Consider the following 114,419-nt stretch of genomic DNA (forward strand, 5'->3'; position numbering starts at 1 on the left):
CTCAGCGGGACGGAACCGGGCGTGCTCGGGGACGAGGAGCTGTTACGGATGATCCTGCCGGCGATCCGCAGCGACTACCGGGCGGCGGAGACGTATGGGCTGCCGCTAGCGGCAGCCCACCAGTCTACGTGCCCTTGCCGGCCGGTTCCTTCGCGCGCTTCTCGACCGGGCCGCGGCGCACCGAACCCGGCGCGTTCCAGTCCTGGCGCTTCCTGGCCCGCTTCTTCGCGGCCTCGGAGGACTGCAGCTGGTACGGGACGGACGTCACCATCACGCCGGGGGTGAAGAGCAGGCGCCCCTTGAGCCGCAGCGCGCTCTGGTTGTGCAGCAGGTGCTCGTACCAGTGGCCGACGACGTACTCCGGGATGTAGACGGAGACGGCGTCGCGCGGGCTCTCGCGGCGGATGTTCTTCACGTACTCGATGACCGGCCGGGTGATCTCCCGGTAGGGCGAGTCGAGGATCTTGAGCGGCACGTTGATCCCGCGCCGCTCCCACTCCTCCTTGAGCGCCTTGGTCTCGGCCGGGTCGACGTTGACGCTCAGCGCCTCCAGCTCGCTCGCGTGCAGCAGCTTGGCGTAGGCGAGCGCCCGCAGCGTCGGCTTGTGCAGCTTGGAGACGAGGACGACGGAACGGACGCGCGAGGGGCGCACGTACTCGTCGGGGCGCTCCTCGGCGGCGGCGATCTCCTCCGCCACCGAGTCGTAGTGCCGGCGGATCGCGGTCATCGTCCCGTAGAAGATCACCATGCCGAGCAGCGCGACCCACGCGCCGTGCGTGAACTTGGTGGCGAGGACGACGACGAGGACCAGGCCGGTGAAGAAGGCACCGAAGGTGTTGATCGCGCGGGAGCGGATCATGTGGCGGCGCTTGGCCGGGTCCTTCTCGGTCTTCAGGTGCCGGTTCCAGTGCCGGACCATGCCGGTCTGACTGAGGGTGAAGGAGACGAAGACGCCGACGATGTACAGCTGGATCAGCTTCGTCGAGTCGGCTCCGTAGACCCAGACCAGCAGGGCGGCGGCGCCGGCGAGGAGCACGATGCCGTTGGAGAAGGTGAGCCGGTCGCCGCGGGTGTGCAGCTGGCGCGGCAGGTACCGGTCCTGGGCGAGGATCGAGCCGAGGAGCGGGAAGCCGTTGTACGCCGTGTTGGCGGCCAGGAAGAGGACGAGCGCGGTGGCCGCGGCGAGGAGGACGAAGAAGAACGTTCCGTCGCCGAACACGGCGGCCGCGACCTGGGAGATGACCGGGTCCTGGACGTAGCTCTCGCCGACCGGCACACCGTTCAGCAGCAGGTCCTGGGCGGGCTTCTCGGCCATCCGTACGTCGGTGGCGAGCGCCAGGAAGATGATGCCGCAGAACATGGTGACGGCCAGGGCGCCCATGAGCGCGAGCGTGGTGGCCGCGTTCTTCGACTTCGGCTTGCGGAAGGCGGGGACCCCGTTGGAGATCGCCTCGACGCCGGTGAGGGCGGCACAGCCGGAGGAGAAGGCGCGCAACAGCAGGAAGAACAGCGCGAAGCCGGCCAGGCCCTGGTGCTCGGGCTTGATCTCGAAGTCGGCGGTGGGGGCCTTCATGGTCTCGTCGAGGACGATCCCCTTGTACGCGCCCCACGCGATCATGATGAAGACGCCGGCGACGAAGACATAGGTCGGGATGGCGAAGAGGCTGCCCGACTCCTTCACCCCGCGCAGGTTCATCAGCGTCAGCAGCACGATGACGCCGACCGCGCAGAGGACCTTGTGCTCGACGACGAACGGGACGGCCGAGCCGAGGTTCTCGATTCCGGAGGAGATCGAGACGGCGACGGTGAGGACGTAGTCGACGAGCAGGGCGCTGGCGACGGTGAGTCCGGCCTTCGGACCGAGGTTGGTGTTGGCGACCTCGTAGTCGCCGCCGCCGCTCGGGTAGGCGTGGACGTTCTGCCGGTACGAGGCGACGACCGTGAACATCAGGACGACGACGGCCAGCGCGATCCACGGGCTGAAGTGATAGGCCGACAGACCCGCGATGGAGAGGACGAGCAGCACCTCACCGGGTGCGTACGCCACCGAGGACAGCGGGTCGGAGGCGAAGACGGGGAGAGCGATGCGCTTCGGGAGAAGGGTCTCCCCGAGCTTGTCGCTGCGCAGAGCCCGTCCGATCAGGATCCGTTTGGGCAGGTCGGTCAGTTTGGACACGGAGAGGATCGTAAGCGTTCGAAAAGCGCCATGCTCACCGCGACCCCCAATCCGCACGGAATCTCCCTGGCTGCCACCTCGGATGCGGTCCCGCTCGGGGTTGACGCATAAGCTCGGATCGGGCAGCACGGCAGGGCGCTGCCCGCCACGGCCCGGGCCAGTCGGGTGAGGAAAGTTGTGAGCAGGGTGTATTCGCAGGTCAGCAAGGCGATCAGGAGTGCGGGGTAAGGGGACGTGCACATCGTCATCATGGGCTGCGGGCGAGTGGGAGCCGCTCTCGCGCAGACCCTGGAGCAGCAGGGGCACACCGTCGCCGTCGTGGACCAGGACCCGACGGCTTTCCGCCGTCTGGGCTCCGGCTTCGGCGGCCGTCGTGTCACGGGCGTCGGCTTCGATCAGGACACGCTGCGCGAGGCGGGGATCGAGGAGGCCGGCGCCTTCGCCGCGGTGAGCAGCGGCGACAACTCGAACATCATCGCGGCGCGGGTCGCGCGCGAGATGTTCGGCATCGAGAACGTGGCGGCCCGGATCTACGACCCGCGGCGCGCCGAGGTCTACCAGCGCCTCGGCATCCCGACGGTCGCCACGGTCCGCTGGACCGCCGACCAGATGCTCCGGCGGCTGCTGCCGTCCGGCGCCGAGCCCCTGTGGACCGACCCGAGCGGTGGGGTGCAGCTCGCGGAGGTGCACACGTCCGAGGCGTGGATCGGTCACAAGGTCAGCAAGCTGCAGGACGAGACGGGCGTGCGCGTGGCGTTCCTCACCCGGCTGGGCGAGGCGGTCATCCCCTCCTCGCAGACCGTGCTGCAGGAGGGCGACCTCGTGCACGTGATGATGCGTACGGACGAGATCGCGAAGGTCGAGGCGGCCTTCGCCGAGGGGCCTGAGGAGGGCGGTCACTGATGCGTGTCGCTATTGCGGGCGCGGGTGCGGTGGGCCGTTCCATCGCGGGCGAGCTCCTGGAGAACGGGCACGAGGTCCTGCTCATCGACAAGGCGCCGACCGCCATCTCGGTGGAGCGGGTGCCGCAGGCGGAGTGGCTGCTCGCCGACGCGTGCGAGATCACCTCGCTGGACGAGGCGGCGCTGCAGCGCTGCAACGTGGTGATCGCGGCCACCGGTGACGACAAGGTGAACCTGGTCGTCTCGCTGCTCGCGAAGACCGAGTACGGCGTGCCGCGCGTGGTCGCCCGGGTGAACAACCCGAAGAACGAGTGGCTGTTCAACGAGTCCTGGGGCGTGGACGTCGCCGTGTCGACGCCGCGTCTGATGTCGGCCCTGGTCGAGGAGGCGGTGAGCGTCGGCGACCTGGTCCGGCTGCTGCGCTTCAGCCACGGCGACGCGAACCTCGTGGAGTTGACGCTTCCGCCGGAGTCGGCGATCGCGGGGACGTCGGTGGGCGACGTGGCCTGGCCGCAGGACACCTCGCTCGTCACGATCATCCGCGGCTCGCGGGTCCTGACGCCGAGTGCGGAGGAGACTCTGGAGGAGGGCGACGAGCTCCTCTTCGTGGCCGCCCAGGCCCGCGAGGAGCAGCTGGAGGACCTGCTGTCGGTCCGCCGCGACGAGGCCTCGGCGAGCTGACGCTCGCGCAAGCCGAGCGAAAAGGGCCCGGGGGAAGCGATTCCGCTTCCCCCGGGCCCTTTTCGCGTTCGGCCGCCCGCAGGCCCGGCGACAGCCGACGCCTCGCAGGCCACGTCGGCGGTACGGCGAGGGGTCGGACCAGGCCCTGTCGGTGACTCGGCGAGGCGAGGGACCCGGGACCAGGCGGGGAGCTCGGGACCGAGCCACGTCGGCGGCACGGCAAGGGGCCGGGACCAGGCCGGCGGTACGGCGAGGGGCCCGGGACCTCGACAAGGTCCCGGGCCCCTTCCTCGTACGGGTTACGCCTCCGGCGGGCGCGCCGCGGCCGCCTTGCGGGCCTTCTCGGCCTCTTCCTCGGCCTCCATCTCGGCGAAGACGTCGATGGGCGGCGGGGCCTTCGCGAGGAAGACCCACGTCAGGTACACCGCGAGCAGGAAGGGCGGGATCTTCAGCGCGACCAGGACCCAGCCGAACTTGGTCGTGTCGGCCCACCAGTACATCGGGAAGAGGATCGCGCACTTGCCGAGCAGGATCAGGCCCCAGGCCCAGCTCGCCTTCGCGTAGGCCTTCTTGCGTCCGGGGTTGCGGGTCCGCCAGGAGAGGTTCTCCTTGAAGACCGGGCCGAGGATCAGGCCGATCAGCGGGACGCCGGCGAGCGTGGTGATGATGTACGCGAGGGCGAGGCCCAGGGTGTACAGCATGCCCGGCAGATAGAAGTCCTTGGCGTTGCCGGTCATCATCGCGAAGACCACGCCGAACGCCACGCCGAAGACGCCGCTGAACGCGTGCTTGACGGTGTCCCGGCGGATCAGCCGGACGGCGACGAGGACCAGGGAGAGCGCGAGCGCCGCGATCGCCGAGATGTGCAGGTCCTTGTTGATCGTGAAGATCGTGACGAAGAGAAGGCCGGGCAGGACCGTCTCGATCATGCCCCGCAGTCCGCCGAAGGCCTCGAACAGCGCGGCCTCGGTGACCTCCTTCGAGGCCTGCGAATCCTGGCCGCCGGGGGCTGCCCCGGTGCCCTGGGCGTCCTGATCCGTCGTCGGCTTGTCGAGCGACGTCACCGGCTACTCCTGTCCGAGCGGTCGGAGCTCGTATTTGGGGTTGAAGAGGACCCGCCGGCCGTGGCTCATGGAGATCCGGCCGGAGGCGATCAGCTTGCGGCCCGGCTCGATGCCCACGATGGACCGCCGGCCCAGCCACACCACGTCCAGCGGGGCCGTGCCGTCGAACAGCTCGGCCTCGAGGGCCGGCACACCGGCCCGAGGACGCAGGGTGACCGTGCGCAAGGTACCAGTCACCTTGACTATCTGGCGGTCGGAGCAGTCGGAGATACGCGTGCAGCCCGTCGCCTCGGCGTCCTCCTGGAGCTCTTCGGACTCCAGCTCCTCCTGCGAGGTGGACAGCCGGTCGAGCATCCGGCGGAAGCGCCCGGCCGGCTTCTCTGTACGCGGTGCAGCACTCATACAGAAAGCGTACCGGCCCCGGCAAACGGCCGAACCGGCCGGATCAGCGCTCGAAGCGGTAGCCCATGCCCGGCTCGGTGACGAAGTGCCGCGGGTGCGAGGGGTCGGCCTCCAGCTTGCGTCGCAGCTGCGCCATGTAGACCCGCAGATAGTTGGTCTCGGTGCCGTACGACGGGCCCCAGACCTCCTGCAGGAGCTGCTTCTGGCTGACCAGGCGCCCGCTGTTGCGGACGAGCACTTCGAGCAGGTGCCACTCGGTGGGGGTGAGGCGGACGTCGCGCCCGTCCCGGTGGACCTTCTTCGCGGCCAGGTCGACCGTGAAGCCCTCGGTCTCGACGACCATGACGCCGTCCTCGCCGCCGCCGACCGGTTCGGCCCGGCGGACCGCGGCGCGCAGCCGGGCCAGGAGCTCGTCCATCCCGAACGGCTTGGTGACGTAGTCGTCCGCGCCCGCGTCCAGCGCCTCGACCTTCTCGTCGGAGGTCTGCCGCGCCGAGAGCACGAGGATCGGCACCCGCGTCCAGCCGCGCAGCCCCTTGATGACCTCGACGCCGTCGATGTCGGGGAGTCCGAGGTCGAGGACGACCACGTCGGGGTGGCGCTCGGCGGCCATCCGGAGGGCGGTGGCACCGTCGGGCGCCGCGTCCACCTCGTACTTGCGCGCCTTGAGGTTGATCACCAGCGCGCGGACGATCTGCGGCTCGTCGTCGACGACGAGAACCCGGGTCATCGAAGGCTTCCTTCTCTCTTCTGGGGGCTGACTGCTCGCGGACGGTTCACGTGGACGGATGGCGAGGACGGGTGGCGCGGTCAGGAGGCGACCCGGGTGGCCACGCCTGCGGACGGCGGTGGCCGCTGCCCCGTCACCGCCTTGAGGGTGAGGGTCATGGTGAGTCCGCCGCCGGGAGTGTCCTCGGCGGTGAGGGTGCCGCCCATCGCCTCGACGAAGCCGCGGGCCACCGCGAGACCGAGACCGACGCCGGAGCCGCGCGGGGCGTCCCCGAAGCGCTGGAAGGGCTCGAAGATGCCGTCCTTGCTCTCGTCTGGCACTCCCGGCCCGCGGTCCACGACCCGCAGCTCGACCCGGTCGCCCAGGGCGCTGGCGGAGACGGCCACCGGTACGTCCTGCGGGCTGTACTTCACGGCGTTCTCGACGATGTTGGCGACGGCGCGCTCCAGGAGCCCCTTGTCGACCTCGACCATCGGGAGGGACTCGGGGATGTCCAGTTCGGCGCTGCCGTCGGGAACGCCGCCGAGCGCCATGGGGACGACCTCGTCGAGGTCGATGGAGCGGATCAGCGGGGTGACGGTGCCGGTCTGGAGCCGGGACATGTCGAGGAGGTTCCCCACCAGGTGGTCGAGCCGGTCGGCGCCGTCCTCGATGCCCGCGAGGAATTCGGCCTGGTCCTGCTCGGACCACTCGACGTCGTCGGACCGCAGGGAGGAGACGGCCGCCTTGATGCCCGCCAGTGGGGTACGCAGGTCATGGCTGACCGCCGCGAGCAGGGACGTACGGATCTTGTTGCCCTCGGCCAGCTTGCGGGCCTCCTCGGCCTCGCCGACGAGCCGCTGCCGGTCCAGTACCACGGCGGCCTGCGCGGCGAACGCGCCGAGCACCCGCCGGTCCTCGGCGGGCAGCACCCGGCCGGTGAGGGCGAGCGCCAGGTGCTCGCCGACCGGCATGTCGACGTCCGCGTCCTCGGGCCGGGCGACGGGGCGCGCCCCCACGCTCGCCGCGCAGGTCCACGGCTCGACGTCGCTCTCCCGCTCCAGGAGGGCGACGGACTCCATGGCGAAGGTCTCGCGGACCCGTTCGAGCAGGGACTCCAGGCTGGACTCCCCGCGCAGCACGCTGCCCGCGAGGAAGGAGAGGGTCTCGGCCTCGGCCCGCAGCCGCGCGGCCTGATGGGTGCGGCGGGCCGCGAGGTCGACGACGGAGGCCACGGACATGGCGACGCCGAAGAAGACGGCGATCGCGACGATGTTCTTCGGGTCGGCGATGGTCACCTTGTGCAGCGGCGGGGTGAAGAACCAGTTCAGCAGGAACGATCCGAACGCCGCGGACGCCAGCGCCGGCAGGAGTCCGCCGAGCAGTGCCGAGGCCACGGTCAGCGCCAGGAACAGCAGCATGTCGTTGGCGAGACCGAGGTCGGCGTCGACATGGGTGAGCAGCAGGGCGAGGAGGGCGGGGCCGGCGACGCCGGTGAGCCAGCCCCAGATGATCCGGGAGCGGCCGAGGCGGGCGCTGCGTGCGACGGGCAGTCCGCGTCCCTTGGCGACCTCGTCGTGGGTGACGATGTGGACGTCGAGGTCGGGGCCCGACTCGCGGGCGACGGTCTGTCCGACGCCGGGGCCGAACATGTACTGCCACGTCTTGCGGCGGCTGGAACCGAGGACGATCTGGGTGGCGTTGACGCCCCGGGCGAACTCGAGCAGGCCGGAGGGGATGTCGTCGCCTATGACGTGGTGGAACGTTCCGCCGAGGTCCTCGACGAGGGTCCGCTGGACGGCGAGCTCCTTGGGCGAGGCGGCCGTGAGGCCGTCGCTGCGGGCGATGTAGACGGCGAGGACCTCACCGCCCGCGCCCTTCTCGGCGAGCCGGGCGCCGCGCCGGATGAGGGTGCGGCCCTCGGGTCCGCCGGTGAGACCGACGACGATGCGCTCGCGGGCCTGCCAGGTGGAGCGGATGTTGTGTTCGCCCCGGTACTGCTGGAGGTATTCGTCAACCCGGTCGGCGGTCCACAGCAGCGCGAGTTCGCGGAGGGCGGTCAGGTTGCCGGGGCGGAAGTAGTTGGCGAGGGACGCGTCGATCCTGTCCGGTTTGTAGATGTTCCCGTGCGCCATGCGGCGGCGGAGGGCCTGCGGCGACATGTCGACGAGTTCGATCTGGTCGGCGCGGCGCACGACCTCGTCGGGGACGGTCTCCTGCTGGCGCACACCGGTGATCGACTCGACGACGTCGCCCAGGGATTCGAGGTGCTGGATGTTGACCGTCGATATGACGTCCGTCCCGGCGGCGAGCAGCTCCTCGACGTCCTGCCAGCGCTTGGGGTTCCGCGAGCCGGGGACGTTGGTGTGGGCGAGCTCGTCGACGAGGGCGACGGCCGGCTTCCTGGCCAGGACGGCGTCCACGTCCATCTCGGTGAAGGTGGTGTCGCGGTACGGGAGCGTGCGGCGGGGTACCTGCTCCAGGCCGTGGAGCATGACCTCCGTACGCGGACGGTGGTGGTGCTCGACGAAGGCGACGACGCAGTCCGTGCCGCGTTCCACGCGCCGGTGGGCCTCGGCGAGCATCGCGTACGTCTTGCCGACGCCCGGTGCCGCGCCGAGGTAGATCCGTAGCTTGCCGCGTCCCATGGCATGACCTTACGTCCAGCGAAACGGACATTTTGTACGAGAGGTAAGGCCCGGGGGCCGTATTGACGGGATTCTGATGGGCCCGTGAGGTGTCCGGACGCGGGGGCCGGGGAATCTCGCTAGCTTTTTTCCTTCGGATCGCGTCGAGGATGTCGAAATCCCGGGGCCGGCTTCGACCTGTCCGTGACAGCGGGCCATGAGGGCCCGTCTCCGGGACACGAGGAGCACACCATGAAGTACATGCTGCTGATGCAGTTCAGCTCGCAGACCCTGGACGTCCCCTCGATCGGGGAGTGGAAGCCGGAGGAGATCCGGGCGCACATCGACTTCATGCGGACCACCAACGAGAAGCTCGCCGCGGCGGGCGAGCTGGTCGACGCGCAGGGCCTGGCGATGCCGGACACGGCGAAGATCGTGAAGTCGGCCGCCGACGGCTCGGCCGTGGTCACCGAGGGCCCGTTCGCGGAGACCAAGGAGTTCCTGGCCGGTTGGTGGATCGTCGACGTCGAGTCGCCTGAACGGGCCGTCGCCCTCGCGGCCGAGATCTCGGCGGCGCCCGGCCCGGGCGGGGCGCCGATCAACATGCCGATCGAGGTGCGCGAGGTCATGGCCGAGGCCCCGACGGAGCTGTGAGCACTCCGAACACCGATCGGGACGTCGACGGAGCTGTGAGCACTCCGGACGCCGATCCAGGCCTCGACGACCTGCTGCGCCCGCTGGCGCCGCAGGTCGTCGGCGTGCTCACCCGCCGGTACGGCGACTTCGACATGGCCGAGGACGCGGTGCAGGAGGCCCTGCTCGACGCGGCGGCCCAGTGGCCGGCGGACGGTGTCCCGCGCAATCCGCGCGGCTGGCTGATCCAGGTCGCCTCCCGCCGGATGGTCGAGCTCGTACGGGGTGAGCAGGCGCGCCGCAGCCGGGAGGACCGGGCCGCCGGGCTGGAACCGACGGACCGGCTGACCACGCCCGCGGCGGACGAGGAGGACGCGGCGGGCCGGGACGACACGTTGACGCTGCTGTTCCTGTGCTGTCACCCGTCGCTGTCACGGCCGTCGGCGATCGCACTCACCCTGAGGTCGGTGGGCGGTCTGACGACGGGCGAGATCGCGCGGGCGTTCCTGGTGCCGGAGGCGACCATGGGGCAGCGCATTTCGCGGGCGAAGCAGCGGATCAAGGCGTCCGGGGTGCCGTTCGGGATGCCCGCGGAGAAGGACCGCGAGGAGCGGCTGGCCGCGGTCCTGCATGTCCTCTACCTGATCTTCAACGAGGGGTACGCGACGAGCGGCGGGCCCGAGCTGCGGCGGGTGGAGCTGTCGGCGGAGGCGATCCGGCTCACCCGGGCGGTCCGGGCGACGCTCCCGGACGACAGCGAGGTCGCGGGGCTCCTCGCGCTCATGCTGCTGACCAACGCGCGCGGCGCCGCCCGCACCGGCCCCTCCGGGGAGCTGATCCCGCTCGCCGAGCAGGACCGCTCGCTGTGGGACGCCGGGGCGATCGCGGAGGGCATCGCGCTCGTCACCGCCGCCCTGCCGCGCGGGCCGGTGGGCCCGTACCAGGTGCAGGCGGCGATCGCGGCCGTGCATGACGAGGCGGCGATGGCCGGGGACACGGACTGGCCGCAGATCCTGGCGCTCTACGGGGTCCTTGAGCAGGTCTCCCCCAGCCCGGTGGTCTCCCTCAACCGCGCGGTGGCGGCGGCGATGGTCCACGGCCCCGCCGCGGGCCTGCGCCTCGTGGACGGGCTCACCGCCCGCGGCGAGCTGAAGGACCACTACCGGGTGCACGTGGTCCGCGCGCACCTCCTGGAGATGGCGGGCGAACGGGAGGCGGCGCGGGAGCAGTATCTGCTGGCGGCCGGCCGCACGGCGAGCCTGCCGGAACGGCACTACCTGACGCTGCGGGCGGCGAGGCTGGGGGCGAAACCGGCGTCCGGTTGACGGACGACGCGCATCGGCGGACACCGGACCGCCGGCCGGCATCCCGCACACGCACACCGGCGGGCACCGGACCGCCGGCCGACCTCCCCGCAGACGCACATCGGCGGGCACCGGACCGCGGCCGACCGCCCAGCGGGCACCGGAGCGTCAACCGACCGCCCGGACGACGAGTTCCGCGAGGCCCACGCGTCCCGCGACGCCCACAGGTTCCGCCCGCCCTGACCACCTGGGGGCCCAGGCCGAGCCAGCCACGAAGAGCACGGTTCCCCGGGCCGTCACGCCCCGTGCTCGATGATCTCGCCGTCGCTCAGTTCGAGCACCCGGTCCGCGAGCCCCAGGAGCTGGGTGTCGTGCGTGGCCACCAGTGCCGTGACGCCCTCGCTGCGGACCACCGCGCGCAGGAGCTCCATGACCGCGAGCCCGGTCTCGGCGTCGAGCTGCCCGGTCGGCTCGTCGGCGATCAGCAGGGCCGGCCTGTTGGCCAGGGCGCGGGCGATGGCGACGCGCTGCTGCTGGCCGCCGGAGAGCTCGCCGGGCCGCTGGGCCGCGTGGTCGGCGAGGCCGACCAAGGCGAGGAGGAGCGCGACCCGCTCCTCGCGCTCCCTCGGGTCCGCCTTGCGCAGCCGAAGGGGAACGCCGACGTTCTCCGCCGCGGTGAGGATCGGGATGAGCCCGAAGGACTGGAAGATGAAGCCGACGCGGTCCCGGCGCAGCTCCAGGAGCCCGTTCTCGCCGAGCTCCGCGAGGTCCGTCCCGTCGATGGTGATCCGGCCGCCGTCGGGGGTGTCCAGGCCGCCGACGAGGTTGAGCAGCGTGGTCTTGCCGGAGCCCGAGCGGCCCTTGAGGGCGACGAGCTCGCCCCGCGGGATGTCGAAGGAGACGCCGCGCAGGGCATGGACGGCCGCCGCGCCCGTACCGTACGAGCGGCGCAGGTTCTCGACCCGGACCATGGGGCCGTCGGTCGGGCCCTCGACCACCGCCGTGCCGGGCCGCGCGCTGCTGTCACTCATCCCTGGACTCCCCCTCGCCGAACGTGTGCGCCCGTCAGTATGTGCTGCCGAGGGGGTGCCGGGCCAGGGTCCGGGAAACGCCGATGGGCCGTATTCCGGACGGCATGTTCGGAATACGGCCCATCGGCCCTGGATCAGTCAGGGGTCAGCGGACCTCGGTGATCTCCGGTCCGCGCTGGAGCTGGCCCATGCCTCCGGAGAAGCGCGAGCCCTCCTGCTCGTCCTGCTGGACGCCCTCGGGCACCATCTGCGCGTCGTTGGGGAGCTTGAGGACGATCGGGTCGCGCGGGGCCATCGGGCCGTCGCCCCGGACCACCACGGTGTCCCGCACGATCTGCTCCAGCAGACCGGCCGCCTCCGGCTGCACCGCGCCCTGGCCGGAGATCACTCCGCGCAGGAACCAGCGGGGTCCGTCGACACCCACGAAGCGCACCAGCTGCACACCGCCGGTGCCGTCCGGCAGCTGCACCGGGACCTGGGCCCGCAGCTCCCAGCCCAGCGGGCCCTCGACCTCGTCGATGACACCGCCCTGCTGGGTGATGCCGGAGGCGATCTCCTCGCGGACCTCGCCCCAGATGCCTTCCTTCTTCGGTGCGGCGAAGGCCTGCAGCTGCACGGCGCTGTCGCGCAGGACGACGGTCGCCGCGACGATCGCGTCGCCCGCCACCTCGACCCGCAGCTCCATGCCCTCGACACCGGGCACGAAGATGCCACCGAGATCCACCCGCCCGTCCTCGGGCTTGGACACCTCGGAGATGTCCCACGGCCCGTCGGGCCGGGGCGCCGGCGGAAGGTTCACCCGACGCGGCGCGTCGGCCTCGCCGTCGGTGCCGACCTCGTCGACGACCTGCTCGGCCTCGCCCGCTGCGTCCTCAGCGGCACCGCTCTTCTTGCGACGTCCGAACACGTCACTGTCCTTCCCGGTCGGATACGACCGAAGCGTATCGATTCCCACCCGTTGAGCCGTCCACGGCGGCATGACCGCCGGTGGACCCGAAGCCCCCCTCGGCCCGCGCCGAGCCGGGAAGCTCCGCCACCTCGTGGAAGCGCACCTTCTCGACCTGCTGGACGACCAGTTGGGCAATCCGGTCGAACCGTTCGAACCGCACGCTCTCGCGCGGGTCGAGATTGACCACGATCACCTTGATCTCTCCACGGTACCCGGCATCCACCGTCCCCGGGGCATTCACGAGGGCGACTCCGCACCTGGCCGCGAGCCCAGAGCGGGGGTGCACGAAGGCCGCGTAGCCGTCGGGCAGCGCGATGGAGACTCCGGTGGGCAGCACGGCCCGCTCCCCGGGGGCCAGGACGGCCGCCTCGGTGGTCACCAGATCGACTCCGGCGTCGCCGGGATGGCCGTAGGCCGGGATCGGTACGTCCGGGTCCAGGCGTCGGATCAGGACGTCGACAGGGTTGCGCATCAGGGGTTCACCTCGAAGGCGCGGGCGCGCCGGACCTGGTCGGGGTCGGACATGGCGGCCTGGATCTCCTCCGGGCGGCCGTTGTCGATGAAGTGGTCGACCTTGACCTCGATGAAGAGGGCGTCGGCGCGGACCGCGACGGGGCCGTCGGGCCCGCCGATCCGGCCGGTGGCGGTCGAGTAGATCTTGCGCCCGTGCACGGCGGTGACCTCGGCCTCCAGGTGCAGGACGGTGCCGACCGGAACGGGCCGCGCGAAGTCGGTCTCCAGCCGGCCGGTGACGGCGATGACCCGCAGCAGCCAGTTCAGGGAGCCGAGGGTCTCGTCGAGCGCCGTGGCGAGGACGCCGCCGTGCGCGAGACCGGGCGCGCCCTGGTGGTCGGGGGTCACGGTGAACTCGGCGGTGACGCTCACGCCCTCGCCGGCCCTGGCCTCCAGATGGAGACCGTGGGGCTGCCCGCCGCCGCACCCGAAGCAGTACTCGTAGTGCGCGCCGAGCAGCTCGCCGGGGGCGGGCGCGTCGGGGTGGCGTACCGGCGGTATGGCGTCGGCCGGCGGGGTGAGGGCGGCAGATGTTGCAGTCACAGCCGCAGACCTTACCCGCGAGGCCGGGCGCAGGTCGCGCCGTGCCAAGCTTGGACGTATGCAGCCTTCCGTATCACCCTCCGCGCCGCGCTTCGACGAACGTCTGACCGCTCCCCGCTCCTGGTGGGTGATCACGGCTCTGCTGGGCCTGTCCGGCGGTCTGGTCATGTTCCCGCTGGGCACGGTCCCGACGCTGGGCGGGCTGATCGCCGCGGCGGCGCTGGCGGCGGTCGTCGTCTCCTCGTACGGCTCGGCCCGGATCCGGGTGGTGGCCGGTTCGCTGGTGGCGGGGGACGCGCGGATCCCGGTCTCGGCGCTGGGGGCTCCGGAGGTGCTGGACGCGGAGGAGGCGCGCGCCTGGCGCACGTTCAAGGCCGACCCGCGCGCCTTCATGCTGCTGCGCAGCTACGTCCCTCGCGCGGTCCGGGTCGAGGTCACCGACCCGGCGGACCCGACGCCGTACGTCTATCTGTCCAGCCGTGACCCGGAGGGCCTGGCCGCGGCCCTGGAGGCCGCGCGCACGGAGAGCCCGGCCGCCGGCGCCGAGGCCCGGAGCGCCGGGGCGTAGCGCCTAGAAGCCGATCTCCTTGGGGTTCTCGGGCTGCTCCAGCGGGGGCAGCCCTTCCAGGGCGTCCCAGGGGACCTGGCGGCGTCGCAGGTCCTTGCGGACGTGCTCGGCGACCTTCTTGGTGTCGCGGCGGTTCATCACCGCGCCGACGGCGGCTCCGACCATGAACGGCATCAGGCTGGGCATGTTGCGCACCATGCGCTTCATGATCTGCTGACGCAGCTCTCGCTTGAGCTGACCGCCGAGCGCCGCGTTGACGGTGGTCGGCTTGGCGGGGTCGATGCCCCGCTCCTCCGTCCAGGAGGTCAGGTAGGCGGTCGAGCGCTGGGTGAGTGTGCCGGGGGGCCGCAGGCCGTACACCTCGTGCAGCTCGGCGACGAGCTTGAGCTCGATCGCGGCGACTCCGGTGATCTCCGCCGCGAGCTCGGCGGGCATCGCGGGGGGTACGGGCAGCATGGCGGCGGCGCCGATGCCGGCGCCGACGGTCGAGCTCGCGGCGGCGGCGCCCGCGACGAGCTTGTCGGCGATCTCCTCGGGCCCGAGCCCCGGGAAGTGCTTGCGCAGGGTCGCCAGGTCCCGCACGGGAATGCGAGGGGCGATCTCGATGATCCGGTCGGCGAGGTAGCCGATGCCGGCCTTGGCGCTCTCGCCGCCACGCTTCACGCCGCGTCTGACGGCGTCGATCCGCGCGGGGTCGAGTTTCATGCGGTCCAGCTGCGCGCGCGCCGGATCGGCGACGCGCTTGACGGCGTCGAGACGGCGCCCGCCACGCGGGGCCTCCCCTTCCACCGGCTCCGGTGTCCCGGCCGTTTCGGTCCCGGCTGCTTCGAGCGAGGCCGAGCGGCCCCGCTCGTCGTCACGTGCGCCGGGGGAGGGCAGGAGGGCGGTCTGCTCGGCTTCAGGGGCCTCCTGAGCACCCTCCGCCGGGTCCGAGCCGCCCTGATACGCCTCCGGCCTCCCGGGAAGCCGGAAGCGTCGCTTCCGAGACGGTGTGTCGCCTGCCACGGCCGACCGATCTCAGTCGCAGTCGCGGCAGATCGGCTGACCGTTCTTCTCCCTGGCCAGCTGGCTCCGGTGGTGCACGAGGAAGCAGCTCATGCAGGTGAACTCGTCGGCCTGCTTGGGCAGGACCCTGACGGCGAGCTCCTCGTTCGAGAGGTCCGCGCCGGGCAGCTCGAGCCCTTCGGCGGCCTCGAACTCGTCGACGTCGACCGTCGAGGTCGACTTGTCGTTCCGGCGGGCCTTCAGTTCCTCAAGGCTGTCCGAATCGACGTCGTCGTCGGTCTTGCGTGGGGTGTCGTAATCCGTTGCCATGTCGCTCTCCCCCTCTGGGTGGTTGCGGTGTCTCCAGCGCACGTAACGCGTGAGAGGCCGGACTTGTGCCCGACCCGAGGCGGAGATTTTGCCTCACATCAAGGTCTGTTACTCAATCGACACCCAATCCGCCCTCTCACGAGTGATCGGCTTTGGGTGGCGAACGGGACCGTACACGGTCCACCTGCCGTCCTTCACGGGCGCCACCCCGTGTACTTCCCGTCATCCAGCCCCTCGGAAACCCGGACTTTTCCGGGTTTTCCGAGGGAATTCTCGATCACGGAGAGTAGATAGCCGGATGCTCGTTCCTGTGATCGATCACACATGACCGTCTCAGATACGGGACCCGGGAATTCCGCGCAAAGCGAACGGAACCGGCTGGTACCCGAAGTGTGTCAGATCGGGAGAGTGACACGCATCACGAGACCGCCGCCTTCGCGGGGCTCCGCGATGATACGGCCACCGTGGGCGCGCGCGACGGAACGGGCGATCGACAGGCCGAGACCGACCCCCTTGTCGCTCCCGGTCCGCTCCTGCCGCAGCCTTCTGAACGGCTCGAAGAGGTTGTCGATCTCATACGCGGGAACCACGGGACCCGTGTTCGAGACGACAAGGATCGCCTGGCCGTTCTGGGTCTCGGTGGTGACCTCCACCCAGCCTTCTTCGGCCATGTTGTACCGCACGGCGTTCTGGACAAGGTTCAGGGCGATCCGCTCGAGCAGGACGCCATTGCCCTGGACGACGGCCGGCGCCCGCTCGCCGCGGATCTCGACGCCCTTGGCCGCGGCCTCCGCGTGCACCTGGTCGATGGCGCGCGAGGCGACCTCGGCGAGGTCCACGGGCTTGCGCTCGACGATCTGGTTGTCGCTGCGGGCGAGCAGCAGCAGGCCCTCCACCAGCTGCTCGCTGCGCTCGTTGGTGGCGAGAAGCGTCTTGCCCAGCTGCTGGAGCTCCACCGGCGCCCCGGGGTCCGAGAGGTGGACCTCCAGGAGCGTGCGGTTGATCGCCAGCGGGGTGCGCAGCTCGTGCGAGGCGTTCGCGACGAACCGCTGCTGGGCCGTGAAGGCCCGCTCCAGACGCTCCAGCATCTCGTCGAAGGTGTCCGCGAGCTCCTTCAGCTCGTCGTCCGGTCCGTCCAGCTCGATCCGCCGGGCCAGATCGGATCCGGCCACCTGGCGGGCGGTCCGGGTGATCCGGCCCAGCGGCGAGAGGACCCGGCCCGCCATCGCGTAGCCGAAGGCGAAGGCGATGATGCTCAGGCCGAGGAGGGCGAACAGGGAGCGGCGCAGGAGGTCGTCGAGCGCCAGGTCCCGCTGGTGCTGCAGACAGGCGGAGACGGCCTCGTTGAGCTGCTCTCCGGTGCCCTGGACGGGCAGCTGACACCAGGAGGTGGTCGGCTGGACCTTGCCCTCGACGACCTTGAAGGGCAGCTCCGATGCGCTGTCCCCCAACGCCTGCGCGGTGAAGAGGTAGATGATCGACAGCAGCAGGATGCCGGCGATCAGGAACATTCCGCCGTACAGCAGGGTGAGCCGTATGCGGATCGTGGGACGGAGCAGGGGCCTGACCGGGTCCCTGGGGTCCCAGGTCGGCTTCGGGGGCGCCTGAGGGGGCGCGGGGGTCGCGGCCACCGGATCAGATCCGGTAGCCGGAGCCGGGGACGGTGACGATGACGGGCGGCTCGCCGAGCTTGCGGCGCAGGGTCATCACCGTGACCCGTACGACGTTGGTGAACGGGTCCGTGTTCTCGTCCCAGGCCTTCTCCAGGAGCTGCTCGGCCGAGACGACCGCGCCCTCGCTACGCATCAGGACCTCCAGGACGGCGAATTCCTTCGGTGCGAGCTGGACCTCCTTGCCGTCGCGGAAGACCTCGCGGCGGTTCGGGTCGAGCTTGATGCCGGCGCGCTCCAGGACGGGCGGCAGCGGCACGGTGGTACGCCGGCCGAGGGCGCGCACGCGCGCGGTGAGCTCGGTGAAGGCGAAGGGCTTGGGGAGGTAGTCGTCGGCGCCCAGCTCCAGGCCCTCCACACGGTCGCTGACGTCGCCGGAGGCCGTGAGCATCAGGACGCGGGTGGGCATCCCCAGCTCGACGATCTTGCGGCAGACGTCGTCGCCGTGGACCAGGGGGAGGTCCCGGTCGAGCACCACCACGTCGTAGTCGTTCACCCCGATGCGTTCCAGTGCGGCGGCGCCGTCGTACACGACGTCGACTGCCATGGCCTCCCGGCGCAGTCCGGTGGCCACCGCATCGGCGAGCAGCTGCTCGTCCTCGACGACGAGTACGCGCACGTCTGTCATTCCTTCCTGCGAGCCCCTGTCCTTCACACGGACCGGGCAGTTCCTGAGCACTGACTGTGCGTGTCCATCCTGCCCCGTACGCGCGTAAACCGGCTGTAAGACGGCTTGCGGGGGACGGGCGGGAGGGCACGCGGGCGGGGAGGGGGCGTGCGGACGCACGGGTGGGGTCGGAGAGGGGCGTGCGAAGAATTCACCGGATTCACGGGCCAGTTGAGGTTTCTGTGAGGAAAGGCGTGGGGAGGACGTCTGCACACCCCGCGATCACGCCCTGTATGTGGCGCGCCACCAACCGCTCTGTCCCCCAGAGGTTGCAGCGTGTGATCCACCCCACCCTCGGCACACCCCCGTGCCACCGACCCATGACGAGGGGGCGCACGATGGACGCTTTCACCGCAGGACTGCTGCAGCGCATAAGGACTGCGCAGACCGACCTCACACGGGCACGCGAGACGGGCGACGACTTCCTCGCGGAGGTCGAGCAGGCCGAGCTCGACGACCTGCACCGCCTGGCCGCCGAGCACGGCGTGGAGGTCGGCGCCGCCAGCGCCTGACCCCTGACACGAAGGGGCCCCGGTGTCGACGACACCGGGGCCCTTCGTGTGCGCGGACCGGGGCGGCCAGGGCCTCTCCGACCCTGATCCGCCCGGACAAGGCCCTAGTCGTGCCAGGCCCCGAACTCCTCCAGAAGCTCCTGGAGCGGCTCGAAGACACCGGGTGGGGCCGCGACAGCCAGCTCGCCCGACGGGGCCTCACCGGGCCGTCCACCGGTCAGGGCGCCCGCCTCGCGGGCGATGAGGTCACCGGCGGCGAGGTCCCACGGGTTGAGGCCGCGTTCGTAGTAGCCGTCGAGACGGCCGGCGGCGACGTCGCAGAGGTCGATGGCGGCCGAGCCGCCGCGACGGATGTCGCGCAGGCGCGGAATCATGCGCTGCGCGATGTCGGCCTGGCGGGCGCGCCGGCTCTGCACATAGGCGAAGCCGGTGGAGATCAGCGCCTGCTCCAGCGGGGGCGCGGGGCGGGCGGCCAGGCGGCGCTCACCGATGTACGCGCCGCCGCCGAGCACGGCCCGGTACGTCTCGTTCCGCATGGGCGCCTCGACCACGCCGACGACAGTCTCGCCGTCGCGCTCGGCGGCGATGGAGACGGCCCAGGTGGGCAGCCCGTACAGGTAGTTCACGGTGCCGTCGAGCGGGTCGATCACCCAGCGGACTCCACTGGTGCCGGGGCTGGCCGCACCCTCCTCGCCGAGGAAGCCGTCGTCGGGCCGGTGCTCGGAGAGAAAGCCGGTGATGAGCTTCTCGGCGGCGATGTCCATCTCGGTGACGACGTCGATCGGGCTGCTCTTCGTCTTCGCCACCGCCAGATCGTCCGGCCGGCCGTCGCGCAGCAGCGCGCCGGCCCGGCGTCCGGCCTCCAGGGCGAGGTCGAGCAGTTCGGCGAGAAGGGGGTCGGTCGGCACAGGGTTCACGGGCTCGGTCACAAGCGCTCCTTATGCGTACGGACTGTCGGCTCCGGCCGCTGCGGGCCGCTCCGCCCTCGCGGGGCAGCAGCCGATCGGGCAGAGGTCGTGGGAGGCGCCTAGGGCGCCGAGGGCGCAGCGCTCGACCCGGACGCCGCGCTCGCTTGCCGCGCGCTCCAGGACGAGGTCCCGTACCGCCGCCGCGAAGCGGGGGTCGGCCCCGACGGTCGCGGAGCGCCGGACGGGAAGGCCCAGTTCGGCGGCCTTGGCGGTGGCTTCGGTGTCGAGGTCGTAGAGGACCTCCATGTGGTCCGAGACGAAGCCGATCGGGACCATCACGGCGCCCGGGACACCGGCGCCGTGCAGCTGCTCCAGGTGGTCGCAGATGTCCGGTTCCAGCCACGGGATGTGCGGGGCGCCGCTGCGGGACTGGTAGACGAGCTGCCACGGGTACTCGACGCCGGTCTTCCGGCGGACCTCGTCGACGATCACCCGGGCCACGTCGAGATGCTGCTTCACATAGGCGCCGCCCTCTCCGTGCTCGCCGACGGGACCGGAGGAGTCGGCCGCGGAGTCGGGGATCGAGTGGGTGGTGAAGGCGAGGTGGGCGCCGGCCCGGACGGACTCGTCGAGGTCGGCCAGCGAGGCGAGCACGCCCTCGACCATGGGCTCGACGAAGCCGGGGTGGTTGAAGTAGTGGCGGAGCTTGTCGACCCGGGGCAGCGGGAGCCCTTCCGCCTCCAGCTCCGAGAGCGCGTCGGCGAGGTTCTCGCGGTACTGCCGGCAGCCGGAGTACGAGGCGTAGGCGCTGGTGGTGAGGACGGCGATGTGGCGCCTGCCGTCGGTGATCATCTCCCGCAGGGTGTCGGTGAGGTACGGCGCCCAGTTCCGGTTTCCCCAGTAGACCGGCAGGTCGAGGCCGGCCGACGCGAAGTCCTCGCGCAGCGCGTCGAGCAGTGCGCGGTTCTGGTCGTTGATCGGGCTGACGCCGCCGAAGAGGAAGTAGTGCTGCCCCACCTCCTTCAGCCGCTCCTTGGGGATGCCTCGGCCGCGGGTGACGTTCTCCAGGAAGGGGACGACGTCGTCCGGGCCCTCGGGGCCGCCGAAGGAGAGCAGCAGAAGGGCGTCGTACGGGGCGGGATCGTGCTGATCGGACATGGGACGATCCTCCCACCCGCCACTGACGGCCGATGGCGCGCCCCGACCGAAAAATGCTGCTGCGCCATCCAGTTCAACACCGTAGGCTTTAGCTATTAATTACACGTGTTGAGCCGACGCCCGGAGATCATCTTGCCCAGTCCCTACCGCGCGATCTTCGCGGCACCCGGCACCAGATCGTTCTCGGTCGCCGGATTCATCGGCCGGATGCCGCTGTCCATGATGGGCATCGGCATCGTCACCATGATCTCCCAGGTGACGGGGCGCTACGGCCTCGCGGGCGCGCTCTCCGCCACCATGGCCATGTCCGCCGCCGTCCTGGGCCCGCAGGTCTCCCGGCTGGTCGACCGGTACGGCCAGCGCCGCGTGCTGCGCCCGGTCACCCTCGTCTCACTCGTCGCCGCCGCCGGGCTGCTGCTCTGCGTCCAGCAGGGCGCCCCGGACTGGACCCTGTACGTCTTCACCGCCGTGATCGGCTGCGTGCCGAGCCTCGGCGCCATGACCAGGGCCCGCTGGGCGGACATCTACCGCGGGGAGGCACGCAAGCTGCACACCGCGTACTCTTGGGAGTCGATCGTCGACGAGGTGTGCTTCATCTTCGGCCCGATCATCTCCATCGGCCTGTCGACCATCTGGTTCCCCGAGGCCGGCCCGCTGTTCGCGGCCGTCTTCCTCGCCATCGGCGTCTTCTGGCTGACCTCGCTGCGCGCCACCGAGCCCGAGCCGCACCCGAGCGACGGGCACTCCGGCGGCTCCGCGCTGCGCTCCCCCGGTCTGCAGGTCCTGGCCCTCGCCTTCGTCGCCACCGGCGCGATCTTCGGCTCGATCGACGTGGTGACGGTGGCCTTCGCCGAGGAGCAGGGCAGCAAGGCCTCCGCCAGCCTGGTGCTCGCGGTCTACGCGCTGGGCTCCTGCCTGGCCGGTGCCGTGTTCGGTCTGCTCCATCTCAAGGGCGAGCCGTCGCGCAGGTGGCTGCTGGGCGTCTGCACGATGGCCGTGAGTATGATCCCCCTCCTACTGGCCGGGAACCTGCCGTTGCTGGCCGTGGCGCTCTTTGTCGCGGGCCTGTCCATCGCACCGACGATGGTGACCACCATGGCCCTCGTCGAAGCGCACGTACCGCGTACCAAGCTGACCGAGGGCATGACCTGGACAGGGACCGGGCTCGCGATCGGTGTGGCGCTCGGCTCCTCGGCCGCCGGCTGGGTGGTCGACGCCTCGGGTGCGGAAGCGGCGTACGTGGTGCCCGTCGTCTCGGGCGCGCTCGCGGTCCTGGTGGGTGTCCTGGGGTATCGCCGGCTGCGCAGGCGGCCGGTGCCGACACGGGAGGGGCAGCGTGAGCGGGACCACGAAGGAGAGCACCAGGGCGGCGAGCAGCCCGTGGCGTAACTGGGCGGGGAACGTCACCTCCCGCCCGGTGCGGGAGGTGAGCCCGGCCTCGGCCGAGGAGTTGGCCGACGCGGTCAGGAAGGCCGCCTCGGACGGGCTGCGGGTGAAGACGGTCGGCACCGGCCACTCGTTCACCTCGATCGCCGCCACGGACGGCGTGCTGATCCGGCCCGACCTGCTGACGGGCATCCGGCGCATCGACCGCGAGGCGATGACGGTCACGGTGGAGTCCGGCACTCCGCTCAAGCGGCTCAACGTGGCGCTGGCCCGGGAGGGCCTGTCGCTCACGAACATGGGCGACATCATGGAGCAGACGGTCGCCGGTGCCACGTCCACGGGCACCCACGGCACGGGCCGTGACTCGGCCTCGATCGCCGCGCAGATCCGGGAGCTCGAGCTGGTCACCGCGGACGGACAGCTGCTGACCTGTTCGGAGAAGGAGAATCCGGAGGTCTTCGCGGCCGCCCGGATGGGGCTCGGGGCGCTCGGCGTAGTCACGGCGATCACCTTCGCCGTGGAGCCCGTCTTCCTGCTCACCGCGCGCGAGGAGCCGATGACCTTCGACAAGGTCACCTCGGAGTTCGACGCGCTGCACGCGGAGAACGAGCACTTCGAGTTCTACTGGTTCCCGCACACCGACAACTGCAACACCAAGCGCAACAACCGCAGCGCCGGCCCCGCCGCCCCGCCCGGACGGATCAGCGGCTGGATCGAGGACGAGCTGCTCTCCAACGGGGTCTTCCAGCTCGCCTGTTCGCTGGGCCGCGCGGTCCCGCCGGTGATCCCGTCGATCGCCAAGATCTCCAGTCGCGCGCTGTCGGCCCGTACGTACACCGACATCCCGTACAAGGTCTTCACCTCCCCGCGCCGGGTGCGCTTCCTGGAGATGGAGTACGCCCTGCCGCGCGAGGCGGCCGTCGGGGCACTGCGCGAGCTGAAGGCGATGCTCGAGCGCTCGCCGCTGAAGGTGAGCTTCCCGGTGGAGGTGCGGACGGCCCCTGCCGACGACATCACGCTCTCCACGGCCTCGGGCCGGGAGACCGCGTACATCGCCGTGCATCTCTACAAGGGCACGCCCCACCGCGGGTACTTCACCCCGGTGGAGCGCATCATGACCGCGCACGGCGGCCGGCCGCACTGGGGCAAGGTGCACACCCGGGACGCCGCGTACTTCTCCGAGGTCTACCCGCGCTTCGCCGAGTTCACGGCGCTGCGCGACCGGTTGGACCCTGAGCGGCTGTTCGCCAACGACTATCTGCGCCGGGTACTGGGCGACTGACGGTCACTCGGCCGGCGCGGCGTCCTGGAGTGGGGCCTCGGTGGACGGGGTCGCCGTCGGGGGCGGAGCGGGCGTCGGCGTCTGCGTGGAAGGTGTGGGCGTCGGCGTCGGGCTGGGACTGCCGTCGGTGGACTGCGAGGGCGAGGGGGTCGGAGTCGGATCGGGGGTGCTCCGCCCGGCGTCCGGGGAGGGGCTGGTGGCGCTGCCCTGCTGCTCGGTGTCCGGTCGTTTCGTGGGGGTCGGGGCGTTCGACGGCGTGTGCTCGCCGGCGTCGCCGCCCCGGACGACCGAGCCGAAGGTCGTGGTCCCCTTGGTGCCGCTGAAGTCCTGATCGGAGATCAGTTCGTAGGCGGTGATGCCTCCCATCGCGACCAGGAAGACGAGCGCGGCCGCAACGCCGGAGCGCTTCCAGCCCCGGACGCGGGTGCCGTGCGTGGTGGCCTCGCCGAACTTCTCGCCGAACTTCTCGCCGAACTCCTCGCCCACCCTCTCGCCGCCCGACGGTGCCAGGGGCCCGCCGACGGTCGTGAGCACCTGGGTGCGGTCGGACGCGGGCAGATGGGTCGGCGGGGCAAGCGCCTTCGACGCATTCGACGCATTCGCGCTCTTCGACGGCTCGGCGTGGACGGCGACTTCCCGTATCTGCTCCCCCGTGCGCTTGAAGAGGTGCTGGAAGACCGAGCCGCCGCAGGTCGCGATGACACTGATCACACCGGCACCGAGGATCGTGCCGTACACGCCGAGCGTGGAGGCGAGTTTCGCGGCGACGACGGCGGCTACCGCGCTGCCCGAAACCTGAGCGACGCTCAGGTCGAGCCGCCTCTTCTTCTCACCGTTCTTCTCGTACTCCATACCCACAAGGGACAAATGGGCGAAGTGAAAAGTTCCGTTTCTGTTGGTTCTGTGAAGAGCGACACGTGCGGGCGGAGATCGCGGAGACTCAACTCCCGTACCTCCGGAGAAGTTGAGCGGCGTGCCGGTCCACCCAAGTGGCCCGAATGGAGTACTGTGTCGAGCCCTGGGTCCGGGCTCCCGCAAGGGTGCTCGGGGTCTACGGGAGGGGGCCGAAAGCGGCGCTCGAACCGGCGGCGCCGCGGCACCGCACGGACGCCTGTTACAAAGCGTGACCACCGGTCACTCTGCGTCGTAAATAGGTAACCGTGCCATAACGGCGTTCCAGGGTCCATGCCCGACACGCCGGGCAACTCGGCAAGGTTGTGGCAGGCTGCACCCGGGCAGGCCACACTCGACTAGCGGAAGCAGCGACGCACGTGACGTCGGCAGGCACCACCCGGGAGGTCCCCATGCCCGAACTGCGTGTCGTGGCCGTCTCCAACGACGGCACACGACTGGTGCTGAAGGCTGCTGACAGCACGGAGTACACGCTTCCGATCGACGAGCGGCTGCGCGCCGCCGTGCGCAACGACCGCGCACGGCTCGGTCAGATCGAGATCGAGGTGGAGAGCCACCTCCGCCCCCGTGACATCCAGGCGCGGATACGTGCCGGTGCCTCCGCTGAGGAGGTCGCCCAGCTCGCCGGCATCCCCGTCGACCGCGTGCGTCGCTTCGAGGGCCCCGTGCTCGCGGAGCGCGCGTTCATGGCGGAGCGGGCCCGCAAGACCCCGGTGCGCAGGCCCGGGGAGAACACCGGGCCGCAGCTCGGCGAGGCGGTGCAGGAGCGGCTCCTGCTGCGCGGCGCCGAGAAGGACACCGTGCAGTGGGACTCCTGGCGCCGTGACGACGGCACCTGGGAGGTGCTGCTCGTCTACCGGGTGGCGGGCGAGGTCCACACGGCGAGCTGGACGTACGACCCCCCCAGGCGGCTCGTCCAGGCCGTGGACGACGAGGCGCGCTCGCTGATCGGCGAGACGGACGACACGATCGCCGCCGCGCCGGAGCCCAGCTTCCCCTTCGTGCCGCGCATCGCCCGGCTGCCGCGGGACAGGCCGCTGGACCGCGCCCTGGACCGCCAGCTCGAACGCCAGGCGGAACGGCCCACTCCAGCTGCCGAGCCGGAGGAGGAGCGGGATTCGCTCACGAGCCTCCTGGAGGCCGTGCCGAGCTTCCGTGGCGACATGGTCGTTCCGGACCGGAGCCCCGAGCCGACCTCGACCGAGCCCTCCGACGAGCCCGAGGCGGAGGATCCGCCGGCTCCGGCGGCCTCGGCCGGCGCGGGCGCGGCGTACGCCGACGTACTGATGCCCCGTGCGGTCTCGGGCCACCGCGACCGTCTGACGGGCACCACGGACCGTCAGGCCGAGGCGGACGGCGTCCGCCCGGGCCGCCGCGCGGCGGTCCCGAGCTGGGACGAGATCGTCTTTGGCACGCGAAGGAAGAAGCAGGACTGACGCTGTACGGAGAGGGGGCTCGCGCCGACCGGGCGCGGGCCCCCTTTCTCGTGCGGTGGCTACGGGTTCGGGCCCGTCGCGACCGGGCGGGTGGGGTCGTTGGACCACTCCGACCAGGAACCGGCGTAGAGGGCGGCCGGGATGCCGGCGATCGCCAGGGCCAGGACCTCGTGCGCGCCGGAGACGCCCGAGCCGCAGTAGACGCCCACGGCCTCGTCCGCGCCGGCGGCGGCGCCCGCGCCGAGCTTGGAGAAGCGCGCCGCCAGCGCCTCCGCGGGCAGGAAGCGACCCTCCTCGTCCACGTTCTCCGTCGTCGGGGCCGACACCGCGCCCGGGATGTGGCCGCCGACCGGGTCGATGGGCTCCACGTCGCCCCGGTAGCGCTCCGCCGCCCTCGCGTCGAGGAGCAGGCCGGAGCGGGCCAGGGCCGCGGCGCCGTCCGCGTCGAGCAGACCGACGGCGCCCGGCTCCGGCGCGAAGTCGCCCGGCTCGGGGCTCGGGGTCTCCTTCGACAGTCCGTGGCCCGCCGCCGTCCACGCCGCGAGCCCGCCGTCCAGGACCCGTACGTCCCCGTGTCCCGTCCAGCGCAGCAGCCACCAGGCGCGGGCCGCGCCCCAGCCGAGCCAGTCGTCGTAGACGACGACGGGCGTGCCGGCCGAGACGCCCGCACGGCGCATCGCCGCTCCGAAGGCAGCCACGTCCGGCAGCGGGTGGCGCCCGCCGGTGCCGGGCGGACCGGCCAGTTCCGTGTCCAGGTCCACGTAGACCGCGCCCGGGAGGTGCCCGGCCTCGTACGCCGGCTGCCCGGGCGGGCCACCGAGCTGCCAGCGGACGTCCAGCAGTACCGGGGGCCTGGCCCCGGCCGACTCGCTCACGAGTTCGCTTGCGGTGATGATGGGCTTCATGGGTGCCATCCTCGCGCAGCACGCGCTGCCCTGGACCACACCGTGACTCCGGCGCAGCGGACGGCACCGTACGACGGCAGGGAAACCGGACCGGCGATCCAGGCATCCTCGCGCGGTATCGCGCCAAAGAACGGCGCGGCCCGACGCGCGGCGCGCCCCGTGGTGCAAGCATCTGCACGGGGGCGCGCGCCCCAGGCGCGCGTACGACAGGGGAACGGCGGGCAGTAATCCGCTGCGGACCCCGGGGCCCGGCTCCACCGCCCGTACGCGCACGTGCGCACGGCTTGTCCCCCCGTACGGCCACGACGATGGTCCGAGGAGAGAGTGACGATGACCGAGGCGAGTCGGCGCACACCCGGTACACCCTGTTGGGTGAGCTTGATGGTGCACGGGCTTGACGCGACACAGGAGTTCTACGGCGCGCTCTTCGGCTGGGAGTTCGTTCCCGGGCCGCAGCAGCTCGGCCCGTACGTCCGCGCGCTGCTCGACGGCAAGGAAGTGGCGGGGATCGGCCAGCTGCCGCCCGACCGGCATCTGCCGGTCGCCTGGACGACGTACCTGGCCACGGACGACGCCGACGAGACGGCGGAGACCATCCGCTGCTGCGGCGGAACGGTCGCCGTCGGCCCGATCGACGCCGGCGAGGCCGGACGGATGGCGATCTGCTCGGACCCGACGGGCGCCGTGTTCGGTGTCTGGCAGGCCGAGGCGCACCACGGCATCGCGGCTGCGGGACCGCCCGGGACGCCGGTCTGGAACGAGCTCCTGACGTACGAGACATCGGCGGTCGCCAAGTTCTACCGGACGGTGTTCGGGTACGAGGTCGAGCCGGGCGTCTCGGCCGACTTCGACGATGTGACCCTCCACCTGGAGGGCCGCCCGGTGGCGTCCCTGCACGGTGTCGGTACGGCGCTGCCGCGTGACCGGGGCGCGCACTGGATGACGTACTTCGAGGTCGCCGACACGGACGCGGCCGCCCGCCTGGTCACCGAGCTGGGCGGCCTGGTCGTGCGGCCGCCCTGGGACGGCACCGAGGGCCGGCTCGCCCTGGTCGCGGACCCCGAGGGCGCGGTCTTCACCATCGTCCGCTCGGCGGGCACCTGAGCGGCCCGGGGGCGTTGAGGCTGGTGGTGTTCGGGCCGTGGGTGTTCGGGCCGGGGACGTTCGCGCCCCCGGCCCCCGGGGTCAGCTCCGGCCGCTGCGGGCCAGGCTGCGGCGGAGCCGGGAGGCGGCCCCCCGCCGGTCGCCGCCGGGGAGTCCGAGCTCGGTGAGCCGCTCCCGGTCGAAGTACCGCGCCGTGCCGCCGTCGCTCTGGTGCGCCGTGAGGAACCGGGCCGTCTCCTCGCGCATCAGGGGGTGGAGCGTCGGCTGCATGCAGTAGCCCACGGCGCGCACGAGCGGCAGCAGGGTCTCGGGTGCCGCGCCGGGCACGGCGGGACCCTCGCCCGACTCCAGGTCCGGCACGACGTGGTCCACGACGGTCAGCGGCACACGGTTGCTGTTCTCGTACGGCTTGAGCCGCTCCAGGACCGTGTCGGTGCCCACCCGGGCGATGGGGACGTCGTAGTAGACGGAGGCGGTGAGCATCGCGGTCGAGAAGCAGCCGACGACGAGCCGCGGGCGGCAGCGCTCGTAGAAGGTCTCGGCGAGCAGCGGACCGTCCAGGACGGTGAGGCGTACGCCGGACTCCTCGGCCGCGTCGTGCAGGGCCGTCGAGTAGCGGGCGGGTGCGGTCGGGTGCGGCTTGAAGATCACCGACGTGTGTCCGGCCGCGGCGGCGCCGCGGAGCATCCGGATGTGCAGCTCCTCCTCCTCGTCTGCGCTGAGGATGCCGAGGGCGGCGAGGTACTGGCCGAGGAGCAGCGCGGTGGGCTCGGCCGCGACCGCTTCCGTCACCTGCCGGTCGCCTTCGGCCGCCTCGGCGATCTCCGCCAGCACCGCGCGGAACGCGGCGTCGGGCACGAGCTCGGGCTCGACGCCGTACTCGGCGAGCAGCAGCGGTCGCAGCCCCGGCACCAGGTCGAGGTGGAGCAGCCGTCGGATGCGGCAGGCGATCGACTGCGGCAGCTCGTCGCGCGTCGGGCCGTAGCTCATGAGTCCGTCGGCGTACAGCTGCACGGAGCTCTCGGCGAAGAGGGCGGCGAGGGCCTTGGCGGGATTGACCTGGATGGACTCGACGATCAGCTCGACCGGGGCGTCACCGAGGCCCCACGCCGTGCGGAACACCCGCTGCCAGAGCGGCGCCTCCTCGGGGCGGGGGGCCCAGGAGCTGGGGTGGTGCGGGTGGATGGCCTCGTTCCAGTCGATCGTCTCGTCGAACCGGGCGGCGATCCGGTCGTAGCCGGTCATCGCGTCGAGCCTGAGCGCCGTCTCCGGGATCTCGGCGTTGTTGGACACGAGCAGGATCCGCCGGGCGTCCTCGCGGGCACCGAACCGGCCGGAGTCGAGCGCCGCCGCCAGCGTGGCCGCGCCGTACAGCGTCGACACCTGGAAGATCTGGGTACGCGGTTGCGCGTTCATGGGTCAGGCGGTCCTTCCGGTGGCGCGCAGGCTCCGGAGCAGCGTGCTGCGGGCGCTGTCCATCGTCGCCAGGGTCTCGTCGAGCACCTGCTGCGGCATGCGGCGCAGGGCGTCGGTCACGTTCTGCTTCAGCCGCTTGGTCACGGCCGGTTCGTACTGGTCGGCCTTGCCCATGTGGAAGGCGATCATGGCGCAGTAGGTGCGCACCGCCTTCGGCAGAAAGCGATCGGCCTCGGGGTCTTTCGACACCTCTTCGAGAAGGAGGTCGTACGAGGGAATGAAGTCCAATTGGCGATTGTCGGTGATCTGCGTGAGGGACGTCGTGACACCGCGTCGGTAGAACACTCCGTGCAGGCTGAGAGCCGCATAGGTCGCGGCTTTCAGATGGAGACGCCAGATCCAGAGCCGGTCCTCGGCGGTGCGCAATTTCGTCTCGAATCGCGAGGCGCCGTCCTCGAAGAGACGTGCGCTGTAGATGCCGAAGGGGACGAAGGGATAGTCCACCATCGTCACCATGCTGGCCGGTGCGATTCCGTCGCGCGGATTCATCACGGTGTCGCGCTGTTTGGCGGGGGCGTAGCGGATGCTGCGGGAGTGGCCGGTCGACTGCACGTGGTCGGTGCGGGCGAAGTCGCAGCCCAGCGTCTCGATACCGCGGACCATGGCGCTCAGATGGCCGGGGGCGTACCAGTCGTCGCCGTCGAGGAAGGTGACATAGTCCCCGGTCGCCGCGTCCAGGCCGGTGTTGCGGGCCTGCGCCACGCCCAGGTTCGTCTCGTGGCGGATCACGGTGGCGTTCGGAACGCGGCTCTTCCAACGGTCCAGCACGTACGGCGTCTCGTCCGTGGAGCAGTCGTCGATCAGCAGGAACTCGAAGTCCGGGTCCGCGTTGTTCGCAAGGCTGCGCATGGTGTCGGGGGCATAGATCCCGACATTGTGGAACGGCACGATGACGGACAGTTTCGGCACACGGAATCCCAACACTCAAACAGACAGACAATCAGTCGATCACGCGGGCGATCGCGCTCATGACGTTCGCGCGGACAAACGCCGGCCAGGCGGGCAGCGTATCCGTCGTCATTTCCCGTCGGACGAGCCCGATGTGCACTCCAGATGAACTCTTGCCGTCCTACGGAGAAACCGGTTCCGGTATCCGATGGCGAGCAGGGCGAGGAGCGCGACGGCGGCGATCGCACCGCCGAGTCGCAGGCCCGGGGGCCGGTACGAGCAACTGACCGAGGTCGCCTTGCCGTCGAGCGAGACGGCCAGGAGGCCCAGATACCGCTGGGCGTGGGCCGGGGACGCATCGCCCGCCGCGCAGCTCCAGCCGGAGATCCGTGGCGCGGCGATGACGGCGGTTCCGGTGCTGCCCGCCGGGAGTTCGGCGGTGAGGGTGTGGCCGGAGACATGCACGGCGGTGGCCCCCCTCGCCGTCAACTGCCGCACGGCCGCGTCGAGTCGCTCCTGGACGAGGCAGCCGACGGGCTGCCGGGGCAGCTTCGGGGCTCCCCGTTCGCCGCGCAGATCGATCCGCACCGAGCCGGAGGCAGGGACGGTGCCGAGCGGCTGCATGGGGCCGCGCACGGCCGGAAGTTTGCCGTGGAAGGAGACGGGAGCCCCTCCGCCGAGCGCCGCGGTGCCCTGGTACTCGGGTGCCCAGAACCAGACCTGGGCGTTCGCGGGGCAGGAGGCCGTCAGCGTGGTGGCGTTCCCGGGCCCGTCCGTACGCCGGAGTTCGGGCCCGTCCGTACGCCGGAGTTCGGGCCCGTCCGGGCCCCCGCGCGCGGTCGGCACCTCGTAGACCTGGGAGCCGAGCAGCAACTCCTGGTTGGCGAAGGCGGAGTCGCCGAATCGGGTCCCACGGGCGGGCAGCCGGACGTCCGGGCGGACGGTGACGAGCGGGGGCACGGCGGTGTCGGTGGTGGTGATCGCCGCCTCGGGCAGCGCGTCCGTGCGTACGGGCGCCGAGGGCGTCGAACGCATCCGGGTGCCGATCGAGAAGATCGCGTCGGTCACGGGATTGTCCAGGCTGACCGGGTGGCGCCCCTTGGCGTAGAAACCGAAGCCGAGGGAGGACAGCGTGCGGGAGTAGACCTCGGAGGTCAGGCTCGAGTAGTAGTCGGCGCCCTGTCCGCCGACCAGCAGGGGGTCGTTGCCGCCCGGCACCTCGCCCGGGTCCGTACGGTGCTGCGGCCAGGCGTCCGCGCGAGCGGTGGCCCGGGACATGTCGTCCTGCCAGGGGCCGACCCGCGGAGCCCAGGAGACCTGGCTCAGCTGTTTCTCCTCGATCCTGCCGCCCGTGATCGCGGTCTCGCCCGCTTGGGCCAGGACGAGGAGCACGACGGCCAAGGCGGGCAGGACCCGGGCACCGACGGCATACCGCCGGGCGATCAGAACGGCCGCGGCGGCGAGCGCGGCGAGGATCAGGGCGGCGGCGAAGGCGGGGTAGGTCCAGCGGTCGACGACGGCGCTCCCCCGGGCCGCGAAGGCCATCGCGGCGAGGAGCGCCACGGCGCCGAGGAGCGCGGCCGGCCCGGGCAGCCCGCGAGCGGTGGAGATCCAGGCGGCGATCAGCAACAGCCCGCAGAGCACGAAGGTCTGACGGTACGGGATGCCGTTGGGCGAGGCGCCCGCGTGCCAGAGCAGATGGGTGGGCCCCCACTGCATGGAGAGCGCCACCAGGCAGATCGCGGCCGTCCAGGCGATACGTACCCGGGGGGCCACGGTGCGGTTGAACGGCAGGGTCAGCGCCAGCGCGAGCGCCGGCGTGCCGATGAAGAGGGCGGGGCTGGCGACGCTCGCCGTGGCGGGCAGCACCCGGGCGAACACCTCCGTCCAGGCGACGGCGGTGAAGGTCACCTCGGGGGTCGGGTCCGCGACCCGGGTGGCCAGGAAGATCACCAGGACGAGCGGTGCCGCGAGGGCGACGCCGACGAGGACGGCCCGGGCCGCGCGCACCAGCCCGGCCAGGCGTCGACGGCCGGTGTCGTCGGCCGTGAGCAGCCGGACGGCCAGCACGAGGGCCGCGCCGACGGTCGCCATGTACGCGGTGTAGAAGTTGGCGAACCAGGCCAGGGCCACGATCAGCGGACCGAGGACCGGGCGGCGCCCGGCCCTGGCCCACTCCCCCACCAGACACAGGAGCGGGAAGGCCAGCAGTCCGTCGAGCCACATCGGGACGGTGGCCGCGTAGTTCAGGGTCCAGCCGCACAGCGCGTACGCCGCTCCCAGGACGGCGGCCACCGGCCAGGGGCCGCGGCGCAGCCTCAGAAGCAGCACCGCCATCGCGCCACCGGCGGCGGCGATCTTGGCGGCGGTGATCACGTAGAGGGCGAGTTCGATCCGGTCGGCCGGGAAGAGCACGACCATCAGGTCGAAGGGGCTGCTCAGATACGTGCCGTAGTCGCCGAGGAAGTTCGACCCGAAGCCCGTGCTCCAGTTGAGGAAGAGGTCGCCGTCCGCCTCGCCGAGCAGGAGCTTCCGCCAATAGGCGTGGTACGGCAGGTACTGCTGGCCGAGGTCGACGGTGTTGCGGGTCGTGGGCCCGAACGGATGGGTGCCGGCCAGCAGCCCGCCGAGACAGAAGACGAGGCAGGTCAGGAGGGCGGCAGCGACGGCCGCCCGTACGCGGATGCTGCGCCGGGCCCGAGGGATCAGGCGCGTCGGACGGGCCGGGCCCTCCGTGCCGTCCACCGCGCCGGGCCGCTCGCTCCCGCGCTCGGTCCGCGCGCCCTCGGCCTTGTCGGGCACGGTCTCGGCAGCAGGCGGCACGGGTCCTCCGGGGTGTGTCGTGCGGCGCGCGGATGCGCGGGGCCCATTACCGCCGAGCCGGGCGTCCCGAATCCGATCAGCAGAAGGTCTCCGGGCGCATCGCAGGTGAACACGAGGTGCTGTGCGGAGCCGCGAGGGGCTCCGCGGGTCCCGAAGGTGCTGCGCGAAGCCGCGAGGTGCCGTCCGGACCCAGGTAGCCGTCGTGCGCCAGTATCCCCCACTTGCCTTTATCCCGCGTCTGCAATTATTGTCGAAGCACGCAAGAACCCCCTGCAATCATTCTGGAAGGTGCTTCGCCATGCCTCTCGCGCTCCTGGCCCTGGCCATCGGGGCCTTCGGGATCGGCACGACCGAGTTCGTGATCATGGGTGTGCTGCCCCAGGTCGCCGGCGACTTCGGTGTCTCGATCCCCACCGCCGGCTGGCTGGTGACCGGCTATGCCCTCGGCGTCGTCTTCGGAGCCCCGCTCCTGACCGTGCTCGGCACCCGGGTGTCCCGCAAGAAGATGCTCATGTTCCTCATGGGCCTGTTCATCGTGGGCAACGCGCTCTCCGCCTTCGCGCCCAGCTTCGGTGTCATGCTGATCGGCCGGGTCGTCGCCTCGCTCGCCCACGGCGCCTTCTTCGGCATCGGCGCAGTCGTCGCCGCGGACCTGGTTGCCCCCGAGAAGAAGGCGTCGGCGATCTCCCTGATGTTCATGGGGCTGACCGTCGCCAACATCGTCGGCGTCCCCGGCGGCACCTCCATCGGCCAGGCCTTCGGCTGGCGGGTCACCTTCGTCGCCGTCGCCGCCCTCGGCGTGCTCGGCCTCCTCGGCGTCGCCAAGCTCGTGCCCGCCCAGGGCCGTCCCGAGACCGCGCACGTCCGCGCCGAGTTCGCCGCGTTCAAGAACGTCCAGGTCTGGCTCGCCATGGCGATGACCGTCCTCGGCTACGGCGGCGTCTTCGCGGCCATCACGTACATCACCCCGATGATGACCGAGGTCGCCGGCTACACCGAAGGCGCCGTGACCTGGCTGCTCGTCCTCTTCGGCATCGGCATGTTCCTCGGCAACATCCTCGGCGGCAGGTTCGCCGACCGCGCCCTGATGCCGCTGCTCTTCACCAGCCTGGGCGCCCTGGCCCTGGCCCTGCTGGTCTTCACGGCGACCGCGCACAACAAGGTGCTCGCCGCGATCACCCTCACCCTGATCGGCGCACTCGGCTTCGCCACCGTGCCGCCGCTGCAGAAGTGGGTTCTCGACCAGGCCTCCGCCGCCCCCACCATGGCCTCGGCCGCCAACATCGGCGCCTTCAACCTCGGCAACGCGCTCGCCTCGTGGCTCGGCGGCGTCGTCATCGCGGCCGGTCTCGGCTACACCGCCCCGAACTGGGCCGGCGCGATCCTCACCGCCACCGCCCTGCTCCTGGCCTTCCTGGCCGCATTCCTCGACCGGCGCACCAAGGCCCGTTCACGGGTCGTGGCGACGGGCACCGCTCCGGCGCCGGCATCCGCCGTCGCCGCCCGCCACTGACCCCCGTACCCCCACCTCCTCCTCACCCCCACGAAGGAAACCAGCACCGTGAGCACCACCACCCCCACCGCCGTCACCCCGCTGACCACCCAGGACGCCGAGATCCTGCTCACCGCCGCCCGCCGCGCCGCCGAGGCGGCCGGAGTGACCGTCAGCGTCACCGTCCTGGACGCGGGTGGCCACCTGCTCGCCTTCCGCCGGGACGACCGCGCCGTTCTCGTCTCGGGCGAGACCAGCACCCGCAAGGCGTACACCGCCCTCCAGCTGAACGCCCCCACCGCCGACCTCGTCGACCTGGTCAAGCCGGACGGCCCGTTCCACAGCCTTACCACGGCCCTGGACCGACCGCTCCTCTTCATCGCCGGCGGGCTTCCGGTCCACCGCGACGGCCGACTCATCGGCGCCATCGGGGTCGGCGGCGGCGCCCCGGAGCAGGACCACGCGTTCGCGACCACGGCCGTCACGGCCCTCGCCTGAACCGCCGGGAACCGGTCGGGCCCTGAGCCCGCCGGCAACCCGTCCGTCAGGCCGGCGTGACCGGCAGGACGTCGGGAGACAGGGCCGCGGCTCGCGCCGTCGCCGCCGTCATACGGCGGCGGTGGTGGCGACGGCAGAGCACCTCGTAGCCGATCTCGTCGTCGACGTTCACATCACCGACCACGACCTGCGCACCCTCGACGACCATCTCGCCGCCGAGGGTGCGCGCGTTGTGCGTTGCCCGCGCTCCGCACCAGCACAGGGCCTCGACCTGAAGGACCTCGACCCGGTCGGCGAGTTCCACGAGCCGCTGCGAGCCGGGGAACAGCTTCGAGCGGAAGTCCGTCGTGATGCCGAAGGCGAAGACGTCGAGCTCGAGGTCGTCCACGACCCGGGCGAGCTGGTCGATCTGCTCCGGCGAGAGGAACTGGGCCTCGTCCGCGATGACGTAGTCGCAGCGGCCGCCCTTGGAGAGATGGCCGACGAGGTACGCGTAGAAGTCGAAGCCCTCCGCCGCCTCCACCGCGTCGGTGACCAGGCCGAGGCGGGAGGAGAGCTTGCCCTCCCCCGCGCGGTCGTCCCGCGTGAAGATCATGCCCTGGAGTCCGCGGGCGGACCGGTTGTGTTCGATCTGAAGAGCGAGGGTGCTCTTTCCGCAGTCCATCGTTCCGGAGAAGAACACCAGCTCGGGCATGGCAGGTCGAGGACCTTTCAGGTCGTGGAAGGGAAGGGGCGGACGAGGTCGGTCAGGAACGGACTTCGAGGAGCGGCACCAGCTGCTCCGCGGGAGTCATCGATCCGTGCACGCCGACCATCGCCGACTCGTGGGGTTCGTTGACGGAGGCGGTGATGACGACATCGTCGTGGGCCGCGGCGACGACATCGCCGATCCGGCCGTACACCCGCTCGTCGACCTCGTCGCCGAACCAGCCGAGCGCGATGGCCTCGTCCCGGCTCGCCACCCAGAACTGCTCACCGAGCACCTCGCGCCAGCACGTCAGCACATCGGCCTCGGCTCCCGGAACGGCGTAGACATGGCGGGCGCGACCCTCGCCGCCGAGGAGGGCGACGCCGGCGCGCAGCTCCCAGTCCTCGTCGAAGTCGATCCGGTGCTGGTCGTCGAAGGGGATGTCGACCATGCCGTGGTCGGCCGTGACATACAGGGCCGAGCGGGGCGGCAGCTGCTCGGCGAGGCGCTGGACGAGCCGGTCGACGAACATCAGCTGGCCGCGCCAGGCGTCGGAGTCGATGCCGAAGCGGTGTCCGGCCCCGTCGAGCTCGCTGTAGTACGTGTAGACGAGCGAGCGGTCGCCGCCGGCGAGCTGCTCGGCGGCGAAGTCCATGCGCTCCTCGCCGGAGAGCCGACCGTGAAACGTTCCGCCACTCAGCGCGATCTTGGTGAGCGGGGTGTCCTGGAAGATCGGCGAGGAGACCTGGGCGGTGTGGATCCCGGCCTCGTGGGCGAGCTGGAAGACGGTGGGGTACGGCTGCCAGACGTGCGGCGAGGTCCACGGCTTCCAGCGGAGCTGGTTCATGAGCTCGCCGGTCTCGGGGTTGCGGACGGTGTAGCCGGGCAGTCCGTGCGTGCCGGGGAACCGTCCCGTGCCGACCGAGGCGAGCGAGGTCGCCGTGGTGGCGGGAAAACCGGCGGTGATCGGGCGTCCCGTGCCGCCGCGCGAGGAGGCGAGGAGGGAGGTCAGGTACGGGGCCTCGTCCGGGTGGCTCTTGATCTGCTCCCAGCCGAGCCCGTCGATCAGAAAGACGCAGTTCCGGTCGGCCGGGGTGAGTTCGGCGATCCGGGCGTCGAAACCGGGCGTGCCCAGTCCGGCGACGAGCGTGGGGAGGAGATCGGCCAGCGAGCCGGAGCGGTACTCGGGCACGGGCGCGGTGTCGAGGGCGAGCGGCACGGGGTCGTCGGGCCAGCCGGAAGTCACGGCGGTGGGCTGGGCCATCAGCGCGTCGCCGCGGTGGCTTCGGAGAGCGACTGGGCGAAGGCGAGGGTCTGGCGGACGGTGTCCGGGCCGTCGCCGGCGTCGCTGACGCGGAGGCTGAGGTCGTCGGCGGTGGCGTTGCCGGTGTAGCCGTGGTCGGCGTCGCAGTTGGGGTCGCCGCAGGCGGCGGGCTCCAGGTCGATCCGGGAGACGGCGCCCCAGCCGATGGTGAGGACGACCTCACGGGGCAGGGTGCCGGGCGTGTACGACTCCGGATTGGCGACGACGCGGCTGACGACCACGGAGGAGATCCGGTCGAGCTTGACCGACTCGGTGGAGGTGGTGGCGTACGGCGTCGGCGAGCTGGTGTCGGCGTTCTGCTCGTCGGTGTGGCTGACGATGAAACGGTTGGCCGTCAGGACGAGGACCGTGACATGGCGGCGCACCTCGTTGGAGTCGAAGGTGGTCTCCTGGTGCACCAGGTACGACGCGATCGCCTCGCCACCGACGGCGGCCTCCACCGCCTCGGCCACGAGGGCCGGGTAGTAGCCGCTGCGCTCGATCGCCGCGCGCAGCCCCTGGGTCGTCGTACCGGTCTTCGCCATGGACTCCATCCTAATCCGTCGGAAGGGGCGCTTCGGGACGCTCCGTGGCGGGCGCTCAGTAGCTGGGAAGGCGGCGCGGGCCGAGGTCCGTGCGGGGCGGGGGCGGGGCGAGACGGACGGTGGCGCCCAGCACGGAGAGGCCGTACGGGGCGACGACGACGGGCTCCAGGGCGATGGCGACGACCTCGGGGTGGTCGTCGACGAGCCGGGAGACACGCAGCAGCAGTTCCTCCAGGGCCGGGGTGTCGACGGGGGCGGAGCCGCGCCAGCCGAAGAGGAGCGGGGCGGTGCGGATCGACCGTACGAGTTCGGCGGCGTCCCGGTCGGTGGCCGGGACGAGCCGGTGGGACATGTCGCCGAGCAGCTCGGAGGGGGCCCCGGCGAGCCCGAAGGAGAGCACGGCGCCGACGGCCGGGTCGATGGCGGACCGCACGACGGTGTCCACGCCGCGCGGCACCATGGCCTGGACGACGGGCTGGAGCTCGGCGGGCTTGCCGAGGGTCTCGGTCAATTCGGCGTACGCGGTCCGGAGTTGCTCCTCGGTGGCCAGATCGAGCCGTACGCCTCCGAGGTCGGGGCGGTGGCGCAGGTGGGGGGCGGTCGTCTTCAGGGCGACGGGGTAGCCGAGGCGTGCGGCGGCCAGGACGGCGGCGTCGGGGGTGGGCGCGGGGAGGGTGGGCAGCACGGCGATCCCGTACCGCCCGAGCAACTCGCTCGCCGCGTCGATGTCGAGGGTCACGCCCCGGTCGTCCGCGTCCTCCCCGAGCACCCGCTCGATCAGCGCGGCGGCCCCGCCCTCGTCGATGTCCTCGTATTCCGGCACGCGCCCCGGCTCGGCGGCCTGCCGCCGCCACTCCCCGTACCGCACGGCCTCGGCCAGCGCCCGCACGGCCCGCTCGGCGGCTGGATAGGCGGGGATGGCTCCGAGGGCCGGCGCACTCCCGCCACCGGGAGCGGCGCCGTCGCCGACCACACTGCCGGGTGTGTCGGATGCGCCGGGTGTGTCGACGCCAGAAGTGTCCCCGGGGGCGGCAGGGGTGGCGGCCGACGGCACGGGCGCGGAACTGTCGGGCAGCCGTGAGCCGCCTGCCGCAGGGGTGGTGGCCCCCGGGCCGCGCCCCGGCACCCAGCCGTCGGAGGGGGTGGACGGGTCAGCCGACGGCCGGCCGGGGCCGGCAGGCGACCCGCCACCCGTCGCGCGGGCAGCTTCCGCGCCGGCGGCCGTGGCGTCCGTTCCCGGCGAGGCCGGAGCGGTGGCCCCCTGACGGGTCGACGTCCCCGCGTCGGCGGCACCCGCGCCCGCGCCCCGCGCAGTGGGTCTCGTACTCGTCGCCGCCGAGAGGGCTTCCGCCAGGCCGCCCATCTCCACGTGGACGACGACCACCGGCTTCGCAGGGGCCGGGGCCGAGGCGACCGCGTCGCGGAGGGAGGCCGCGAGGACCTCGCCGTCGCCGGACTCGACGGCGCCGTTCTCGCCGACCCACGGGATCGCCGTCACCACGACCGCGTCACAGGCGTCGTCCACCAGCGCGGCCGCCAGCGCGGCGCGGAAGTCCGCCGGGCTCGCCCCCGTCGTCAGGTCGATCGGGCGCAGCGGACGCAGCCCTTCCGTCAGACAGGCGTCGTACGTCAGCAGCCCGAGCGACTCGGAGTTGCCGAGGATCGCCACCCGCGGCCCGGCCGGCAGCGGCTGGCCCGCGAGGAGCAGGCCCGCGTCGACGAGTTCGGTGACCGTGTCGACGCGGATGACCCCGGCCTGCCGGAGCAGCGCGGAGACGGTGGCGTGCGGAATCCGCGTGACCGGTACCCGGTGTCCCGGCGGCGCGCTCCCGCTGTGCCGGGCGCCCTTGACCACCACCACCGGCTTGACCGCCGCCGTCCGCCGGGCCAGCCGGGTGAACTTCCGGGGGTTCCCGATCGACTCCAGGTACAGCAGGACGACGTCGGTCGCGGGGTCGTCGTACCAGTGCTGAAGGAAATCGTTTCCCGAGACGTCCGCCCGGTTGCCCGCGGAGATGAAGGAGGAGAGGCCGGCGCCCCGGCGGTGCAGTCCGGCGAGCAGCGCGATGCCGATCGCGCCCGACTGGGTGAAGAGTCCGATCCGCCCGTCGGCCGGCATCTGCGGCGCGAGCGAGGCGTTCAGCCGGACGTCGGCCGAGGTGTTGATGATCCCGAAGGCGTTGGGGCCGATGATCCGCATCCCGTACGAGCGGGCCTGCCGCACCAGTTCGCGCTGCCGCTCCCGCCCTTCCGGGCCGCTCTCCGCGTACCCCGCCGAGAGCACGACGAGACCCTGCACCCCGTGCTCGCCGCAGTCGGCGACCGCCTCCGGCACCCGCTCGGCGGGCACCGCCACGATCGCCAGGTCGACCGGTTCGCCGATGTCCCCGACGGAGCGGAAGGCTGCCACCCCGTCGAGCGTGACGGCTTCCTCCCCCAGCGCGCGGTTCACGGCGTACGTACGACCGGTGAACCCGGAGCCCAGCAGGTTACGCAGGACCGTCCGGCCGACCCCGCCCGGCGCACGTCCGGCCCCGATGACGGCGACCGCGCCTGGCGCGAGGAGGCGCTGCACCGAGCGCGCCTCGGCCCGCTGCTCACGGGCGCGCTGCACGGCGAGCGAGCGGTCGGTGGGCTCCAGGTCGAGGTGCAGCCGCACGGAGCCGTCCTCGAAGCTGCGCTTCTGGGTGTACCCCGCGTCCGTGAAGACCTTGATCATCTTAGTGTTGGCCGGCAGCACCTCCGCCGCGAACCGTCTGATGTCCCGCTCCCGCGCCACCGCCGCGATGTGCTCGAGCAGCGCGGAGGCCACGCCCCTTCCCTGGTGCGCGTCCTGGACCAGGAAGGCGACCTCGGCCTCGTCGGCGGGCGCCGACGCGGGCAGCCCCTGGTCGTTGATCCGGTCGTACCGCACGGTGGCGATGAACTCCCCGCCGACGGTCGCCGCGAGTCCCACCCTGTCCACGAAGTCGTGGTGGGTGAAGCGGTGCACGTCCTTGGCGGAGAGCCGCGGGTAGGGCGCGAAGAAGCGGTAGTACTTCGACTCGTCCGAGACCTGCTCGTAGAAGCTGACGAGCCGGTCGGCGTCGTCGACGGTGATGGGCCTGATGCGCGCGGTACCGCCGTCACGGAGGACCACATCCGCTTCCCAGTGGTCGGGGTAGGCGTGTTCCGGGTGTTCCGGCTGTTCCGACGCGCTCTGCATGGGGCAAGCGTACGGCCGGGATACGACAGTGGCACCGGTCGCGCGGCGCTTGTGCGCCATGCAAGGTAGGGAGCACCGATCGGCCCCCGCCGCAGGGCCGGAGGTCGGCTACGAGCACCCCGCCACCCGTGAGAGACTGGTCTAGACAACCCGCTTGAGACTTGAAGGGCAACACCATGGCTGAGCGCCGCGTCAACGTCGGCTGGGCCGAGGGCCTGCACGCCCGCCCCGCCTCCATCTTCGTCCGTGCCGCCACGGCCTCCGGCGTCCCCGTGACGATCGCCAAGGCCGATGGCAACCCGGTGAACGCCGCGTCGATGCTCGCGGTGCTCGGCCTGGGCGCGCAGGGCGGCGAGGAGATCGTGCTCGCTTCGGACGCCGACGGCGCCGAGGCCGCTCTGGACCGTCTGGCGAAGCTGGTTGCCGAGGGGCTCGAGGAGCTTCCCGAGACCGTCTGACCGAATTCCGACAGGACTTCCGAGGGAGCCGCACACGCCGAAATGACGGCGGGTGCGGCTCCATTGTTTTACCTCGCGGACCGCTCCGCCGATTTCTCGGGAATTCAGGCAGCGCAAAAGAGGCCCGCCGAATTCTCATTCTTTGTATACGGCCCGCATGTTAATTGCGGACGCTCGCGGTGTTTACGACGTGTTGCGAAGCCCTCACACGTCCGCGCTCCGACCGCTTCAGCCGGTGCTGCGCCAGGGAGCGCTCCGCGTGCAGCGCGGTCAGGGCTCGGGCCCGTTCGGCGTCGCCGCGCGCCACCGCGTCCACGATCGCCCCGTGCTCGGCCCATGCCTCGACGGGCTGGGCGGCTGGCTCGACCGCGTACATCCAGGCGATCTTGTGCCGCAGCTGGGTGAGCAGCGCCGTGAGTGCCGGGCTGCCGGAGGCCTGCGCAAGCGTCTCGTGGAACCAGCCGCCGAGCGAGCGCAGATCCTCGCCCTGGCCGCGCCTGGCCCGTTCCTGCCCCAGCCTGACCAGGCCGCGCAGCACCTTGAGGTGGGCCTCGGTGCGGCGCTGGGCGGCGCGGGCGGCGCCGAGCGGCTCGAGCAGGGCCCGTACGTCGAGCAGGTCCGCCGCCTCCTGCTCGGTGGGCTCGGCGACATGGGCGCCCGCGTGGCGGCGGGTGATCACGAAGCCCTCGGACTCCAGGGTGCGCAGGGCCTCGCGGACCGGGACGCGGGAGACTCCGTAGCGGCGGGCCAGCTGCTCCTCGGTCAGCCGGCTGCCGCATGCGAAGACCCCGGAGACGATGTCGTCCCGAATCGCCGTGCATACCGAGTGCGCGGGAATGCGCATGTTCGACCTCCGCCTTAATCCGCGCGAAACCGGTTCGTCGGCGACTCTATTGCAGCAGGGCGGTATTTCGGATGGGTCTCCGGGAACATGGATATCTTTTGGCCAACGAAAAGCCCCGGCTCTGTACGAGCCGGGGCTTTTCTGACGTGCTGCGGAGCGGGCCTTGTCAGGCCCTCACGCCTCGGACGCGTCTCAGACGTTCACGCCGCGGGCGCGCAGGTACGCGACCGGGTTGATGTCGGAGCCGTACTCGGCGGTGGTGCGCGCCTCGAAGTGGAGGTGCGGGCCGGTCGAGTTGCCGGTCGAGCCGGAGAGGCCTATCTGCTGGCCCGGGGTGACGGACTGGCCGACCGAGACACTGATGGCCGACAGGTGACCGTACTGGGTGTACGTGCCGTCGTTCATCCGGATGACGATGTTGTTGCCGTACGCGCCGCCCCAGCCGGCCTCGACGACGGTGCCGGAGCCGACGGAGACGACCCGGCTGCCGGAGGCGGCGCGGAAGTCGACGCCGGAGTGGCTGCCGGAGGACCAGAGCGCGCCGCCGGCCTTGTAGCTGGTGGTCACGTACGAGCCGGCCACGGGGAGCTGGAAGGAGTTCAGGCGCTTGCGCTCGGCCTCGCGGGCGGCGCGCTCCTTGGCCTCGCGGATCTCCTTGGCGCGGGCCTCGGCCTTGCGCTTCGCCTCGGCCTTCGCACGGGCCTCGGCCTTGGCCCGCTCCAGGGCCTCGGCGGCCTCGCGCTCCTGGGCGGCGGCCTGGGCGTCGATCGTGTCCGCGAGGGAGTCGGCGGCGACGACCTGGGTCAGGCCGGTGTCCTCGAGGGAGGGGGAGTCCGCGTCGGCGGCGAGCGCCGGGGAGGCGAGGGTTCCGATGACGCCGGTGGTGGCGAGCGTCGCGACGCCGGCGATGCCCGCGCTGCGGCGCGCCAGACGGCTCGGACCACGATGCTTCCCGGTGGCACGGGTGAACGCCATGTAGTGGCTGATCCTTTCCTTCCTTCTCGCCTACCGGGTTAGCTGACGGGTTCGGAGCAGGAAGGTCTCCTACGGACCCCTCCGCACGGATGCGAAGGCGTCCGATTCACCCCAGGGACTTCGTGTGGGTCCCCGGCTCCCCAGGCTCGCGCCTGACGGGGACTCGGCGATGACTGTCCGATGCCGCGGGTGCGGCGGGTGCAACTGGCGAACAGCCGGACCGACGCTAAGCGGACCGTCTTTCAATCACCAAACAGACACGCCTGTTTGTAAGACATGCCACAGGGCATACGCCCACCCTCTCCAGTAATACGGACAAAGGGGAGGACCCCGACGTAACCTGACGTCGGGGTCCTCGAAGTGGCGCTCGGTTGCCTCAATCAGCCCGTGACAACGGTCACTTCGCCGATGCCGAGGGCGCGCACCGGCTCCTCGATCTGTGCCGCGTCACCGACGAGCACGGTGACCAGACGGTCCACCGGGAAGGCGTTGACGACGGCCGCCGTCGCCTCCACCGTCCCGGTCTCGGCCAGACGCGCGTACAACTGCGCCTGGAAGTCGTCCGGAAGATGCTGCTCGACCTGGTCGGCGAGCGTCGCGGCGACGGAGGCGGCCGTCTCGTACTTCAGCGGGGCCACGCCCACCAGGTTCTGCACGGCCACATCGCGCTCGGCGTCCGTCAGACCCTCCGCGGCGAGGGTGCGCAGCACCTTCCACAGGTCGTCAAGTGCCGGGCCGGTGTTGGGGGTGTCGACGGAGCCGCTGATGGCGAGCATCGAGGCGCCGTGGCCCTGGCCGTCGGAGCGCAGCACCTGACCGAAGGCCCGCACGCCGTACGTGTAGCCCTTCTCCTCGCGCAGGACGCGGTCCAGGCGGGAGGTGAGGGTGCCGCCGAGGCAGTACGTGCCGAGGACCTGGGCCGGCCAGACGCGGTCGTGCCGGTCGGCGCCGACGCGCCCGATGAGCAGCTGGGTCTGCACAGCGCCCGGCCGGTCCACGATGACGACCCGGCCGGTGTCGTCGGCCGTGATCGGCGGGACGGGGCGCGGCTCCGCGGTGTTCCCCGTCCACTCGCCCAGCGTCTCGGCGAGAATCTTGTCCAGATTCACGTCGGTCAGGTCGCCGACGACCACGGCGGTGGCCGTGGAGGGCCGGACGTACCCCTCGTAGAAGGCGCGGACGGCCGCGGCGTCGATCGCCTCCACCGTCTCCTCGGTGCCCTGGCGCGGCCGCGACATGCGGGAGGTGGCCGGGAACAGCTCCTTGGAGAGCTGCTTGGCGGCCCGGCGGGCCGGGTTGGCCGTCTCGTGCGGGATCTCGTCGAGCCGGTTGCGCACCAGCCGCTCGACCTCGGTGTCGAGGAAGGCCGGCGCGATCAGCGCCTCGGAGAGCAGACCGAGCGCCTTGGGCAGCCGGGAGGCGGGGACCTCCAGGGAGACCCGTACGCCCGGATGGTCGGCGTGCGCGTCGAGCGTGGCGCCGCAGCGCTCCAGCTCGGCCGCGAACTCCTCGGCGGAGTGCTTGTCCGTGCCCTCGGAGAGGGCGCGGGCCATGATCGTGGCGACGCCGTCCAGGCCCTCGGGCTCGGCGTCCAGCGGCGCGTCGAGGATGATCTCGACGGCGATCACCTGCTGGCCGGGGCGGTGGCAGCGCAGCACGGTCAGGCCGTTGTCCAGCGCTCCGCGGTCCGGGGCCGGGAAGGCCCAGGGGCGTGCTGTGCCGGGCTTCGGCTGCGGGTGGAAGTCCATGCTCGTCAAAGACGCGGCAGCGTCGGTCACTGGTCCGCTCCCTCTTCCTCGTCGCTGTCGCTCTGTTCGGTGCCGATCGGCTCGTAGACGAGCACCGCGCGGTTGTCCGGGCGCAGTCGGGCCTTGGCGACCGCCTGCACCTCCGCCGCGGTGACGTCCAGGACCCGGTGCACGGCGGTGAGGGCGAGCTGCGGGTCGCCGAACAGGACCGCGAAGCGGCACAGTTCGTCGGCGCGGCCCGCGACCGTACCCAGCCGGTCCAGCCACTCGCGCTCCAACTGGGCCTGGGCGCGCTCCATCTCCTCGGGCGTCGGGCCCTCGGCGGCGAACCGGGCCAGCTCCTCGTCGACGGCGGCCTCGATCTCGGGCACCTCGACCCCGCCGGACGTCTTGACGTCCAGCCAGCCCAGCGAGGGCGCGCCGGCCAGTCGCAGCAGGCCGAAGCCGGCGGCCACCGCCGTGCGGTCGCGGCGGACCAGGCGGTTGTGGAGCCGCGAGGACTCGCCACCGCCGAGGACGGTCAGGGCCAGGTCGGCGGCGTCGCACTCGCGCGTGCCGTCGTGCGGGAGCCGGTAGGCGGCCATCAGCGCGCGGGCCGGGACCTCCTCCTCGACGACCTCGCGCAGCTGCTCCCCGATGGTCTCCGGCAGCGTGCCGTCGCGCGGCGGCAGCTTGCCGTCGTGGGACGGGATGGAGCCGAAGTACTTCTCGATCCAGGCCAGGGTCTGCGCGGGGTCGATGTCGCCGACGACCGAGAGCACCGCGTTGTTCGGCGCGTAGTACGTGCGGAAGAAAGCCCGCGCGTCCTCGAGCGTCGCCGCGTCCAGGTCCGCCATGGAGCCGATCGGCGTGTGGTGGTACGGGTGGCCCTCGGGGTAGGCGAGGGCGGTGAGCTTCTCGAAGGCCGTGCCGTAGGGCACGTTGTCGTACCGCTGGCGGCGCTCGTTCTTGACGACGTCCCGCTGGTTCTCCATGGACTCGTCGTCCAGAGCGGAAAGCAGCGAGCCCATGCGGTCCGCCTCCAGCCAGAGCGCCAGCTCCAGCTGGTGGGTGGGCATGGTCTCGAAGTAGTTGGTGCGCTCGAAGCTCGTCGTGCCGTTGAGCGAGCCACCCGCGCCCTGCACCAGCTCGAAGTGACCGTTGCCGTGGACCTGCTTCGAGCCCTGGAACATCAGGTGCTCGAAGAGATGGGCGAGGCCGGTACGGCCCGCGACCTCGTGGCGCGAGCCGACGTCGTACCAGAGGCAGACCGCGGCGACCGGGGTCAGGTGGTCCTCGGAGAGCACCACCCGCAGGCCGTTGGCCAGCCGGTGCTCGGTCGCTGTCAGGCCGCCGGAGCCGGCCTCTGCCGTGGCCGTGTGACCCATGGGCATGTACGTCCCTTCGATCGCGATATGGAAAAGTCCTGCCACCCTATGCAAGCGCACTGACACCTGGCGAAGTTCCCGCTGGTTCGCGCCGTCCCTCTTCCGTGTCCCACCGGCGTCAGCCACGGCTGACGACGGGCCCGCGGGGGGCCATGCCCGGGTCGCGGTCGGCGTTGTCGGTGGGACGGTCCACAATGGTCCGCGTCAGATCAACCTTGTTGGTGAAGGAGCCGCAGCCGCGATGGCCCGCCGCAGCACGAAGACACCGCCGCCGGACGACGCGTTCGAGGAGAGGATCCTCGACATCGACGTCGTCGACGAGATGCAGGGCTCCTTCCTCGAGTACGCGTACTCGGTGATCTACTCCCGCGCGCTGCCTGATGCCCGCGACGGCATGAAGCCGGTGCAGCGCCGCATCGTCTACCAGATGAACGAGATGGGCCTGCGCCCCGACCGCGGCTATGTGAAGTGCGCCCGCGTCGTCGGCGAGGTCATGGGCAAGCTGCACCCGCACGGCGACGCGTCGATCTACGACGCGATGGTGCGCATGGCGCAGCCCTTCTCCATGCGGGTCCCCCTGGTCGACGGCCACGGCAACTTCGGCTCGCTCGGCAACGACGACCCGCCGGCCGCCATGCGGTACACCGAGTCGAAGATGGCCGCCGCGGCGCTGATGATGACGGAGTCGATCGACGAGGACACCGTCGACTTCGCGCCGAACTACGACGGCCAGGAGCAGGAGCCCGTCGCGCTCCCCGCGGCGTACCCGAACCTGCTGGTCAACGGCGCGTCCGGCATCGCCGTCGGCATGGCGACGAACATGCCGCCGCACAACCTGGGCGAGGTGATCGCGGCCGCCCGGCACCTGATCCGGCACCCGAACGCGGATCTCGAGGCGCTGATGCGTTTCGTGCCCGGCCCCGACCTGCCCACGGGCGGCCGGATCGTCGGCCTGTCCGGCATCAAGGACGCGTACGAGAACGGCCGCGGCACGTTCAAGATCCGCGCCACGGCGACGGTGGAGACCGTGACGGCCCGCCGCAAGGGCATCGTCGTCACCGAGCTGCCCTTCACGGTCGGTCCCGAGAAGGTCATCGCCAAGATCAAGGACCTGGTCGGCTCCAAGAAGCTCCAGGGCATCGCGGACGTCAAGGACCTCACCGACCGCGCCCACGGTCTGCGCCTGGTCATCGAGGTCAAGAACGGCTTCGTGCCGGAGGCCGTCCTGGAGCAGCTCTACAAGCTGACGCCGATGGAGGAGTCCTTCGGCATCAACAACGTGGCGCTGGTCGACGGCCAGCCGCTCACGCTGGGCCTCAAGGAGCTCCTGGAGGTCTACCTCGACCACCGCTTCGACGTGGTGCGCCGCCGCTCCGAGTTCCGCCGCGGCAAGAAGCGGGACCGGCTGCACCTGGTCGAGGGTCTGCTCGTCGCGCTGCTCGACATCGACGAGGTCATCCGCCTCATCCGCTCCAGCGAGAACTCGGCGCAGGCCAAGGAGCGCCTGATCGAGCACTTCTCGCTGAGCGAGGTCCAGACGCAGTACATCCTGGACACCCCGCTGCGCCGGCTCACCAAGTTCGACCGGATCGAGCTGGAGACCGAGCGCGACCGGCTCAACGGCGAGATCGACGAGCTGACCGGGATCCTGGAGTCCGACAGCGAGCTGCGCAAGCTGGTCTCGGGCGAACTGGCCGCGGTGGCGAAGAAGTTCGGCACCGATCGGCGTACGGTCCTGCTGGAGTCGGCGGGCGCGCCGGTCGCGGCCACGTCCCTGGAGGTCGCGGACGACCCGTGCCGGGTGCTGCTGTCCTCGACGGGTCTGCTCGCCCGTACGGTGACGGAGGAGCTCCCGGCCCGACAGGAGGGCAGGCGCGCCAAGCACGACGTGATCGTCTCGGCGGTCGCGGCGACGCAGCGCGGTGACGTCGGCGTGGTGACCTCGGCCGGGCGACTGCTGCGGATCGCGGTCATCGACCTGCCGCAGCTCCCGGACACCGCCGCCGCCCCGAACCTGGCGGGCGGAGCGCCGCTGGCGGAGTTCCTCACGCTGGAGAACGACGAGACGGTGGTCTGTCTGACCACCCTCGAAGAGTCCTCCCCGGGTCTGGCGCTCGGCACGCTCCAGGGTGTGGTGAAGCGCGTGGTGCCGGACTATCCGGCGAACAAGGAGGAGTTGGAGGTCATCACCCTCAAGGAGGGTGACCGGATCGTCGGCGCGACCGAGCTGCGCACGGGCGAGGAGGACCTGGTCTTCATCACCTCCGACGCCCAGCTCCTGCGCTACCAGGCGTCGCAGGTACGGCCCCAGGGCCGCCCCGCGGGCGGCATGGCGGGCATCAAGCTGGCCGCGGGCGCCGAGGTGATCTCGTTCACGGCGGTGGACCCGGCGGCGGACGCGGTGGTGTTCACGGTCGCGGGTTCCACGGGCACGCTGGACGACTCGGCCGGTACGTCGGCGAAGCTGACGCCGTTCGACCAGTACCCCCGCAAGGGTCGGGCGACGGGCGGCGTGCGCTGCCAGCGCTTCCTGAAGGGCGAGGACGTGCTGATCCTCGCCTGGGCGGGCGAGACCCCGGCACTCGCCGCGCAGAAGAACGGCACCCCGGTGGACCTGCCCGAGGCCGACCCGCGCCGTGACGGCTCGGGCACCCCGCTGCCGAAGCCGATCGCGGTCCTGGCGGGCCCGGCGAGCTAGTCGACCGGCTCTTCCTCGTTCTGCTGTACGTACCGCAGGACGCCCCACATGCTGTGCTCGTCGGGGGCGTCCTGCGGGCCGTTCCGTTCGCAGTCCTCGAGCTCCTTGCGCAGGGCCGGCCCGTCGATGCCCGAGCCGATGAGGACGAGCTGGGTCAGTCGTTCCTCGCCGGCCGGCCAGGGCTCGGGGTAGAAGCGCAGGAACCGGCCGACCGCGTGGACGGCGTACCGGTTGGCGGGATCGGCATCGCCGAAGTCGACGAAGCCCTTGATGCGGTAGAGGCCCTGCGGCCGGGAGTCGAGGAACGTCATCAGGCGCCGGGGGTGCAGGGCGGTTCCGGTGGAGACCGACAGGGTCTCGTAGTGGGCGTGCGGATGATCCGCCCCGTCTTCGTCCCCGTACAGCAGGTCCTCGATCGACATCTGCCCCTCGATCTCGCCTTCCGGCACGACCTTGTCGAAGAGCACCTCTGGGTCGATCCGGCCGTGCACGGCGCGGACCACCGCGGCGGGTCCCGCGAGCCCGCCGACGGCGGCGTGGACGGCCTCCAGCTCCCGCTCCTCCACCCGGTCGGCCTTGTTGATCACGACCAGGTCGGCGAGGGCGAGGTGGCGGTCCGTCTCCGGGTGCCGCGCGCGCGTGGCGGAGAACTCGACGGCGTCGACGACCTGCACGAGCCCGCCGTACACGACCCGGTCGTTCTCGCTGCCGAGCACCATCCGCACCAGCTCCTGGGGCTCCGCGAGCCCGCTCGCCTCGATCACGATCACATCGAGGCGCAGCTCGGGCCTGGTGAGCACCTCCAGGTACTCGTCCAGCTCACTCACGTCGACGGCGCAGCACAGGCATCCGTTGCCGAGCGAGACGGTGGACCCGACCTGTCCGGCGACGGTCATGGCGTCGATCCCGATGTCGCCGAAGTCGTTGACCATGACCCCGATCCGGGTGCCCCGGGCACTGCGCAGCAGATGGTTGAGCAGCGTCGTCTTGCCCGCCCCGAGGAACCCGGAGAGGACGACGACGGGAATCTGCTGCCTGGTCAAGGAAAACCCCTCCGACGACTCGACACACCAAAGCCCCCAGAATAGGCAAGCCCCCCGACAAGACCCCCCGCCCCACCCGCGGCGGCGCAGCCGCCGACGGCACGGGCCCCGTCGGGTGAGGCCTGTCACCTCCCCACCCGCGACGCGAAGCCGCCGCCCCGCAGCCGCCGACGGCGCGGGACCTGTCCCGGCCCCAGGCAGCAGGCCCGCAGAGGAGGCCTTTCACGTCCCTCCCCGCGACACGAAGCCGTCCCCCCGCAACCGCCAACAACGCGGGTCCGTCCCGGCCCCGGGGCAGCAGGCCCGCAGAGGAGGCCTTTCACCTCCCTCCCCGCGACGCGAAGCCGTCCCCCCGCAACCGCCAACAACGCGGGTCCGTCCCGGCCCCCGGGCAGCAGGCCCGCAGAGGAGGCCTTTCACCTCCCCGCCCGCGACGCGAAGCCGTCGCCCCCGCAGCCGCCGATGGCGCGCAACCGCCCACGGGGCGACCCGCACCTCTGCTCTCTCAGCCGCACGGGTGGTGCGGGTGGGAACCACAGCCCGGCCGGAGGCCGGGCGCACCCCCACCGGCCCGCGGCCGACAACGCCCCGCCCCGCCCCGCCCAAGCCCACCGCCCCCGTACATTTCCGGTCACCCCCCACCGCCCCGTACCGTTCCTGCCATGACCCCCGCACCGACCACCCCCACGCCGCCCCCCGCGCGACGCAGGCGGTTCGGCTGGCCGCAGCGGGTCTTCTCGCAGGTCCTCCTCATGCAGCTGGCCATCGCGACCGGCGTCACCGTGCTCGCCACCGGCCTCTTCCTCGCCCCCCTCAGCGCCCAGCTCGACGATCAGGCCATGCGCCGCGCCCTCGCCATCGCCGAGACAACCGCCTCCCCGCAGGTCGCCGCCGCGCTCAAGACGTCCCCGCCGTCTGCCCAGGGGCCCGTGCAGGCCGAGGCGGAGCGGATCCGGCAGTCCACCGGCGCCGAGTACGTCGTCGTCATGGACACCCGCGGCGTGCGCTGGTCCCACACCGACCCCGCCCAGATCGGCAGGCGCGTCTCCACGGACCCCAGCGCGGCGCTCGCCGGCCGTGAGGTCATGGAGATCGACAGCGGCACCCTGGGCCGCTCCGCGCGCGGCAAGGCCCCGTTGCGGAACGCCAACGGGACCATCGTCGGCGCCGTGTCGGTCGGCATCGAGTACGACAGCGTCCAGGACCGCCTGCTCGGGGCGATCCCCGGACTCCTCGCGTACGCCGGCGGGGCGCTGGCGGCCGGCGCCCTCGCCGCGTATCTGATCTCCCGCAGGCTTCAGCGGCGGACCCACGACCTGGCGTTCTCCGACATCTCCGCGCTGCTCGCGGAGCGCGAGGCCATGCTCCACGGCATTCGCGAGGGCGTCGTCGCCCTGGACCGCACGGGCCGCATCCGGCTGATGAACGACGAGGCCCAGCGCCTGCTCGGGATCGGCCCGGAGGCCACCGGCCGCCCCCTGGAGGAGGCCCTCGGCTCCGGGCGGACGGCCGACGTGCTGGCCGGGCGGGTCACCGGCGAGGACCTGGTGACCGTCCGTGGCCACCGCGTCCTCATCGCCAACCGGATGCCGACCGACGACGGCGGCGCCGTGGCGACCCTGCGCGACCGCACCGAGCTGGAGCGGCTCGGCCGCGAGCTGGACTCCACCCGCGGCCTGATCGACGCCCTGCGTGCCCAGGACCACGAGCACGCCAACCGGATGCACACCCTCCTGGGCCTCCTGGAGCTGGAGATGCACGACGAGGCGGTCGAGTTCGTCACCGAGGTCGTCGGCGTCCACCGGGCCACCGCCGAGCAGGTCACCGAGAAGGTCCACGACCCGCTGCTCGCCGCGCTGCTCGTCGGGAAGGCCACGGTCGCCGCCGAGCGGGGCGTCTCCCTGCGGATCTCGCGCGACTCACTGCTCCCCGACCGTCTGGTCGACCCCCGCGAGCTGGTCACCGTTCTCGGCAACCTCGTCGACAACGCCCTGGACGCCGCGGCGGGTACCCCGGACGCCCGCGTCGAGATCGCCCTGCACGCGGAGGCCCGCACGGCCGTCCTGCGGGTCACCGACAGCGGCCCGGGCGTCCCCGACGAACAGCGCGAGCTGATCTTCACCGAGGGCTGGACCACGAAGGAGCTGCCGTCGCACGGCAAGCGGGGCCTGGGCCTCGCCCTGGTGCGCCGGCTCGCCGAGCGCCAGGGCGGCAGCGCCCGGGTCGCCGACGGGCCGGACGGGGGCGCCGAGTTCACCGTCGTACTCCCTGAGGCGCTCAGCGAACCAGAACCGGAACCGCAGCCGGACACGGACCTGGATCCGTACCTGGACCCGGACCCGAACCCGAACCTGGACCCCGCCATCGTCCGGGCGATCGAGGAGCCACGATGATCGACGTACTGGTCGTGGACGACGACGTACGCGTCGCACAGATCAACGCGGCCTATGTGACGAAGACTCCCGGATTCCGCGTCGTCGCCACCGCCCACTCGACCGCGGAGGCGATCGCCCGCCTCGGTGAGGTCCCGGTCGACCTCATCCTGCTCGACCACTACCTGCCGGACGAGAACGGCCTCGCGGTCGTGCGGGAACTGCGCCGGCAGGGCCACCAGACCGACGTGATCATGGTGACCGCCGCGCGCGACGTGGCGACCGTCCAGGCGGCGATGCGCCACGGCGCGCTGCAGTACCTGGTCAAGCCGTTCACCTTCGCCGGGCTGCGCGCCAAGCTGGAGGCGTACGCCGCCCTCCGCCACACCCTCGACGGCGGCGGCGAGGCCGAGCAGGCCGAGGTGGACCGGATCTTCGGCGCCCTCTCCGCGGGTGCCGCCGAGCCCGAGCTGCCGAAGGGGCACTCCCCCACCACCGCGGAGCTGGTACGGCAGGTGCTGCTCGCCGCCGACGGGGCCCTGTCCGCCCAGGAGATCGCCGAACGGGCGGGGGTGAGCCGGCAGACCGCGCAGCGCTATCTCAAGCTGCTCGAACGCACCGGGCGGGTCCGCCTCTCGCTGAAGTACGGCGAGACGGGCCGCCCCGAGCACCGTTACGTCTGGACCTCGGCAGCGGGCTGAATTTCCCCGGGCTCACACCGCCCCGGCGCCGGTCAGCGCCCTGACCTCGGTCTCCGCGTGCTTGGCCGCGTCCGGCGGCTCGGACGAGGTGACCGTGCCGATCCAGCCGGCCAGGAAGCCGAGCGGGATGGAGACCACCCCCGGGTTCTGCAGCGGGAAGACATGGAAGTCGACGCCCGGGAAGAGCGCGTCGGGGCTGCCGGAGACGACCGGTGAGAGAACCACCAGCAGCACGGCCGGGACGAGCCCCCCGTACACCGACCACACCGCGCCCCGCGTGGTGAAGTTCCGCCAGAAGAGCGAGTAGAGCAGCACCGGCAGGTTGGCGGAGGCGGCGACCGCGAAGGCGAGTCCGACCAGGAACGCCACGTTGAGGTCCCGGGCGAGCAGTCCGAGCCCGATCGCGGCGACCCCGATCCCGGCGGCGGCCATGCGTGCCACGGTCACCTCGCTGTACTGCTTCGCATGCGCGTTGCGGCGGCGCAGCGAGGCGTACAGATCGTGGGCCACGGAGGCGGAGGAAGCGAGGGTGATGCCGGCGACGACGGCCAGGATCGTCGCGAAGGCGATGGCGGCGACGATCGCGAAGAGCACGGTGCCGCCGGTCGAGCCCGCTCCCCCGCCGAGGTCGAGGGCGAGCAGCGGTACGGCGGTGTTCCCGGCGGCGTTGGAGGCGCGGACGGCGTCGGGACCGATGATCGCGGCCGCGCCGAAGCCGAGGACGATCGTCATCAGATAGAAGCCGCCGATGAGCCCGATGGACCAGACGACCGAACGGCGGGCGGCCCGCGCGGTGGGCACGGTGTAGAAGCGGGACAGGATGTGCGGCAGGCCTGCGGTGCCCAGGACCAGCGCTAGCCCGAGGCTGATGAAGTCGAGGCGCGCGGTCCACTCCCCGCCGTAGCGCAGCCCCGGTGCCAGGAAGTCCCGTCCGTGCCCGCTGCGCTCGGCGGCGGTGGTGAGCAGTTGGTTGAAGTCGCCGTGGAAGCGGAGCAGGACGAGTACGGTGAGGGCGATCGTGCCGGCCATGAGGAGCACCGCCTTGACGATCTGGATCCAGGTGGTCGCCCGCATCCCGCCCAGCGACACATAGATCACCATCAGGGCGCCGACGCCGATCACGGTCCAGGAGCGGGCAGCCTCGCTCGTGCCGCCGAGGAGGAGGGCGACCAGGCTGCCGGCTCCCACCATCTGAGCCACCAGATAGAGCACGGAGACGGTGACGGAGGACGTCCCGGCGGCGATCCGGACAGGGCGCTCCGCCATCCGGGCGGCGACGACGTCGGCGAGCGTGAACCGGCCGCAGTTGCGCACCAGTTCGGCGACCAGGAGGAGCACGACCAGCCAGGCCACGAGGAAGCCGACGGAGTACAGCATGCCGTCGTAGCCGAAGAGTGCGATGAGGCCCGAAATGCCGAGGAAGGAGGCGGCGGACATGTAGTCGCCCGCGATGGCGAAACCGTTCTCCATGGGCGAGAACAGTCTGCCGCCCGCGTAGAACTCCTCCGCGGAACCGTGCCTGTTGCGGCTGACCCAGGTAGTGATCGCCAGCGTCACCGCGATGAACGCGGTGAACAGCAGCAGCGCGAGTGTCTGATGGTCGTCGATCACCGTCGGCCCCCTCGCGTCATCTCCTGGGTTCGCGTTTCGTCGTAGACGGTCCAGCGCAGTTCCAGCGCCGCCCGGTCCCGGCGCAGCCGGGCGTGCCGGGCATAGGCCCACGTCAGCAGGAAGGTGGAGAGGAACTGGCCGAGTCCGGCGACCATCGCCACGTTCACCGCGCCGGCGACGGGCCGGGCCATCAGTCCGGGCGCCACGGTCGCCGCCACGACATAGGCGAGGTACCAGAGGAGGAAGCCGAGGGCCGCGGGGATCACGAACCGTCGGTAGCGGCTGCGTACTTCCTGGAAGGCGGGGCTGCGCTGGACGGCGAGATAGATGTCGGCAGCGCTGTGGGCCGACTGTTGTCGCGGTACGGCTCCGGGCATCGGCGCGGTGTGCGCCGGGAGACCGGTCGGCGTCTCGGTATCGGCGGCCTCACCCCAGCCGGCGGCCAGGGCGTCGTACCAGGGGTCGTCCATCCGCACCGCCGGGGCGTCCGGCTCTTCGCGCTTCTCCACCGGTGAACTCTCCTTGTCAGCGAACCGTTTCGGCCGCGTGCCCAAGGATGGACAGAGCGGGAAGATCCAGGACTCTTCTCCTCTCGCTCTTCACCCCATCAGGTGATGGTTTCGCCAGGTGGTGCGACGAGTCCGTGCTGATATGCGTACCGGACGGCCTGCACCCGGTCGCGTACACCGGTCTTGGCGAAGAGATTGTTGATGTGTGTCTTGACGGTCGCCGTGGAGATGCCCAGTCGGTCGGCGATCTCCTGGTTGGAGAGTCCGTCCGCGACCAGGGTGAGCACTTCGGTCTCGCGCTCGGTGAGGCCGTCGGGCTGCTGCTCCCCGGACTGCGGTCCTCGCCACCCCTCCTGCACCGCTTCGGAGGGTCGGCCGTCGGCTCGGGAAGGCCCCTGAGGTTGAGTCATCAGCTTTTCCAGGAGCCTCCGTTGGACGGCGGGGGCGAGCCCGGCCCGCCCGTCGAGCACGTCGTGGACGGCCCGTACGATCTCCTCCCCGCCCGCGTCCTTGGTGAGATAGCCCCTGGCACCCGCGCGGAGCGCCGGGAAGAGCGAATCGTCGTCGTCGAAGGTGGTGAGCACGACGACTTCGGTGTCCGGGTGCTCGGAGCGGATGCGCCGGGTCGCCTCCACACCGTCGCACCGCGGCATCCGGAGGTCCATCAGCACCACATCGGGGGCGAGTTCCGCGGTCAGCGCGATGGCTTCGTCGCCGTCCCTGGCGGCCCCGACGACCTCGATGCCGGGCAGCAGCCCCAGCACGAGCACGATGCCCTCGCGCACCATGGACTGATCGTCGGCCACGATCACGCGCGCGACCCGGCCGCTGCCGTACGGGTTCCCGGGGCCGCTCATGCCGGCACCCTCAGCCGCACCGCGAAGCCCTCGCCCTCGGGGCCGGCGTCCAGCGTGCCGCCCAGGAGCTCGGCGCGCTCCCGCATCCCGAGGAGTCCGTAACCGGAGCCCGAGGCGCTCAGTCCGATGCCCTCGGCGCCACCGGCCGCACCCGAGTCCCGTATCTCCAGGGCGACCTCCCCCGTCTCGTAGGCGAGCCGGAGGCGGGTCCTGGCCCCCGGCGCGTGCTTGCGTACGTTGGTGAGGGCCTCCTGGGCCACCCTCCGTACCGCCTGTGAGGCCTCCGCCGGGAGGGGCCTGCGGACGCCGATCACCTCGACCTCGGCCCGGTCCTCGCGCGCCAGATCCCGCAGATAGTCCTCGACCGGCACCATGTCGCCGCGAAGCGCGGAGAGGGCGTGCCGGGTCTCGGCGAGCCCCTCACGGGCCATGGACCGGGCGGCGGCCACCCGCTCCAGGACCTCCTCTTGGCGTGCGCCGGCCTCTATCTGCAGCCGCGCGGCCTCCAGGTGCACCATCTGCGCGGAGAGGCTGTGCGCCAGGACGTCGTGGATCTCCCGGGCGATCCTGGCCCGCTCGGTCAGCGCCGCGGAGGCCGCCTCGGCCTCGCGGGCCGCCCGCTCCTGAGCCAACAGCCGGAACCCGGCGCTGCGGGCCTCGGCGTCCAGGCGGAGGGAGTACCCGGTGAGCAGCACGGCGGCGGTGGTCACCCCGGCCCCCATGACCCCGGTGTCGTCCGCGTCGACGAAGCCTCCGGCGAGGACCAGCACGGTGGCCAGGGCGACAAGCAGCGGCAGGCGTTCCATCGCCGTGACCGAGACGACGATCCAGAGCAGCGTCGCGGACACATGGGCGCCGGCGGCGTGCGCGCCGAGCCCGAGGACGGCGACGAGGGCGAGCAGACCGAGCGACCGAGCGAGCCGATGGGCGAGGGTCGTCGCGTGATAGGCGGCGATCGCGGCCACGCAGAGGGCGAGCCCGAGCGGGGGCAGGACCCCGTACCAGCCGGGGAAGGCTTCCGAGACGTACGCGCTCACCAGGATCCACACGCAGATCGCGGCGAGCAGAAGCCCGTCGATCACGAGGCGGCCGCGCGGCACACCGACCCGGGTCAGCGCCTCGGGCGCGGGCCACATGAGCAGGCGTTTGGTCGACCCGCTGCTGTTCATCTCCGTCCCCCTCCGTCGCTTCGATGCTACGGAGGGGAGCCGCTTCTGTGATCGCCTCAGGGGTGGAACTCGGTGGCTCCACCCCTGGGTGGAGAGTCGGCTAGGCGTCGATCCGCGAGCGGTCGAGTGTGGCCGCGGAGCTGGTGATGAACTCCTTGCGGGGAGCCACGTCGTTGCCCATGAGCAGGTCGAAGACCTGCTCGGCCGACTCCAGGTCGCCGATGTTGATCCGGCGCAGGGTCCGGTGCCGCGGGTCCATCGTGGTCTCCGCCAGCTGATCGGCGTCCATCTCTCCGAGACCCTTGTAGCGCTGGATGGCGTCCTTGTAGCGGACGCCCTTGCGCTGGAACTCGAGCAGGGTCTGGCGCAGCTCGTTGTCCGAGTACGTGTAGACGTACTTGTCCTGGCCCTTCTTGGGCTGGACGAGCTCGATGCGGTGCAGGGGCGGCACGGCGGCGAACACACGCCCCTGCTCGACCATGGGCCGCATGTAGCGCTGGAAGAGCGTCAGCAGCAGCGTACGGATGTGGGATCCGTCGACGTCGGCGTCGGTCATCATGATGACCTTGCCGTACCGGGCCGCGTCGATGTCGAAGGTACGGCCCGAGCCGGCTCCTATGACCTGGATGATCGCTCCGCACTCGGCGTTCTTGAGCATGTCCGAGACGGAGGACTTCTGGACGTTGAGGATCTTGCCGCGGATCGGCAGCAGGGCCTGGAACTCGCTGTTGCGGGCGAGCTTGGCCGTGCCGAGCGCGGAGTCTCCCTCGACGATGAAGAGCTCGCTGCGCTCCACGTCGTCGCTGCGGCAGTCGGCGAGCTTGGCGGGCAGCGAGGAGGACTCCAGCGCCGTCTTCCTGCGCTGCGCCTCCTTGTGCTGGCGGGCGGCGATACGGGTCCTGGCGGCCGCGACGGCCTTCTCCAGGACGGCCCGGGCCTGCGCCTTGGCATCGCGCTTGGTGGACGTCAGGAAGGCCTTCAGCTCCCTGGCGACCACGGTGGCCACGATCCGGCGGGCCGCCGAGGTGCCGAGCACCTCCTTGGTCTGGCCCTCGAACTGCGGCTCGGCGAGCCGGACCGTCACGACGGCCGTGAGTCCTTCGAGGGCGTCGTCCTTGACGATGTCGTCCTCGGCGACGCGCAGCATCTTCGCGGAGCGCAGGACCTCGTTCACCGTCTTGGTGATGGCCTGCTCGAAGCCGGAGACGTGGGTGCCGCCCTTGGGGGTGGCGATGATGTTGACGAAGGACTTGACCGTGGCGTCGTAGCCGGTGCCCCAGCGCAGGGCGACGTCGACGCCCAGCTCGCGGGTGACCTCGGTGGGCGTCATGTGTCCGCGGTCGTCCAGGACCGGGACGGTCTCCTTGAACGTGCCCTGGCCGGTGAGGCGCAGCACGTCGCAGACGGCCTTGTCCTGCGCGAGGAACTCGCAGAACTCGCTGATGCCGCCGTCGAAGCGGAAGGTCTCCTCGCTCTTGCCCACGCCCTCCAGGTCCCGCTCGTCGCGGACGACGATGGTGAGGCCGGGCACCAGGAAGGCGGTCTGGCGGGCGCGCTGGTGCAGGTGCTCCAGGGAGAGCTTGGCGTCCTTGAGGAAGATCTGGCGGTCCGCCCAGTACCGCACGCGGGTGCCGGTGCGGGTCTTGGGGACGCGCTTGCCCTTCAGCAGGCCGTTGGCCGGGTCGAAGGGGCTGTCGGGGCCCTGCTCGGTGAAGATGCCGGGGACGCCGCGGCGGAAGCTGATCGAGTGCGTGGCGCTGTTCCGATCGACCTCGACGTCGAGCCGGGCCGAGAGGGCGTTCACCACGGAGGCGCCCACGCCGTGCAGACCGCCGGAGGCCGCGTAGGAGCCGCCGCCGAACTTTCCGCCCGCGTGCAGCTTGGTCATGACGACCTCGACGCCGGAGAGTCCGGTCTTGGGCTCGACGTCGACCGGGATGCCGCGACCGTTGTCGCACACCTCGACGGAGCCGTCGTCGTGGAGGATCACGTCGATGTGGTCGCAGTAGCCCCCGAGAGCCTCGTCGACCGAGTTGTCGATGATCTCCCAGAGGCAGTGCATCAGGCCGCGGCTGTCGGTGGACCCGATGTACATGCCAGGGCGCTTGCGGACCGCTTCGAGCCCTTCGAGTACGAGCAGGTGCCGCGCGGTGTAGTTGGAACCGTCACGGTCTGCGGTCAGCAGCGCACTGGACGGCACGGACGTCTCGGCGGTCACGCGGTTCGCTCCTCGCTGAATTTGAAAACTGGCCCGGTGGGGTAAGGCCCGGCGTCGGTCACCGGTCTGAGGGTACCGATGCCTGGTAGAGCCGTTGTCACGCCACCCTCCTGATTCCTCATGCTAGTGCAGAGTCGCATGGGTGTTCGATCCCTCGATGGGGTGACGTGAACATCACGTTCCCTTCCAGGCATGAACCATTTAGGCTCCGGGCACGTCCTCATGAACAACCGGCAACCCAGCCGGGAGGACGAAACCGAGACAAGCCATGCGAAATCCGTAGAGCGACGCAATACGGCTCATTCGCCGCCAACCGGCAGCAGACAGCCACCTCGGGAAGAAGTTTCGAGGAAAAGCCACGAGCGGGAACGTTTTCGGCCTGGTTGGATGTTGACCCTGGTACGACAGCTCGTCGAGCTAGAGAAGAGGCGACGTGACTACTGTTCTGACCCCCGCGAGCCCCCTGACGGCCGCTGACCGCTGCGACCGCTGCGGCGCCCAGGCGTACCTGCGCGTCGTCCTGACCAGCGGCGGTGACTTGCTCTTCTGTGCCCACCACGGGCGCAAGTTCGAGCCGGAACTCAAGAAGATCGCCGCGGAAATACAGGATGAGACGGACCGGCTCACCGACGTGCCGGCCAAGGCAGTAGACGAGGACCGCTGACGCCTCGCATCCACGACGAGCCATGGGCCGGTCGCTGACCGGACGACGGGCGGCCACCCCCGCGTACAAGGGGGGTGGCCGCCCGTTCTCACACCTGTGGCCCGAGTCACACCGGGGCTTCGCGTACGTGCGACTCAAGGGTGCGCCGACAGGACCTCCGACACACGGGTGTAGACGCCCGGGCTGTCCGCCTGCCCGCAACCGCTGCCCCAGGACACCAGGCCGATGAGCCGCCCCGCGGCCACCAGCGGCCCTCCGCTGTCCCCTTGGCAGGCGTCCCTGCCCCCTTCCGGAGCGCCCGCGCACAGCATCGTGTCGGCCCGGTACGCGGCTCCGAAGCCGCCCGGATAGGCCCGCTCGCACGCCGTGTCGGGCAGCACCCGCACGCGCGCCGAGCGCAGCGCCGAGGCATAGGTGCCCCTGCCGGTGGTGTCCCCCCATCCGTACACGTCCGCCGCCGTCCCGGGGGTCTCCGCGCCGTCGCCGGGGGCGGCCACTCGGATCACGGTGGACTGCGGCAGCGCGGTCGCCAGTGTCAGCACGGCCAGATCGTTGGCGTTGGTCGACGGGTTGTAGGTCGGACTGATCCAGGTGCCGGAGATCCGGATCTCCTGTCCGCCCTGACCGCGCAGGGCGCTCCGGCCCGCGATGACCTTGAAATCGGGAAGCTGCCAGGGCTCGCCGCCCAGGACCTCCCTGCCGAGGCAGTGGGCCGCGGTGAGCACCTGGGTGGGCGAGACCACCACGCCCCCGCAGAACTGCCCGGCACGCGTACCTCCGAACCGGTCACGGCTGGAGAGAGCCACGGCCCACGGCGCGTCCGCGATCTTCGCGGGCCGCCCCCCGACCACGACACTGTCGGCGGCCACGGGAGCGGCGGCGGCGAAGGGGCCCGCCGCCGCCGAGAGCAGGCTCAGGGCCGCGGTCACTGCTCGGGCGATGGGGCGACGCATAGAGCCTCCTGACTCTCCGGTGATGTCGTTTCACCCAGCGTCGTCCAGGTGCCGCCGCCGTGCACCCGCGCACGCCGAAGGGCCCGGCTCCCCTTCTCGGGGAACCGGGCCCTTCGGCGTGTACGACCGCGGACTAGTCGAGGTAGTCGCGCAGGACCTGCGAACGCGACGGGTGACGCAGCTTCGACATCGTCTTGGACTCGATCTGGCGGATCCGCTCACGCGTGACGCCGTAGACCTTGCCGATCTCGTCCAGCGTCTTCGGCTGGCCGTCGGTGAGGCCGAAGCGCATGGAGACCACGCCGGCCTCACGCTCGGAGAGCGTGTCGAGGACGGAGTGCAGCTGCTCCTGGAGGAGCGTGAAGCTGACCGCGTCGGCCGGGACGACCGCCTCGGAGTCCTCGATGAGGTCACCGAACTCGCTGTCTCCGTCCTCACCCAGCGGGGTGTGGAGGGAGATCGGCTCACGGCCGTACTTCTGGACCTCGATGACCTTCTCCGGGGTCATGTCGAGCTCCTTGGCCAGCTCCTCCGGGGTGGGCTCACGGCCCAGGTCCTGGAGCATCTGGCGCTGGACGCGCGCGAGCTTGTTGATGACCTCGACCATGTGCACCGGGATACGGATGGTGCGGGCCTGGTCGGCCATGGCGCGGGTGATCGCCTGACGGATCCACCAGGTGGCGTACGTGGAGAACTTGTAGCCCTTGGTGTAGTCGAACTTCTCGACGGCGCGGATCAGACCGAGGTTGCCCTCCTGGATCAGGTCCAGGAAGAGCATTCCGCGGCCGGTGTAGCGCTTCGCCAGCGAGACCACCAGACGGAGGTTGGCCTCCAGGAGGTGGTTCTTGGCGCGGCGGCCGTCCTCGGCGATGATCTCCAGCTCGCGCTTGAGCTTGGGCGCCAGCTTGTCGGAGTTGGCCAGCTTGTCCTCGGCGAACAGACCGGCCTCGATGCGCTTGGCGAGCTCGACCTCCTGCTCCGCGTTGAGCAGCGGGACCTTACCGATCTGCTTCAGGTAGTCCTTGACCGGGTCGGCCGTGGCACCGGCGACGGCGACCTGCTGCGCCGGAGCGTCGTCCTCGTCCTCGTCGGACAGGACGAAGCCCTTGTTCTCGCCCTCGGCCTCTTCGTCCTCGCCCTTGCCGGGTGCGACGTCCTCGAGGAGCTCCTCGCCCTCGATGACCTCGTCGGCGTCCTTCTTGGCGGCGGTCTTCTTGGCCGTCGTCTTCTTGGCGGTGGCCTTCTTCGCCACCGTCTTCTTGGCCACGGTCTTCTTCGCGGCCGCCTTCTTGGCCGGCGCTCCGGCCTCGTCGGCCGGGTCCGTGCTCTCTGCCGCCGGGGCCGCCGTGGCGGCCGAGACGGTCTTCGTCACGGTCGTCTTGGCGGTGACGGTCTTGGTGGCGGTGCGCTTGGCCGGGCTCTTCGCTGCGACGCTCTTGCGGGCGCGCTTCGGCGACTCCGCTGCACTGACCATCAGCGTCACACCCTCTTCCTCGAGGATCTGGTTGAGGCTGCGCAGAACATTCTTCCACTGGGTTGGCGGAATCTGGTCAGCCTCGAAGGCCCGACGCACGTCATCGCCGGCGATCTGCCCATCAGCCTTTCCCCGCTCGATGAGCGCCATCACAGACTCGGACTCGGCGATCTCCGGCGGGAGCGTACGGGATGTGCTGGCCGACACGAACAACCTCTCGGAACGATGGAAAACGGCTTCCGGCCCCGCCCAGGATCGGGCCGGAGCCGACGACCATCGGCTGGGAATGTGCCGACGGCGCGGGCTGGACCGGGGAACTGCACAGCGCCTCACGCGGCTGCTGTATTCCTTCCTCGGCTGTCACCTCTTAGGTCATCGCACGGCTTCGAGGAGTGTTACGCCCAATCCGCGTGGCCCGAGTCACACCTCATCCGCGACAAATCGTCCAGAACGGGCGTTCGTCGCACATTCGCGCCGCCCGAGCCCCCGCGGACCCTGGGGACACCTCATCATCCCCGGGTTCCGCGCGGCTCGGGCGACACGCGATGTGTACGGCTCCGCACCCCCGGCCGTGGCCCGCGGGTCAGTGCTCGCGCGGAGCGGGCACGACGCGCTCCACGTCCGGGTGGGCGGTCAGCAGCTGGCGCATGGCCGTTTCGGCACCCTGCGCGTCCCCGGCCGCGAGGCAGTCGACGATGCGCGCGTGGTGGGCCAGGCAGGACTCACCTGGGCGGTCACAGCCGGTGACCGGGCCGCCGGAGACCTGGAGCGCGGCGGCGACGATGCCGGAGAGGTGCTCCAGCATCCGGTTCCCGGCGAGCTGGATCAGCAGGGAGTGGAACTCGGCGTCGGCCCGGGAGAAGGTGATGCCGTCACCCTGGGCATAGGCGTGGCCCATGATCTCGACCATGTCGGCGAGACGCTGCTGGACGTCCTCGCGGCCGTGACCGGCGGCGAGCCTGGCGGCCAGCGGCTCGATCGTCCAGCGCAGCTCGTTCAGCTCACGGCGCTGGTCGTCGCGCTGCGGGCCGAAGGCGCGCCACTCGATGATGTCGGGGTCCAGCAGGTTCCAGTCACTGACCGGCCTGACGCGGGTGCCGACGTTGGGGCGGGCACTGACGAGGCCCTTGGCCTCCAGCACGCGCAGCGACTCGCGCACGACGGTGCGGGAGACCTCGAAGCGCTGCCCGATCTCCTCCGGGACGAGCGGGCGGTCGGCGCCGAGGTCGCCGGAAACGATCATCTGCCCCAGCTGCTGGACCAGCTGGCCGTGCAGACCACGACCGCGGCTGCCGGCCGTGCGGCGACCGACCCGGCCGAGGTCCGTCTCCACCCCTTCCCAGGAGGGCGGGCCCACGCGATCGGCGACGGGCGCCTCCGCGTACGGGTAGCGATCGAGATCGCCCGGGGCGCCGAGGCCGGAGTCGACGGAGCGGGCGGCGGTCATCATGGTGTGCGCAAGGGTACTCACGCATCCTTTGTCGGCGTGCCCTCCGTGACCCTTGAGGTCTTTGGTGAAAAGCACACGAAAGGGTGATCGGCACCCGCTACACAATTGACGATTAATCGGACATAACTGGCGATTTTCAAGGGAGTTACCGGGGAAACGGAAGCTCTCGATCAGGAAATGATCACCAACGCGCTTTGCGGCGAAGACCGGTGAACAGATAGGCGCAGAGCAGGGCGGTCAACGACAGCGCCAGCGCCACCCCCACGGGCTGGACGACCACCCGCAGCGCCCCCATCAGCCAGCGGTCGGCCGCCACCGGCCACTCCATGCTGAGGAGTTCCCGCAGCCGGGCGGGGAGCCCGGCGATCTGGCGGCCCGCGGGTCCGGATGTGGCCAGCTGCAGCAGGGGCGCGAGGGCCACCGGCACCGCGAGGACCGCCGCCAAGCCCGCCGCGGCGACCCGGAAGACCCCGGCCCCGAGCACCCCGGCCCACGCGCAGCCGACGATCAGCCCGAGCCAACTCGCACAGAGGGTCGGCCAGTTTTCCGGTACGGCGATCAACTCGCCGCCGTAGACGAGGCGAAGAGTCTGCAGGTCGGCGGCCACGACGAGCACCGCCAGGACCAGGGCCACTGCGGCCGCGATCGTGAGCTTGGCGAGGAGCAGCCCGAGGCGGCGCGGCACGGCGCCACGGCCGGTTGTCAGCGCCGGGTAGCGGTACTCGTCCGCGAACGAGAAGGCGCCGAGCAGCCCTGCCCCGATGGCGGCGGGCGGCAGCGGCGAGAGGCCGGGCCAGCCCGCGAGGACCGTGGGCAGGGGCGTCCGGCCACTGCGCGCCAGCACCACCGAGATCACGACGGAGGCGACCAGGACCGCTGCCGCGACGAGCGGGGTGGCCGGAACGCCGAGCAGCCTGCGGATCTCGTACCGGAGCGGGCGGAGCGGCGAACGGGCAGGCCGTCGCTCCGACGGCGGCTCGCGCCCAGGCTCGGGCTCGGGCTTGTGAACGGCATCAGTGCCTTCGGAGGCGGGGGCGCGGCCGTCCACAGGCGTGGACCCGGCGGCTTCGGAGGATGCGCGCGGGCCCGCGTCGCCCACCTCGTCGGACAGTTGGTGGATGAGCACCCCGTGCCGGTACGCCGTCTCGCCGATCGCGGCGCAGTCGCTGCCGTAGACGGACAGCCGATTGCCCCTCTCGGTGATCACCTCGACGTGACGGCGTGCGGCGCGCGCCTCCTGCGTGACGGCTGCGGCGAGCCGCGCGGCATGGGGCGTGCGTACGACGACCCGGGGACGCAGTCGAGTACGGGCGAAGTCGGCGACCTCCTGCTCGGCGACGAGCCGGCCGTCGGCGACGGTGACGACGCGGTCGGCGTTGCGGGCCGCGTCCTTGGGGTCGTCGGTGGTGTAGAGGACGGTGCCGCCCTCCACGGCATGGGCACGCAGGAGTTCATGCAGCCAGGCGTTCTCGCGTGCCGAGAGGCCGGCCCCCGGCTCGTCGAGCAGAAGCGTGTGCGGATCGGCCAACAGGGCCGAGGCGAGGCCGAGTCGGCGGTCCATCGCACGGGGCAGGGTGCCGATGCGCTGGTCGTGGAGGCCGGTGAGTCCTACGGCCCGGATCATCTCGTCGGCCCTGGATGCGGGAACCCCGGTCGCCGCGCAGAGCATCCGCAACTGGCTGCGCATGGTGCGCGAGGGATGTCCCGGGACGTCGCCCAGAAGCACCCCGACCTCGCCGGCGGGCTGCGCGATGCGGTGGAGGGGACGGCCGCGGAAGTACGTGACGCCGCGGCCGGGCTCGAGTTCGAGCATCAGCCGCACGGCGGTGGTCTTGCCGGAACCGGTGGGGCCCAGAAGGGCGGTGACCTGACCCGGCCGGGCCTCGAAGGTGAGATCGTCCACGGCGGGCGGGAGGTCGCGGCGGGGGCTGCTGGTGAGTCCGATGGCCTGGAGCATCGCTTCTCTCGCGGTAGGTGACACCGCTCCGCGGCAGGGCGGCTGTCGAAGCAAGATAACGCTACATTTCGGACTTTTGGCGCAGGGTTGGGGCCCCGGGTCGCCCCGGAGCGCGCCGGTCAGACCTCGGGGCGCAGCATGGGCGGGTTGAGCAGCGTCGCCCCACCTGCTCGGAAGAGCTGTGCGGGACGCCCGCCCTGGCGCGTGGTGGTGCCGCCGGCGGGGACCAGGAAACCAGGGGTACCGGTCACCTTCCGGTGGAAGTTGCGCGGGTCGAGCGCGACACCCCACACGGCTTCGTACACCCTTCTGAGCTCGCCGACCGTGAACTCCGGCGGACAGAAGGCGGTGGCCAGCGAGGAGTACTCGATCTTGGAACGGGCCCGCTCCACCCCGTCGGCGAGGATCTGGGCGTGATCGAACGCGAGCGGCTCCCCCTGCCCCTCCTCGCGCTCGACGGAGCCGTCCTTGCCGAGCAACTCCTCGACCGGGGCCCAGCGGGCGCTGTTGGCGTCACCGCCCGCGCGCGGCGCCGGCAGGTCCGGGGCGAGCGCGAGGTGGGCGACGCTGACCACCCTCATCCGAGGGTCGCGCTGCGGGTCCCCGTAGGTCGCCAGCTGCTCGAGGTGGGCGCCGTTGCTCGGCATGGGCGACAGGGCGCCCGGGTCGTGGACGCAGAGTCCGGTCTCCTCCACCAACTCGCGCGCCGCAGCGGCGCCGAGGTCCTCGTCGGCTCGGACGAATCCGCCGGGCAGCGCCCATCGGCCCTGGAACGGAGCTTCTCCCCGTCTCACGACCAGGGCGCACAGCGCGTGCTGCCGCACGGTGAGCACGACCAGGTCGACGGTGACGGCAAAGGGCGGGAAGGCCGACGGGTCGTAGGGAGGCATGCCGCGATCATAGTCGTCTTCCTGACGATAAACACTCCCCTCCACTGCATCGACGACGACTTGTTCTTCCTCCCGCGCCGCTTCCCTCGCGCTGCCGACCCGCATGATTCAGCCCCCCAGCTGGAGGCCGTCGGCGGCCTCCTCGACCATGCCGAGTCCGAGCCGGCTGACCCGCACGGCGAACGGCTCCGCGGCGACCCGCAACCCCGACAGCCGCACCGCACCGAGCGGGGCCGATCGGACGGGGTGCAGGGCCACGGTCCGGCCCGGTGCGTCGGGCCGGATCCCGGCGAGGGTCGCCAGGAGGTGGACTCCGGCGGCCGCGGCCACGGCGGCCGGTCGGCAGGCCGCCGGGTGCGGAACCGGAACTCCACCGGCGGTGCGCTGGTCTCCCGCGTACATCTCCGGCAGGCGATGACCGAACGCCTCCGCCGCGTCGAGGACGCCACGGAGCAGGGAGGCGGCCTCCCGCTCGTATCCCGCCGCCGCGAGCCCACCCACGGCGACCGCCGTTTCGTGGACCCGCACCGCTCCGGCCCGGTGACCGAAGGGGTTGTGGCCCGGTTCCTTGGCGCCGAGACTGCGCAGCCCCCAGCCTGAGTCCAGTGCCGGGGTGCCGAGCAACCGGGCCAGCTGTTCGGTCTCGGCCCTGTCCAGCAGGCCGGGTGCGTACCGGCCGCCGCCCAGGAGGCCGGTGTCGAGGAGGTGTGCCGCCCACCCTCCGAGCTGGGTCCACGGCCGACCGCCCGGCACGCGCGCGGCGGCGGGTCTGCCGCCGGACCGGTCGTCGAGCCAGAACTCCGTGCGGAAGCGGGCGCGGAGGGTGCCTGCCCACTCCCGCCAGTCGTCCCCGCCCGGCCGGCCGCAGGCGTCGAGGAGGTCGGCGCCGAGCACGGCAGCGCGGTGGGCATGGGCCTGAGTCTCGGCGCGCCAGGGACCGGCGGGTCCCGGGTCCGGTACGAACCCGTGCGGGTCGGCGGCGGCGCGCAGCCACCGCAGACACCGTTCCGCAGCGGGAAGCAGTTCCTCGATGTCCTGTTCGGGCAGCCCCCAGCGTCTGGCCTCGGCCAGGACCGCGGGGAAGGCCAGGGTGGCCTCGATCCCGGTGCAGCGGGGCGGCAGGTAGGGCCCGGCGTCCCTGAGCGTGCCGGAGATGCGCCCGGCCGCCGGGCCGGGACCGCTGATCTGAGTACGGGCCAGGGTTCGGAGCGTGCTGACGGCGAGCCGTGTGCCGAGTGGCAGGGCCATACGGGCGGCCCAGAGCGCCTCGGCGGTGACGGGTCCGCAGCGCCAGGGGACTCCGGCGGCGAGATGGACGTCCGCCGGGTGCGCGGGGTCGCGCTGGAGGAGGGCCCGCAGATCGTCGACGGCCGTGCGCAGGAGCTCCCCGATCCGCGGGTCGTCGCCCTCGGCACGGGCTTCGGCGAGGACGGCCCCGCCGGGCCGCCCGGTGCCCGCCGAGGGTGGGACAGGCCGGGGCGTCCGGTCCCCGCGCACCCTGAGTTCGATGGTGCCGGCGGCGCCGGGGGCCAACTCGACCTCCCACCGCAGGAGCCCGGCGGCGGCCAGCGCGTCCATCGGCGGCGGGTCCGCGGTGACGGCCGCGTACCGGCCGTCGTCCGCCGTCCAGCGCATTCCGGTGCCGTGGACGCTGGGGAAGATCTCGGGCCCGGGTTGCCCGGACGCGACCGCCCCCAGATCCGCGAGATCCGTCCCCAGAGCGATCTCCACCGGGAGTCGCAACGGCCGGCCGGCCGAGCTGCGCAGGGTGATCCGCTCGGTTCCGTCGGCAGCGCGCGAGCGCTCGACGGTGACCCCTGGGTCGGGTCCGTTGTCTCCCGGAGTACGTACGGCGCCGAGGAACACGGCCCGGTCGGCGGCGGCGAGCCTCCCCTGGAGTGCGAGGGGCTCGCGTCCCGCCACCCGCAGCACGCAGCGGGCGAGCAGTCTCCGTCCGGACAGGTAGACCCCTTCGAGGCCGCGGCCGGTGAGCTGGCCATGGTCGGCGCAGATGGCGAGGGCGGGCAGGGCGACGCAGATGAGCGCGTTGTGCACCGAAGGCAGGTCGCCCGGCCGTGGGCCGCCCGGGAGCGTGAGACCGGCGAGGGTCGCGGGCCCGGCCGGGCGTCCGGGGGCCGGGGCGGAACTGGTGGCCATGGGTGGTGTGCGGCGCTCTCTGTGCGATCCGGACTGCCGGTGAGTGGTCGGCGGGACGGGTCGTGGGGCTCCGCCACAGAGCTGAACGCCGACACGGGCGGCCTGGTCACGGGCGTCATCGCCCGCTCCTCGTCCCCCGCTGTCCGGGTCGCCGGGCCGGGGCGCCGCGCGATGGCTTCGGCGCGGCCTTGCCGGGGCGGGTGCCGGCGGTCGGGCCGCCCTTCCTGCCCGTCCGCGGGTGGGCTCCCCGGGGCGCGGCCCGACGTGTCCCGGCGCGGGTCTCGATGGCCGCGGCCGTCCTCGATCCTCGTTCGTGCCGAAGGCAGCTGCGCAGCGATTCGGGGTCGAGCCCCTCGTTGCAGGCCTGGTGCAGCAGTCGGGCGAAGACGTAGTCCGGGTCGGCGTCCAGCGCGAGGCCCAGGGCGACCCGGGCGGCCGGTTCGTCCCCGGTGGACCAGGCCACCCAGCCGGCGAGGGTGAGCGGCGCCGCCGCGTGCTCGTCGAAGGGTGCGACGCAGCGCCGGGCCAGTACCCGCCACAGCCGCAGGGCCGCCGCGCCCTCGGGCCCTTCCATCCATTCGGCCGCCCGGTCCCGGGTGTCACGGTCCTGGAGCCCGAGGATCAGGGCCGCGGCCTCGTCGGCATCGATCAGCGCGTCGTCGGCCGCGTCCCGCTCCGCCGTTCCCAGGCCTCGTACCCGTTCCGCCGCGGACGTCCGTACTGGTGTTTCCGGCACGGTGGACGGACCGTCGAACCGCCTCAGCACCTCGCGGGCGAGCTTCAGCGTCTTCTCCCTGACGCCCTCCCGGCCCACGCCCGGCGGGTCTTCGAGGATCTTGGGGACGATCACCGCGGCGGCCTCGTTCAGGGCCTTGCGCTGCGACTCGTCGGACCCGTCGCAGGATGCGCGTGGCTTGAGACGCGCCTGCATGTCGCGCAGGGATCCCCGTACCTGGATTCCGGCGTAGGCGGCCGACGCCGCCATCACCGACGTACCGCTCAGGGCGAGCGGGGTGCCGTCGGGCGGGCAGCAGCGGGTGTCGGGACAGACGTACGAGAAGTAGAGACCGTCGGAGATGCAGATGACTTCGTAGACGGGGATGTCGAGCTCGCCGCAGGCCGTGCGCAGCCGCTGGGCGAAGGGGCGCAGCCGCTCCATCACCCGGCGGCCGGTCTCGCCGGGCTCGGGGTCCTGGCAGAGGAAGACGACGATGCCGTCCGGGTGGGTGCCGCGCCGGGCGCAGCCTTCGACGAGGCACTCGGCGAGGTGCTCCGCGGTGGCGGGCCACTCCTTCGCCGAGCGCGGGATGCCGAGCCTGACCCGGCCCCCGAAGCGGCCGTGCTCGCCGTGGAGGGCAACGAGGACGACGGAATCGGTGGGATGGAAGCCCAGCATGAAGGGGAGTGCGTCGGCCAGTTCGGCGGGGCCGCGCAGGGTGATCTGCTGCGATTCGGCCGGTCCACGGGATTCGTGCGGGTTCGTGTTCATGGTCACGACGGTCTCGCGCCCGGCCCCGGCACCGAAACCCCTGTGGATAACTCGGCCGGAGCCTCGCCCGCGGGTTGTCCACAGGTTTCGCGGCTCGTTCGCGCAATGTCCGACCCATCGGGTTGCATGGGGGCATGACCAACGCAGACCGACTCGCCGACCGCGCGGACCTCCGAGCCACCGCCGATGCCGTACTCGCCCGCCTCGTGGGGGACCCGACCGGCACGGCGAGACTGCGGGAGGACCAGTGGCGGGCCATCGAGGCGCTCGTCGCGGACAAGCGACGGGCGCTGGTGGTCCAGCGGACCGGGTGGGGCAAGTCCGCGGTGTATTTCGTGGCCACGTCACTCCTGCGCGAGGCCGGCAGCGGTCCCACGGTGATCGTCTCCCCCCTGCTCGCGCTGATGCGCAACCAGGTGGAGGCGGCGGCCCGTGCCGGTATCCGTGCCCGCACGATCAACTCGTCGAACACGGAGGAGTGGGAGACAGTCCAGCAGGAGGTGGCCGCGGGCGAGGTGGATGTGCTGCTGGTCAGTCCCGAGCGGCTCAACAACCCCGACTTCCGCGACGAGGTCCTTCCCCGGCTCGCGGCCGCCACCGGTCTGCTCGTGGTCGACGAGGCGCACTGCATCTCCGACTGGGGCCACGACTTCCGGCCCGACTACCGCCGTCTGCGCACGATGCTGGCGGAGCTGCCCGCCGGCGTCCCGGTGCTCGCCACGACGGCGACGGCCAACGCCCGGGTGACGGCGGACGTCGCCGAGCAGCTCGGTACGGGCGCGGGGACGGACGCGCTGGTGCTGCGTGGCCCGCTCGACCGGGAGAGTTTGAGCCTCGGTGTCGTCCAACTGCCCGACGCCGCGCACCGGCTGGCCTGGCTGGCCGACCATCTCGGCGAGCTTCCCGGGTCCGGGATCATCTACACGCTCACGGTCGCGGCAGCCGAAGAGGTCACCGCCTACCTCCGCCAGTGTGGGCACACCGTCTCCTCGTACACGGGCCGCACGGAGAACGCGGACCGGCAGCAGGCGGAGGAGGACCTGCTGGCGAACCGGGTCAAGGCGCTGGTGGCGACATCGGCCCTGGGCATGGGGTTCGACAAGCCGGACCTGGGCTTCGTGGTGCACCTCGGTTCGCCGTCCTCCCCTATCGCTTACTACCAGCAGGTGGGCCGCGCCGGGCGTGGGGTGGAGCACGCGGAGGTGCTGCTGCTGCCGGGCAAGGAGGACGAGGCGATCTGGCAGTACTTCGCGTCGGTCGCCTTCCCGCCCGAGGAGCAGGTGCGCCGCACCCTGGACGTGCTGGCGCATGCGGACCGCCCGCTCTCCCTGCCCGCTCTGGAGCCGCTGGTCGAGCTGCGGCGGACGCGGCTGGAGACGATGCTCAAGGTGCTGGACGTGGACGGAGCCGTGCACCGGGTGAAGGGCGGCTGGACCAGCACGGGACAGCCGTGGGTGTACGACTCCGAGCGGTATGCCTGGGTGGCACGGCAGCGGGCGGCAGAGCAGCAGGCGATGCGTGAGTACGCGGCGGCGACGGGCTGTCGGATGGAGTTCCTGCGACGGCAGTTGGACGACGAGGAGGCCACTCCGTGCGGTCGCTGCGACAACTGCTCGGGGTCCCGGTTCGACCCGAAGGTGAGCGATGCGGCGCTCGACGCCGCCAAGGGTGAGCTGGGACGGCCGGGCGTGGAGGTGGAGCCGCGCAAGATGTGGCCGACCGGACTCACTGCGGTCGGTGTCGATCTGAAGGGTCGTATCCCGGCGGGCGAGCAGTCCTTCGGCGGCCGGGCGCTGGGGCGGCTGTCGGACATCGGCTGGGGCAATCGGCTGCGTCCGATGCTGTCGGAGCGGGCGCCTGACGGTCCGGTTCCGGACGATGTGGTGCAGGCGGTGGTGCGCGTGCTCGCCGACTGGGCCAAGGGGCCCGGGGGTTGGGCGTCCGGCGCGCCGGACGCTGCTGCCCGGCCCGCCGGTGTGGTGACGGTCGCCTCGCGCAACAGGCCGCAGCTTGTGGGCTCGCTCGGCCGGCGGATCGCGGAGATCGGCCGGATGCCGCTGCTGGGGTCCGTCGAGTACGTGCCGGAGGCGGAGGAGCTGCGGATCTCCCGGACGAACAGCGCGCAGCGGGTGGTGGGGCTCCATCAGGCGCTGACGGTTCCCCCCGCGCTGGCCGAGCGGCTGGCCTCGGCCGGCGGTCCGGTGCTGCTGGTGGACGACCTGTCGGACAGTGGCTGGACCCTGGCCGTGTCGGCGCGGCTGCTGCGCCGGGCGGGAGCGGAGGGGGTGTTTCCGCTGGTGCTTGCCGTCCAGGGGTGAAACGGGGAGTGAACAGTAGGTGGCTGGGCAGGGATATGAGTGTCATACCGGCTCATTCCAGTCAGCGGCCTCAATTGCTCGTTGCCGCCCGCGCACAGGCCCGCAAGAATTGGGAACCCGCCCCGCACGGCCCTGTACGCGGTCCGGAAGGACTGTGCCGTGGTGCGCCCTCACTCGACCCTGCCCGCTCAGCGGGCGCGTATCCGAAGGGAGGACCGTGACCTTCGGATTCGCTCCGTCCGCAGCCACCTCGATCAACTCGCCGTCCGAGTCCGCCAGCCGCCTCGCCCGGATGCTGGAACCTTCCGAGTGGGCCGCGGCCGGAATTCCGTTGCTCCGCAACCCTCGTGAGGTCGTCAGCGGTCTGCACACCCGCCATCGGCCGACGCCGGCGACCGCCGTCGTCGCCGTGCTCGACCACGAGGAACGGCTCGCCGCCAGCGCGTCGTTCACGCGGCGCTCCGTCCCCGCGGACGGCTGGGAGTTCCGCAACGCGCTCCTGGCGCATCTGCGCCGTGTCATCCCGCACGACCTGCGGCGCAGGGCCCCCGTGCGAACGGCCGTCCTGCTCTACTGCCGTGAGGGCGACGAGCGATGGACGGAGGAGGACGGTGCCTGGATGTGGGGGCTGCGAGATGCCTGCACGCTCCACGGGCTGCGCTGCGGCGCGTACATCACGCTGACCCGCGGCGGTTGGCAGGTGCTCGGCGAGGGCCGGGGCGGTCGGCATCCCAGCTCCGATTCGCGCCCGACAGCCCTCGGTGACGTCGCCTCCGAACTGGGCGTCCTGACTCCGCGTACGGCGGGCGGCGCCGCCGAGCCGCTGCGTCGGACGGCGGCACGCTGACGCGGGCACGCCGGTGCGCGGGGCCCGCGGGACCACGGCCCGGCCGCCCCCACGGGGCAGCCGGGTCAGGACCGCGAGACGTTACGCCGCCTCAGACTCCCGCGCCGAGCACGGCGTTGATGCGCTGCGGGTCACCGCAGACGATGAGCAGCGCGGTCGCACGTCCCATCGCCAGGGGCAGGGCCCGTGCGGCGGCGTCATCGGCTCCGCCGTTGACCGCCACGACGACCACGGGCCGCGTGGCGGCCCGCTCCACGGCGGAGGCGTCCGCGAAGAACACGTCGTCGCGGGCGTCCTGCTGGGCCCAGTAGGCGGCATCGCCGAAGGACAGCTCGTGCGCCGCCCACGGGTGCTGCTCACCGGTGGTGAGGACGAGGATGTCGCCGGGCGGGCGGCCGGTCTCCAGGAGCAGATCGACGGCCTCTTCGGCGGCGTCGAGCGCGCCGTCGACCGGGGCGGGGATCAGCTGGATCTGCGGGCCGGACCGCTGTCCGGAACGATTCTCCGGACGGGGCGACGCGGACTGCCCGGCACCGGGGTGCGGGCGCTGCGCCGGCGGGGCGGGCCTGGCCGGTGCGGGGCCGGGACGCCCTGGACGCGGCGAGGTCGCGGAGCGTGGACCGGGTACGGGACGAGGGGTCGGCGCGGGGTGGCCGGCGGCCGTGGCGCGGGGACCCTGGGCACTCTCGTGAATCTGAGGCTCCTCGGGGATGAGAGGCATGGGTGGATGTCTATCAAACGCCGGTGCGCGAGGCTCCGGCGGGTGGGCACAATCGTGCGACCCGGCTGCCGAGTGGGCTCTGCCGGGGAGTTCAGAAGTCGAAGCCGAGCTGGCCCCCGCTTTCCAGTGCGACCGCCTCGGCGGAGATGCGGACCTTCTTGAGATGCCGCCACTGGGGCAGCGCGTCGAGATAGGACCAGGAGAGCCGGTGGTACGGGGTGGGCCCCCGCTCCGCCAGAGCCGCCTTGTGGACCGGCGAAGGGTAGCCCGCGTTGGCGCCGAAGCCGTAGGCCGAGCACTCCTGGGCCGCGCTCTCCAGCTCGGCCATCATCGCGTCGCGCCGCACCTTGGCGATGACCGAGGCCGCCGCCACGGCGATGCAGGACTGGTCGCCCTTGATCACCGTACGGACCTTCCAGGGGCTGCCGAGGTAGTCGTGCTTGCCGTCGAGTATCACGGCCTCCGGGCGTACGGGCAGGGCTTCCAGAGCGCGCACGGCTGCCAGCCGGAGCGCCGCGGTCATGCCGAGCTCGTCGATCTCCTGGGGAGAGGAGTGCCCGAGCGCGTAGGCGGTGACCCACTTCTCCAGTTCCGCGGCCAGGGCGGTGCGGCGCTTGGGGGTGATCAGCTTGGAGTCGGTGAGCCCCTCGGGGGGTCGTCGCAGGCCCGTGATGGCCGCGCAGACCGTGACCGGACCGGCCCATGCCCCGCGTCCGACCTCGTCGACCCCGGCAACGATCTTGACACCGGTGGTGGCTCGGAGCGATCGCTCGACGCTGTGGGTGGGTGGTTCGTACGGCATGGCGCCAGACAGGTTACGCCGATGGGCGCCGCCCGCGATACCCGGATTCCCATCGGATGTCCGAAGCCGCCGACGGGGAGGCGGTTCACGGCCTCGGGGAGCGGAGCAGAGGCACCATGATCTGATCGATCATCGCGGCGATCTCGGCGTCCGTCCATTCGCTGGCGCACATCTTCGAGCGGTACATCATCATCGCCGGGATGACGTCGAAGAGCAGGTCACCCGTGGCGTCGGCACGCACGTCACCACGCCGGATCCCGCGCTGCACCACCTCGCGGAAGAGCCGGGTGGAGGGTTCGATCACTCCGGTCACGATCAGTCCGTGGAAGCGTTCCGCCGTCTCGCTGTCGCATTCGTGAATCACCGATCGCAGAGCGAACCCGGGCTTCGAGTACATCGCCTCCCGGATGCGCCGGCACAATTGATAGAGATCTTCGCGGACGCTCCCGTGGTCGGGTGCCTCGTCGAGCGTCGGCAGTCCGGCCTGGAGCGCGTCGGCGACCAGATCCTCCTTCGACGGCCAGCGCCGGTAGACCGCGGCCTTGCCCGTCTGCGCCCCGACCGCGACACCCTCCATGGTCAGACCGCTCCAGCCGACCGTACTCAGCTGATCGAGCGCGGCCTCCAGAATCGCTCGTTCCAGTACCGGACCACGGCGTCGCAGCGACACCCCCTGCGGCCGAGCGGCGGCCGCGGAGCGCGAAGTAACCATCAGGGACTCTTCCTTGAGACGGAGCGGACATCTCGGCAGTACCCAGTGAACGGTTGCGTTCACTGAGGGGGACTCACTACCGTTGAAGACAGTGAACGGGTGCGTTCACTAATTCTTCCGTGGGGGGATCCATAGTGACAACATCTCCAGTGGACACGCGGACCACGCCGGGCTCGGCCCGACAGGGGCGACCCGGAATCGCCCTCACCGTCATCGCCGCCTGCCAGCTGATGGTCGTCCTCGACGCCACGATCGTGAACATCGCGCTGCCGCACATCCAGGACGCGCTCTCCTTCTCCACCACCGACCTCTCATGGGTGCTCAGTGCCTACACGCTGACCTTCGGCGGCCTTCTCCTGCTCGGCGGCAGGGCCGGCGACATCCTGGGCCGCCGCCGCGTCTTCCTGTCCGGCATCCTGCTCTTCACCTTCGCCTCGCTGCTCGGCGGATTCGCCCAGGAGCCCTGGCACCTCCTCGCCGCACGCGCGCTCCAGGGTGTCGGCGGCGCGATCGCCTCGCCGACCTCGCTCGCGCTGATCACCACGACGTTCCCCGAAGGCCCGGAGCGGAACCGGGCGTTCGGCGTCTTTGCCGCCGTGTCCGCGGGTGGCGGCGCGATCGGCCTGCTGGCCGGCGGCATGCTCACCGAGTGGCTCGACTGGCGCTGGGTCCTGTTCGTGAACGTACCCATCGGCCTGCTCATCGCCTTCCTGACGCCGCGCTACATCAAGGAGTCCGAGCGGCACCCCGGCCGGTTCGACATCGCGGGCGCCCTGACCTCGACGCTGGGCATGGCCTCGCTGGTGTACGGCTTCATCCGGGCGTCCGAGGAGGGCTGGCGTGACCCGCTCACGATCGGCTCCTTCGTCGCGGCGGTGATCCTGCTCGCCGCCTTCGCGGTGGTCGAGTCGAGGGCGCGGGAACCGATCACTCCGCTGCGGATGTTCGCCGACCGCAACCGATCGGGCACGTACGTCATCATGCTCAGCCTGGCCGCCGCCATGTTCGGGATGTTCTTCTTCATCGTCCTCTTCGTGCAGAACGTCCTGGGCTACAGCCCGATCCGGTCCGGGCTCGCGTTCCTCCCGGTGACGGTCGCGATCGTGACGGGTGCGGGGCTTTCCCAGCGCCTGCTGCCGGTCCTCGGTCCGAAGCCCTTCATGGTGGCGGGCTCCGCGCTCACCGGTGTCGGACTGTTCTGGCAGACGTTCATCACGCCCGACAGTTCGTACGTCAGTGGTGTCCTCGGCCCGATGGTGCTGTTCGGCTTCGGCATGGGCCTGAACTTCGTGACGCTCACGCTGACCGCCGTCTCCGGCGTGGCGCAGCACGAGGCGGGTGCGGCCTCCGGGCTGCTCAACGCGACGCAGCAGGTGGGCGGTTCGCTGGGGCTGTCCATCCTGGTCACGGTGTTCGGCACGGCCGGTCGCAGCGAGGCCGAGAAGCAGGTGCCGTCCTTCCTCGCCACCGCGACGGCGGAGCAGAAGGCGGCATTCGCGACAACGAAGGAGCTGCCGGCTCCGTGGGGTCACGAAGTACTGACCTCCGGAATCTCGACCGCCTTCACGGCGGCCGTCGGCATGGTGGCCCTCGCGCTGATCACTGCGGTGGCGGTGATCCGGGTGCGCAAGAGCGATCTGGAGTCGCTCAGCGGCAAGGCCGAGGCCGCGGGCCCGGCCGCCTAGAGGTTCGCCGGACCTCCCTGCCCTTCCCCCGGCGAGCGGAGGAAGGGCAGGGGCGCGAGGGTTCCAGAGTGAAGGCGACGATCGGACTCAGGGGGCGTGCGGACGTACTCAGGGGGCGTACGGATCGCCGTCCGCGTCCGGGTCGTACTCCTCTTCCCTGCTCGGCCCGCCGCAGCCCACGCGGGACCGCTCGATCCCGCGCTCCGCCAGGATCGAGCGCGCCCTCGCCTCCGACCAGCTGGTGGCGAACCACCCTCCGTCGTCGAGACGCAGCCGCCGCTCGATGTCCATCAGCGCGCAGGAACGTTGCGGCTCGGGCAGCCGGTCGAGCGCGGGCACGGCATCGGCCGAGAGCCCTTCGAGGTAGGGCACATCGATCTTTCCGAGGCGGTCGTACCGCTCGACGTTGCGCTCGGCGACGATCGCGTCGGGCGAGGCCAGACCGAAGGCCAGCACGGCCGCTGCGGCGCTCGCGGCCACCGCTCGGGGCAGCAGGCGCGCGCCGAAGACCCCAGCGGCCATGATCAACAGGATGACCAGGCCCAGCCAGATCTCCATCGCGGCCACCGAGATACGCAGCCGGGTGAGCCCGTACGCGTCCACGTACAGGTCCATCCTGCGCAGCGCCGAGGCGACCACGACCAGCGTGAGGACACACAGGGTGCCGAGCACGGCGCGCACGAGCGTCCGGTCGCGTGGCTCCGCGCGCGGTGCCCACCGCAGGGCGAGCCCAATCACCACGAGGGTGAGCAGGGTGGCCGTCAGAAGCTGCCAGAAGCCCTGGCGAGCGTACGCGGAGTAGGTCAGGCCGGTCTCTTCGAGCACCTTGTCGTATCCGCCGAAGAGAACCGTGAGTTGGACCGCGTTGAAGGCCGCGAAGAGAAGGTTCAGGACGATGAGCGGAGCGGCCCACTCCAGCCGTGCCCGCGCTCGGCCCGGACGGATGACCATGCGGTCCCAGCGCAGCGGTGCGGCAGCCGTACGGGCGAGGGAGATCGCGCCGAACAGACCGAGCAGGAAGAACGAGAGCCGCACCGGCACCTGGGCCGGCGAGAAGTCGGGGATGAGCGAGCCGAGGAGATCGGCGAAGGCCGCGTCGGCGCCCGCGAACAGAGCGCCGAAGACGACGAGCAGGGCGACGGCCACCCCGACCGTACGCACGATCGGGCCCCATCGGCCGCGAGAACCGTCGGCCCGGTCGCGCAGTCCTCGCCAGGCCCAGGTGGTGCCAGGGCCCAGTGAGTCGATCAGGCCGAGGGGTCCGAACAGCATGCTCGGCCAGCCCCTGCCGCCGTGCAGGGCGAAGGCGGTCAGTACCAGGGCGGAGACGATCGCCAGGAACGTCGGCCAGCCGGCATCCCGTAGGGCGGGTACACCGAGGAGGGCGAGTCCCCCGATCGCCCAGACCAGTGTCCAGGGGCGAAGGCGGCGGCCCGCCGTCCGCGCGGCGAAGGACGCGGCGAGCACCGCGGGGGCGGCCACGAGCATCAGATTGAGGCCGATGCCGTCACCGAGCAGCAGCGCGCTGAGGAACGCGGTGGCCGCGATGGCGATGAGGGTCGCAGTGGTGGCCCGGGCGGGTGCGGCGGGGCGCAGTCGGGTGAGCCAGCTGTCGCTCGGAGGCGTCGGTGGCCCCCAGGGATGGTGGGGTCTCTGCCCTCCCGGCCACCCGGTGGACGCCATGGCCCGGTGCTGTGGCGGCACGGGTGGAACGGCACCGGGCGGCGTCGCCGGCGCGGCGGGCTCCGGCTGGGACGGCGTGCTGTCCTTCGGTGGTGGTGCGGACGGTGTGTCGGACACGGGACCCCCTCCCGACCCGGTCCGCACACGGGGCCATGACGGCGGAGGGCTGCGTCCGGGTGTCTCGTCGGCGCCTTCTCTTCATGATCAGCGCTCGGGAGTGGCCGACTCTAACCGTGCCCCCGGGCATTCGGTCCCGACCGGTCGGCGCTGTGGCAGGACCGTGACAGTCGCCCCGCCCTCCGGCGCGTCGGCGTCAGGGGCTCACGGCGGCCGGGAGCCAGTCCGGCAGCTCCTCCGTCTGGTCCAGCCAGGCGGTGGGAGGCGCTCCGGTCGTGGCGGAGGCCACCACACCGCCCGCGATCGCACAGGTGGTGTCGACGTCGCCGCCCACCTGTGCGGTCGTCCAGAAGACCTGCTCGAAGTCGCCCAAACCGCGGGCCGCCGACCAGAGCGCGTACGGAACGGTGTCGTGCGCGCTGGTACGACGCCCGCTGCCCAGGACCGCGGCCACCGTCGCCGGGTCGCCGTAGTCGAGCATGTCCCGGGCCCGGCGCAGACCCGCGCCGACCGCACTGCGCGGCACGAGCGCGATCACGCCGTCCAGGAGGTCCGTGGGTGTGGGCGGACCGGCCGGGTCGGCGGCGAGCGCCGCCGCGGCGGCCACGGCCATCGCGCCGACCACGGCCTCGCGGTGCTGGTGCGTCGTGTAGGCGGAGATCTCGGCCTGATGGGTCGCCTGCTCGGGGTCGTCCGCGTACCAGGCGCCGAGCGGGGCGATCCTCATCGCGGCCCCGTTCCCCCACGAACCCTGGCCGTTGAAGAGCGCGGAAGCCAGCTCCCGCCAGTCGCCGCCCTCCCTGATGAGCCGGAGCATCCGGTTGACCGCGGGGCCGTAGCCCCGGTCGAAGTCGTGGTGCTCGGCGAACGCCTGCGCGAGCGCGTCCTGGTCGATCCGGTTGTGCTGCGCGAGCACGGCCAGAACGGAGCAGGCCATCTCGGTGTCGTCGGTCCACTGCCACGATCCCGACGGGACTTCACGTCGTTTGAGCAGCGGATAGTTGGCGGGGACGAAGTACTGGGAGCCCAGGGCGTCTCCCACGGCCAGCCCCCGAAGGCTGGCCAGGGCGCGGTCGAAGCGCCGGTCGAGAGAAGAGTCAGCGGTCATCGCTCTGCCACTCTATCCGGTGTGGCCGTACGGTTCGGGGGTACGCCAGCGTTCGAACGGCCGGTCCAGGCGGTATCGGCCGTCCTCGCCCAGCAGAAGGGTCCGCGTCTCGGCGTTGCCCGGATTGGACAGCGACTCGAACTCGGCGACCGTCCAGTGGAACCAGCGCATGCAGAACAGTCGCATGGTCAGTCCGTGGGTCACCAGCAGTACGTTCGGCGGGTGGTCGGGCGCCTCGAAGCTGCGGTACAGACTCTCCAGGAATGCCCCGACGCGGTCGTAGACGTCGGCCCCCGACTCGCCCTGGGCGAAGCGGTAGAAGAAGTGCCCGTACGCGTCGCGGTACGCCTTCTGCAGCCGTACGTCCTCCCTGTCCTGCCAGTTTCCCCAGTCCTGCTCCCGCAGCCGCGGCTCCTCGCGCACACGGACCTGGCCGGGATCGAGCCGGAAGGCCCGGAACGTCTCGTGGGTGCGGCGGTACGGCGACACATAGACGCTGACCCGCTCCGTGCCGAACAGTTCCCGAAGCCGCCCCCCCGTCTCCTCCGCCTGCCGCAGACCGGTCTCGGTGAGCCTGAGCGCATGGTCCGGTTCACGTTCGTACACCGTGTCGTCGGCATTGCCCACGGACTCTCCGTGCCGTACGAGAACGATGCGCCGCGGTCGTGCCATGCCATGACCCTAGATCGCTTGCCCCGGACGGGCTCAGCCGAGGAGGCGTCCGGAGTCCATCCGGCGTATGCGGCCGGTGAAGCGGCGGCGCAGCTGCCGGTCGTGGGAGACCACGACCAGAGCCCCGGCCCACTGCTCCAGCGCCTCCTCCAGCTCTTCGACGAGGCCGAGGGCGAGATGGTTGGCCGGCTCGTCGAGGAGCAGCAGGTCCGCCGGCCGGGCCAGCAGGCGGGCGAGGGCGAGCCTGCGTCGCTGCCCCGCGGAAAGGCTGCCGACCGGCACCAGGAGGTCCGCAGGGCGGAACAGTCCGTACGACAGGAGCAGTTCGGCCTGCTCGTCCTCGGTGAGCGCGAGCCCGCGGCCGAAGGCGGCGAGGACCCGCTCGGTCGGCCGATGGGCCGGTATCTCCTGGGCCAGGAACCCGATGCGTCCACCTCGGCGCACCTCCCCCGCCTCCGGCTCGACCAGGCCCGCCATGACCCGGAGCAGGGTGGACTTGCCCGCGCCGTTGCCGCCGTGGACCAGGAGCTTCTCCCCCGCCCGGACGGTCAGATGGTCGACGGTCAGCCGGTCCGCGACGCGCACCCCGGTCAGGGCGACCAGGTCCCCCTGGGCGTCGCCGGCGACCGGCCGCGCGGCGAAGGCGAGCGGGCGCGGAGGCCTGGCCACCGGCTCGGCCCGGAGGCGGCGCAGGCGCTCCTGGGCGTTGCGCACGCGCCCTGAGACGGATGCCTGGACCCGGCCGCCGGCCCTGTCGTAGGCCATCTTGTTGTTGTCCTTGATCGAGCGGCCGGCGGCCACTCCGTGCGCGGTGGTCATGGCGTACGCCTCGAGCCGCGCCGTCTCCTCGCGCCACTCCTCGTACGCCTGCTCCCAGCGCTGCCGCGCGGCCGCCCGCTCGGCCCGGAATCCGGCGTAGCCGTCGCCGTACCGGACGACCGTGCGGCGGTCGGCGTCGACTTCCAGCACCGCGGTGGCGACTCGCTCCAGGAAGACGCGATCGTGGGAGACGGCCACGACGGTGCCCCGGTGGGCCAGCAGCGCCTCTTCCAGCCAGCCGAGCGCCTGTTCGTCGAGGTGGTTGGTCGGCTCGTCCAGCAGGAGGACCTCGGGCGCGGCGGCGACCGCGCAGGCGATGCCCAGCCGGGCCTGCTCGCCGCCCGACAGGCTGCCCAGCCGGCGCTCCCTGCCGATGGCGGCGAGTCCGAGGCCGTGCATGGCCTTGTCGACCCGCGCGTCCGCTTCGTAACCGCCACGCAGTTCATAGGCGGTCAGCAGTTCTCCGTAGGCGTCGAGCGCACGGCCGTCGGCGGTGCCGAGCTCCGCTTCGAGTTCCCTGAGCCGCCGTTCCATGGCCCGGAGCTCCGCAAGGGAGTCGTCGATGGCGTCGGCGACGGTGTGGTCGCCCGACAGCCGCGGTGTCTGTGCGAGCAGACCCGTGCCGCCGTCGACCAGGGTGACGACCTCGCCCTCATCGGGCGTTTCGAGCCCGGCGAGCAGGCGGAGCAGGGTGGTCTTGCCCGCCCCGTTCTCCCCCACGATCCCGATCCGCTCACCGGGACGCACCGTGAGCGAGATCCGGTCGAGCAGCAGCCGTTCGCCGCGGGACACGGTCACGTCGCGCAGAGAGATCTGTGTGGGCAAGGGCGCCTCCGGTGATGAGCGGGAATGAACGGATCAGGACTGCACAGAGCAGCACGCACCCCGACCAGTAAATGCAACCGGAGTGGCGTTACGGAGAGTGTGGCACACTCGATCCACTAACGCAACGGGAGTAGCAATTGAATGCATCGATCGAAGGTGAGCAGGCGCCCGCGCCCGGCAGTCGGCGCCCCGGCGGCCGCACCGCACGCACCCGGGCCGCCGTACGCGACGCGGTCCTGACGGGCCTGGCCGAGCACGGCTATCCGGCCCTGACCGTCGAATACGTGGCGGAACACTCCGGCGTGCACAAGACGACGCTCTACCGGCGCTGGGGCAGCCTGGAGGGACTCGTCGCGGACGCCCTCGACCTCGCGGGCGACGACAGCTGGACGCCACCCGACACCGGAAGCCTGGACGGCGACCTGCGGGCGCTCGCGCGTGAAGTGGTCGATGCCTTCGCGGACCCGGCCGCCGCGGCGGCCCCCACCGCCTTCGTCGGCGCGGCGTTCCAGTCCGAGCGGGCCGCCGAAGCGCTGCGGGCCTTCTACACCGAGCGCTTCACCCGCTGCGAGGCGGTCGTCGAGCGGGCATCGGCCCGCGGAGAGGTGCCCGCGGGCACGGACGCCGGAGCGGTCGTCCGTGCCGTCTCCGCGCCGCTGTTCCTGCGTCTGTTCGTCACCCGCGAGCCGCTCGACACGGCGACGGCGGACCAGGCGGCGGGGGCGACACTGGCCGCGGTCACCGCGGGGGCGTTCGTGCGGCGACCGGAAACCGGCCAGGACCCGGCCGCCGAGGAGTGATCAGACCGTCCAGGACGGCTCGAGCTGCACCACGTCACCCGTCAGCGCCGCCACGTCGGCCTCCGTCTGGGCCCGCAGCCCGAGCCGCTCGACGCGCTCGACCCGATATTTGCCGTGCTCGGCGGCGGACCGCCACATCGACAGCACCACGAACTCGTTCCCGGGCGCCTCGCCGAACACGCCGCGCAACATCCCGGGCGAACCGGCCATCGCCGGATTCCACACCTTCTCCTGCATCAGCGCGAAGTGCTCGACCCGGTCCTCGTGGACACGGCAGTGCGCGACCCGGGCCACGTCGGCATCCGCGAACTTCGGCTCGAACCCCGTCTTCACGTCGAAGCGGTGATCGAACAGCTTCACCTGGATGTCCTTGTACGTGCCCGTCTGCGCGGCCGCGAGCCGGTCGTGCGAGCGCGCCATGAACGAGTCGTAGAACGCACGGCTCTCCCAGAAGGCGAAGACATGGGCGACGTCCGGCCGCGCCCGGCTCCATCCACCGCCCTGTCCCCGGAATCCCGGCTCCCCGAGCAACCCCGCCCATTTCCGCTGTCCCCGCTCGAACCCGCGACGGTCCACGACGGTGCAGCGAATCCACTTGACCAGCACCGCGCCATCGTACGGCGCAGGACAGGGCCCCCGTGAGACTACGGAGGAGAGCACCACAATGATCGCCAGAACACCGAACGCACGTGACACCATGAACAACCTGTCCGAGACCAAGGGCAGTTGACCGGTCCAGCGGTGCGAGTCGCGCACAGAGAGGGGATTCACGGTGAGCGGACTCAACAAGGGGGTCGGCAAGGTCGAGGTGACGCTCAAGTGGGACCCCAGTCCGATCGGCGCCGCGGCGCACGACCTGGACATCATCGCCGGGGTGTACACGACGGACGATCCCTATGGATCCCCCGCCTATCTGGTGCACTTCGACAGCCGCTCCCCCGACGGCACGATCACCCTCAGCCGGGACAGCCGTACGGGACAGGGCTTCGGATACGACGAGGCCATGATCCTTGAACTGAACCGGCTCGCGCCTCGGTACGCGCGCGTGGTGGTGGGCGTGGCCATACAACAGGGCGGCGGCCGACTGACCTTCGGCGACGTCGCGAACACCGGCGTACGGGTCCGAGAGGGCTACACGGACCTCGCAGCGCACGACTTCGGGGACGTCGCCGAGGCCACGGCCGCGACGGTCGTGGAGTTCACCCGGGACGGCGCGGAGGGATGGTCCTACCGGTCGATGCGTCGTGGGTTCGACGCGGACCCGCAGACCTTCGCGACGCTGATGGGTGCCCGGCACGCCTGAGCGTCCCGCGCCTCCCGGCGGCTACGGCGAAGGGGACCGGCCACGGGCCGGTCCCCTTCGTCAGTCACTGCTCAGCGGTTCAGCTGCAGCCGCTGGTCGAGCCGCAGCCCTCGCAGATGTAGCAGGAGCCCGCCCGCTGCATCTTCGTACCGCAGGAGAAGCACAGCGGGGCGTCCGCGCTGATGCCCAGCTGCATCTCGACGAGCTCCGCCGAGGTGTGCGCCTGCTTGGGCGCCGGGATCTCCGCCTTGGCGGGCGGAGCGACGGCCTTCAGGGTCTCGGTCTGGCGCGGGGCGGACTGGGCCAGGCCCTCGACGTCCACCTCGTCGTCGGTGGGCTCGTAGGAGCCCGTCTCCAGGTGACGCTGACGCTCCTCGGCCGAGTGGATGCCGAGCGCGGAGCGCGTCTCGAAGGGCAGGAAGTCCAGCGCCAGGCGGCGGAAGATGTAGTCGACGATCGACTGCGCCATCCGCACGTCCGGGTCGTCCGTCATGCCGGCCGGCTCGAAGCGCATGTTGGTGAACTTCGAGACGTACGTCTCCAGCGGGACGCCGTACTGCAGACCGACGGAGACGGCGATGGAGAAGGCGTCCATCATGCCCGCGAGCGTCGAACCCTGCTTGGACATCTTCAGGAAGACCTCGCCGAGACCGTCGTCCGGGTAGGAGTTGGCGGTCATGTAACCCTCGGCGCCACCGACCGTGAAGGAGGTGGTGATCCCCGGGCGGCCCTTGGGGAGGCGCTTGCGCACCGGGCGGTACTCGACGACCTTCTCGACGGCCTCGCGGATCGTCGCCTCGGTCTTCGCGGTGACCTCGACCTTCTCCTCCTCCTTCTTCTTGGCGGAGAGGGGCTGGCCGACCTTGCAGTTGTCGCGGTAGATGGCGAGCGCCTTGACGCCCATCTTCCAGGCCTCGAAGTAGACCTCCTCGACGTCCTCGACCGTGGCCGTCTCCGGCAGGTTCACGGTCTTGGAGAGAGCGCCGGAGATCCACGGCTGGATGGCGGCCATCATGCGGACGTGGCCCATCGCGGAGATGGAGCGCTCGCCCATGGCGCAGTCGAAGACCTCGTAGTGCTCGGTCTTCAGGCCCGGGGCGTCGATCACGTTGCCGTGCTCGGCGATGTGGGCGACGATCGCCTCGATCTGCTCCTCCTGGTAACCCAGGCGGCGCAGGGCCTGCGGGACGGTGCCGTTGACGATCTGCATCGAGCCGCCGCCGACCAGCTTCTTGAACTTGACCAGGGCGAGGTCGGGCTCGAGGCCGGTGGTGTCGCAGGACATCGCGAGACCGATGGTGCCGGTCGGGGCGATGACCGAGGCCTGGGCGTTGCGGAAGCCGTTCTTGGCGCCGAGGCGGATCACGTCCTGCCAGGCCTCCGTGGCGGCGGCCCAGATCGGCGAGTCGAGGTCGTCCATGCGGACGGCCGCGGTGTTGGCGTCGGCGTGCTGCTTCATGACGCGCTGGTGCGGCTCGGCGTTGCGGGCGTAGCCGTCGTACGGGCCGACGACCGCAGCGAGCTCGGCGGAGCGCTTGTACGAGGTGCCGGTCATCAGCGAGGTGATGGCACCCGCCAGGGCACGGCCGCCGTCGGAGTCGTACGCGTGGCCGGTGGCCATGAGCAGGGCGCCCAGGTTGGCGTAACCGATGCCCAGCTGGCGGAAGGCGCGGGTGTTCTCGCCGATCTTCTGGGTGGGGAAGTCGGCGAAGCAGATCGAGATGTCCATCGCCGTGATGACCAGCTCGACGACCTTGGCGAAGCGCTCGGAATCGAACGACTGGTTGCCCTTGCCGTCGTCCTTGAGGAACTTCATCAGGTTCAGCGAGGCGAGGTTGCAGGACGTGTTGTCCAGGTGCATGTACTCGCTGCACGGGTTCGAGCCGTTGATGCGGCCGGACTCGGGGCAGGTGTGCCAGTGGTTGATCGTGTCGTCGTACTGGATGCCCGGGTCGGCGCAGGCCCAGGCGGCCTCGGCCATCTTGCGGAACAGCGCCTTGGCGTCGACCTCCTCGATGACCTCGCCCGTCATACGGGAGGTCAGGCCGAACTTGCCACCCTGCTCGACCGCCTTCATGAACGTGTCGTTCACACGGACCGAGTTGTTGGCGTTCTGGTACTGGACGGACGTGATGTCGTCGCCGCCCAGGTCCATGTCGAAGCCCGCGTCACGCAGGGCGCGGATCTTCTCCTCCTCCTTGACCTTGGTCTCGATGAAGTCCTCGATGTCGGGGTGGTCGACGTCGAGGATGACCATCTTGGCCGCGCGACGGGTGGCGCCGCCCGACTTGATCGTTCCTGCGGAGGCGTCGGCACCACGCATGAAGGAGACCGGGCCGGAGGCGTTGCCGCCGGAGGAGAGCAGCTCCTTGGAGGAGCGGATACGGGAGAGGTTCAGGCCGGCGCCGGAGCCGCCCTTGAAGATCATGCCCTCTTCCTTGTACCAGTCGAGGATCGACTCCATGGAGTCGTCGACGGACAGGATGAAGCAGGCGGAGACCTGCTGGGGCTGCGGCGTACCGACGTTGAACCACACCGGGGAGTTGAAGCTGAAGATCTGGTGCAGGAGGGCGTAGGCCAGCTCGTGCTCGAAGATCTCGGCGTCGGCGGGCGAGGCGAAGTAGCCGTGCTCCTCGCCGGCCTTCGTGTAGGTCTTCACGATCCGGTCGATGAGCTGCTTGAGACCGGTCTCGCGCTGCGGGGTGCCGACGGCCCCGCGGAAGTACTTGCTGGTGACGATGTTGACCGCGTTCACCGACCAGAAGTCGGGGAACTCGACGCCACGCTGCTCGAAGTTGACCGAGCCGTCGCGCCAGTTGGTCATGACGACGTCACGGCGTTCCCAGACCACCTCGTCGTACGGATGCACGCCGGGGGTGGTGTGGATGCGCTCGATACGCAGGCCCTTGCTCGCCTTGGCTCCCTTGGCGCGGGAACCTCGTGCCGGACCGCTCGCCGTCTCTGTCATGCCGCCTCCCATATACGGGCAAAACACCCTGTAGTGCCCAGATAGTCCCAGGGCACCGTCTTCTTTGTCTGCTGTCGCGAGCACCGTTCGGGGCGCCCTCGACACGTCTTTTCGGCCGCTCGCGGCCGGCCTCGGCCGGACCCCCGGTCCGGCCCGCCGGTCAGTCGGCGGCGGTGGCGGGAACGGGGACCTCGGGGGTCACTCCGGTCCCGCAGTCCTCCGCGGGAGGCCGCCGCTCGCGAAGTTCCGCGATGGCGGCCTCGAAGTCGTCGAGGCTGTCGAAAGCCTTGTAAACGGATGCGAAGCGCAGGTACGCGACGAGGTCGAGCTCCTGCAACGGGCCGAGGATGGCCAGGCCCACGTCGTGGGTGGTCAGCTCGGCGCTCCCGGTGGCGCGCACCGCCTCCTCGACCCGCTGGCCGAGCTTGGCGAGGGCGTCCTCGGTCACGGGCCGTCCCTGGCATGCCTTGCGCACGCCGGAGATGACCTTGGTACGACTGAAGGGTTCGGTCACGCCGGACCGCTTGATCACCATCAGCGATGCTGTCTCCACCGTCGTGAAACGACGGGAGCAGTCGGGGCACTGGCGGCGGCGTCGGATCGACGTCCCGTCGTCGGTGGTGCGACTGTCGACGACACGGCTGTCGGGGTGCCTGCAGAAGGGGCAATGCATGGTTCCGACCCTCCCTCACGGCACGACTGAATAGCCTCGCCGAGCCCGTCAAGGCCCCTCGAAGCGACCACCAGCATAGGCGATGCGGGTACTCCCGGCGGACCGGGGACCACAACTTGTAGGTGGCTGTTGCAATCCAACCACTAGATCTGGGGTTGGGTGGCGTTTCGGGCACTTCGCGCGTGTCGCGCGGGCGGCACGCCCGCGACCGGCCACGAGGGTACGGGAAGCGCGCGGCTCCGCCGATTCCGGCCCCCCGGGTGTCACTATGGGAAGGCACCCCCGACCCCGTGCGGCCCGGCGACGAACGCTACCGTAATGACCGAATTGCCACCGCACGCGGGGCGTGCGTATACACCCACCTGCGCATACCCGTAAGGCAATCTGCGATTTTTCACTCGAACGTGTGTTTGGCGCAACCTTTCGAAAGCCACTACCGTTGTGCCAGCCAGGGAGACCATTCGAGAGGGGCCGCCGACGTGACCACCACCGCAGACAGTGCCACCATCACTGCCCAGGACCGCTCCCAGGGCCGACTCGAGCCGGTGCATGCCATGAATGACGCAGCCATGAACGGAGACGGGGAGCCAGGCCGACCTGCGCGCTCGTTGCCCGGGCGACCTCCAGGCATCAGGGCGGACAGCTCCGGCCTCACGGACCGCCAGCGGAGGGTGATCGAGGTCATCCGGGACTCGGTCCAACGGCGCGGCTACCCGCCGTCGATGCGCGAGATCGGTCAGGCGGTGGGCCTCTCCAGCACCTCCTCCGTGGCACACCAGCTGATGGCCCTGGAGCGTAAGGGTTTCCTGCGCCGCGACCCGCACCGGCCCCGGGCGTACGAAGTACGCGGCTCCGACCAGCCCAGCACGCAGCCCACGGACACCACCGGCAAGCCCGCCGCCTCGTACGTGCCCCTCGTCGGCCGGATCGCCGCCGGTGGCCCGATCCTCGCCGAGGAGTCCGTCGAGGACGTCTTCCCGCTCCCCCGGCAGCTGGTCGGCGACGGTGAGCTGTTCGTCCTGAAGGTCGTCGGAGACTCGATGATCGAGGCCGCGATCTGCGACGGCGACTGGGTCACCGTGCGCCGTCAGCCGGTCGCGGAGAACGGCGACATCGTGGCGGCCATGCTCGATGGCGAGGCCACGGTCAAGCGCTTCAAGCGCGAGGACGGCCATGTCTGGCTGCTGCCGCACAACGCGGCGTACCAGCCGATCCCCGGCGACGAGGCCACCATCCTCGGCAAGGTCGTCGCGGTACTGCGGCGGGTGTGACACCACCACGCCGGCTCTGACCGGGCCCCGGGACCCACTGCGCCGGTCCCGGGGCCCTGCTGTGCCCCCAGGGGCCCTGCCGAAGCGGCAGGGCCCCTCCGGCTCTCTCAGACCCCTGCCGTCTTCGAAGCGGCGTCGATCGCCGCCAGCGACTTGCGCACCTGATTACGGTCCGTGGTGTACCAGAAGTCGGGCAGCGAAGCCTTCAGATAACTGCCGTACCGGGCCGTGGCGAGCCGCGGATCCAGTACGGCGACGACGCCACGGTCCCCGGTGGCCCGCACGAGCCGTCCGGCGCCCTGGGCCATCAGCAGCGCCGCGTGCGTGGCCGCGACGGCCATGAAGCCGTTGCCGCCCGCGTCCTCCACTGCCTTCTGGCGGGCGCTCATCAGCGGGTCGTCCGGACGCGGGAAGGGGATCTTGTCCATCACGACCAGCTGACAGCTGGCGCCCGGGACATCCACTCCCTGCCAGAGCGAGAGCGTGCCGAAGAGACAGGTCTGTGGCTCGGCGGAGAAGTTCTTGATCAACTCGCCGAGCGTGTCCTCGCCCTGGAGCAGGATCGGGAACTCGGGAATGCGGGAGCGCAGTTCCTCGGCCGCGAGCTGGGCCGCCCGCATCGAGGAGAAGAGACCGAGCGTGCGGCCGCCGGCCGCCTGCATCAGCTCGGTCAGTTCGTCCAGCATGTCGGCCCGGTCGCCGTCACGCGCCGGGCGGGCCAGATGCTTGGCGACGTAGAGGATGCCCTGCTTGGGGTAGTCGAACGGCGAACCGACGTCGATGCCCTTCCACACCGGAATGTCCTCGCCCTGCGTGCCCTCCGGGGCCAGGCCGAGGGAGGCTCCGACCCCGTTGAAGTCACCGCCGAGCTTGAGCGTGGCCGAGGTGAGCACCACGGACCGGTCCGCGAAGAGCTTCTCGCGCAGCAGCCCGGAGACGGAGAGCGGCGCCACCCGCAGCGAGGCTCCGAAGCGGTCGTGGCGCTCGTACCAGACCACGTCGTACTCGGAACCCTGCGTGATCCGCTCGGCGACGCCATGGACGGTCTCCACGGAGGCCATCGCCTGCTTACGGACGGCGTCCTCGTCCTGGACGGACTTGTCGCGGGTGGAGCCGAGCGCCGTGATGACGGCGCGGGAGGCGTCGCGCAGCGACATCAGCGCATAGGCCAGGTCTTCGGGAATCTCCTCCAGACGGCCCGGCAGGGCCAGCTCCATCAGCCGCTCGAAGCCCTCGGCCGCGGTCTGGAGCTGATCGGCGACCTTCTCGTCGACCAGCTTCGCGGCGCGGCGGACCGCGCGGTTCACCTGGCCGGGGGTGAGCTCGCCGGTGGCGACGCCGGTGACGCGGGAGACCAGCTCATGAGCCTCGTCGACGATCAGCACCTCGTGCTGGGGCAGCACGGGGGCGCCCTCGATCGCGTCGATGGCCAGCAGGGCGTGATTGGTGACGACGACGTCGGCGAGCTTGGCGCGCTCGCGGGCCGCTTCGGCGAAGCACTCCGCGCCGTACGCACACTTGCTCGCCCCCAGGCACTCCCGGGAGGAGACCGAGACCTGCGCCCAGGCACGGTCGGAGACGCCCGGGGTCAGGTCGTCCCGGTCGCCAGTCTCCGTCTCGTCGGACCAGTCGCGGAGCCGGAGCAGGTCCTGGCCCAGCTTGCTCGTGGGCGCGGCGGCCTCGAAGGGGTCGAAGAGCCCCTCCTCCTCGTCCTGGGGCACGCCCTCGTGGAGGCGGTGCAGGCAGAGATAGTTCGACCGCCCCTTGAGCATGGCGAACTCCGGACGCCGGCGCAGCTGCGGGTGCAGAGCCTCGACCGTACGCGGAAGATCACGCTCGACCAGCTGACGCTGGAGCGCCAGGGTGGCCGTGGCCACCACCACGCGCTCACCGTGCGCCAGCGCCGGCACCAGATAGCCGAGGGACTTTCCGGTGCCGGTGCCGGCCTGGACGAGGAGGTGGGAGCTGTCGTCGATGGCCTCGGCCACCGCTTCGGCCATGGTGACCTGGCCGGGGCGCTCCACACCGCCGACGGCGGAGACGGCTGCGTGGAGGAGGTCGGGGAGGGATGGCTTCGTCATAGCCCGTCCACCCTACGGCGCGGCGCTGACAGTCGGGTCACGCGAGCGGATTCGGGACCGTCCCGTGGACGGCGGCATGCGGCCGCTCGGGGCGGTCGCGGTAGCCGTCCAGGTGCAGACGGTTGCGATTGAGGCAGAGCCGCTCGATCCGGGGCGTGAGGAGATCGAACAGCTCGAACCGTTCCTTCAGCTCGGGGAAGCGTGCCTGGTGGCGCAGGATCTCGGCCCGCACCAGCGCCCAGAAGTCTCCTTCCGGTACGGCGAGTTGTTCCTCGCACAGCGGCGCCAGATAGCGGAAGACCCCGACGAAGAGCCCTGAATGGATGAACTGGGTGAGAAAGCCGGGCTCCTCGGTGAGCAGGACGGACCGGACGTCGTCCGGCATCGCGTCATGCTCGGGCAGCGGCCTGGCGCTGATGTTCACGTCGTCGACGAAGTCCTTGATCGCCAGGCGTACGGGGACGTCCTGGTCGTCGTAGACGACGATGGCGTTCTCGCCATGCGGAGAGAACACGGTGCCGTACTGGTAAAGGAAGTGCAGCAGCGGCGGGAGCAGGGCCGCGAAGAGGCGCTGGAGCCAGACGGCGGGGGTGAGCCCCGAGCGCTCGACCAGTTCGGCGACGAACGCCCGGCCGTTCGGATCGGTGTGGAGGAGGGACGCGAGGGTGCGGGCGCGCTCGCCGGGCGGGAGCCTGAGCGGCTCGCGCCAGATCGCCCCGAGGAGTTCCTTGTACTGGTAGGGGACCTCGGGCAGCCGGTCGTAGAGGGGGTGCTCGACCGTGACGGATGCGACCTCGCCGAGGAGGATCACCCCGCACTCGTCGCGCAGGAACGAATCGGCGTCGCGCAGCCCATGGACCCAGGAGGTGACGGCCGGGGCTGCGAGGGTGCGTTCGGTGGGGAGGCCCCGCCAGACCAGGGTGTTGAGGACCGACAGCGGAAGCTTGACGGTGTGCCGGTCGGGGCGGCTGGTGTTGAGGAACGTACGGATGGACTGCTGCGGCAACCGCAGATCCCCGTCGGCCGGCAGCGGCACGATGGCTCCGGCGGCGACGGCGGGGGCGTAGAGCGGGAGGACGATCTCGTCCCACTGCCAGGGATGGACCGGCAGGAGGAGATACGCCTCGGGGTCGAGGCCACGGGCCCGCAGCGCGCTGTGGAAGGTCTCGCGGATGTCGGCGTCGAGCTCGCCCGCGTAGAGCCGGTCCGGGGTGTCGAGGCCGGGGACTCCGCGGTAGGCGGCGAGGTCGGTGCTCACGGCGATCCAGGGGAGGCGGGTGGCGCGGCGCGCCTCGGGGGCCCACCGGGCCGCGTCGGTCGCGGAGAAACCGATCCGGCCTTTGTTGAGGACGAGCCACGGGTGGCCGGTCTGGTGACCTTCGAGTTCGGCGTATCCGAGGTCGGCCAACCGGTCTGCCGTCAGTGCCGTCCGGTCGAGGTGAGCGTCGGCGGCGAGCGTGGTGGTGAGTTCGCGGATGAGATGGCCGAGGGTGGCGCCGTCGAGGCCGAGGAGCCGGCGGGCCCGGACGAGGAAGTCGAGGGGGTCGGTCATCGGCTCCCCGTCGAGGGCGAGGGAGTCGGGTGCGACCCGCCAGCTGCCGTACGCGCCTCGGCGGGCCGTGAAGGTCAGTGACGAACCGTCGTCGAGACGCAGGAGGTAGCGGTCCGGGTCGCCTGGGTCGTCGGCCGCGGAATCGGCGGGGACGGGTTCGACGATCTCCTCGTACGCGAACTCGCCGATTGTCTTGGCAAGCAGGCGGGCGGCGGCCCTGGTCCAGGCCGCGGGAGTCAGCTCAGGGGGTGTGAGCAGTGCGGAGTCATGGGTGGCAGGGGACGACGGCACGGGGACTCCTCGGGGTGGGAACCGCTGTGGGTCGAGCGGTGTATGTAAGACAGGGAGGCGTTCACAGGACGTGACGCAGGGCGCGGTCACGGACCATGAGGGCGGCTCGCTTGTCCGGAAGGTCGACTTCCGCGGAGAAGCGGAATCCGGCGCTCAAGAAGGCCGAGACGGAAGGGGTGTTGCGAAGGTCGGGTTCGGCGACGACGCGGGTGCAGCGAGGCCGGTGCTCGAGTACGAGATCGGCGACGGCTCTCAGGAGCGTGGTGCCGACTCCGCGGCCGCGGTCGGCGACGCTGCCGAGGAGCAGGTGGATGCCGGTGTCATGCGGCCGGGCCGGATAGTGCCGGGCGAGCGGGTCGAGGTCGGCGCGGTAGATCTCGAAGTAGCTCATCGGGGTGGAGTCGAGGACTCCGAGGCAGGGCACGCTGCGGCCGTCGCCGTCGAGTTGGGCGCGGATGTGGGATTCGGTCACCGTCTCCGGTCCGGCGAGTTCCCAGAAGGCGGCCACGGCCGGGTCGTTCATCCAGCGGGTGACGAGCGTCAGGTCACGTTCGATCCGCACGGGTAGGAGGCGGAACGAACCGGCCGGGGTGGTGGCCGGGCCCCAGGTGGCGACCGCGTCGAGGAGGTCGCCGTCCGAGGTCGCGGCGCCGTCGCCGGTTGCGAACAGGGCGACGAGTTCGTCCGAGAAGTGCAGGTCCAGGGTGTCCTCGCCGCCCGTGTCGGACGGCGATCGAGGTCCCGCACCTGAGTCGGTGTCGGTGCTCGCATCGGTGGGAGACATGGTGGCGCTCCTCTCGGCGGACGGTCGGATCGTGGTCTTTCGGCCGGGCGGTCGGGGTGTGGTCGGGTGCGTCCTCAGGGACGAAGGGGGTTGGTGATGGTGACGTAGACGGACTGGGTGTCGACGGGTCCGACGAGTTCGTCGAGACCGTGCAGGCGGGTGAGGAGGTTGGCCTTGCAGCGCAGGGTCGCGGCCTCCAGGAGTCGGTGCGGCAGCGGGGAGCCGAGACCGGTGGCGGAGGTGAGGAACTGGCGGAAGCCGGCGAGCAGGACGCGTTCGTCGGCGAGGTGCTGGGCGCCGAAGGCTCCGATGAGGCCGAGGACGTTGTTGATGCCGAGGTAGTAGGCGAAGCGCTCGTCGGTGACCTGGTCGGAGACGAAGGTGTCGCTGGCGCCGCCGATGCCGGGGAGGCGGCTCTCCAGCTCGTCGCGGCGGGACTCGCGGAAGTAGTAGCCCTGGTTGTCGCGGTAGCGGCCGCCGATGGGCCAGCCGTCGGGGTCGAGGAGCACCAGGGTGTTCTGCTGGTGGGCCTCGAGGGCGACGCCCGCGACGCCGTCGAGCCAGAGCACGGGGCGGACGACCTGGTCGAGGTAGCGCAGGAACCACTCGGCGGCGACGGCCGTGGCGGGGCGGCCGGTGCGGGCGGCGAGGCGGGTGACGATCTCGGCGAGGCGGGACCGCATCCGCGTGCTGCCGGGCCAGGGGCGCGGCGCGGTGAGGGCCGCGATGCAGACGGCGTCGTCCCCGGCGGCGAAGGGGTTGTGGCGGACCATGACGTCGAGTCCGGGCACGGGTTCGCCGGCCGGGGTGTCGACGGCGAGCCAGGCGGGGTCGCGGACGATGTCGAAACCGGGGTGGGCGGCCTGCCACTGGTCGACGAGCCCGGTTCGGAGCAGCCGGTGGACCTCGACGCCGCGGTGGAGCTCCTTGCGGAGGTTCTCGCGGCGGGAGTTGGTGATGCGTACGCCGAGGGAGAGCTTGAGCATCGCGCGGGCGCCGGGCCGGTGCACGGTGCGGACGGAAGAGGTGGGGTGCCATGCGGCGCCATGGGGGCCGAGGTCATGGAGAAGGCCGGCGTCGAGGAGGGCGGCGACGGCGGGACGGTGCGGCAGCTCACGCGCCTGCCAGGGGTGCAGGGGCAACGGCACGGTGCCGGCGGGCAGTTCGAGTCCCTCGGCGAGGCCGGCGGCGAGCTGGGTGGCGGTGACCGGACGGCCCTGTTCGGTCCAGGCGGAGTCGGAGGCGAGGATCGTGGGGTCGACGGCCATCCAGTGCAGCGGGAAGGAGCCGTAGAGCTCGGGTGAGTAGAGCTGGGCCTCGGCCTCGGAGAGTCCCTCGCGGCTCTTGGGGGTGGGGTGGAGCGGGTGGCCGAGCAGCAGGGACTGCTCGGCGGTGAGGAAGAGGTCGGCTTCGGGACCGGGGGTGGGTCGGCGGCGGCGGTCGGTGATGAACTCGGCAGTGCGGCGGGTCGAGTCGGCGACGCGGCCGACGAGTTCGGTGCCTTCGGGGCGGCCGGTCTCGCGGCTGAGGAGGGCGGCGACGGTCACGGCGTCGACCGTGGGGGCGGTGGGGTGCAGCCCTTCGAGGGCGGGAGCGCCGAAGCGGTGCCATCCCGTCGGTGACCAGTAGTGGACAGGGACGAGGAGGGCGGTGCCGCTGGCGTCCAGGGGGATGCGCAGGGTCGCGGTCGCGGGGGAGGGAAGGTTCTTCTCGCGTACCCAGCAGCGCAGCAGGTTCTCGATGGTCGCGGCGTCGGCGGCGCGCTGCGCGTCCGGGTCGTCGAGGTGGTCCTCCCCGGTCGCTGCGGCTCCCGAGGCAGCGGGCGCCGGCGGTGTGGGGGTGGGCTGCGGGTCGTACGGGCCGGAGTGCTGGCGGGGGACGGTGGCCTGCTCGACGGTGAGCGGTCCGCTGGCGGCGCTGCCGGTGTCGGACGCTTCGGAGGCGGGGCTGGCGTTCACTGGGGGCTTCCTTGTGAGGGTGTCCGGGTTCGGTCCGGGATCAGTGGGACGGTCCGGTCGGTCCGGTGTCGTTCCGCAGACGCGTGTCGCGTGCGGGCGGACCCGGGCGGTGGGCGCGTTCGGCGGCTGCCAGGGCGTCGGCGAAGCGGTCGAGGACGGCCTCGGCCTGCTCGTCGGTGAGGGTGAGCGGGGGAAGGAGACGTACGACGCCCGAGTGGCGGCCGCCGAGTTCGACGATGAGACCGCGGTCGAGGCACTCACGCTGGACGGCCGCCGCGAGGACGGGGTCGGCCGGCGGGACGGGGGCACCGGTGGCGCCCGGGTCCTCGGAGTCCGGGTCCACCAGCTCCACGCCGATCATCAGCCCCCGGCCTCGGACGTCGCCGATGCAGGGGTGGGCGGCGGCCAGGCCCTCGAGCCGTCCGAGCATCCGGGCGCCGAGGGTGGCCGCGCGGTCGGCGAGCCGGTTCTCCCGTACGTACGCGAGGGTGGCGGCTCCGGCCGCCATGGCGAGCTGGTTGCCGCGGAAGGTGCCCGCGTGGGCGCCGGGTTCCCAGGCGTCGAGATCCGACTTGTAGACGATGACGGCGAGCGGGAGGGAGCCGCCGATGGCTTTGGAGAGGACCATGACGTCGGGGACGATGCCGCTGTGCTCCACGGCCCAGAAGGCGCCGGTGCGCCCGACGCCCGTCTGGACCTCGTCGGCGATGAGCGGGATGGAGCGGGCCGCGGTGATCTCCCGCATCCGGCGCAGCCAGGCGTCGGGGGCGGGGATGACGCCGCCCTCGCCCTGTACCGGTTCGAGGATCATGGCGGCGGGGGTGGCGACCCCGCTCTTGGGGTCGTCGAGGAGGTTCTCCGTCCAGCGCGCGGCCAGTTCGGCTCCGCGCTCGCCGCCGACACCGAAGGGGCAGCGGTAGTTCTGCGGGTAGGGCAGGCGGGTGACCCGCACGTCCGTCGCACCCCCCGAGGCGTCGAGGGCCCCGGCCGTCATGCCGTGGTAGGCGCCGGTGAAGCTGAGCAGGCCGCGTCGGCCGGTGGCCGTGCGCACGAGTTTGAGGGCCGCCTCGACCGCGTCCGTGCCCGCCGGTCCGCAGAACTGGATGCGCGCGTCACGGGCGAGTCCGGCGGGCAGGGTGGCGAACAGCTCCGTGGTGAAGGCGTCCTTGACCGGGGTGGCAAGGTCGAGGACGTGCAGCGGGGCTCCTGAGTCGAGGACCTTCTTGATCGCCTCGAGGACAACCGGGTGATTGTGCCCGAGTGCCAGTGTCCCGGCCCCGGACAGGCAGTCCAGGTAACGCCGGCCGTCCGCGCCCTCGATGGTCAGTCCCCTGGCCCGTACGGGAACGATCGGCAGAGAGCGCGCATAGGTGCGTGCCGCCGATTCGCGCAGCGACTGGCGGCGCAGAATCCCCTCGAGGGCGCCTCCCTCGCCCGCCCTCCGCTCCCCCGGGTGCGCGTGCGCGGCCGACGGTACGGCCGGAGCTGGTTCGGTCACGGCCACGACTCGGTGTCCTCCCGCTGTAACAGTTGCGTTGCACATCGGTACGTTGCTCCGCCGCGCGAAACGGCGGCGCTGATCGATTCCTCTGTGTCCCCCGTACGTACCAACGACGAGGGCTGCCAAGGATCACGGGGAAATCCCAAGAACCTTGGAGCGGCGGGGATCACAGCCCGGCAACGGCCGTGCGGGGCCGGAACCGCGGACCTGCCGCGCACCGTCCCCTTCGGCACCGGCATAGTGGGGGCCGCACATCGGGGCCGGTCACGGCGCCACCACAGTTCACTCATGCACAAGTTGACGTAGTCCCAGGGGGATCACGAGATGCGATCGATTCGTCCGCTGCTGGCCGCGGCAGCCGCCGTCGCGGCCTTGACGCTGACGGCGACGGCCTGCGGCCCGACCGAGGAGAACGCGGGAGACAAGCCCAGCGCGCCCGCGAGCCCGTCCACCGGCGACAAGATCACGATTCCGGACGATCTCAAGGACCGGCTCAAGGAGCACGGGATCGACCTGGACAAGTGGAGGAACGGCGAGTGGAAGAACTGGGACCGCGACAAGTGGCTGCGTGAGGCGAAGGATTACGTCAACCCGATCATCGAGGACCTCTGGGACCCGGACCGGATGCGGGACGCCCAGCGGCCCGACAAGCCGGTCGAGGAGGAGGACATCTCGGGCGACAAGGGTGTCACCGACCCGACTCCCGCGCCGGTCAAGGCGAAGGGCGTGCAGGCGCCGTACCACTCCAACGCCCCTGAGGCGGGCAAGGTGTTCTTCGACGGGCCCGAGGGTTCGATGGTCTGCTCGGCCACGGTCGTGAAGGACCCGGCCAACCCGGGCAAGTCCAACATGGTGTGGACCGCGGGTCACTGTGTGCACGCCGGCAAGAAGGGCGGCTGGTACCGCAACATCGCCTTCGTCCCCTCGTACAACGACCGCGCGCTGCCGACCGCGCAGTTGGAGAACGCGACGCGTGAGCAGGTCGCTCCGTACGGCGTGTGGTGGGGCGACTGGGCGCAGACGTCCGAGCAGTGGATCTCCCAGGGTGCGGCGACCGGTGGTCAGGGCGCTCCGTACGACTTCGCGGTGATCCATGTGACGCCGGAGAAGGGCAGCACGGGCAAGTCTCTGGAGGAGACGGTCGGTTCGGCGCTTCCGGTGGAGTTCAACGCTCCCACGGTGTCGAAGATCGCGAACATGACGGCGACCGGCTACCCGGCGGGCCCGCCGTTCGACGGCCAGAAGATGTTCCAGTGCCAGGACAAGCCGGGCCGTCTGTCGGTGAAGGCGGATCAGCCGACGATGTACCGCATCGGCTGCACCATGACCGGTGGTTCGTCCGGCGGCGGCTGGGTGGCCGCGGGTCAGGACGGCAAGCCGGCGCTGGTGTCGAACACCTCGATCGGCCCGGTGACGGCCGGCTGGCTGGCCGGTCCGCGCCTGGGCACCGAGGCGAAGGGCATCTACGACGAGGTCAGCAAGAAGTTCGCCGGCCGCTAAGCGTTTCGGCCTCGGCCTGGACTTCGACTTCGACTTTCGACTTCGGCTTGGTTCGACCGGGCGGGACCCCACGGGGTCCCGCCCTTTGCCCACGGGCATACTGTGCACCGCAAGTGACGCGTCCATGGCAACCCGACCGTGGCATTCGGTCCGTGGCGAGGCCCGGACGCGGGAATCATCATCTGGGGGATCTCCACCTATGCGCTCCACACGACTCATACCGGCCTTCGCCGCGCTGGCCTCGGCGCTCGCGCTGACCGCCACGGCCTGCGGCCCCACCGAGACACCGGCGGCCGACAAGCCCGCGGCGGGGGCCAGTGCCTCCGCCTCCGCCACCGGAGGTGGCGACGCCGCACTTCCCAAGGACCTCGCCGACAAGCTGAAGAAGCACGGCGTCGACCCGGACAAGTGGAAGAACGGCGAGTGGAAGAACTGGAACACGGACACCTGGCTCCGTGAGGCCGAGGACTTCGTCAACCCGGTGATCGAGGGGCTCTGGGACTCCCAGCGGATGCAGTCCGCGAAGAGCCCGGACCAGACGATGGCCACGACGGCCGGCTCCGGGGGCAGCGACCCCACGCCGCGGCCCGTCCAGGCCCAGCGGGAGAAGACTCCGTACCACCGCAACGCGGCGCCGGTCGGCAAGATCTTCTTCGACTCGCCCCAGGGTCACATGGTCTGCTCCGGCACGATCGTGAAGGACCCGCGCCGGCCCGGGAAGTCCAACATGGTGTGGACCGCGGGCCACTGCGTCCACGCCGGTCAGCGGGGTGGCTGGTACCGCAACATCACCTTCGTCCCGGCCTACAACGACCTCGGCAAGTCGCCGTCCGCGCTGCGCAACGCCAAGCCGCACGAGGAAGCGCCGTACGGTCAGTACTGGGCCGACTGGGCCGTGACCTCGGGCGAGTGGATCCAGCGCGGCGGTTCGCAGGCGGCCTGGCCGTACGACTACGCCGTGCTGCACGTGCAGCCGGCCCGTGGGAAGAAGTCCCTGGAGGAGACCGTCGGCGCCGCGCTGCCGGTCGACTTCTCGGCTCCGACGGCCGCGCAGGCAGGCACGATCGGTGCCTGGGGTTACCCGGCGGCGCCGCCGTACAACGGTCTGATCATGCACAAGTGCCTGGACCGGGCGACCCGTCTCACTACGGCGCCGGCCACGCCGACCATGTACCGGATCGGCTGCACCATGACCGGTGGCTCGTCCGGCGGCGGCTGGTTCCGCGCGCTGCCGAACGGAACGACCGTCCTGGTGTCGAACACCTCGATCGGCCCGGCCGGCGGGAACGGCTGGCTGGCGGGACCGCTGCTCGGCCGGGGCGCGAAGGACGCGCACGACATGGTGAGCAAGAAGTTCGCCCGCTGACCCGGCGCTCCTGATACGACATGCGGAAGGCCCCGCCCCCCTGAGGGGGCGGGGCCTTCCGCATGAGAGCGAACCGGTCAGTGAGCGGCCGGTACGAACGGCGTCAGGAACGCCGCCAGCTCCTCGTGCACACGCGCCTTGAGCAGCGTGCCCTCCGGGGTGTGCTCCTCGGAGAGCAGCTCGCCCTCGGCGTGCACCCGGGACACCAGACCGCCCTCGGTGTACGGCACGAGCGCCTCGATCTCGACCTGCGGCCGCGGCAGTTCGGCGTCGATGAGCGCGAGCAGCTCCTCGATGCCCTCGCCCGTACGGGCGGAGACCGCGATCGCATGACGCTCGGCCCGCATCAGCCGCTGCAGCACCAGCGGGTCGGCCGCGTCCGCCTTGTTGACGACCACGACCTCCGGCACGTTCACCGCGCCGACGTCCCGGAACACCTCGCGCACGGCGGCCAGCTGCTCCTCCGGAGCCGGGTGCGAGCCGTCCACCACGTGCAGGATCAGATCGGAGTCTCCGACCTCCTCCATGGTGGAGCGGAACGCCTCGACCAGGTGGTGCGGCAGATGCCGTACGAACCCGACGGTGTCGGCCAGGGTGTACACCCGGCCGCTGGGCGTCTCGGCCCGGCGCACGGTCGGGTCGAGGGTGGCGAACAGCGCGTTCTCCACCAGCACACCCGCGCCGGTCAGCCGGTTGAGCAGCGAGGACTTGCCGGCGTTGGTGTAGCCGGCGATGGCGACCGACGGCACCTTGTGACGGCGCCGCTCCTGCCGCTTGATGTCCCGGCCGGTCTTCATCTCCGCGATCTCCCGGCGCATCTTCGCCATCTTCTCGCGGATCCGACGCCGGTCGGTCTCGATCTTGGTCTCACCGGGACCACGGGTGGCCATGCCGCCACCGCCGCCGCCACCCATCTGACGGGAGAGCGACTGACCCCAGCCTCGCAGTCGCGGCAGCATGTACTGCATCTGCGCGAGCGCGACCTGCGCCTTGCCCTCTCGGGACTTGGCGTGCTGGGCGAAGATGTCGAGGATGAGGGCGGTCCGGTCGACCACCTTCACCTTGACGACGTCTTCGAGGGCGATGAGCTGGCCGGGGCTGAGCTCGCCGTCGCAGACGACCGTGTCAGCGCCGGTTTCGAGCACGATGTCACGCAGCTCACGGGCCTTGCCGGAACCGATGAAGGTGGCCGGGTCCGGCTTGTCACGGCGCTGGATCACGCCGTCGAGCACCAGGGCACCCGCCGTCTCGGCGAGGGCCGCGAGCTCCGCCAGGGAGTTCTCCGCGTCCTGGACTGTCCCCGAGGTCCATACGCCGACCAGCACGACGCGCTCCAGGCGCAGCTGTCGGTACTCGACCTCGGTGACGTCCTCGAGCTCGGTGGAGAGGCCCGCAACGCGCCGCAGGGCCGCGCGCTCGGAGCGGTCGAACTGATCGCCGTCCCGCTCTCCGTCGATCTCGTGGCTCCAGGCGACGTCCTCTTCCATCAGGGCATCGGCCCGAAGGCTCTCGGTGCGGCTCGTCTCGGCGAAGCTCTGCTCGTCCTGGGAAGGGGATGAAGAGGAGGTCATTTGATCCTTACGTCGATGGAAAGTCGTTGCGTCGATCACAACGTGTGACGGCACGGAAAGATTCCCGGGCCGGCCGCGTCGTCGACCTGACGATGGTGACACGGCCCGCCCTGGCCCGTCACCCCGGTTTCGCGGCGCTGCGGGCCTCGCCGGCCGGGCGGGAGCGCCAGTCCGGGTGTCCGGGCATCGGCGGGGTCTTCTCCGCGTACAGCCAGCCCGCGAAGAACGACGTGAGGTCACGCCCCGCGACCTCGGAGGCGAGCGCCGTGAAGTCGGCGGTGGTCGCGGTGGAGTCGGCGTGCTCGCTCACCCAGCGGCGCTCCAGGCGCTGGAAGGCGTCCTTGCCGATCTCCTGGCGCAGTGCGTAGAGGACCAGGGCGCTGCCGTCGTACACGACGGGCCGGAAGAGGCTGATCTTCTTGCCGGGCGAGGGCGGCTCGGGGGCCGCCGGCGGGCCACCCGCCGCCCGCCAGCCGTCCGAGGCCCCGTAGGCGGCCTTCATGCGCCGCTCCAGCGACTGCTTCGCGGTCTCGTCGGCGTACAGCGCCTCGTACCAGCTCGCGTGTCCCTCGTTGAGCCACAGGTCGGACCAGGTGCGGGGCGAGACGCTGTTGCCGAACCAGTGGTGGGCCAGCTCGTGGACCATGATCGAGTCGACGTACCACTCCGGGAACGCGGGATCGGTGAACAGTCTTCTCTCGAAGAGAGAGAGGGTCTGGGTCTCCAGCTCGAATCCGGTGTCGGCGTCGGCCACCAGGAGTCCGTACGTCTCGAAGGGATAGCGGCCGACCTGGCGCTCCATCCACTCAAGGTGGCCGGGGGTGCGCTTCAGCCAGGGCTCCATGAGGTCACGGTCGGCGGTGCGTACCACGTCCCGCACAGGAAGCCCGTGCGGTCCGGTCCGATGGACGACGGTGGTGCGGCCGATGGAGACCTGGGCGAGCTCCGTGGCCATGGGGTGGGTGGTGCGGTAGGTCCAGGTGGTGGTGGCCCCGTCGGTGGTCCGGTCCGCCGGGAGGCCGTTGGCGACGGCGGTCAGGGAGCTGGGGGCGGTGATCCGGAAGGTGAAGTACGCCTTGTCGGCGGGGTGGTCGTTGGAGGGGAAGACCCGGTGGGCGGCGTCGGCCTGGTTGGCCATGGCGAGCCCGTCGCCGGTGCGGACCCAGCCGCCGGTGTCGGCGGGGCCACTGGGATCGCTGGTGTGGGTGACGGCGATGGTCAGGGGGTCGCCGTTCTCGGCAGGCCGGGCCGGTGTGATCACCAGGTCCTCACCGCTGGTCACGAACTCGGCCGGTTCGCCGTCGACGGTGACCGAGGCGACCTTGCCGTGCGTGAAGTCCAGGTTGATCCGCTCCAGGTCGGCGGTGGCGAGCGCGTCGATGCGGGTCACCGCCGCGAGCGGCTCGGTGTTCTCGCCCTGATAGGTGAGATCGATGTCGTACGAGAGGACGTCGTAGCCGGGGTTGCCGAGGTGGGGGAAGAGCGGGTCTCCGATGCCGAGCGGCGCCGGCGCGGGCAGGGAGGCGGCGACGAGCCCGGCCGAGGCGGCGACCAGGACGGCGGAACGCAGCCAACGCGCGCGTGGGGAGGGATTACGGGGTGTGAGCGGCATGGGCTACGGCTACCAGTGCCCGCGCCCCTGCCCCGGGCGGCGCGCGCGCCCGCCACCCGAAGGGGTCACCCCGGTGCTGACGTCACCGCGCGCCTGCGGCATCACCGCCCGCTTACGGATGTCCGCACGCGCGCTGTCGTCACTCCTCGTGCGAGGCGGGGTGCCGGGCGCGGCTCACGTCGTACACCCCGGGTACGTCCCGCATGGCGCGCATCAGGGCGGGCAGTCCGGCCGCGTCGGGAAGTTGCAGGGTGTACGTGTGCCGGACCCGCTGCTCGCTGGGCGGTTCGACCGTCGCCGAGACGACGGCGACGCCCGCGGTGGCGATGGCCTCGGTGAGGTCCGCGAGGAGGCGGGGGCGGCCGAAGGACTCGGCGACGAGCGTGACGCGGCACTCGGCGGTGTCGCCCCAGTGGACGGTGACCGGTGCGCGCCCGAGCCGTCTCATCGTGTCGACGGCGGCGCAGCCGGTGCGGTGGACGGTGACGGATCCGCCGCGTACCTGGAAACCGGTGATCTCGTCGGGGGGTACGGGGGTGCAGCAGCCGGCCGGCCGTACGGCGGCGCCGGCGGCCATGGCGTCCGGCAGGTCGGCGTGGAGTTTGGCGCCCGACCGCCGGTCGGCGGTGAAGGAGACCGGTGGCCGCGGGTCCGCCTCCGGTGCCTTCGTGGCTTCCGGGTGCGCCTGGAGCCAGGCGGTGATCGCGATGCGCGCGGCGGGGGTACGGGCGTGTTTCAGCCACTCGGGGGACGGCCCGGAGGCGGCGTCCTGGGCGAGCAGCAGCTGCACGGTGTCACCGTCGTTCAGCACCGTGCTGAGGGTCGCCAGGCGTCCGTTGACGCGGGCGCCGAGGCAGCCGTGCGCGGCGTCCCCGTGCTGCGCGTATGCGGCGTCGACGCAGCTCGCTCCGGCCGGCAGGCCGAGCGTGCCGCCGTCGGCGCGGAACACGGTGATCTCCTGGTCCTCCGCGAGGTCCGCGCGCAGCGAGGTCCAGAAGGTGTCGGGGTCGGGGGTGGCCTGCTGCCAGTCGAGGAGCCTGGAGAGCCAGCCGGGGCGGGTGGGGTCGGCGCGCTCCCCGTCCTCGGCCGGCTCGGCGCCGTCGCTGCCCGTCGGAGGGGTGTACGGGTTGCCGAGCGCGACGACGCCGGCCTCGGCGACCTTGTGCATCTGGTGCGTACGGATGAGCACTTCGGCGACGGCTCCGTCGGGGGCGGCGACGGCGGTGTGCAGCGACTGGTACAGGTTGAACTTGGGTGCCGCGATGAAGTCCTTGAACTCGGAGATCACCGGGGTGAAACAGGTGTGAAGTTCGCCGAGGACGGCGTAACAGTCGGCGTCCTCGCCCACGAGGACGAGGAGCCGCCCGAAGTCGCTGCCCCGCAGGTCGCCGCGCTTGAGGCGGACGCGGTGGACGGAGACGAAGTGCCGTGGCCGGACCAGGACTTCGGCGGTGATGTCCGCCTCACGCAGAACGGCGGACACGCCGTCGGCGATGGCGGCGAGCGCATCGCCCGCGCCGGTGTTCTCGGCGATGAGGGCGCGGGTGTCCTCGTACTCCTCGGGGTGGAGGATCGCGAAGACGAGGTCCTCCAGCTCGGTCTTGAGCGCCTGGACGCCGAGCCGTTCGGCGAGGGGGATGAGGACGTCGCGGGTGACCTTGGCGATCCGGACCTGTTTCTCGGGTCGCATCACGCCGAGGGTGCGCATGTTGTGGAGCCGGTCGGCGAGTTTGATCGACATGACACGGACGTCGTTGCCGGTGGCGACGAGCATCTTCCGGAAGGTCTCGGGCTCGGCGGCGGCGCCGTAGTCGACCTTCTCCAGCTTGGTCACGCCGTCGACGAGATAGGCGACCTCGTCGCCGAACTGCTCACGGACCTGATCGAGCGTCACCTCCGTGTCCTCGACGGTGTCGTGGAGGAGTGCGGCGGTCAAGGTCGTGGTCTCCGCGCCGAGTTCGGCGAGGATCAGGGTGACAGCGAGCGGATGGGTGATGTACGGCTCGCCGCTCTTGCGGGACTGTCCGCGGTGCGAGAACTCGGCGAGGACGTACGCCCGGCGCAGCACGGCGAGGTCGGCGTCGGGGTGGTGGGCGCGGTGCGCCTCGGCGACATGCCCGATGGCGTCGGGCAGCCGGTCCCTGGTGGCGGGACCGAGGAGAGCGGCGCGGCCCAGCCTGCGGAGGTCGATCCTCGGACGGGCGCGCCTGCGGCTGGGAGCGTCGGGGCCGGTGGCCTCCGCTGCGCTCACGGGATTGGTGGCCTCTGCACTCATGGGGCACCTCCGGCGGCATCGACCGGCGGTGGGCGGGCAAGGCGTGCCTGCCGGGCCGGTGCTTGATGCTACCGACCCCACCACGCGGCGCAGTCCCGCTCTCGCCCAGCGTGAACCGGATCACCCATTCGAGCGACGGATCAGTCGTTGACTGTTTCGAATCCTCAGCCTGCGAGCCAGGTCGGGTCGATCGTGCCCTCGGCGACGATCACGGCCGGGCCGGTCATCTCGATCTCGCCGTCGGGGTGCTCGGTGATGATCAGCGTGCCACCGAGGACGTCCACGGTGTACGTGACGGGCGTCCCGCTCACGGCGGGGTCGGCGCCGTCCCGGCGGGCGGTGGCCACGGCGACGGCGCACGCGCCCGTTCCGCAGGAACGGGTCTCGGCGGCACCGCGCTCATGGACGCGCATGGCGACGTGGCGGGGGCCGCGGTCGGCGACGAACTCGATGTTCACACCGTCCGGGTAGACCTCGGCGGGGGCGTACGGCGGCTCGGTGAACAGGTTGCCGGCGTGGTCGAGGCTGTCGACGAAGGCGACGGCGTGCGGGTTGCCCATGTTCACGTTGCGGGCGGGCCAGCTGCGACCCTCGACGGTGACGGTGACGCCGTCCTCGGGGAGCCGGGCGCGGCCCATGGAGACGGTGACGGAGCCGTCCTTGTCGAGGTGGACCCGCTTGACCCCGCCGCGGGTGGCGACGGCGACCTCGCCGGCCGTGACATGCCCGGCGTGCTCCAGGTAGCGGGCGAAGACCCGGACTCCGTTGCCGCACATCTCGGCGACCGAACCGTCCGCGTTGCGGTAGTCCATGAACCACTCGGCCTCGTCGGCCATGGCCCGGGCCTCGGGGTGGGCGGCGCTGCGGACCACGTGCAGCAGCCCGTCGCCGCCGATGCCGGCCCGCCGGTCGCACAGCCGCGCGACGGCCGCGGCGGACAGCTCGACGGCGTTGTCGGCGTCGGGGACGATCACGAAGTCGTTCTCGGTCCCGTGGCCCTTGAGGAAAGCGAGCGGCGAGGTCTGCGTGGTGGTCACGGGATCAACTGTACGGGTCGGGTCCGACAGCGTCCTCGACGGTCCACGGAGCGGGCGGCGCGTCGGGCGCCCCGGGGGCGCCGAGGTCAGCGGAGGCGGGCCACGCGCCAGACGGCCAGGACGACGAGGAGTGCGCTGAAGAACACGTACAGGGCGATCACTCGCCAGTTCGGCCGCTCACCGGAGCCGCGGGCCGGGAGGCCGGGCCAGGTGTGGCCCACCTTGCGGGCGGCCATCATGCCCCAGCCGGCCGCGCAGGAGCTGATCAGCAGGCCGAGCATGGCGACGACGGCGCCGCCCTCGCCGGAACCGAAGGCGAGGGGGAAGGCGAACATCAGCGAGCCGAGGGCGGCGAGACCCACGATGGGCGCGAGCTGCCAGATCCGGAGTCGGGGCTGCGGCCGCAGCTCGACCTCGACCTCGTCGGTGTCGACCTCGACGGACGTGCCCTCGGCGTCGTCCGGCCCGTCCGGGCTCAAACCGGGCGCGTCACCGGGGGCTTCGCCCCGGATCGCGTCGTGCTGTTCTCTGTCGCGAGGGCCGGCCTCCATCGCCACGCGCCCTCCCACTCGGACTCCACTGCGTCGATCGATGCTCGATGATGGCACGCCAAACACCGTTGGAATGACGGGCATGGCGTCCCGATGCCATCACGTGATCAGGCTGTAACCGCTCGTTCGACCAACGCCAGCGCCTCTCCGGGGAGTTCCCCGCGGTGTTCCGCGGCACCGCTCAGCCAGTGGACGCGCGGGTCGCGCCGGAACCACGAGTCCTGGCGGCGCGCGAAGCGCTTGGTGGCGCGTACGGTCTCGGCGCGCGCCTCGTCCTCGGTGCACTCCCCCGCGAGCGCCGCGAGCACCTGCTGGTAGCCGAGCGCGCGGGCGGCCGTGCGCCCCTCGCGCAGTCCCTGCGCCTCCAGCGTGCGCACCTCCGCCACGAGTCCGGCGTCCCACATCCGGTCCACGCGCGCGGTGATCCGCTCGTCGAGCTCGGGGCGCTCCACGTCCACGCCGATCTGCACGGTGTCGTAGACGGAGTCCGGGCCGGGCAGGTTGGCCGTGAAGGGCTTGCCGGTGATCTCGATGACCTCGAGGGCCCGGACGATGCGGCGGCCGTTGCTGGGCAGGATCGCGCGTGCCGCCTCGGGGTCGGCCGCGGCGAGGCGGGCGTGCAGGGCGCCTGAGCCCCGCTCCTCCAGCTCCGCCTCCAGGCGGGCCCGCACGGCCGGGTCGGTGCCCGGGAACTCCAGGGCGTCGATGGCGCCGCGCACGTACAGGCCGGAACCGCCGACCAGGACGGGGGTACGGCCCTCGGCGAGCAGCCGGTCGATCTCGGCGCGCGCGAGGCGCTGGTACTCGGCGACGCTGGCGGCCTCCGTCACGTCCCAGATGTCCAGGAGGTGGTGCGGGACGCCCTCACGTTCCTCGAGCGTCAGCTTGGCGGTACCGATGTCCATCCCTCGGTAGAGCTGCATCGAGTCGGCGTTGACGACCTCGCCGCCGAGCTGCTGGGCCAGGAATACACCCAGATCGGACTTTCCGGCCGCTGTGGGACCGACGACGGCGATGACCCGCGGGGCGGGAGCTGCACTTCTCACCGCCCCAGTCTCGCAAACCTTCCGGCGGGTCCCCGAATGAGCGACGTGACGGCCCGCAACCGGGTTCGTTGCCAGTTGCGAGGTTCCGACCGCCGGTTTCCGGCTGCGCCGGGTGGCGCAATGGGGCGCCCCGGGCGCCGCGGGGCTTCTCCCACACGAGTACGCTATGGAGTGGTAATGGGCGTTTTTGCTATGTTCCGCCGCAAGAGCAAGGAAGCTGCCGAGGCGTCAACGGAGGAGGCCCGGGCCGTCGCTCTGACGGAAACGCCGGAGGAGACCGAGGCCGTTTCCGCCGACGCCGGGGACGCGGAGCCCGAGGTGACGGAAGGCACCGGGGACCACGAGACCGCGGAGGCGGCCGACGGAGACGTGATCGAGGCCGTGGTCGAGGCGGTGGAGATCCCGAAGCAGCAGTCGGCCGAGGCGGCTGCCGACAACGAGGCCGGCGAAGGCGCCCGTAAGTAGTCCTGGAGACAGGGCACGGCATACGGACTCACCGGAGGGAAGGTGACCCATGGGTCTCCTGGATTCACTGAAGGCCAAGCTCGCCCCCGCCAAGGACAAGGTCTCCGACCTCGCGCACCAAGCCGGGCCGAAGATCGACCACGGTCTGGACAAAGCCGCGAAGCTGGTCGACGAGAAGACCAAGGGCAAGTACAGCGACAAGATCGAATCGGGCACCGGCAAGGCCAAGCACGCCGTTGACCGGATCGCCCACAAGGACGGTACGAAGGGCGAAGGCCCGACGCCGCCGCCGGCCGCCTGACGCCCTGCGTCACCTCACACAGTCCCTCCGCACGGCGGACGGCCGCGGAGCGCGTGCTCCGCGGCCGTCCGCCGTTCGTGCTCCGGGAAGCTGCCTACGACCAGGCGGCCACGAAGTAGCCGACGCCGTACGGCGCGTCCTCGTACAGCAGCCTGCCTTCGAGGGCCGCATCCTGGGCGGCACCCGCGAGAACCTGCCAGGGCGCCCGGCCGGCCACCTTCAGCTCGTACGCGAGGTCCGGGTCCAGCGCGAGGAGAGCGTCCACGTCGGCGGCGCCCAGCGCACGCGCGGCCTCCGCGTCGAAGGCGGCGGCACGCTCGTCGAGGTAGCCCGGGGCCTTGAGGGTCCGGCATGCGCTGCCGTCCCCCATCACCAGCAGCGCGACACGGTCGGCCGCGGCGGCCAGCTCCCGGCCGGTGGCGACGCACCGCTCGGTCTCCAGCGGCTGTCCGACGCCGAGCCCCTCGACCGGCGCGTCGGCCCATCGGGTGCGCTCCAGGAGCCAGGTGGCTACGGCGAGGGAGGGGGGCAGCGGCCGCTCTCCGGCCGGCCCGTCGCCGAGCCGTACGGAACGGTCGACACCGAAACCGGCGAAGCCGCCGGCCGAACCGGCGGGAAACGGTCCGCGTGCGTTCTCGTCGGCGGGACCGACGACATAGAGGCGGTCGGGCCGGGAGGCGGCGAGCAGCCCGACGGCGTCGGAACAGGCCGTGCGGGCTGCGTCGAGCTCACCGGCGGCCCCGGCCGCCACCTCGGGCACGAGCAGGGGAGGACAGGGGCACACAGCTGCGGCGACAAGCATGATCCGCAGCCTACTGCGACGGAGCGGCGTCCTCCGGTGTCGGCGCCGAGGACGGTGGCGCGAACCGCGCCGCGTCCTCGCCGTCGACCGCCTTCGCGATCTCGGGGTCCTTCGAGTCCCAGACCATCTCGGCGACGCTGATCATGATCTTCGTCTCCGACGCCAGGCCCTTGACGATCACCAGAAAGCTGGCGCCGCCAGGCAGCCGGAACACCTGGCGACGCTTCTCGCGCATGGGCTCGCGATAGGTGCGCGCGACGGCGACCAAAGCGTCCAGCGCGTCCTCACGGGTGCCGTCGACCTGACGCAGCACCTCGGTGCGGTACGCGTCACCCGTGCCGACGTACTGCGCGACGACGATCCACTTCCCCATTCGTCCCCCCGTGTCCGGAACAGTGTCCGACGTGTCAGTGGCTTCCGCAGGCGTGTCAGTGGCTGCCGCAGGCCGGGGCGTCGGCCGTCGGCAGCGGCTCCGGCACTCCGATCTTCGGCAGCCCGAGCAGGACGCCCGCCGGCTTGGCGGCGGCCGCGGCGGTGCGCTTCTCCCAGGCGTCGCCGGCGCGGGTACGGCGTACCGACGTCGTCGGGCCCTCGGCGAGCAGGTGGTGCGGGGCGGCGTAGGTGATCTCGACGGTCACCACGTCGCCGGGGCGGACCTCCTGCTCCGGCTTGGTGAAGTGGACGAGCCGGTTGTCGGGGGCGCGGCCGGAGAGGCGGTGCGTGCTGCCGTCCTTGCGGCCCTCGCCCTCGGCGACCATGACCTCCAGCGTCCGGCCCACCTGCTTCTTGTTCTCCTCCCAGGAGATCTCCTCCTGGAGGGCGACGAGACGCTCGTAGCGCGCCTGCACGACCTCCTTGGGGATCTGCCCGTCCATCTCGGCCGCGGGGGTCCCGGGCCGCTTGGAGTACTGGAAGGTGAAGGCGTTGGCGAAGCGGGCCTCACGGACCGTGTGCATCGTCTGCTCGAAGTCCTCCTCGGTCTCGCCGGGGAAGCCCACGATGATGTCGGTGGAGATGGCGGCGTGCGGGATGGCCGCGCGCACCTTCTCGATGATGCCGAGGAAACGCTCCTGCCGGTACGAGCGGCGCATCGCCCTCAGGATGGTGTCCGAGCCGGACTGCAGCGGCATGTGGAGCTGCGGCATCACGTTCGGCGTCTCGGCCATCGCCGCGATGACGTCGTCGGTGAAGTCGCGGGGGTGCGGCGAGGTGAACCGGACCCGCTCCAGGCCCTCGATCTCGCCGCAGGCGCGCAGCAGCTTGGAGAAGGCCTCGCGGTCGCCCAGGTCGGAGCCGTACGCGTTGACGTTCTGGCCGAGCAGAGTGATCTCGGAGACACCCTCGGCGACCAGCGCCTCGATCTCGGCGAGGATGTCGCCGGGACGGCGGTCCTCCTCCTTGCCGCGGAGCGCCGGGACGATGCAGAACGTACAGGTGTTGTTGCAGCCGACGGAGATCGAGACCCAGGCGGCGTACGCGGACTCGCGGCGGGTCGGCAGCGTGGAGGGGAAGGCCTCCAGCGACTCGGCGATCTCGATCTGGGCCTCTTCCTGGACGCGGGCGCGCTCCAGGAGGACCGGCAGCTTGCCGATGTTGTGCGTGCCGAAGACGACGTCGACCCAGGGGGCCTTCTTGACGATGGTGTCGCGGTCCTTCTGGGCGAGACAGCCGCCGACGGCGATCTGCATACCCGGGCGCGTGGTCTTCTTCGGGGCGAGCCGGCCGAGGTTGCCGTACAGCTTGTTGTCGGCGTTCTCACGGACCGCGCAGGTGTTGAAGACGACGACGTCGGCGTCACCGTCGGAGCCCTCGGGGGCCCGGACGTAGCCGGCGTCTTCCAGCAGACCGGAGAGCCGCTCGGAGTCGTGGACGTTCATCTGGCACCCGTAGGTGCGCACTTCGTAGGTTCGCTGGACGTCCACGGTCTGGCTCCGGTCGCTGCTGGTCATGGAACAAGGGTATGCGGTGCCGGGCATTGCCCTGCCCCGAGCCGCCGCCTGCCCTCAGCCCGGCACCGCGGCGGTGGTCTCGACGGCTGCGGCGAGCTGGGCGGCGAGCGTTCCCGCGTCGGGGCGGAGCGAGCCGCTGAAGGCGGCGGAGCCGATGGTGAAGGCGTCGGCTCCGGCGTCCGCGAGGGCCCGTATCTGGGCGGCGGTGGTGATGCTGCCGGCCACCACCAGCCGGCCTGTGGTCGCGGCCCGGGCGGCGCGGACGAGGGAGAGCGGGTCGGCGTCCGTGGCCCGGTGGGCCAGGAGGTCCACGCCCGCACAGCCCGCCGCCTCGGCCCGGCGGCAGTCCTCGGCGATGCGAGCGGGATCGCCGGCCAGGCGCGTGGGATGACCGAGGGGCTCGCCCACGAAAGGGAGGTACTCGATGTCGGTGCCGGCGAGGAGGGCCAGCGTCTCCTCGATCCAGGTGCCGCCCATGAGCCGGTCGACGCCCAGGTCCATGGCGGACGTCACCGAGGCGAGGGCCTGCTCACGCGTGGTGCTGACCACCTCGAGGTAGCTGGTGGCGCCCATGTCCTTGATCCGCCGGTGGAGGCGGGCGAGCGTGGCGGGCGGGACGCCGACGTCCTTGAAGCCGATGTGGCCGATGCCGAGGTCCCGGACGGAGTCGAGGACGTCGAGGCAGTCGGTGACGGTCCGGTCGTCACGGGTGAGCATGAAGATGAAGTCCACGTCGAACGTCCTCAGGGTCGGGGGCGGGGCGGTGCAGGCAGGGCCGATGGGGCGAGATGGCGGCGTGGGCGGGATGCCCGTGGGCGGGCGGGGCCGGTGTAGGCGGAGCCGATGGGGGCGAGATGGCGGCGTGCGCGCCCGGGCGCGCGGCCTGTCAGGTGTCGGTCGGCACCGGGACAGCGGCGGCAGCGGTGCCGGACGGGTCCCCTGTCGGGGCGCCGGTTCCCGCGCCCGCGAGTTCGTCGGCCTGGTGCAGGGCGGTGAGCAGGCTGGTGTGGTCGGCGGTGCCCTGGCCCGCGAGATCGAAGGCCGTGCCGTGGTCGACGCTGGTGCGTACGAAGGGGAGGCCGATGGTGATGTTGACGCCGTGCTCCAGACCCAGGTACTTGACGGGTATGAGCCCCTGGTCGTGGTACTGCGCGACGACGGCGTCGAACTCTCCCGCCCGGGCGCGCATGAAGACGGTGTCGGCGGGCCAGGGGCCGCTGGCGTCGATGCCTTCCCGCTGGGCGGCCCGGACGGCCGGTTCGATGATGTCCAGGTCCTCACGCCCGAAGAGCCCGTTCTCCCCCGCGTGCGGGTTGAGGGCGGCGACGGCGATACGGGGACTGAGGCCGGTCCGGCCGCCGGCCCGGAGCGTGCGGTGCGTCAGCCGGATGATCTCCAGCTCGCGGGCGGTGGTGAGCGAGTCGAGCGCCGTACGCAGGGACTGGTGGACGGTGACCAGGACGACCCGTAGCTCGTCATTGGCCATCATCATGGCGTAGTCGCTCGTGCCCGAGAGCTCGGCGAGGATCTCGGTGTGGCCCGGGTAGGGCAGACCCGCCCGTCTCAGCGCCTCCTTGTTGATCGGTGCCGTGGTGAGGGCCCGGATCTCGCCGCGGAGGGCGAGCTCGATGCCGCGGCGTACGTACTGGAAGGAAGCCGCACCGGCGCGGGCGTCCACCGTGCCCGGCGGCAGGTCCGCGGGCAGCGCGCCCTCGGCCAGGACGTCCATGACTCCGGGGCTGTGGGTCGCCTCCGCGACGGAGGCGACGGGCCGCACGGCCAGCTCGGTGCCTGTGATGCGGCAGGCCCGGGCGAGGGTGTCCGGGTCACCGATGACGACGACCGGAGGGCGGCGGCGCGGGTCGGCGTACGCCTTGACGGTGATCTCGGGCCCGATGCCGTTCGGGTCGCCCATGGTGACGGCGATGGGCGGCGTGGCGGTCGATGGCGCACCAGTCGACGGCTTGGGGTTCGATGGCGTGGGGTTCGATGGCGTCATCAGGCCGGCCCGCCCTTCGCGAGGAGGCGGCACAGCCGGTCGAGGGTTCCCTCGTCGCCGAAGCCGCCGGCTTTGATCAGGACGGGGATGCGGGGCGGGCCGAGCAGCACCCCGCGCGCGACCCCGGGCTCGGGCTCGTCGTACAGGTCGATGCCCTCGGACCGGAGAGCTTCGAGTACCGCCACGGCGGTCTCTCCGCCGGTGAGCACGAGTCCGTCGACCGGCCCGTCCGTCACCAGCTCCCGTACCGTGCGGGCCAGATCGGCGGTGAGCGAGCCGGGGGGCGTACGGCGCTCGTCGGGGGTGTGGACGGCGAGGACGGGCGCGGAGGCGCGCCGCAGGGCGTTGACGGCCGCGACAGGGTCGTCGGCGACAGCGGCGGCCACGTCCCCCCTGGTCCGCAGCCGTTCCAACTGGCGCCGGGTGGCCGGGTTCGCGCTGCCGACGACCACCAACGGGCGTCGGGCACCGGGAAGTTCGGGGAGCGCGGAGGCCGGCTTGCGCGTGTGGTGGCGGGCCAGCGCCGCGGCGAGCCCCGGGGAGCCGACCCAGAGCACATCGCCCGCCCGGGGCACC

The 114,419-nt window shown here is 71.5% G+C and carries 95 protein-coding genes, 1 pseudogene and 1 riboswitch (1 of these 97 running past the window's edge); of the genes and pseudogenes, 28 read left to right on the forward strand and 68 right to left on the reverse strand.

From position 1 onward, the window contains the following. Positions 1-96, forward strand: a pseudogene (locus tag ABZ939_RS26435) (thioesterase); the annotation flags it as partial. Positions 97-124: 28 nt separating this feature from the next. On the opposite strand, the gene ABZ939_RS26440 reads toward ABZ939_RS26435, so the two are convergent. Continuing rightward, positions 125-2,176, reverse strand: coding sequence for an APC family permease (locus ABZ939_RS26440; protein ID WP_361859984.1), 2,052 nt, complete (start codon positions 2,174-2,176; stop codon positions 125-127). A 234-nt stretch (positions 2,177-2,410) separates the two neighbouring features. Here ABZ939_RS26440 and ABZ939_RS26445 point away from each other — a divergent pair, with 234 nt between their 5' ends. Beyond that, positions 2,411-3,079, forward strand: a complete 669-nt coding sequence (locus ABZ939_RS26445; protein ID WP_361859987.1) for a TrkA family potassium uptake protein — start codon at positions 2,411-2,413, stop codon at positions 3,077-3,079. Further along, a complete protein-coding gene (locus tag ABZ939_RS26450; RefSeq protein ID WP_361859990.1) occupies positions 3,079-3,759 on the forward strand; it encodes a TrkA family potassium uptake protein in 681 nt (226 codons plus the stop codon). The genes ABZ939_RS26445 and ABZ939_RS26450 overlap by 1 nt, the downstream gene beginning before the upstream one ends. Positions 3,760-4,058: 299 nt before the next feature. Here ABZ939_RS26450 and ABZ939_RS26455 read toward each other — a convergent pair whose 3' ends face one another. From ABZ939_RS26455 to ABZ939_RS26470, 4 genes are all read right to left on the reverse strand, one after another. Continuing rightward, the gene (locus ABZ939_RS26455; RefSeq protein WP_361859993.1) at positions 4,059-4,823 is read right to left on the reverse strand and encodes a DUF3159 domain-containing protein; all 765 of its coding nucleotides are present in this window, start codon (positions 4,821-4,823) and stop codon (positions 4,059-4,061) included. A gap of 3 nt (positions 4,824-4,826) precedes the next feature. After that, complete coding sequence (locus ABZ939_RS26460) at positions 4,827-5,225, reverse strand: OB-fold nucleic acid binding domain-containing protein (protein WP_361859996.1); 399 nt, start codon at positions 5,223-5,225, stop codon at positions 4,827-4,829. Between the two features lie 43 nt (positions 5,226-5,268). Then, positions 5,269-5,955 carry a response regulator gene (locus ABZ939_RS26465; protein WP_361859999.1) on the reverse strand — a complete coding sequence of 229 codons (687 nt, stop codon included), beginning with the start codon at positions 5,953-5,955 and terminating at the stop codon, positions 5,269-5,271. An 80-nt stretch (positions 5,956-6,035) separates the two neighbouring features. Beyond that, a complete protein-coding gene (locus ABZ939_RS26470) occupies positions 6,036-8,582 on the reverse strand; it encodes a sensor histidine kinase KdpD (RefSeq protein ID WP_361860002.1) in 2,547 nt (848 codons plus the stop codon). Between the two features lie 231 nt (positions 8,583-8,813). Between ABZ939_RS26470 and ABZ939_RS26475 the strand changes: the two genes are divergently transcribed. Beyond that, the gene (locus ABZ939_RS26475; protein ID WP_361860005.1) at positions 8,814-9,215 is read left to right on the forward strand and encodes a YciI family protein; all 402 of its coding nucleotides are present in this window, start codon (positions 8,814-8,816) and stop codon (positions 9,213-9,215) included. Between the two features lie 35 nt (positions 9,216-9,250). After that, the gene (locus ABZ939_RS26480) at positions 9,251-10,519 is read left to right on the forward strand and encodes a DUF6596 domain-containing protein (protein ID WP_361860008.1); all 1,269 of its coding nucleotides are present in this window, start codon (positions 9,251-9,253) and stop codon (positions 10,517-10,519) included. Positions 10,520-10,794: 275 nt separating this feature from the next. Here ABZ939_RS26480 and ABZ939_RS26485 read toward each other — a convergent pair whose 3' ends face one another. The 4 genes from ABZ939_RS26485 to ABZ939_RS26500 form a co-directional block, all read right to left on the reverse strand. Further along, positions 10,795-11,529, reverse strand: coding sequence for an ABC transporter ATP-binding protein (locus ABZ939_RS26485; RefSeq protein ID WP_361860011.1), 735 nt, complete (start codon positions 11,527-11,529; stop codon positions 10,795-10,797). Positions 11,530-11,674: 145 nt separating this feature from the next. Further along, positions 11,675-12,436, reverse strand: coding sequence for a DUF3710 domain-containing protein (locus tag ABZ939_RS26490; RefSeq protein WP_361860013.1), 762 nt, complete (start codon positions 12,434-12,436; stop codon positions 11,675-11,677). A gap of 1 nt (position 12,437) precedes the next feature. Beyond that, positions 12,438-12,950 (reverse strand): dUTP diphosphatase, encoded by a 513-nt coding sequence (gene dut / locus ABZ939_RS26495; protein WP_361860016.1) that lies wholly within the window; start codon positions 12,948-12,950, stop codon positions 12,438-12,440. Beyond that, positions 12,950-13,534, reverse strand: coding sequence for a PaaI family thioesterase (locus tag ABZ939_RS26500; protein ID WP_361860019.1), 585 nt, complete (start codon positions 13,532-13,534; stop codon positions 12,950-12,952). The genes dut and ABZ939_RS26500 overlap by 1 nt, the downstream gene beginning before the upstream one ends. 58 nt (positions 13,535-13,592) lie before the next feature. On the opposite strand from ABZ939_RS26500, the gene ABZ939_RS26505 reads away from it, so the two are divergent. Then, positions 13,593-14,102, forward strand: coding sequence for a DUF3093 domain-containing protein (locus tag ABZ939_RS26505; RefSeq protein ID WP_361860022.1), 510 nt, complete (start codon positions 13,593-13,595; stop codon positions 14,100-14,102). 3 nt (positions 14,103-14,105) lie between these two features. Here ABZ939_RS26505 and ABZ939_RS26510 read toward each other — a convergent pair whose 3' ends face one another. The 4 genes from ABZ939_RS26510 to ABZ939_RS26525 form a co-directional block, all read right to left on the reverse strand. After that, entirely contained in the window at positions 14,106-15,107 is a 1,002-nt protein-coding gene (locus tag ABZ939_RS26510) for a hypothetical protein (RefSeq protein WP_361860025.1), read from the reverse strand. Between the two features lie 12 nt (positions 15,108-15,119). After that, a complete protein-coding gene (locus tag ABZ939_RS26515) occupies positions 15,120-15,416 on the reverse strand; it encodes a DUF4193 domain-containing protein (RefSeq protein WP_003955561.1) in 297 nt (98 codons plus the stop codon). Positions 15,417-15,811: 395 nt separating this feature from the next. Next, complete coding sequence (locus ABZ939_RS26520) at positions 15,812-17,047, reverse strand: HAMP domain-containing sensor histidine kinase (protein WP_361860028.1); 1,236 nt, start codon at positions 17,045-17,047, stop codon at positions 15,812-15,814. A 4-nt stretch (positions 17,048-17,051) separates the two neighbouring features. Then, positions 17,052-17,705, reverse strand: a complete 654-nt coding sequence (locus ABZ939_RS26525) for a response regulator transcription factor (RefSeq protein WP_132914883.1) — start codon at positions 17,703-17,705, stop codon at positions 17,052-17,054. A 386-nt stretch (positions 17,706-18,091) separates the two neighbouring features. On the opposite strand from ABZ939_RS26525, the gene ABZ939_RS26530 reads away from it, so the two are divergent. Next, entirely contained in the window at positions 18,092-18,265 is a 174-nt protein-coding gene (locus ABZ939_RS26530; RefSeq protein ID WP_315893340.1) for a hypothetical protein, read from the forward strand. Positions 18,266-18,369: 104 nt separating this feature from the next. On the opposite strand, the gene ABZ939_RS26535 is transcribed toward ABZ939_RS26530, so the two are convergent. Together ABZ939_RS26535 and ABZ939_RS26540 are read right to left on the reverse strand one after the other, a co-directional pair. Then, positions 18,370-19,194 carry an inositol monophosphatase family protein gene (locus tag ABZ939_RS26535; RefSeq protein WP_361860032.1) on the reverse strand — a complete coding sequence of 275 codons (825 nt, stop codon included), beginning with the start codon at positions 19,192-19,194 and terminating at the stop codon, positions 18,370-18,372. A 9-nt stretch (positions 19,195-19,203) separates the two neighbouring features. Then, entirely contained in the window at positions 19,204-20,331 is a 1,128-nt protein-coding gene (locus tag ABZ939_RS26540) for a ferrochelatase (RefSeq protein ID WP_361860035.1), read from the reverse strand. Positions 20,332-20,463: 132 nt separating this feature from the next. Here ABZ939_RS26540 and ABZ939_RS26545 point away from each other — a divergent pair, with 132 nt between their 5' ends. Next, positions 20,464-21,720 (forward strand): MFS transporter, encoded by a 1,257-nt coding sequence (locus tag ABZ939_RS26545; protein ID WP_361860038.1) that lies wholly within the window; start codon positions 20,464-20,466, stop codon positions 21,718-21,720. Beyond that, a complete protein-coding gene (locus tag ABZ939_RS26550; protein WP_361860041.1) occupies positions 21,668-22,999 on the forward strand; it encodes a D-arabinono-1,4-lactone oxidase in 1,332 nt (443 codons plus the stop codon). Before ABZ939_RS26545 ends, ABZ939_RS26550 begins: the two co-directional genes overlap by 53 nt. A gap of 3 nt (positions 23,000-23,002) precedes the next feature. Here ABZ939_RS26550 and ABZ939_RS26555 read toward each other — a convergent pair whose 3' ends face one another. Next, the gene (locus ABZ939_RS26555) at positions 23,003-23,851 is read right to left on the reverse strand and encodes a hypothetical protein (protein WP_361860044.1); all 849 of its coding nucleotides are present in this window, start codon (positions 23,849-23,851) and stop codon (positions 23,003-23,005) included. Positions 23,852-24,303: 452 nt separating this feature from the next. Between ABZ939_RS26555 and sepH the strand changes: the two genes are divergently transcribed. After that, complete coding sequence (sepH, locus tag ABZ939_RS26560; protein WP_361860047.1) at positions 24,304-25,347, forward strand: septation protein SepH; 1,044 nt, start codon at positions 24,304-24,306, stop codon at positions 25,345-25,347. Positions 25,348-25,406: 59 nt separating this feature from the next. On the opposite strand, the gene ABZ939_RS26565 is transcribed toward sepH, so the two are convergent. Then, positions 25,407-26,252, reverse strand: a complete 846-nt coding sequence (locus ABZ939_RS26565; protein ID WP_361860050.1) for a sulfurtransferase — start codon at positions 26,250-26,252, stop codon at positions 25,407-25,409. A gap of 330 nt (positions 26,253-26,582) precedes the next feature. Here ABZ939_RS26565 and ABZ939_RS26570 point away from each other — a divergent pair, with 330 nt between their 5' ends. After that, on the forward strand, positions 26,583-27,356 hold the full coding sequence (locus tag ABZ939_RS26570) for a VOC family protein (RefSeq protein ID WP_361860053.1): 774 nt from the start codon (positions 26,583-26,585) through the stop codon (positions 27,354-27,356). Between the two features lie 81 nt (positions 27,357-27,437). Here the strand turns inward: ABZ939_RS26570 and ABZ939_RS26575 are convergent, their stop codons facing one another. The 3 genes from ABZ939_RS26575 to ABZ939_RS26585 all read right to left on the reverse strand — a co-directional run bounded on the left by ABZ939_RS26575 (position 27,438) and on the right by ABZ939_RS26585 (position 32,543). Beyond that, positions 27,438-28,772: a polysialyltransferase family glycosyltransferase gene (locus ABZ939_RS26575; RefSeq protein WP_361860056.1), complete on the reverse strand. Its 1,335-nt coding sequence runs from the start codon at positions 28,770-28,772 to the stop codon at positions 27,438-27,440. A 3-nt stretch (positions 28,773-28,775) separates the two neighbouring features. Further along, a complete protein-coding gene (locus ABZ939_RS26580; protein ID WP_361860059.1) occupies positions 28,776-29,741 on the reverse strand; it encodes a glycosyltransferase family 2 protein in 966 nt (321 codons plus the stop codon). Positions 29,742-29,849: 108 nt separating this feature from the next. After that, complete coding sequence (locus ABZ939_RS26585) at positions 29,850-32,543, reverse strand: YfhO family protein (protein ID WP_361860062.1); 2,694 nt, start codon at positions 32,541-32,543, stop codon at positions 29,850-29,852. A gap of 298 nt (positions 32,544-32,841) precedes the next feature. Between ABZ939_RS26585 and ABZ939_RS26590 the strand changes: the two genes are divergently transcribed. Further along, a complete protein-coding gene (locus ABZ939_RS26590) occupies positions 32,842-34,056 on the forward strand; it encodes an MFS transporter (protein WP_361860065.1) in 1,215 nt (404 codons plus the stop codon). Between the two features lie 48 nt (positions 34,057-34,104). Further along, entirely contained in the window at positions 34,105-34,533 is a 429-nt protein-coding gene (locus tag ABZ939_RS26595; protein WP_361860068.1) for a heme-binding protein, read from the forward strand. Between the two features lie 46 nt (positions 34,534-34,579). Here ABZ939_RS26595 and ABZ939_RS26600 read toward each other — a convergent pair whose 3' ends face one another. The 4 genes from ABZ939_RS26600 to ABZ939_RS26615 are packed head-to-tail and all read right to left on the reverse strand — an operon-like array spanning position 34,580 to position 40,274. Further along, on the reverse strand, positions 34,580-35,227 hold the full coding sequence (locus tag ABZ939_RS26600; protein ID WP_361860071.1) for a thymidine kinase: 648 nt from the start codon (positions 35,225-35,227) through the stop codon (positions 34,580-34,582). Positions 35,228-35,279: 52 nt separating this feature from the next. Then, on the reverse strand, positions 35,280-36,485 hold the full coding sequence (locus ABZ939_RS26605; protein WP_361860074.1) for a nucleotide pyrophosphatase/phosphodiesterase family protein: 1,206 nt from the start codon (positions 36,483-36,485) through the stop codon (positions 35,280-35,282). Continuing rightward, positions 36,485-37,069 (reverse strand): DUF5998 family protein, encoded by a 585-nt coding sequence (locus ABZ939_RS26610; protein WP_329115009.1) that lies wholly within the window; start codon positions 37,067-37,069, stop codon positions 36,485-36,487. The genes ABZ939_RS26605 and ABZ939_RS26610 overlap by 1 nt, the downstream gene beginning before the upstream one ends. Before the next feature lie 55 nt (positions 37,070-37,124). After that, on the reverse strand, positions 37,125-40,274 hold the full coding sequence (locus ABZ939_RS26615; RefSeq protein WP_361860077.1) for a GNAT family N-acetyltransferase: 3,150 nt from the start codon (positions 40,272-40,274) through the stop codon (positions 37,125-37,127). Positions 40,275-40,450: 176 nt separating this feature from the next. Here ABZ939_RS26615 and ABZ939_RS26620 point away from each other — a divergent pair, with 176 nt between their 5' ends. Beyond that, the gene (locus ABZ939_RS26620) at positions 40,451-40,732 is read left to right on the forward strand and encodes an HPr family phosphocarrier protein (protein WP_030118648.1); all 282 of its coding nucleotides are present in this window, start codon (positions 40,451-40,453) and stop codon (positions 40,730-40,732) included. Positions 40,733-40,892: 160 nt separating this feature from the next. Here ABZ939_RS26620 and ABZ939_RS26625 read toward each other — a convergent pair whose 3' ends face one another. The 4 genes from ABZ939_RS26625 to ABZ939_RS26640 all read right to left on the reverse strand — a co-directional run bounded on the left by ABZ939_RS26625 (position 40,893) and on the right by ABZ939_RS26640 (position 45,672). Then, positions 40,893-41,576: a GntR family transcriptional regulator gene (locus tag ABZ939_RS26625; protein WP_361860080.1), complete on the reverse strand. Its 684-nt coding sequence runs from the start codon at positions 41,574-41,576 to the stop codon at positions 40,893-40,895. A gap of 192 nt (positions 41,577-41,768) precedes the next feature. Continuing rightward, complete coding sequence (locus tag ABZ939_RS26630) at positions 41,769-42,551, reverse strand: M23 family metallopeptidase (protein ID WP_361860083.1); 783 nt, start codon at positions 42,549-42,551, stop codon at positions 41,769-41,771. Positions 42,552-42,563: 12 nt separating this feature from the next. Further along, positions 42,564-42,730: riboswitch (cyclic di-AMP (ydaO/yuaA leader) on the reverse strand. Positions 42,731-42,931: 201 nt separating this feature from the next. After that, positions 42,932-44,299 carry a pitrilysin family protein gene (locus tag ABZ939_RS26635; RefSeq protein WP_361860301.1) on the reverse strand — a complete coding sequence of 456 codons (1,368 nt, stop codon included), beginning with the start codon at positions 44,297-44,299 and terminating at the stop codon, positions 42,932-42,934. Between the two features lie 26 nt (positions 44,300-44,325). Continuing rightward, complete coding sequence (locus ABZ939_RS26640) at positions 44,326-45,672, reverse strand: pitrilysin family protein (RefSeq protein WP_361860085.1); 1,347 nt, start codon at positions 45,670-45,672, stop codon at positions 44,326-44,328. Between the two features lie 235 nt (positions 45,673-45,907). On the opposite strand from ABZ939_RS26640, the gene ABZ939_RS26645 reads away from it, so the two are divergent. Continuing rightward, entirely contained in the window at positions 45,908-48,364 is a 2,457-nt protein-coding gene (locus tag ABZ939_RS26645) for a DNA topoisomerase IV subunit A (protein ID WP_361860093.1), read from the forward strand. Here ABZ939_RS26645 and ABZ939_RS26650 read toward each other — a convergent pair. After that, entirely contained in the window at positions 48,361-49,407 is a 1,047-nt protein-coding gene (locus tag ABZ939_RS26650; RefSeq protein WP_361860096.1) for a GTP-binding protein, read from the reverse strand. The two genes, ABZ939_RS26645 and ABZ939_RS26650, sit on opposite strands and share 4 nt — an antisense overlap. Positions 49,408-50,069: 662 nt before the next feature. Between ABZ939_RS26650 and ABZ939_RS26655 the strand changes: the two genes are divergently transcribed. Next, the gene (locus ABZ939_RS26655; protein WP_361860099.1) at positions 50,070-51,800 is read left to right on the forward strand and encodes an ATP-binding protein; all 1,731 of its coding nucleotides are present in this window, start codon (positions 50,070-50,072) and stop codon (positions 51,798-51,800) included. Further along, positions 51,797-52,480, forward strand: coding sequence for a response regulator (locus ABZ939_RS26660; RefSeq protein WP_361860102.1), 684 nt, complete (start codon positions 51,797-51,799; stop codon positions 52,478-52,480). The genes ABZ939_RS26655 and ABZ939_RS26660 overlap by 4 nt, the downstream gene beginning before the upstream one ends. Before the next feature lie 12 nt (positions 52,481-52,492). Here the strand turns inward: ABZ939_RS26660 and ABZ939_RS26665 are convergent, their stop codons facing one another. From ABZ939_RS26665 to ABZ939_RS26685, 5 genes are all read right to left on the reverse strand, one after another. Further along, on the reverse strand, positions 52,493-54,091 hold the full coding sequence (locus ABZ939_RS26665) for a cation acetate symporter (protein WP_361860105.1): 1,599 nt from the start codon (positions 54,089-54,091) through the stop codon (positions 52,493-52,495). Then, the gene (locus ABZ939_RS26670; protein ID WP_361860108.1) at positions 54,088-54,600 is read right to left on the reverse strand and encodes a DUF485 domain-containing protein; all 513 of its coding nucleotides are present in this window, start codon (positions 54,598-54,600) and stop codon (positions 54,088-54,090) included. Before ABZ939_RS26670 ends, ABZ939_RS26665 begins: the two co-directional genes overlap by 4 nt. A gap of 98 nt (positions 54,601-54,698) precedes the next feature. Beyond that, positions 54,699-55,457: a response regulator transcription factor gene (locus ABZ939_RS26675; protein WP_361860111.1), complete on the reverse strand. Its 759-nt coding sequence runs from the start codon at positions 55,455-55,457 to the stop codon at positions 54,699-54,701. Next, positions 55,454-56,626, reverse strand: a complete 1,173-nt coding sequence (locus tag ABZ939_RS26680) for a histidine kinase (RefSeq protein WP_361860114.1) — start codon at positions 56,624-56,626, stop codon at positions 55,454-55,456. The genes ABZ939_RS26675 and ABZ939_RS26680 overlap by 4 nt, the downstream gene beginning before the upstream one ends. Positions 56,627-56,726: 100 nt before the next feature. Continuing rightward, on the reverse strand, positions 56,727-58,844 hold the full coding sequence (locus tag ABZ939_RS26685; RefSeq protein WP_361860117.1) for a DNA topoisomerase IV subunit B: 2,118 nt from the start codon (positions 58,842-58,844) through the stop codon (positions 56,727-56,729). A 433-nt stretch (positions 58,845-59,277) separates the two neighbouring features. Between ABZ939_RS26685 and ABZ939_RS26690 the strand changes: the two genes are divergently transcribed. After that, entirely contained in the window at positions 59,278-59,508 is a 231-nt protein-coding gene (locus ABZ939_RS26690) for a hypothetical protein (protein WP_137992866.1), read from the forward strand. A 134-nt stretch (positions 59,509-59,642) separates the two neighbouring features. Here ABZ939_RS26690 and ABZ939_RS26695 read toward each other — a convergent pair whose 3' ends face one another. From ABZ939_RS26695 to ABZ939_RS26725, 7 genes are all read right to left on the reverse strand, one after another. After that, positions 59,643-60,461 carry a serine protease gene (locus ABZ939_RS26695; RefSeq protein ID WP_361860120.1) on the reverse strand — a complete coding sequence of 273 codons (819 nt, stop codon included), beginning with the start codon at positions 60,459-60,461 and terminating at the stop codon, positions 59,643-59,645. A gap of 133 nt (positions 60,462-60,594) precedes the next feature. After that, complete coding sequence (locus ABZ939_RS26700) at positions 60,595-62,142, reverse strand: RNA polymerase sigma factor (RefSeq protein ID WP_361860123.1); 1,548 nt, start codon at positions 62,140-62,142, stop codon at positions 60,595-60,597. 376 nt (positions 62,143-62,518) lie between these two features. Continuing rightward, positions 62,519-63,406, reverse strand: coding sequence for a FadR/GntR family transcriptional regulator (locus ABZ939_RS26705; RefSeq protein ID WP_361860126.1), 888 nt, complete (start codon positions 63,404-63,406; stop codon positions 62,519-62,521). A gap of 160 nt (positions 63,407-63,566) precedes the next feature. Continuing rightward, positions 63,567-65,342 carry an ABC transporter ATP-binding protein gene (locus ABZ939_RS26710; protein ID WP_361860129.1) on the reverse strand — a complete coding sequence of 592 codons (1,776 nt, stop codon included), beginning with the start codon at positions 65,340-65,342 and terminating at the stop codon, positions 63,567-63,569. Between the two features lie 119 nt (positions 65,343-65,461). Then, positions 65,462-66,232, reverse strand: coding sequence for an NUDIX domain-containing protein (locus tag ABZ939_RS26715; protein ID WP_361860132.1), 771 nt, complete (start codon positions 66,230-66,232; stop codon positions 65,462-65,464). Positions 66,233-66,340: 108 nt separating this feature from the next. Next, positions 66,341-68,389 carry a glycogen debranching N-terminal domain-containing protein gene (locus tag ABZ939_RS26720; RefSeq protein ID WP_361860135.1) on the reverse strand — a complete coding sequence of 683 codons (2,049 nt, stop codon included), beginning with the start codon at positions 68,387-68,389 and terminating at the stop codon, positions 66,341-66,343. 115 nt (positions 68,390-68,504) lie between these two features. Next, on the reverse strand, positions 68,505-69,878 hold the full coding sequence (locus ABZ939_RS26725) for a DUF4192 domain-containing protein (RefSeq protein WP_361860137.1): 1,374 nt from the start codon (positions 69,876-69,878) through the stop codon (positions 68,505-68,507). A gap of 134 nt (positions 69,879-70,012) precedes the next feature. Between ABZ939_RS26725 and ABZ939_RS26730 the strand changes: the two genes are divergently transcribed. Next, a complete protein-coding gene (locus ABZ939_RS26730) occupies positions 70,013-72,196 on the forward strand; it encodes a RecQ family ATP-dependent DNA helicase (protein ID WP_361860140.1) in 2,184 nt (727 codons plus the stop codon). A gap of 217 nt (positions 72,197-72,413) precedes the next feature. Beyond that, on the forward strand, positions 72,414-73,043 hold the full coding sequence (locus tag ABZ939_RS26735; RefSeq protein WP_361860143.1) for a hypothetical protein: 630 nt from the start codon (positions 72,414-72,416) through the stop codon (positions 73,041-73,043). A 91-nt stretch (positions 73,044-73,134) separates the two neighbouring features. Here ABZ939_RS26735 and ABZ939_RS26740 read toward each other — a convergent pair whose 3' ends face one another. From ABZ939_RS26740 to ABZ939_RS26750, 3 genes are all read right to left on the reverse strand, one after another. Continuing rightward, positions 73,135-73,764: a hypothetical protein gene (locus tag ABZ939_RS26740; protein WP_361860146.1), complete on the reverse strand. Its 630-nt coding sequence runs from the start codon at positions 73,762-73,764 to the stop codon at positions 73,135-73,137. A gap of 91 nt (positions 73,765-73,855) precedes the next feature. Further along, positions 73,856-74,566: a ribonuclease HII gene (locus ABZ939_RS26745; RefSeq protein ID WP_361860149.1), complete on the reverse strand. Its 711-nt coding sequence runs from the start codon at positions 74,564-74,566 to the stop codon at positions 73,856-73,858. 85 nt (positions 74,567-74,651) lie between these two features. After that, positions 74,652-75,278 (reverse strand): TetR/AcrR family transcriptional regulator, encoded by a 627-nt coding sequence (locus tag ABZ939_RS26750; protein WP_361860152.1) that lies wholly within the window; start codon positions 75,276-75,278, stop codon positions 74,652-74,654. 134 nt (positions 75,279-75,412) lie between these two features. Between ABZ939_RS26750 and ABZ939_RS26755 the strand changes: the two genes are divergently transcribed. Next, on the forward strand, positions 75,413-76,963 hold the full coding sequence (locus ABZ939_RS26755) for an MFS transporter (RefSeq protein ID WP_361860155.1): 1,551 nt from the start codon (positions 75,413-75,415) through the stop codon (positions 76,961-76,963). 108 nt (positions 76,964-77,071) lie between these two features. On the opposite strand, the gene ABZ939_RS26760 is transcribed toward ABZ939_RS26755, so the two are convergent. The 4 genes from ABZ939_RS26760 to ABZ939_RS26775 form a co-directional block, all read right to left on the reverse strand. Further along, positions 77,072-78,763: a DUF4173 domain-containing protein gene (locus ABZ939_RS26760; RefSeq protein ID WP_361860158.1), complete on the reverse strand. Its 1,692-nt coding sequence runs from the start codon at positions 78,761-78,763 to the stop codon at positions 77,072-77,074. Positions 78,764-78,959: 196 nt separating this feature from the next. Continuing rightward, complete coding sequence (locus tag ABZ939_RS26765; RefSeq protein WP_361860161.1) at positions 78,960-79,871, reverse strand: ADP-ribosylglycohydrolase family protein; 912 nt, start codon at positions 79,869-79,871, stop codon at positions 78,960-78,962. Positions 79,872-79,883: 12 nt separating this feature from the next. Beyond that, positions 79,884-80,543 (reverse strand): histidine phosphatase family protein, encoded by a 660-nt coding sequence (locus ABZ939_RS26770; protein ID WP_361860164.1) that lies wholly within the window; start codon positions 80,541-80,543, stop codon positions 79,884-79,886. Between the two features lie 33 nt (positions 80,544-80,576). Beyond that, a complete protein-coding gene (locus ABZ939_RS26775) occupies positions 80,577-82,187 on the reverse strand; it encodes an ABC-F family ATP-binding cassette domain-containing protein (protein ID WP_361860167.1) in 1,611 nt (536 codons plus the stop codon). Between the two features lie 137 nt (positions 82,188-82,324). Between ABZ939_RS26775 and ABZ939_RS26780 the strand changes: the two genes are divergently transcribed. Then, positions 82,325-82,987 (forward strand): TetR/AcrR family transcriptional regulator, encoded by a 663-nt coding sequence (locus ABZ939_RS26780; RefSeq protein ID WP_361860170.1) that lies wholly within the window; start codon positions 82,325-82,327, stop codon positions 82,985-82,987. On the opposite strand, the gene ABZ939_RS26785 is transcribed toward ABZ939_RS26780, so the two are convergent. Then, positions 82,988-83,593, reverse strand: a complete 606-nt coding sequence (locus ABZ939_RS26785) for a YdbC family protein (RefSeq protein WP_361860173.1) — start codon at positions 83,591-83,593, stop codon at positions 82,988-82,990. Between the two features lie 166 nt (positions 83,594-83,759). On the opposite strand from ABZ939_RS26785, the gene ABZ939_RS26790 reads away from it, so the two are divergent. Beyond that, positions 83,760-84,290 carry a TerD family protein gene (locus tag ABZ939_RS26790; RefSeq protein WP_361860175.1) on the forward strand — a complete coding sequence of 177 codons (531 nt, stop codon included), beginning with the start codon at positions 83,760-83,762 and terminating at the stop codon, positions 84,288-84,290. 79 nt (positions 84,291-84,369) lie between these two features. Here ABZ939_RS26790 and ABZ939_RS26795 read toward each other — a convergent pair whose 3' ends face one another. Together ABZ939_RS26795 and nrdR are read right to left on the reverse strand one after the other, a co-directional pair. Next, positions 84,370-87,258, reverse strand: coding sequence for a vitamin B12-dependent ribonucleotide reductase (locus ABZ939_RS26795; protein ID WP_361860178.1), 2,889 nt, complete (start codon positions 87,256-87,258; stop codon positions 84,370-84,372). 160 nt (positions 87,259-87,418) lie between these two features. Then, positions 87,419-87,931: a transcriptional regulator NrdR gene (nrdR, locus tag ABZ939_RS26800; RefSeq protein WP_361860181.1), complete on the reverse strand. Its 513-nt coding sequence runs from the start codon at positions 87,929-87,931 to the stop codon at positions 87,419-87,421. Between the two features lie 479 nt (positions 87,932-88,410). Here nrdR and lexA point away from each other — a divergent pair, with 479 nt between their 5' ends. Further along, positions 88,411-89,202, forward strand: coding sequence for a transcriptional repressor LexA (lexA, locus tag ABZ939_RS26805; RefSeq protein ID WP_315893389.1), 792 nt, complete (start codon positions 88,411-88,413; stop codon positions 89,200-89,202). A gap of 107 nt (positions 89,203-89,309) precedes the next feature. Here the strand turns inward: lexA and ABZ939_RS26810 are convergent, their stop codons facing one another. The 5 genes from ABZ939_RS26810 to ABZ939_RS26830 form a co-directional block, all read right to left on the reverse strand. After that, on the reverse strand, positions 89,310-91,283 hold the full coding sequence (locus ABZ939_RS26810; protein WP_361860184.1) for an ATP-dependent DNA helicase: 1,974 nt from the start codon (positions 91,281-91,283) through the stop codon (positions 89,310-89,312). A 37-nt stretch (positions 91,284-91,320) separates the two neighbouring features. Then, complete coding sequence (locus ABZ939_RS26815) at positions 91,321-93,126, reverse strand: IucA/IucC family siderophore biosynthesis protein (RefSeq protein ID WP_361860187.1); 1,806 nt, start codon at positions 93,124-93,126, stop codon at positions 91,321-91,323. 61 nt (positions 93,127-93,187) lie between these two features. Next, positions 93,188-93,910, reverse strand: a complete 723-nt coding sequence (locus ABZ939_RS26820; protein WP_361860190.1) for a GNAT family N-acetyltransferase — start codon at positions 93,908-93,910, stop codon at positions 93,188-93,190. Positions 93,911-93,984: 74 nt separating this feature from the next. Then, a complete protein-coding gene (locus tag ABZ939_RS26825) occupies positions 93,985-95,868 on the reverse strand; it encodes an IucA/IucC family protein (RefSeq protein WP_361860193.1) in 1,884 nt (627 codons plus the stop codon). 40 nt (positions 95,869-95,908) lie between these two features. Next, positions 95,909-97,372 carry a diaminobutyrate--2-oxoglutarate transaminase family protein gene (locus ABZ939_RS26830; RefSeq protein ID WP_361860196.1) on the reverse strand — a complete coding sequence of 488 codons (1,464 nt, stop codon included), beginning with the start codon at positions 97,370-97,372 and terminating at the stop codon, positions 95,909-95,911. 321 nt (positions 97,373-97,693) lie between these two features. Here ABZ939_RS26830 and ABZ939_RS26835 point away from each other — a divergent pair, with 321 nt between their 5' ends. Continuing rightward, positions 97,694-98,869 carry a hypothetical protein gene (locus ABZ939_RS26835; protein ID WP_361860199.1) on the forward strand — a complete coding sequence of 392 codons (1,176 nt, stop codon included), beginning with the start codon at positions 97,694-97,696 and terminating at the stop codon, positions 98,867-98,869. A 199-nt stretch (positions 98,870-99,068) separates the two neighbouring features. Then, complete coding sequence (locus ABZ939_RS26840) at positions 99,069-100,235, forward strand: hypothetical protein (RefSeq protein WP_361860202.1); 1,167 nt, start codon at positions 99,069-99,071, stop codon at positions 100,233-100,235. A 77-nt stretch (positions 100,236-100,312) separates the two neighbouring features. Here the strand turns inward: ABZ939_RS26840 and hflX are convergent, their stop codons facing one another. From hflX to miaA, 6 genes are all read right to left on the reverse strand, one after another. Next, positions 100,313-101,806: a GTPase HflX gene (hflX, locus tag ABZ939_RS26845; protein ID WP_361860205.1), complete on the reverse strand. Its 1,494-nt coding sequence runs from the start codon at positions 101,804-101,806 to the stop codon at positions 100,313-100,315. A 118-nt stretch (positions 101,807-101,924) separates the two neighbouring features. Next, entirely contained in the window at positions 101,925-103,418 is a 1,494-nt protein-coding gene (locus ABZ939_RS26850; RefSeq protein ID WP_361860208.1) for a M1 family metallopeptidase, read from the reverse strand. Positions 103,419-103,557: 139 nt separating this feature from the next. Further along, positions 103,558-105,693 (reverse strand): HD domain-containing protein, encoded by a 2,136-nt coding sequence (locus ABZ939_RS26855; RefSeq protein WP_361860210.1) that lies wholly within the window; start codon positions 105,691-105,693, stop codon positions 103,558-103,560. Between the two features lie 164 nt (positions 105,694-105,857). Then, positions 105,858-106,730, reverse strand: a complete 873-nt coding sequence (gene dapF / locus ABZ939_RS26860; RefSeq protein ID WP_361860213.1) for a diaminopimelate epimerase — start codon at positions 106,728-106,730, stop codon at positions 105,858-105,860. An 86-nt stretch (positions 106,731-106,816) separates the two neighbouring features. After that, entirely contained in the window at positions 106,817-107,281 is a 465-nt protein-coding gene (locus ABZ939_RS26865) for a hypothetical protein (protein WP_361860304.1), read from the reverse strand. 107 nt (positions 107,282-107,388) lie between these two features. Further along, positions 107,389-108,327: a tRNA (adenosine(37)-N6)-dimethylallyltransferase MiaA gene (gene miaA, locus ABZ939_RS26870; RefSeq protein ID WP_361860216.1), complete on the reverse strand. Its 939-nt coding sequence runs from the start codon at positions 108,325-108,327 to the stop codon at positions 107,389-107,391. 177 nt (positions 108,328-108,504) lie between these two features. Here miaA and ABZ939_RS26875 point away from each other — a divergent pair, with 177 nt between their 5' ends. Beyond that, positions 108,505-108,792 (forward strand): hypothetical protein, encoded by a 288-nt coding sequence (locus tag ABZ939_RS26875; protein WP_361860219.1) that lies wholly within the window; start codon positions 108,505-108,507, stop codon positions 108,790-108,792. 49 nt (positions 108,793-108,841) lie between these two features. Beyond that, positions 108,842-109,093 (forward strand): antitoxin, encoded by a 252-nt coding sequence (locus tag ABZ939_RS26880; protein ID WP_361860222.1) that lies wholly within the window; start codon positions 108,842-108,844, stop codon positions 109,091-109,093. Between the two features lie 94 nt (positions 109,094-109,187). On the opposite strand, the gene ABZ939_RS26885 is transcribed toward ABZ939_RS26880, so the two are convergent. The 6 genes from ABZ939_RS26885 to ABZ939_RS26910 form a co-directional block, all read right to left on the reverse strand. Next, entirely contained in the window at positions 109,188-109,895 is a 708-nt protein-coding gene (locus ABZ939_RS26885; protein ID WP_361860225.1) for a class III extradiol dioxygenase subunit B-like domain-containing protein, read from the reverse strand. 10 nt (positions 109,896-109,905) lie between these two features. Beyond that, positions 109,906-110,268 (reverse strand): hypothetical protein, encoded by a 363-nt coding sequence (locus tag ABZ939_RS26890; protein ID WP_361860228.1) that lies wholly within the window; start codon positions 110,266-110,268, stop codon positions 109,906-109,908. Between the two features lie 55 nt (positions 110,269-110,323). Continuing rightward, positions 110,324-111,844, reverse strand: a complete 1,521-nt coding sequence (gene miaB / locus ABZ939_RS26895; protein ID WP_361860230.1) for a tRNA (N6-isopentenyl adenosine(37)-C2)-methylthiotransferase MiaB — start codon at positions 111,842-111,844, stop codon at positions 110,324-110,326. Positions 111,845-111,898: 54 nt separating this feature from the next. Next, a complete protein-coding gene (locus tag ABZ939_RS26900; protein WP_361860233.1) occupies positions 111,899-112,576 on the reverse strand; it encodes a HisA/HisF-related TIM barrel protein in 678 nt (225 codons plus the stop codon). A gap of 154 nt (positions 112,577-112,730) precedes the next feature. Next, on the reverse strand, positions 112,731-113,843 hold the full coding sequence (gene pdxA / locus ABZ939_RS26905; RefSeq protein WP_361860236.1) for a 4-hydroxythreonine-4-phosphate dehydrogenase PdxA: 1,113 nt from the start codon (positions 113,841-113,843) through the stop codon (positions 112,731-112,733). Continuing rightward, positions 113,843-114,419 carry the 3' end of a four-carbon acid sugar kinase family protein gene (locus ABZ939_RS26910; RefSeq protein ID WP_361860239.1) on the reverse strand. 617 nt of this gene lie beyond the right edge of the window, so 577 of the gene's 1,194 nt are visible here — the last part of the coding sequence; its start codon lies off the right edge, out of view; the stop codon is at positions 113,843-113,845. The genes pdxA and ABZ939_RS26910 overlap by 1 nt, the downstream gene beginning before the upstream one ends.

The sequence above is a fragment of the Streptomyces sp. NPDC046712 genome (genome assembly GCF_040645695.1).
Classification (GTDB): Bacteria; Actinomycetota; Actinomycetes; order Streptomycetales; family Streptomycetaceae; genus Streptomyces.

What these genes read in the sequence shown, in the direction of transcription:
- ABZ939_RS26450 (WP_361859990.1), top strand. Translation starts at nt 3,079, where the DNA reads ATGCGTGTCGCTATTGCGGGCGCGGGTGCGGTGGGCCGTTCCATCGCG.
- ABZ939_RS26460 (WP_361859996.1), bottom strand. Translation starts at nt 5,225, where the DNA reads ATGAGTGCTGCACCGCGTACAGAGAAGCCGGCCGGGCGCTTCCGCCGG.
- ABZ939_RS26465 (WP_361859999.1), bottom strand. Translation starts at nt 5,955, where the DNA reads ATGACCCGGGTTCTCGTCGTCGACGACGAGCCGCAGATCGTCCGCGCG.
- ABZ939_RS26470 (WP_361860002.1), bottom strand. Translation starts at nt 8,582, where the DNA reads ATGGGACGCGGCAAGCTACGGATCTACCTCGGCGCGGCACCGGGCGTC.
- ABZ939_RS26475 (WP_361860005.1), top strand. Translation starts at nt 8,814, where the DNA reads ATGAAGTACATGCTGCTGATGCAGTTCAGCTCGCAGACCCTGGACGTC.
- ABZ939_RS26485 (WP_361860011.1), bottom strand. Translation starts at nt 11,529, where the DNA reads ATGAGTGACAGCAGCGCGCGGCCCGGCACGGCGGTGGTCGAGGGCCCG.
- dut (WP_361860016.1), bottom strand. Translation starts at nt 12,950, where the DNA reads ATGCGCAACCCTGTCGACGTCCTGATCCGACGCCTGGACCCGGACGTA.
- ABZ939_RS26505 (WP_361860022.1), top strand. Translation starts at nt 13,593, where the DNA reads ATGCAGCCTTCCGTATCACCCTCCGCGCCGCGCTTCGACGAACGTCTG.
- ABZ939_RS26515 (WP_003955561.1), bottom strand. Translation starts at nt 15,416, where the DNA reads ATGGCAACGGATTACGACACCCCACGCAAGACCGACGACGACGTCGAT.
- ABZ939_RS26530 (WP_315893340.1), top strand. Translation starts at nt 18,092, where the DNA reads ATGGACGCTTTCACCGCAGGACTGCTGCAGCGCATAAGGACTGCGCAG.
- ABZ939_RS26540 (WP_361860035.1), bottom strand. Translation starts at nt 20,331, where the DNA reads ATGTCCGATCAGCACGATCCCGCCCCGTACGACGCCCTTCTGCTGCTC.
- ABZ939_RS26555 (WP_361860044.1), bottom strand. Translation starts at nt 23,851, where the DNA reads ATGGAGTACGAGAAGAACGGTGAGAAGAAGAGGCGGCTCGACCTGAGC.
- sepH (WP_361860047.1), top strand. Translation starts at nt 24,304, where the DNA reads ATGCCCGAACTGCGTGTCGTGGCCGTCTCCAACGACGGCACACGACTG.
- ABZ939_RS26565 (WP_361860050.1), bottom strand. Translation starts at nt 26,252, where the DNA reads ATGAAGCCCATCATCACCGCAAGCGAACTCGTGAGCGAGTCGGCCGGG.
- ABZ939_RS26570 (WP_361860053.1), top strand. Translation starts at nt 26,583, where the DNA reads ATGACCGAGGCGAGTCGGCGCACACCCGGTACACCCTGTTGGGTGAGC.
- ABZ939_RS26575 (WP_361860056.1), bottom strand. Translation starts at nt 28,772, where the DNA reads ATGAACGCGCAACCGCGTACCCAGATCTTCCAGGTGTCGACGCTGTAC.
- ABZ939_RS26590 (WP_361860065.1), top strand. Translation starts at nt 32,842, where the DNA reads ATGCCTCTCGCGCTCCTGGCCCTGGCCATCGGGGCCTTCGGGATCGGC.
- ABZ939_RS26600 (WP_361860071.1), bottom strand. Translation starts at nt 35,227, where the DNA reads ATGCCCGAGCTGGTGTTCTTCTCCGGAACGATGGACTGCGGAAAGAGC.
- ABZ939_RS26605 (WP_361860074.1), bottom strand. Translation starts at nt 36,485, where the DNA reads ATGGCCCAGCCCACCGCCGTGACTTCCGGCTGGCCCGACGACCCCGTG.
- ABZ939_RS26610 (WP_329115009.1), bottom strand. Translation starts at nt 37,069, where the DNA reads ATGGCGAAGACCGGTACGACGACCCAGGGGCTGCGCGCGGCGATCGAG.
- ABZ939_RS26615 (WP_361860077.1), bottom strand. Translation starts at nt 40,274, where the DNA reads ATGCAGAGCGCGTCGGAACAGCCGGAACACCCGGAACACGCCTACCCC.
- ABZ939_RS26620 (WP_030118648.1), top strand. Translation starts at nt 40,451, where the DNA reads ATGGCTGAGCGCCGCGTCAACGTCGGCTGGGCCGAGGGCCTGCACGCC.
- ABZ939_RS26625 (WP_361860080.1), bottom strand. Translation starts at nt 41,576, where the DNA reads ATGCGCATTCCCGCGCACTCGGTATGCACGGCGATTCGGGACGACATC.
- ABZ939_RS26630 (WP_361860083.1), bottom strand. Translation starts at nt 42,551, where the DNA reads ATGGCGTTCACCCGTGCCACCGGGAAGCATCGTGGTCCGAGCCGTCTG.
- ABZ939_RS26635 (WP_361860301.1), bottom strand. Translation starts at nt 44,299, where the DNA reads ATGGACTTCCACCCGCAGCCGAAGCCCGGCACAGCACGCCCCTGGGCC.
- ABZ939_RS26640 (WP_361860085.1), bottom strand. Translation starts at nt 45,672, where the DNA reads ATGCCCATGGGTCACACGGCCACGGCAGAGGCCGGCTCCGGCGGCCTG.
- ABZ939_RS26645 (WP_361860093.1), top strand. Translation starts at nt 45,908, where the DNA reads ATGGCCCGCCGCAGCACGAAGACACCGCCGCCGGACGACGCGTTCGAG.
- ABZ939_RS26655 (WP_361860099.1), top strand. Translation starts at nt 50,070, where the DNA reads ATGACCCCCGCACCGACCACCCCCACGCCGCCCCCCGCGCGACGCAGG.
- ABZ939_RS26660 (WP_361860102.1), top strand. Translation starts at nt 51,797, where the DNA reads ATGATCGACGTACTGGTCGTGGACGACGACGTACGCGTCGCACAGATC.
- ABZ939_RS26675 (WP_361860111.1), bottom strand. Translation starts at nt 55,457, where the DNA reads ATGAGCGGCCCCGGGAACCCGTACGGCAGCGGCCGGGTCGCGCGCGTG.
- ABZ939_RS26680 (WP_361860114.1), bottom strand. Translation starts at nt 56,626, where the DNA reads ATGAACAGCAGCGGGTCGACCAAACGCCTGCTCATGTGGCCCGCGCCC.
- ABZ939_RS26695 (WP_361860120.1), bottom strand. Translation starts at nt 60,461, where the DNA reads ATGCGTCGCCCCATCGCCCGAGCAGTGACCGCGGCCCTGAGCCTGCTC.
- ABZ939_RS26710 (WP_361860129.1), bottom strand. Translation starts at nt 65,342, where the DNA reads ATGCTCCAGGCCATCGGACTCACCAGCAGCCCCCGCCGCGACCTCCCG.
- ABZ939_RS26715 (WP_361860132.1), bottom strand. Translation starts at nt 66,232, where the DNA reads ATGCCTCCCTACGACCCGTCGGCCTTCCCGCCCTTTGCCGTCACCGTC.
- ABZ939_RS26720 (WP_361860135.1), bottom strand. Translation starts at nt 68,389, where the DNA reads ATGGCCACCAGTTCCGCCCCGGCCCCCGGACGCCCGGCCGGGCCCGCG.
- ABZ939_RS26725 (WP_361860137.1), bottom strand. Translation starts at nt 69,878, where the DNA reads ATGAACACGAACCCGCACGAATCCCGTGGACCGGCCGAATCGCAGCAG.
- ABZ939_RS26730 (WP_361860140.1), top strand. Translation starts at nt 70,013, where the DNA reads ATGACCAACGCAGACCGACTCGCCGACCGCGCGGACCTCCGAGCCACC.
- ABZ939_RS26740 (WP_361860146.1), bottom strand. Translation starts at nt 73,764, where the DNA reads ATGCCTCTCATCCCCGAGGAGCCTCAGATTCACGAGAGTGCCCAGGGT.
- ABZ939_RS26745 (WP_361860149.1), bottom strand. Translation starts at nt 74,566, where the DNA reads ATGCCGTACGAACCACCCACCCACAGCGTCGAGCGATCGCTCCGAGCC.
- ABZ939_RS26750 (WP_361860152.1), bottom strand. Translation starts at nt 75,278, where the DNA reads ATGGTTACTTCGCGCTCCGCGGCCGCCGCTCGGCCGCAGGGGGTGTCG.
- ABZ939_RS26765 (WP_361860161.1), bottom strand. Translation starts at nt 79,871, where the DNA reads ATGACCGCTGACTCTTCTCTCGACCGGCGCTTCGACCGCGCCCTGGCC.
- ABZ939_RS26770 (WP_361860164.1), bottom strand. Translation starts at nt 80,543, where the DNA reads ATGGCACGACCGCGGCGCATCGTTCTCGTACGGCACGGAGAGTCCGTG.
- ABZ939_RS26795 (WP_361860178.1), bottom strand. Translation starts at nt 87,258, where the DNA reads ATGACAGAGACGGCGAGCGGTCCGGCACGAGGTTCCCGCGCCAAGGGA.
- nrdR (WP_361860181.1), bottom strand. Translation starts at nt 87,931, where the DNA reads ATGCATTGCCCCTTCTGCAGGCACCCCGACAGCCGTGTCGTCGACAGT.
- ABZ939_RS26810 (WP_361860184.1), bottom strand. Translation starts at nt 91,283, where the DNA reads ATGACGAAGCCATCCCTCCCCGACCTCCTCCACGCAGCCGTCTCCGCC.
- ABZ939_RS26820 (WP_361860190.1), bottom strand. Translation starts at nt 93,910, where the DNA reads ATGTCTCCCACCGATGCGAGCACCGACACCGACTCAGGTGCGGGACCT.
- ABZ939_RS26835 (WP_361860199.1), top strand. Translation starts at nt 97,694, where the DNA reads ATGCGATCGATTCGTCCGCTGCTGGCCGCGGCAGCCGCCGTCGCGGCC.
- ABZ939_RS26840 (WP_361860202.1), top strand. Translation starts at nt 99,069, where the DNA reads ATGCGCTCCACACGACTCATACCGGCCTTCGCCGCGCTGGCCTCGGCG.
- hflX (WP_361860205.1), bottom strand. Translation starts at nt 101,806, where the DNA reads ATGACCTCCTCTTCATCCCCTTCCCAGGACGAGCAGAGCTTCGCCGAG.
- ABZ939_RS26850 (WP_361860208.1), bottom strand. Translation starts at nt 103,418, where the DNA reads ATGCCGCTCACACCCCGTAATCCCTCCCCACGCGCGCGTTGGCTGCGT.
- ABZ939_RS26855 (WP_361860210.1), bottom strand. Translation starts at nt 105,693, where the DNA reads ATGAGTGCAGAGGCCACCAATCCCGTGAGCGCAGCGGAGGCCACCGGC.
- ABZ939_RS26865 (WP_361860304.1), bottom strand. Translation starts at nt 107,281, where the DNA reads ATGGAGGCCGGCCCTCGCGACAGAGAACAGCACGACGCGATCCGGGGC.
- ABZ939_RS26875 (WP_361860219.1), top strand. Translation starts at nt 108,505, where the DNA reads ATGGGCGTTTTTGCTATGTTCCGCCGCAAGAGCAAGGAAGCTGCCGAG.
- ABZ939_RS26880 (WP_361860222.1), top strand. Translation starts at nt 108,842, where the DNA reads ATGGGTCTCCTGGATTCACTGAAGGCCAAGCTCGCCCCCGCCAAGGAC.
- ABZ939_RS26885 (WP_361860225.1), bottom strand. Translation starts at nt 109,895, where the DNA reads ATGCTTGTCGCCGCAGCTGTGTGCCCCTGTCCTCCCCTGCTCGTGCCC.
- ABZ939_RS26890 (WP_361860228.1), bottom strand. Translation starts at nt 110,268, where the DNA reads ATGGGGAAGTGGATCGTCGTCGCGCAGTACGTCGGCACGGGTGACGCG.
- miaB (WP_361860230.1), bottom strand. Translation starts at nt 111,844, where the DNA reads ATGACCAGCAGCGACCGGAGCCAGACCGTGGACGTCCAGCGAACCTAC.
- pdxA (WP_361860236.1), bottom strand. Translation starts at nt 113,843, where the DNA reads ATGACGCCATCGAACCCCACGCCATCGAACCCCAAGCCGTCGACTGGT.